Here is a 112819-nt window from a genome sequence, read left to right on the forward strand (position 1 = left end):
GTTGTCGGGGGTGTAGCTGCCGATGAAGCTGTTGGCCGACGAGACGGTGGTGAAGGTCGCGTTCTCGGTGGCCGAGCGGCCCTTGGCGTCCTTGGCGTTCGCCACGAGCTTGTACTTGGTGCCCCGCTCCAGCTGGACGCCGGGCTTCCAGGACGTCTTGTCGGCAGATATGGCGCCCTCGACCGGGGCGCCGGAGTCGGCCACGGTGAGCTTGACGTCGGTCAACTTGCCGCCGGTGACCGTCACCCCGGTGTCGTTGATGCTGGCGTCGGTGGCGCCGTCCTTCGACGACACCTTGATCTTGGCCTGCGAGGCGTCCTTGGCGGCCGCGGCGTCCGCGCCGGCCTGGCCGTTCTTGGCGTCATGGCCGCCCGCCTCGGCGTCGCCGCCGCAGGCCGACAGGGCCAGGGCACCCGCCGCGATGAGCGAGGTCACGGCCAGCGTCCGACGGGCCCGGCGGGCGCGGCGCGATGCGCCCGCCGCGGGCTGCCCGGCTGAATGGAGCGGCTGGTGCGGGGTGCGGGACCAGGCGGGCGCGGGGTTGTCCGGCGATGTCACGAGCTGCTCCATACAGGGGTGTTGTGATTCCGTGCTGGTAAACAGCACCTACGGACGGAATTGGTTGCGGGTATGACCATGTTGTGACGAAGGTCACACTCGTGGGGGAAGCGGTCGGTCGGAAGGCCCCGACAACCAGGTTCGCAGCGCCGGGCCGTGTTCGTCCAGGCGGGGTGGGGCGGCGGGTTGGGTGACCGGTGTACCCGAGAGGCGCAGGGGGCTGGTGACTTGGGGGATACGGCCCTCGCCGACGGAGGTCACCGGGTCGAGCCCCAGCCGCGCCGCCAGTTCCAGCGCTTCGGAGAGTGTATTGACCGGCCCGCACGGCACGGAGACCGCTCCCAGCCGCTCGGTCCAGCCCTGGGGCGTATCGGCGGCCAGCCGCTCCTCCAGGGCCTCGACGAGGTCCGTGCGGTGGCGGACCCGGTCCTGATTACGGGCAAAACGCGCATCGTCCGCCAGCTCCGGCACACCCAGCGCCTGCGCCAGCGCCCGGAACTGCCGGTCGTTGCCCACCGCCACCGCGAGCAGCCCGCCGCGGCAGGCCAGCGTCTCGTACGGGGCGATGCTCGGGTGGCGGTTGCCCATCGGGCCCGGGGCGTGGCCGGTGGCCAGGTGGCCGGATGCCTGGTTGACCAGCGAGCCGAGCAGCGAGGACAGCAGGTTGACCTCCACCAGCTGGCCCTCGCCGGTGCGGTCGCGGTGCCGCAGCGCCGCGAGGATGCCGGTGGCGGCGTCCTTGGCGGTCAGCACGTCCACCAGGGCGACGCCCGCCTTCAGCGGAGTACCGCCGGGCTCCCCGGTGATGCTCATCAGACCGCCGACCGCCTGCACCACGAAGTCGTAACCCGGCAGCCGGGCGCCCGCTCCGGAGCCGAAGCCGGTGAGGGTGCAGTGGACGAGGCCGGGGTGGGCGGCGCGGGTGGAGGCGTGGTCCAGGCCGAACCGGGCCAGCGAGCCGGGGCGGAAGTTCTCGATCAGCACGTCGGCCCGGCGGGCCAGTTCGCGGGCCGCGGCCGCATCGTCCGGATCGCCGAGGTCCAGGGCCAGGCCGCGCTTGGAGCGGTTGGCGGCGTCGAAGTACGCGGCCGTGCCGTCGGCCGCGAACGGCGGGCCCCAGGCGCGGGTGTCGTCGCCGGTGCCGGGCCGCTCCACCTTGATCACCTCGGCGCCCAGGTCGGCGAGGGTCGCGGCGGCCAGCGGCCCGGCCAGGACGCGGCTGAAGTCGGCGACGAGGACGCCGTCCAGGGCGCGGGCGGGAGGGGTGGCGGACGGTCGGGACTGCGGCTGCGGCTGCGGCACGTGCGTACTCCTCGCGTCGGGGACGGGGCGCCGCCATCGTCGGGGGCCGGTCTCCGCCGGGGGAACCGTCCGAGGTGTCCAAGGCGGCGGGGCGGACCCTGCCGTGCCGGAAGGTGAGGGCGTGCACGCCGGGTAAGTCACCGGGAAAGCGGGGAAATGTCCTAGGAGATGCATCACTTCGGCAATTACGGCGCTAGATCCCCTGTCGTAAGCCGTGCGCCGTAGTGTCCAATGGAAACAGCCCAGTTCAGCCCAGATCAGCCCGGCCCAGCGCACCTCAGTCCAGCCCAGCTCAGCGCCCGTCTGGAGGACCGTATGCTCCCCTCCGTTTCGATTCTGCAGCAGGTCATCCTCGCCGTACTGCTCGTCGCGACCGCCGCCTGGGCCGTCGCCCTGGTCAGACTTCTCCGACGGGCCCGCCACCGGGCGGCGGGCGGGCGCGGGCGGCGACCGCTGCTCGGCTCGGTGCCACGCCAGACGGGTCCCGGCGGGCCGCCCTCGGAGTGCGTGGAACTGACCGCCGCGGAGCGGGAGGCCTTCGCGGGCCTCGTACGGCAGCTGACCAACCGGGGGTAGCCGCGACCGGCAGTCAGCCGCCTAACGGACCGGCCCCAGCTTCAGCAGCGCCAGCGCCGCCAGCATCTGCACCGACACCGCGGCCGCCGACTTGAGGGTCGGCAGATGGTGCTGACCGCGGATCAGCAGCACCGCGAGGACATAGCCGAAGCCCCAGGTCGCATAGGTGGCGGCCTGGACGAAGGTGGCGTCGGTCGGGAGCCAGGCCACGATGGCCAGCCGGGGCAGGTCCGTCACCCAGAACAGCACGATGAACAGGCTCGCGGTCGGTGCGAAGCGGCCGCTGCCGCCGAGGGTGCGGGCGATGGCGTGGGTGACCGAACCCAGCGCGAGGCTGGCCACCAGGACGCCCGCCTCGGCCAGCCCGGCCACCTTCAGCGCCAAGGCGCCCCCGGCCGACCACTGCTGACGGAACGCATCCACCGACAGCATCCCGATCGCGCCGCTGACCAGCGACAACAGCACCGCCGCACTCCAGGCGCTGCGGTCCCGCGCCTCGTCCAGAATCTCCACCGGCCGGTACCAGAGCCCGAAAATCAGCCGGTGCCACCACAGGCGGCGGCGCGGGGCGGGCTCAGGGGGCGGCGGCTGTACGAGCGTGGGAGGAGGCGCGTGGGGAGGTGGCGATGCGGACATACGGCCGTTTCTACCACCGGTGAAATCCCGTCGATACGGGGGCGTCGGAGGGGGCACCGCGGCTGCGGATGAGACGCTCGGCCGGTGAGTCCTCAGAATCCCGAGCCGGTCAGTCCTCGGACAGGCGGACACGACGAGGCGCACGGCGGCGGGCTCGGCAGCCGGCTCAACTGGCTGCGTGCCGCGGTCCTCGGCGCCAACGACGGCATCGTCTCCACCGCCGGACTCGTCGTCGGCGTGGCCGGCGCCACCGACGAGCGCAGCGCCCTGCTGACCGCGGGCCTGGCCGGACTGCTGGCCGGATCGATGTCGATGGCCGCCGGCGAATACGTCTCGGTCTCCACCCAGCGCGACTCCGAAAAGGCCGCCCTGGCCCTGGAGAAGCGCGAGCTGGCCACCGAACCCCAGGCCGAACTCGTCGAACTGACCGAGCTGCTGGAGGGCAAGGGGATCAGGAGGGACCTCGCCCGCGAGGTAGCCGAGCAGCTCACCGCGCACGATGCGCTGCGCGCCCACGCCGAGGTCGAGCTGGGCATCGACCCCGACGAGCTGACCAACCCCTGGCATGCGGCCGGTGCCAGCTTCCTCGCCTTCACCGCGGGCGCCCTGCTGCCGCTGCTGGCGATCGTGCTGCCGCCCGCCGCGCACCGGCTGTGGATCACGGTGGCCGCGGTGCTCACCGCGCTGGCGCTGTGCGGCTGGAGCAGCGCCCGGATGGGAGCTGCACCCGCGGGTCGCGCGGTGCTGCGCAACGCCGGGGGCGGTGCGCTTGCGATGGGCGTGACATATGCGGCGGGGACGCTGCTCGGCGCCACGGGGGTGTGAGGCCCCGCCGGACGGGTGCCGCCCCGTCAGCCCCCGTACAGATCCCGGTACGAGGGAAACAGGCCGCCCGGCCCGTCCACCGTCTCCGCCGCCAGCGCCGCCTTGACCACGGCCCGCGTCAGCACATCGGCCCCCGCGGCCAGTATCTCGTTCAGCGCACCGGCCTCCGCGTGCACCCCGAACACCGGGTCGGCGAGGGCCTCTTCCGGGAGGGCCGGACGGGTGCCGGTGGACAGCGCGAAGACCGTGTCGCCGTCGGAGAGGAGGTGTACGGGGCGGACCGCGCGGGCCAGGCCGTCATGGGCGGTGCCCGCGAGCTTCTGCGCCTGGGCGCGGGTGAGCCGGGCGTCGGTGGCGACCACCGCGAGGGTGGTGTTGAGCGGCGGGCGGACCGAGGAGGCGGTACGGGCCTGCGAGATGCTCCGGGCCTCGGCGAGCCGGCGCTGGGCGGCGGTGTGCACGTCGGGGGAGGGGAAGGCGGCCGGGCCGCCCGCGAGCCGCCCGTAGAGCGCGCCGGTGTGCGGATCGACGAAACCGCCCGAGGCGTTCACGGCGGCCAGCGCGGCGACCGTGGTGCCCGAGGACAGCACCATGCTCGCGGTCCCGATCCCGCCCTTGATGCCGCCGGCCACCGCTCCGGTACCGGCGCCCGTGTTGCCCTGTGCCACCGGCGAGCGGGGGTCCGTACCCGCCGCCGCCTCGGCCGCCGCCCGGCCCAGCGCCGCATCCGGCCGGGCCCGCCAGTCGCCGCCGCGCCCCAGGTCGAACAGCGCCGCGGCCGGGACCACCGGGACGACCTGCGCGGGATCGGGACCGACCCGGAAGCCGCGGCCCCGCTCCTCCAGCCAGGCCGTCACACCGGACGCGGCATCCAGCCCGAAGGCGCTGCCGCCGGTGAGCACCACCGCCTCCACCCGCTGTACGAGATTGCGCGGGTCCAGCGCGTCGGTCTCCCGGGTGCCGGGCCCGCCGCCCCGTACGTCGACGGCCGCGACCGCGCCGCCCTCCGGCGCGAGGACCACGGTGGTGCCGGTCAGAAAGCCGTCGCCGGTCCGCTCGGCATGGCCCACCCGCAGGCCGGTGACATCGGTCAGCGCGTCGTGCGGCCCCGGCAGATGCGGTGCTTCCCGTCCCTGCTGTGCGTCAGCCATGGGTCATGGGTACCACGCGGGCGGGCGCTCCGGCGGGTGTCAGCGGGCGGCCGGGCCCATCACGACGACCGGGTGCAGGCCGGGGTCCAGGGTGCGCAGCAGCTCCCGCATCGCGTCCGGTTTGAGGCTCACGCACCCCTGGGTGGGACCGTCGTGGTCCATGTGCAGCCAGACCCCGCCGCCCTTGGTCGCGCCGTCCGGCCGCTCCTGGTCCAGCGGGGACGTGCCGGGCACCCGGTTGTAGTTGATGGCGATGACGTAGTCGAAGGCGCCGGCCAGCGGTTCGCCCTCGACGCCGGTGCCGTTGGCGACGAAGTTGCGGTTGTGGTCGTAGGGGAGCTTGGTGCCGTCGGGGGCGGGGAGGCGGCCGCCCGCGTCGGTGAGGGAGTAGACGCCCTCCGGGGAGCGCAGGTCTCCGTAGTGGTGGTCGTCGGTCCAGCCGCGGGCGGCGTTGTGCGCGGCCCAGATGCGGCCGGGCCGCCAGACGTCGGAGCCCTCGGCGCGGGTGTAGAGGATGACCTGGGACTCGTAGGAGTCGCGGGCCTTGCCGGTGACGACGAGGACCTGGCGGGTGTTCGCCGGTATCTGCTTGCGGACGGCGTCGCTCAGGCCGGGGATCCGGCGGGCGGCGGCGTCCCGTGCGGTGTGGGCCGCGGCCTTGGGAGCGCCGGCGGTGTCCGGGGCGGCGGCCGTCTTCGGCGCGCCGTTCCTGCCGTCGGCCAGGCTGTCGTGATCGTCGCCCGAGGCCGGCCAGGCCCACAGGGCGGTGCCGACCAGCGTGGTGAGGGCCAGACCGCCGACGGCCTTGCTGCGCCGGGACAGGCTCTTGCGCGCGCTGGGCTGTGCGTGGCGGGCCACCATGGCTGGCGTCTCCTCAGGTGCGGACGGACGGGCCGCTGTGCGGCATTCCGTACGGAAAATCAAGCCCCCAGGCATAAAAAGGGCAATCTGCACCCTACCGCGTGTGCGCAGGAGACCTGTCCTCGCCTCCGGTGGCAGGCGGTGAACGCGAGAGTGAAGTCGCCGGAAGTGACGGCCGTTCGCGGGGAATTGACGGGAATTGAGAGGGGCGTGGTGAGGGCGGGGCGGAGCGGCCTCCTGCGGCCGAAGATGGCCGGATCCGGCGCCAACACGGCGCAAGCGCGGGCGGGTTGGGTGTGAGCGGGGCGGCGCCCGTACGTCATTCGCCCGGACCAGTGGCCGCGTACGGCCGTTCGGCACGCTTACGGGCGAAACGGCGCCCGGCACCGTAACGGACCGCGTCCGGTCACGCCTCCAGCGCCGTACCCTGCCGCGCCGTCAGCACGGCACCCACCACGACCGTCACGGACGCCACCAGGCCGGCCGCCAGCACCGCGAGCTCCCCCGCGAAGGTGCAGGCCAGCACCAGCACGGAGGACACCGGCAGCACCAGCTGCTGTGCCGGGCCGCGCTTTTGATGACGGGAGTGGATCAGCCACACCGTGAACATGAACAGCGCCGCGGGGACCGTGGCACAGGCGGACGCCGCGAACAGCGACAGATGAGCCGTGCCCGTCGACTCCTCCACCGCGATCTCGATGCCCGCACCGATCGCCGCCGCCGAGCCGTACACCAGGTAGTGGCCGTAGCCCCACAGGAACGCCTGGGTGTTGGAGCGCAGATGCAGATGGATGGGCACCGCGAAATAGATCCAGTACGCGGCGAAGACCAGCAGCAGGCCGCCGCCCGCGATCGGCAGCAGGGTGCCCAGCTCGTCGTTCTCGTCGAGCGCGGACTGCACGGCGACGGTGGCCGCGGAGATCGTCTCGCCGAGCACGATGATGAGGAACAGGCCGTAACGCTCGGCGATGTGATGCGGATGCCAGGCGGTCCGCCCCTCCCGCTCCGCGAACGCCGGTACGGACATCTCCAGCACGCCCATCACCACGAACACCCAGGGCGCGGCGGACGCCGGCACGAACAGCAGCGCCAGCCAGCCGGCCTGGCCCACGGTCACCCCCAGCGCATAGCGCAGCGCGGTGCGCCGCTCGGCCCCCCCGGCTGCCGTGCGCGGCTCGCAGCCACTGGGAGACCAGCGCCAGCCGCATCACCAGATAGCCGAACCACACCACCGTGAAATCACTGTCGGCGAAGGCGCGCGGGACCCCGGCGGCCAGGATCAGCACGCCCGAGATCTGGACGAGGGTCACCACCCGGAACAGCGCGTCGTCGGTGTCGTACGCCGACGCGAACCAGCTGAAGTTCACCCAGGCCCACCAGATGGCGAAGAAAATCATCAGATAGCCGGTGATGCCGTGCCCCGGATGGCCCTCGGCCAGGAAGTGCACCAGCTGCCGGCCGGCCTGGGCGACGGCCACGACGAAGCACAGGTCGAAGAAGAGCTCCAGCGGGGTGGCGGTGCGGTGGGCCTCGTCGCGGCTGCGTGCCCGCATGGGAACGGTCATGGCCCGGCCCTCAGCCGATGAGTTCCATCCGCGCGATGCGGTCGCCTTCGAGGGTGAAGGCGATATCCGACGGACCGGTGTCGGAGCTGCCGCCGACCCGGAGGCTGACGGTGGCCTTGTGGCCCTCCCTCCATACGGCCATCGGCTCGAGGGTGACCTTCCGGCCGATGAACTCCGCCTTGCACCACTCGCGGATCCCGTCCCGGCCCCGGAACTCCCGGCCCCAGTCGGTGACCACCCCGTCCTCGGTGAAGAGGGCGAGAAAACCCTCGACATCGTCGCTGTTGGCGGCGCGCAGGGCGCTCTCGACGGGCGCGGGGAGGGGCAGGGTGGGCATGGTGGCTCCTTGGCTCCGTGCGCGGGCTGCGGCCTCGGGCGGGGTGCGGCGGTGTGGGATCAGTACAACCCGCGCGGGCCATGCCGCCCGCGAACGGAGCGGGCGCGCGGCGTGTCGTGTCGCGGTGCGCTGCCCCGGCGGGGCCGGGCGGCTATTCCGCCACGGCCTCCACGATCGACGGAAACGCCGCCGTCGGCAGCACCCGCGTCAGCCGGAAGCCCCCGGCCGACAGCAGCGTCGCGAACCCCTCCGCGGTGCGCTCCTTGCCGTCCAGGACCGCCATCATCGCGACATCCATCGTCTTGCCGAAATGCGGTGCGTTGCCCGGGGGCAGTACGCAGTCGACGACCAGCAGCCGGGTGCCGCGGGCCATCGCGGCATGACAGGTGCGCAGAATGCGGCGGCAGGCGTCGTCCGGCCAGTCGTGCAGGACGTGCTTGAGGACATAGACGTCCCCGCCCTCCGGTACGGACGCGAAGAAGTCGCCCTCCTCGGTGCGCCAGCGGCCCTTGAGGTCGTCGCCGACCAGGAGGTGGTGGGCCAGCGGGGGCGGCTGGTCGAAGAGCACGCCGGTCAGCTGGGGGTGGCGGCGCAGTGCGGCGCGCAGCAGACCGCCGCGGCCGCCGCCGACGTCCACGACCGTGCCGGTCTCGGGGAACGGGTACGCGGCGACCACCGCCTCGTCCACCGGCCCGGACAGCGAGGCCATCCCGCTGTCGAACAGCTCGCGCTGCGCCGGGTGGGACGTCAGATGCGCGAAGAGCGGCACCCCGACGAGCCGCTCGAAGGCCGCACCGCCCTCGCGTACCGCCTCCGGCATCAGCGCCGAGGTCCGCAGGAACAGCTCGTCGGTGAGCAGCATGACGGCGGGGTGCAGCGAGTCGGGGACATCGGTGCGCAGCGCTCTGGCCGCCGGGGTCAGCTGATAGGCGCCCGCCGCGTCCTCCCGGAAGATGCCGCGGGCGGCGAGATAGCGCAGCACCCGGCGCAGATGCGGGGCGTGGGTGTCGGTGGCGAAGGCCAGCTGCTCGACGGTGCGCGGGCCCCCGGCCAGGTGGTCGGCGATGCGGTGGTGGGCCGCGGTGCGCAGCGCGGCGGAGAACAGGTGGCCCATGGCCTGGTCCATCAGATGGGCCGCGAGGTCGTCGGGCGCACCGTTCGGCGGGGTGGATGCGATGGCCAATGTCAGCCTCCGATCAGCGGCGTGGGCGGGCTGATTCACGGTGGCAGGAGGGGGCGCGGGTGTCACGGGGTGGTGACGGGGCACCGCCGAACTCCGGCCAGCACCCGGCCGCCTGATGGCCCGGGGCAGGGGCCGTCCGGGGCCGCTGCCCGGCCGCCGTGGTCGAATTCCTGTATGAGCGACAGCGACCATTCCCGCCCCGTCATCCCCCGCCCCGTCCTGGACTCCGTCCTGGCCCCGCTCGACGACACCCGCCTCGCGGACCTGGTGGCGCTCTACGAAGACCTGCACCGCCACCCCGAACTCGGCTTCCAGGAAACCCGTACGGCCGCCGAGGCGGCACGGCGGCTGACCGCGTACGGCTATGACGTCACCACCGGCATCGGCGTCACCGGCGTCACCGGTGTGCTGCGCAACGGCCCCGGCCCGGTCGTCCTGCTGCGCGCCGACATGGACGCCCTGCCCGTCACCGAACACTCCGGCCTCGCCTACGCCTCCCGCACGCCCGGCCGGATGCACGCCTGCGGCCACGACGTGCACGTCACCTGTCTGCTGGGCGCCGCCGAACTACTCGCGGCGGCACGGGACCGGTGGTCCGGCACGCTGGTCGTCCTCTTCCAGCCCGCCGAGGAGGTCGGCAACGGCGCCCGCGCCATGCTGGACGACGGCCTCTACAGCAAGGGCCTGGTACCCGTCCCCGATGTGGTGCTGGCCCAGCATGTCGCCCCGTTCGGCGCCGGGCTGATCGCGTACTGCCCCGGCGCCTGTATGGCCGCCGCCGACAGCCTGGAGATCACCTTCCACGGCACCGGCGGCCACGGCTCGCGCCCCGAGACCACCGTCGACCCCATCCTGATGGCCGCGTCCTTCGTCCAGCGGGTGCAGTCCGTGGTGGCCCGCGAGGTCGCCCCCAGGGAACAGGCCGTCGTCAGCGTCGGCTCCTTCCACGCCGGCGACTCCGCGAACGTCATCCCCGACCAGGCCGTCGTACGGCTCAGCGTCCGCAGCTTCGACGAGACCGTACGCACCCGGGTCCTGGCCGCCGTCGACCGCATCGCGCGCGCCGAGGCCACCGCCTCCGGCGCCGACCGCGCCCCGGAGACGAAGATCCTCGACTCCTTCCCGGTCACCGTCAACGACACCCGGACCCTGCGCCAGGTCAACGCGGAGTTCACCCAACTCTTCGGCGAACAGCGGCTGTTCGCCTACGACCCGGCCGCGGGCAGCGAGGACGCCGGCCTCCTGGCGACCGCCGCCGAGGCGCCGCTCTACTACTGGTGGCTGGGCGGCTGGGACCCGGACGAGTTCCGTACGGCCTTCGCGGCGGGGCGGCTGGCGCAGGACATCCCCTCCAACCACTCACCGCACTTCGTGCCGGTGGTGCGGCCGACGCTGACCATGGGGGTACAGGCGCTGACGGCGGCGGCCCTGAACCGGCTGGCGGCGCCCGCCCGTTGACGTCATTGACCTCATTGACGTCATTGACCTCGTTGACCTTGTCCCTGGGGGAAGCCCCAGCATCGGCCGTACCGGGCGACGGGCCCGGTACGAGGAGGGCATACGGATGAACGGTGACCGGGGCAGTGAGCTGCTGACCATCGGGGCGTTCGCCCGCGCGTCCCGGCTCTCGCCGAAGGCGCTGCGGCTCTACGACGACCTCGGCCTGCTGACCCCGGCCCATGTCGACCCGTACAACGGCTACCGCCGCTACGCCCCGGCCCAGCTGGAGCGCGCCCGGCTGGTCGCCTGGCTCAGGCGGCTCGGCATGCCGCTGGCCCGCATCCGCGAGGTGTGCGAGCTGGCGCCCGGCCCGGCGGCCGATGCGGTCGCCGCGTACTGGGCGCAGGTCGAGACCGACACCGCCGCCCGACGGGACCTGGCCGCCTTCCTCGTCGACCAGCTGAAGAGGAAGGACCACACCACGATGACGACACCGGACATCCACCTCACCCTGCGCTTCGCCGCCCGCACCGACCGGGGACTCTTCCGCCCGGCCCACCAGGATGCGGCGTACGCCGGCCCGCGGCTGCTCGCCGTGGCCGATGGCTACGGCGAGCTGGGCGACCGCGCCGCGACCGCCGCGATCGACGCGCTGAAACCCCTGGAGCACCTCGATCTCACCGCCGTCGACCTGCTCACCGCCCTGGAAGAGGCGGCCCGGCGCGCCAACCGGGCGGCCCCGGCGCCGGACGGGGCGTCGGGCTGCACACTGACCGCGCTGCTCCGCTCCGGCTCCCGGCTGGGCCTGCTGCACGTCGGGGACTCCCGCGCGTACGTCCTGCGCGACTCCGGTCTCTTCCGCGTCACCCACGACCACAGCGTGGTGCAGTCCCTGATCGACGAGGGCCGGCTCACCCCGGAGGAGGCCCCCACGCACCCCGACCGGGCGCTGCTCCTCCGCGCGCTGGGCGGCGGCCCGGAGGTCGCCCCCGACCTGCACCTGCTGGAGGCCCGGCCGGGCGAGCGCTATCTCCTGTGCACCGACGGCCTGTCGGGGGTCGTCCCGGCCGGGGCGATGCGTGACGCCCTGGCGGCGGCGGCCGATCCCGAAGAGGCGGTACGGCAGCTGATCGCCCTGGCCCACGAGGCGGGGGCACCGGACAACGTGGGGTGTGCGGTGGGGGAGGCGGTGGCCGCGTAGACCGCCCGTACGAGGAAGGGGGCGCGGCTCTCGGAGCCGCGCCCCCGGGCATTCCGGCGTGCCCGCCGGATCAGCCGATGGTCTTGGCCACCCAGTCCTTGAAGGAGTGGATCTCGGTGTAGACGTCCGGCGTCTCGCCGCAGACGTGGCCGACGCCTCGGCTGTCGACGCCGACTATCTGCCAGCGGCCGTTGACCTTCTTCAGCAGCGGGGAACCGGAGTCACCGCCGCACGGGCCGAACTTCCCCGTGGGGTTGTCGGCGCAGACATCGCCCTTGTGGATGCCCCAGGAGTCGTCACCGTCCGGGCCCTTGACGCACTTGGGCGTGTTGGCCGGGATGGTCTTGGTGTCGAGCTGCCGGAGGGCTTTGGGAAGCTTGTCCTGGCCCTTGTCGCCGGGCTTGGTGTAGCCCCAGCCGATCTCCCGGACCGCGGTCCCGGCCTTGGTCGCCGAGGGCGCCATCGCGACCGGTGCCTGTGTGACCTTCTTGCTCAGGTGGAGCAGTGCGAGGTCGCTGCCGGAGCTGCGGTCGTCCGAGGCGACGCTGCCGGGGTGCGCGAAGACCTCCTTGACGCCGACGACCGTGCCGCCGGCGGTCCGGTCCTTGGAGCCGATGCGGACCGTGAACTCCTTGGCCGGGATGGTCTCGGTCTTCCCGTCCTTGCCCGGCTTGGTGACGCAGTGCGCAGCGGTGACGACCCAGTCGCCCCGGATCAGCCCGCCGCCGCAGGTGAAGTTCTTCGGGTTGCCCCAGCCGCCGTGGATGGCGGCCATGAAGGAGTAAGTCGGCGCCGCGCCGCCGCCGATGATGCTCGGTGCGCCGTGGCCGGGGTCCGGGGCCGGGGTGGCGCTTGCCGTCCCCGTACCCGCCATCGCTCCGACGAGAACGGTGGCGGCCACCGCGGCCGGTGCGTAGCCGGCCCGCTTGATGGTGCTCTTTAACGTCATACCGCGCTTCACGTGTGAACTGCCCCTATCTTCCGAGCATTCTTCGAGCGTATGTTCGATTATGCGACCGTGGTGCACCGCATGGGTCATGTTTCGCCACATGGGCGGCAAGTGGCTTGGGTGGTCGCAGAGTTCATGACCGTGGCTGCCCGGCACAGCAGCCACGGCAGTCACAACAGTCCCAGGAGCCCCGGGAGTTGGGGTATCCGTTGTCGTACTCAGATGCCGGACTGAGTAGTCGTACTCAGCCGACGTGCTCAGCCCGAGGGGGGCGGTCCCGCCCGGTGGCCTACGTCGTGGGAGGAGCGCCGTCCGCCGCCGCGTTGGTCAGGTAGGCGGTGAAGGACTGGAATCCCTTCATCTCAAAGCGCCTGTCCCCGGTGAGCCCGGCGTGTGCGAGGCATCACCCCTGCGCTTCATCGGCAGACCCGGTATCGGCACAGCATTCCCCGCAGTCCAGGCACTCACCGACGAACCGCGCCTCCGCATCGGCCGCCAGCGTCCACTCGGCGAACCGGTAACGCGCCCTCACGCCATCCCCTCCCGACCCCGATCGTCCGGGGCATCGCCGCCGACCGTCGCCTGCGTCGCCTGTACGGCATCGATGCACTCGGCGAGACCCGCAGCATTTCCGCCAGCTCCTCCTCGGTCAGGTCATCCATCCAGGCGGTACGGGCCTTGAGATCCGCCCGCATCCGGTCGAGCTGCCGGTACAGCTCCCGGTGCCTGACATGCCGGTTCCACGCTTCCTCGGCCCACCAGCGCAGGCGGGGCCAGACGGCCGCGCTCATCGCCGTGCCCCCTTCACCGTGCGCGCCTCGGTCGTCATTGCCCCTCCCGCTTCGGGTGGGAATGGCTGCGCATCTCGATGTTGCTGTCGATCACCGTTGCTTTGTCGCCGAGGGCGTGCGCCGCCGCGCGCTGCCGGGCCAGGGCGGCGCATACGTCGCACCCGGCAACCGGCTCGGGCTCCGGCACGGGGAAGGGGTCTTTGAGATGGACGGCGCGGCAGTTACGGGGCAGCAGTGCACCACCTCCATGCCATGGATCCAGCGCGGTCCAGCGTCGACCCCGTGCACCGCGAGCCACAGCGCCCGCCGCCTCCCGCGCTGCAACCGCCGCTCCTGCCGCTCCTCGGGCGTGAGGACGTACGGGCGGATCAGGGCGACATCCTCACCACGCGGCAGCCTCGGCCGCCGGGCAGAGACGCGGGGAAGCATGGACGTCGGCGCGTCGGCGCACCCAACAGCCGGCGGTGCGCCGGCCGACCGGTGACGCCCTCGTGCGGGCAGTAACAGCCGCAACAACAGTTCGAAGATCCACGCGCTATGTTTGCGCATGTCGTCAACCTCCATCGGGTTGAGGGCCACGCCCCCGGACCGTCGCCACGGTTGCGGGGGTCTTGTGTCAGGGCCAGGTTCACCGCCCGTGAGGGTCGTATAGCGCCGTTTCCCGGGACGTTCCGGCCCTCTGGGGCTACCGTCGAAGAACGCCCAGACGTCGCCAGGGGGGACCTTGAATACGGCCTTACGATCAGCTATGGAGACGGCCGGTCTTTCGCCCAGGAAGCTTGCGGTTCGCGTGGGGGTTTCCGGCAAGACCGTGGAACGGTGGATCGCGGACGATGAGCTGATCCCACACGCGAGGAATCGGGAAGACGCCTCCAAAGCTTTGGGAGTTGAGGCAGAGATGTTGTGGCCGAAAGCCGTCAGAGAGCGGCTCAGGGCCGGTGGCGGCCGGGAGATCGTGGAGAGTTACGCGTACCGGTCTGCCTGTCCGTCCAGCGTCTGGGCCGAGCTGATCGCGGAGGCAAGAGACGAGCTGTTCTTCGGCGGCTTCACGTCCTACTTCCTGTGGACTCAGGTGCCTGCCTTCCCCGAAACCCTGCGCCGTAAGGCCGAGCGCGGCTGCCGGATCCGCTTCCTGCTTGGAGACCCCGCCGGGGATGTGGCACGTCAGCGTGAGGAGATCGAGGACGTCTCCCTGACGGTCTCCACGCGGATCAACACCACGCTCGAGCAGCTTGCGAGGTTGGGCCGGGCCGACGGCATCGAAGCCCGCTTCTCCGCACCGGCCGACGCCATGAATCACGTCTCGCTGTCGGTCTTCCGCTTCGACGACGAAGCACTCGTCACCCCGCACCTGGCGACGACTGTCGGACATGACTCGCCGCTGATGCACTTGCGACGCCACAGCGACCGGGGGGTCTTCTCGCGGTTCGTGGCGCACTGCGATGAACTCTGGGAGCGGGGCGTCCCCGTACCGGAGGGATGAGCAGTGGCACGGACCGAGTATGACGACGACCCCAACGCGCCGAAGCCAAACAGCCTGGTAGTCGCAGCCTCGGCCGTCGTTACGGATGACGAGGGGCGCATTCTGCTGCAGCGGCGGACTGACAATGACCTGTGGGCGCTTCCCGGTGGTGGAATGGACATGGCTGATTCCCTGCCAGGAGCGGCCGTGCGGGAGGTCAAGGAAGAGACGGGGCTGGACGTAGAGATCACGGGGCTTGTCGGCACGTACACGGACCCGCGTCACATCATCGCGTACAGCAACGGTGAGGTAAGGCGGCAATTCAACGTGTGCTTCACCGTGCGGATTGTCGGTGGCTCACTGGCGATCTCGGAGGAGTCCTCAGAACTGCGGTTCGTGGCTCGTAGCGAGATTGACGCGCTGCCCATGCACCACACACAGCGGCTGCGTATTCGGCACTTCCTGGATCACCACCCCACCCCATATCTGGGATAAGCCGCACAGGAGGGCGCCGTGAGCACCAGCGAGTGGGTCAGTACCTCGATGCCATATCTGACGCCCCGTGAGAAGGGTCAGCCCGACGCCTGGGGCGAGGAGGCTGCCGCCCGTGGTCGCCGGGGCAGGCAACGCATCGTTCATGCCGGGGAGGTCGCGGCACCGGCCGAGATCGCGGAACTGCTGGGGATCGCCGAGGGCGAGGACGTCGTCGTACGGCGTCGTGTGATGTATCTCGACGACGTGCCCTGCGAGTTGACCGACACCTATTACCCGGTCCACATCGCACGAGGGACCCGTCTGGCCGGGACGGCCAAGATTCCCGGCGGTGCGGTCTCGCTCCTCGCCGAGCTGGGGCACACAGGCGTCCGGGTGCGGGAGGACGTGATCGCCCGGATGCCCAGCGACGAGGAACGTGAGGCCCTGCGGACCGGCACGGACGAACCGGTGCTCCAGCTGACACGGGTCACGCTGGACGGTCACGACCGGCCGATCCAGGTCGAAAGGATGGCCATGCCCGGACACCTTCAGCGGCTGCGCTACGAGATCAGGATCGGATGACCGTGCCGAGAACCGAAGACGACGCGTACGACCGGCGGTCCCTGCACGAACGGATCGCCGCCGATCTGCGCGGCGAAATCATGAGCGGCGACCTGGCACCCGGCGCCAAACTGCCCTCCACGGCGCAGCTCAAGGCACGGTTCGACGCCTCCAACGCCACCGTGCAGAAGGCGCTCCAGCTCCTCAAGGACGAACGCCTCGTCGTGGGGCGCGCAGGAGCAGCGGTGACCGTCCGGGAACACCGGCAGCGGACCATGAGGCCCGCTTCCTTCATGTCACCGGCCGGTCCCGGTGAGCAGTACCGCTGGCTCACCGAGGCCGCGACGCACGGAGCGCGGGCACACAGTGAGCTGCTGGAGGTCGCGGAGGCCGTGCCGCCGAGTGATGTCGCGGACGCCCTGAAGCTCGCGGAAGGCGGCACGGCACTGCTCCGCCGGCAGATCCTCTGGATCGACAACGAACCGGTCGAGCTGGTCAAGTCCTTCTACCCACTGGACATCGCACGCGGCACCGCCATGACGAAACGGCACAGGATCAAGGGCGGTACGCCGGCCCTCCTGGCCGAACTGGGATACCCACCCAGACTCAGCGTCGATCGGGTCTCCGCCCGCGTACCCACTCAAGAGCAGTACGAGGCCCTGCACCTTCCCGGCAACCTGCCCGTGCTTCGGACCTTGCGCGTCGTCTACAGCGACCATGAACGGCCCATTGAGGCCACCGTCATGGTCAAGGCAGGCCATCTCTATGAGCTCCAATACGAGTTCACGCCGGACTGAAGCCGTCGACAGGAAGATGCTGGGGCTCCTGATTCTTGACGCGCGTCGTAGCGACGCGCGGGGCGGGCGCGGAAAGGCGTCGAGCCCGCCACCGCAAAGCAGGTGGGAATCTCCCGGCTTCAGCCGGGAGAGCGATTCAAGCCAGCCCCTTGAGCATCCCCTTGAAGTACAGCTGCGGCAGCCCGTAGCGCTTGAGGAACCACATGTCGGTGCGCTCGCGGGTGGTGTCGATGAAGGGGATGGAGGGGGCGGGGTTCAGGTCGTAGTCGAATTCGGCGAGGAGCATTTTGTGGCGGGCGGTGACCAGGGGGCAGGAGGTGTAGCCGTCGTAGCGGGCGGCGGCGGGGCGGCCGCGGAGGCCGGCGAGGAGGTTGGCGACGAGGACGGGGGCTTGTTTGCGGATGGCGGCGCCCGTCTTGGAGGTGGGGAGGTTGGCCACGTCCCCGAGTGCGAACACCTCGGGGAAGTCGGGGTGTTGGAGGGTTTCGCGGTCGGCCTTGACGTACCCGTAGGGGGAGGCGGGGTCGGCGAGCGGGCCGTCGGCGAGCCACTGGGGGGCGCGCTGCGGCGGTACGGCGTGCAGGAGGTCGTAGCGGAGGGTCTCGCTCTTGCCGGTGGCGTGATCGGTGATCTCCGCCTCGCGAGCGGCGCCGTCCAGAGCCGTCATCTCCGACTTCAGGCGTACCTCGATGCCGTAACGGCGGGCGGTCTCGGTCAGCGCCCGGTCGAACACCGGCACCTTGAAGAGCGACGGCTCCGGGAGCACCAGGACCGTACGGATCGAGCCCAGGACGCCGCGCTTGCGCCAGTGGTCGGCCGCCAGATACGCGATCTTCTGCGGGGCGCCGCCGCACTTCACCGGGCCGGACGGCATGGTGAACACCGCCGTGCCGCGCCGCATCCGGCGGATCAGCTCCCAGGTGTGCGGGGCGAGATCGGGGCGGTAGTTGCTGCTGACGCCCCCGTGGCCGAGGGCGGCGGCCAGGCCCGGTACGCCGTCCCAGTCGAGCTGGAGGCCGGGAGCGAGGACGAGGCGCTTGTAGGTGAGGACCCGGCCGGATGCGGTGGTGACCGTACGGGCCGTGGGGTCGACGGCGGTCGCCCGCTCGCGCAGCCAGCGCACGCCGGGCGGTATCACCTCCGCCTCGGTGCGCAGCGAGGCGCGGAGCGGGGCCTGGCCGCCTCCCACCAGCGTCCACAGCGGCTGGTACCAGTGGGTTTCCGAGGGCTCCAGCAGCGCGATGTCCCGTACACCGGCGCGGCGTAAACGGGCGGCGACGGTGATGCCCGCGGTACCGCCGCCGATGATGAGGATCTGGTGGTGGGTGGCGGGGGGTGTCATGGAGTTCCTCCAGTAGGGGTGGGTGGTGTTGCCGGGGGTGGTGTGCAGGGCCGCCGTCAGAGCCGGGGTATGGCGGTGACCGCCATGGTGACCGCGACGACGGTGACCAGTGCGGCGAAGGCGTTGGCCAGGGCCGCGGCGGGCAGCCGGGTGGCGAGGCGGTTGCCCAGGTAGCTGCCGGCCGCCGCACAGGCCGCGAAACCGGCCAGCAGCGGCCAGTCCAGGCCGCCGGTTCCGGCCCTGGTCGCCAGCGCAGTCGCGGAGTTGACGAGGATGACGAGGAGGGAGGTGCCTATTGCGACCGGCATCTCCAGGCCCAGGACGAGCGTGAGCGCCGGTACGACGACGAAGCCTCCGCCGACGCCGAAGAAACCGGTGAGCAGGCCGACGGCGGAGGCGGTGGCCGCGATCCGGGCCGGGTGGCGGCGGGCGCCCTTCGCCTGCGGCCGCTCCGTCGGTGCCCGCCGGCCGCGTAACACCAGCGCTCCCGCCACCGTCAGCATCAGCCCCGCGAAGGCCGTCATCAGCACGGTCGGGTCCAGCGTCGCGCTCCACCGGGTGCCGAGGTAGCTGCCCGCCGTGCCCAGCGCCCCGAAGACCGCGCCGGCCGCCCAGCGGACCCGTCCCGCGCGGCCGTGGCAGGCCAGGCCGGTGACGGCGCCGACCGCGACCACGATGAGCGCGCCCGCGGTCGCCTCGTGCGGCGACTGGCCGAGCAGATAGACCAGCGCCGGTACGGCCAGAATCGACCCGCCGCCGCCGAGCGCCCCCAGCAGCACCCCGACCAGCAGCCCGCACGGCAGCGCCGCCGCGACGGCTAAGACGCCGGACACGCTACGCGGACGGACAGGCGGTCGGCGACGGAGACCCGGCCGGTGAGGGAGCCCCGGCCGACGACCCGGCCGACGGGGGAGACCCGGCCGAGGCCGGAGACGCGGCCCGCGGCGCCAGCGCAACGGCCGGGCTCGCGCCGGACCACTCCGCGACAAAGGCGAACCGGTCGCCACGGACCACCGTCTCGCGCCACTCCACCGGCCGCTCCCCGGCCCGCCCCAGCCGCTCGATCGCGAACGCCGCCTCCCGGTCGGCCAGCCCCAGCAGCCACGCCTGCCGGATGTCCGGCAGAAACGGCTGGATGCGCTCGCGGCCCCCGGTGACCTTCACCCCGCAGCGCCGCGACAGCTCGGCGTAGAGCGAGGTGTGCCCGAAGTCGGCCTCCAGCAGCGGCTCGGCGAACTCGGCGGGCAGATAGGCGGTGTCATGGGCGAGCGGTTCGCCGTCCGCCAGCCGCAGCCGCTCCAGAACGATCAGCGGCGCGTCCGGAACCAGCCCCAGCTGCCCGGCGACCGTCCCGTCCGCGGTCCGCTCCAGCCGCAGCACCTCGCTGCGCTGCTCGACGCCCTGGCCCTCCAGGTCGCGGTAGAGGCTGTAGAGCGAGCCGAGCGGCTGCTGTATCCGGCGGGTGTCCAGACGGCTGGTGCGGCCGCGTTCGGCGATCACCAGGCCGTCGGCGCGCAGCTTGCGCAGCGCCTCGCGGACGGTGTGCCGGCTGACCTCGTACTCGCCGGTGAGCCGGTGCTCGGCCGGGAACTCCTCGGTGAACGCCCCGGCCTCCATCCGGCGCCGCAGATCGGCGAAGAGCTGCGCCCAGAGGGGGAGCGGCGAGCGCCGGTCCAGGGGGCGTGGGGCGTGCTCGTGCTCCGGGGAGTCCGGCTGATCGTGCGTCATGGATTCCTCCATGGGCGGGTATAGGGGGCGTGTGGGGGGCGGACGGGCCGGGTGCCCCTCGGACTTGTTGGCGTCCACCGCGCTGCTTAATGTACGTACATCCGTGCATCCGCACAACGAGCCCTCCCCAGGCGGGCCTTGTGCGCACCTTCTGGAGGCCACCGTGCATTTCGCGCAGTACTACCTCGACTGCCTTTCCCAGGCGTCGTATCTGATCGGCGATCAGCGCTCCGGACGTGCCGTCCTGGTCGACCCGCGCCGCGACATCGACGACTATCTGCGCGACGCGGACGAGGCAGGTCTGCGCATCGAACTCGTCATCGAGACCCATATCCACGCCGACTTCCTCTCCGGCCATCTCGAACTGGCACAGGCGACCGGCGCCACCATCGCCTTCGGCGAGGCCGCCGAGACCGGCTTCCCGATACGGCGGTTACGGGACGGCGAGCGGATCTCCCTCGGCGGCATCGCGGGCGCCGGGGTCACCCTCACCGTCCTCGCCACCCCCGGCCACACCCCCGAGTCCATCTGCCTGGTCGTCCACGAACACCCCGACGACGCCGTGCCGTTCGGCGTCCTGACCGGCGACACCCTCTTCGTCGGCGACGTCGGACGCCCCGACCTGCTCTCCGCCGCCGGGCACTCCCCGTACGAGATGGCCGCACGGCTGCACCACTCCCTGCACACCAAACTCATGGCTCTCCCGGACGCGACCCGGGTCTTTCCCGCACACGGCGCCGGCTCGGCCTGCGGCCGCAATCTCTCCACCGAGACCAGCTCCACCATCGGCGACCAGCGGCGCCTCAACTACGCCCTGCAGCCGATGCCGGAGAGCGAGTTCATCCGGCTGGTCACCACGAGCCAGCCCGCCACCCCCGGCTACTTCGCGCATGACGCGGCCCTCAACCGGGACGGACACCCCCTCCTGGACGCCGCACCGCCCGCCGCCCTCACCCTGGAGGAGGCCCTCGCGGCCCGCGACGAGCAGGGCGCCGCCCTCCTGGACTGCCGCCCCCTCGCCGCCTACACCCGGGCCCATCTCACCGGCTCGCTGCACATCAGCCTGTCCACCCGGTTCGCCGAGTACGCGGGCAGCGTGGTGGCGCCCGGCACCCCCGTCGTGCTCCTCGCCGACCCCGGTACGGAGTCCGAGGCCCGCCTCCGCCTCGCCCGCATCGGCTACGACCGCGTCCTCGGCCATGTCCCCGACCCGGCCGCCGCCCTGGCCCGCGAGCCCGCGCTGACCACCCGCAGCCATCGCCTCTCCGTCACCGAACTGCCCGCCGAACCAGGCCAGTTGATCGACGTCCGCAATCCCGCCGAATACGCGGCCGGTGCCCTCCCCGGCGCCCGCAACCTCCCCCTGGCCACACTCGCCGACCACATCGCCCACCTGGACCGCGAACAGCCGGTCTTTCTCTACTGCCGCAGCGGAAACCGGTCGGTGATCGCGGCGGCGCTGCTGGAGGCGCGGGGGTTCGGGGACGTGCGGGACGTGGTCGGGGGCTATGACGCGGCCGTGGCGGAAGGGGTGGCTCAGGCGGGGTGAGAGCCCGTGCCCCGTAAGGCCACCGCCAGCACCGGCGCCGCCACCAGGCACAGCGCCGCCGGGAGCAGCAGCGACGGGTGCGCGCCCGGTGAGCCCGGCCCGGCCGCGCCGGTCCCGGCCAGGGTGAGGCCGACGCCCGCCGTCACGGTCATCACGGACTTGGTCACACCCGACGCCTCGCCCGCGCGCTCGGGACGGACGACGGCCTGGGTTCCGGTGAGGGCGAGCCCGCCGGCCACGCCCAGCGCCACCGAGGCGGCGGTCGCGGGCACCAGGAGGGCGGGTGCCCCGGTGGCGCGTTCGACGGCCACCAGGGCGAGCGCGGCGGCGGCAAGGCAGAGCGCTATCACGGGCGCCGCGGCCGCCGCCCGCACCCGCCCGGCCAGCGGACCGCCCACCGCCAGCGCGGCGGCCGGCGCAAGAAACACCACCGCAGCGCCCAGGACCGACCGCCCCTGCGCCTGCTGAAGCGTCAGCGGGACCACGTACAGCAGCGCCACGGTCGCCGAGTTGGCCGTCGCCCCGGCCGCGGTCAGCGCCACGAACGGGCGGTTGCGGAACAGCGCGAGGTCCACCAGCGGGGCGGGGGAGCGGCGCTCGGCCCGTACGAAGGCGGTGCCGAGCAGCAGCGCGCCGGCCGCCCAGCCCCAGGAGGCGGGGTGCTGCAGCCAGAGGGCCAGGCAGGCGGGTGCGGCCGTTGCCGTGGCCGCACCGGTGACGTCGAGAGGGTGGCCGGCCGCGGCGGGGTCGCGGGACTCGGCGGCACGCCCGGCGCACAGCGCGGCGGCCGTGGCGAGCGGCACCGTGAGCCAGAAGACGGCTCGCCAGGAAGCGGCCTCGACGAGCGCGCCGCCGAGGAACGGGCCGCCGACGGTGGCCAGTCCGGCCAGCCCCAGAGCCCGTCCGATCGCCCGTCGGCGGAGCTGGGGCGGGTAGGCGTTGGTGAGCAGCGCCAGCCCGACGGGCATGATCAGCGCGCCGCCCGCCCCTTGGACCACCCGGGCCGCCACCAGGAGCGGCACCGACGGAGCGAGCGCGCACAGCGCGGAGCTGCCGCCGAAAAGAGCCAGCCCCAGGATCAGCATCCGGCGCCTGCCGTACAGGTCGCCGAGCCGCCCGGCCACCGGCATCAGTGAACCGGCGGCGAGGAGATAGCCGCTGACGACCCAGGCGGTGGCGGCCGCGGAGCCGTGCAGGGCGCTACGGACGACGGGCAGCGTCAAGCTGAGTGCGAAGGAGTCGAGTTGGACGCAGAACGCGCCGAGGGCGACGGCGGACAGCGCGGCCGCACGGGCCGGGGACCCGGCCTCGGGGGCCGGAGGGGACGCGGGGCGGGACAAGGGGGTGCCTCTCACACGTACGGAACAAGTCGGGGAAATGCAGGGGCACGCGGGGGATTGGCGGCACCGGAGGCGGGGCAGAAAAGCCCGGGTGGCCGCAGGAAGGCGGCCGACTGGGTGCGAGAAGACCGGCGCGCGGCCGGCGGGAAAATCGGCGCAGGCGCGGCGCGGGGCCGCCGTACAACGGACGTTCAGCGATCGTTGATCGCTCATCTTCATGCTGAACCGCATGTTGCGCCGTGTGACTTCAGAGCATGCAGATGACTCCCGGGATATACAAGAGCCGGAGGCGTCGCGGATCGCCCTCACCTGGACCGGGGAGCCGGGCCGGATGGAGGAGCTGACCCACGGCATGCTCCTCGACCAGGCCGACCGCGCCGCCGCGGCACTCGCACGGTTCGGGGTGCGGGCCGGTGACCGGGTAGCGGTGCATCTGCCGCTGGTGCCGGAGTCCGTGATCGCCACGCTCGCCTGCGGCCGTCTCGACGCGATGCGGGTCACGCTGCCGGTCTCGCTCACGGTGCCCGAACTGGTCTCCCGCACCCGGGAGTCGGGGGCCCGGGTGATGATCACGGCGGACGCGGCGTTCTGGGACGGGGCCATACGGCCCGTGAAGGCGGTGCTCGACCATGCACTGGCACGGGGCGGGGCGGCGGGCGGCTCGGAAGACCGTACGGTCCTGGTGGTGAACCGCTGCGCCCGCCCGGTCTCCTGGACGCCGGGGCGCGACCGGTGGTGGCACGAGGCGCTCGACCAGAACTGAGTCGTCGGCTCCGGAAGTCCTTCGGGAGTTGATCACATTGCCCGCGCGCCGGAGGAATCTTCCTGGTGACCGGTGGTGTGCCGGTCGAGTCTGGCCAGCAGATCGTCCAGGCCGGAGGTCTGCTCGTCGGCGCTGATGAGTAAGCCGGTGCTCGGTCTTGTGGCTGTAGGCCATCGTCTTCAACCGCATGCGTTCGGCAGTGGTGTGAAGGCCTGAGCGGCGACGGTCCGAGGGCTGCTGGCATCTGTGGATTCGGCCACCCCGCGTACGGCCGATGCTCCTGCTTCAGGGCCGGTAGATGCACTCCGCCAGCGTCGCGTGCTTTTTCCAGCCCAGCGTCTCGTACAGCGCGCGCCCGGCGTCAGTCGCGCCCAGAACACCGAGGACCGCGCCCGTCTCCAGGGCGTGGTCGGCAAGCGTACGCATCACGAAGTTGCCCAGCCCGCGCCGCCGATGGGCCTCCTCGGTCACCATCCGGTCCACGACCACGGCTTCCCCGAGGGATGCCATCTGCCCCTGGGCGGCCTGCTCGCCCGCCGCATCCAGCACCCGGGCGTAGGTGACGGCTCCTATGGTCTCCACAGTCGCGGTGTACCCCGCAGGCACGACCGGGTTCGTGGCCATCAGGTCAACGGCCATCAGATGGCCGCTCTCCTCCATCACCCACCCCTGAGACAGCCAGGACTCGATCTCCTCCGGCTCCGCGGGCATCTTCATCCAAGTCCGCGGCACGGACACCGAGGCCGCGGCGCTGCGAACCAACGACTCCTCGGCCTCGGGCAGGACATGGCGTCCCACTTCGTCGGGGTTGCCGGCCACCTCGATATAGAACCCCCAGGGCTTCTTGGCAGGCGGGGGCGTCCGCCGGGACACGGCCCAGCCCGCCACCCAAGTCCTGACTATGTCCGCAACCATCAAGCCCTCCCGAAGCTGTGGCCGTACCAACGGCCAGGTAATAGACGGCAGTCGGGAGCACATATTACGCCGCGGTGCATTCCGCGGCATGTGTTTTGCCGGGGTGCAGACCCTCGAGGGCAGTCGTGAGCGATCACAAGCAGCACTGCAGAGGAACCGCCACCGACCAGCAACCGTTACGAGGACACCGCCCTACCCGCCGGCAGCCCCTTCCTCCCCCTCCTGTCACCCCTCGGCCGCGGTCGAGCCGTCATCCGGGGTATCGGGATCCCGACGCGTGTTGTTCCGCACCGCCTCCAGGTACTCGGCCACCGCATCCCGGTTCCGGACCAGGCACTCGATGCGGGCCGTCATACGGTCACGCTCGGGCTCCAGGGTGGCGAGCATCTCCGGTGTCGCGTCCGCGAAATGGATCACCCGGGGCTTGTCCAGGCACGGGAGGATCTGCTTGATGATCCTGGTCGGCAGCCCGGCATCGAGCAGCCCCCTGATCTGCAGCACCCGGTCCACGAAACGCTCGTCGTACTCGCGATAGCCGTTCGGCGACCGCCCGGCGACGATCAGCTCCTGCTCCTCGTAGTACCGCAGCAGCCGGCGAGGCGTACCGGTCCGCTCGGACAGCTCTCCGATGCGCAGGTGCTCCCCCTGGACCCCAGACCTTCACATGAATGTGATGGCTGGAGCAGACGCAGCATGCGCGCCCGTACCCTGAAGACGTGAGCATCACCCGCGAACCCGATCCCGCCGCCGCGAGCGAGACCCCCGCGCCCGAGCCCCCCGAGGCGGCCCGTCCCGCCCCCCGCCCGGCCGCGCTGATCTTCGACGACCCCCTGGACCAGCAGTCCTCGGACGACACGGACCGCGGCTGGGGCGACCGTCCCGCATCCTCCGGCAGCGCCGCCGACCTGGCCCGCTTCCTCGACGAAAAGCCGCCCCACCACCTCTGAGCGAGGCGAGGAGGCGGCCGTGCCGGTCCGGGGCGCTCGCTAGTGCTGCGACTTCTGCGAAACGACGGTGGCCGATGTCGAGGACGACGGGAGCGCGCCGTTGCGCTGGGCGATCAGGGCGTCGCGGATCTCGATGAGCAGCTCGACCTCGGTCGGGTCGGCCGGGGCGTCGTCGACCGGCTTCTTCGCGTCCTGGCGGGCCTTCCACTTGTTCATCGGCAGGATCATGAGGAAGTAGACCACCGCGGCGGTGATCAGGAAGGTCAGCGCGGAGCTGAGCACCGAGCCCCACAGGATGTAGATCCCGTCGGTGAACTGGCCCGTCTTCTTGTCCGGGTGGCAGCTGAAGCTGAGGCAGCTCTTGTAGTTGTCGAGGTTCTGCGAGCCGAGCGCGCCGATGATCGGGTTGATCACGCCCTTGACCACGGCATTGACGATGTTGGTGAATGCCGCACCGACGACGACCGCGACCGCGAGCTCGATGACGTTGCCGCGCATCAGGAATTCCTTGAATCCCTGCAGGACGCCCTTGTTCTCGCTCACCTGACAGCCTCTTTCCATGCTCGGTACCGGGGACGGTGCACCAACAGTCGGCACCGCAACTTACGGCAGGGCAGGGCGTCGGTGTCCAGTCGCACGCCTCGGACCGGCGATCGGCCGGTGCATCGGTGCGGATCCGGCCGGATCGGGTCGCGCGGACCGGCCCGCCCCGCGGGCCACCCGGAGAAGTTTTCCGTGCGAGGCATGGGGACGCCACTCGATCTTGGCGCATGGCTACCGCCCTCCGGAGAGCGCCGCCGCCGCACATCCGGCCGCCGGCGCCGTTCGTACGACACCGTACGAAGCGCCGGCGGCCAGTGCTGCGGCGGCCATCGCCAGCCCGGCCGCGAGCAGCCGCCGTCGCGTCGCCCGCGGCCAACGGCTCCGGCCGCCGCCGGATCGAACCGGTGCGAAGTGGGGCACTTCACACGGCGGGGGAATCGGAAGGGGCGGATCGGGGAGCGGGGGCGGGGGGAGTCGTAAGCCGGGGGAGGGCGGACCGAGAGGACGCAGGGGGAGAGAAGGGCCGGGCATGTGGTCACCGCCTGTCGTGTGCGTGCGGAATCCGGAACCGGCGATCGGACGACGATCAGCCGGCGATCACCACCGTGCCGGAATATCCCGCAGCCCGCGGCGGGCTGTGGATGACCGTGCCCCTGTGGACAACCCGGTCACCCACACGAGCCTCACGGCAGCTCTATGCCCAGGTCCCAGCCCTCGAGGGCGCTCCCGCACGCGCAGTCGCGGAAGGCGCTGCCGGGCAGTGCGGCGACCGCGTCGAAGAGGACCTCGCGCAGCCGGCCGACGTTGGCGCCGAAGACCTTGAGGACCTCTGCGTGGGAGACGCCGTCGCCGCTCTCGGTGCCCGCGTCCAGGTCGGTGACCAGCGTCAATGACGTGTAGCAGAGGCCGAGCTCGCGGGCGAGCACGGCCTCGGGGTGGCCCGTCATCCCGACCACCGACCAGCCCTGCGCGGCGTGCCAGCGGGACTCCGCGCGGGTGGAGAAGCGAGGGCCTTCGATGACGACGAGGGTGCCGCCGTCGACCGGCTCCCAGTCGCGGCCGCGGGCGGCGGCGAGCGCGGCCCGGCGTCCGGTGGGGCAGTAGGGATCGGCGAACGCCACATGGACGATGTTCGGGACGCTGCCGTCGGGCAGCGGTTCGCCGTCGAAATAGGACTGGTCGCGGGACTTGGTGCGGTCGACGAGCTGATCGGGGACGAGCAGCGTGCCCGGCCCGTATTCGGGGCGCAGTCCGCCGACCGCGCACGGGCCGAGGACCTGCCGTACGCCGACCGAGCGCAGGGCCCACAGGTTGGCGCGGTAGTTGATGCGGTGCGGCGCGAGGTGGTGCCCGCGGCCGTGCCGGGGGAGGAAGGCGACCCGGCGGCCGGCCACCTGGCCCAGGAACAGGGAGTCGCTGGGCGGGCCGTACGGAGTGTCCACCGTGACCTCGGTCACATCGTCCAGGAAGGAGTAGAACCCCGATCCGCCGATCACGCCGATCTCGGCGCCGGTCTTCATGCCAGTCTCCGCGTCAGACATGACGGTCACACTATCGGGGTAGTGCGCGCCGTCGCGCCCGTGTGCCGAAAAAGCCGCGGACCCCGCCGTCGGCGACGGCGGGGTCCGGGGAAGTGCTGGTCAGGCCGCGGAGCTGCTGCTCGAGGACGACGTGGCGGCCGGGGCGGACGCCTTGGCGTCGGAGCCGCCGCTCGACGAGGACGAGGAGCCGGACGAGTCCGAGGAGGACGAGGAGCTCGACGACGAGGAGCTCTTCGCGGGGCTGCTGCTGGACGACGAGCCGCGGCTGTCGTTGCGGTAGAACCCCGAACCCTTGAAGACGATGCCGACCGCCGAGAACACCTTCTTGAGGCGTCCGTTGCAGCTGGGGCACTCGGTGAGCGCGTCGTCGGTGAACTTCTGCACGGCCTCGAGGCCCTCGCCGCACGCGGTGCACTGGTACTGGTAGGTCGGCACTTGACTTCCTCCTGGCACTCTCACTCAATGAGTGCTAACGACGATCCATAGTGCAGTATTCCGGCCCGTCAGTCCACTGTTGACCGGCTGACGGTGACCGACTCCACGTCCGGGCGGGCGCTCACCATGCCGTTGTTCAGGCGCTCGCCAGCTCCCGTTCCCGGTCCTCGGCGACGGCACCGGCCTGGTCCTGGGTGTCGTGCGTGGCGCCGCCGGTGACCGCGGACGCGGCGCGGGGCAGCAGGTGTCCGCGCAGCGTCAGCAGCACCGTCAGCGCCAGCGCCGTACCGGCCAGCGGCACCAGGAACCCGGTGCTCGGGCCGAAGCGGTCCGTCAGCTGGCCGGCCACGGAGGACGCGGCCGCCTGGCCCAGCGCCACCGCGCCGGTCAGCCAGGTGAAGGCCTCCGTACGGGCGGCGGCCGGCACCAGCGACTCGACCAGGGTGTAGCCGGAGATCAGGGCCGGGGCGATGCACAGGCCGACGACGAGGCCGACGGCGGCCAGCAGCGGCACCGCGGTCACCGCCCACAGCGGGGTGGTGGCCAGCGTCAGCAGCCCGTAGCCCACCAGGACCCGGCGCCGCGGGCCGACCTTCCAGGCGATGGCGCCGCAGGCGATGCCCGCGAGCATGTTGCCGGCCGCGAAGATCCCGTAGAGGACGCCGTTGATGCCGGGGTGCCCGATGTGCTGGGTGAAGGCGGTCAGCGAGACCTGCATGCCGCCGAAGACGGTGCCGATGCCGAGGAACGCGGCGATCAGGACCCGTACGCCGGGCACCGACAGCGCCGAGCCCTGCGGCCGGCCGCCGGACTGCGCCCGGTGGACGGGCGGCTGGGTGCGCCGCTGGGAGGCGAACAGCAGACCGCCGGCGAGGGTGAGGACGGCCTCGGCGATCAGGCCGGCCGCCGGGTGGATGCCGGTGCACAGCGCGGTCGCCAGCACCGGGCCGACGACGAAGGTGAACTCGTCGGTGACCGACTCGAAGGCGGCGGCCGTCGGCATCAGCGGGCTGCCGCCGAGCCTGGCCGCCCAGCGGGCCCGCACCATCGGGCCGACCTGCGGCGTCGAGGCGCCGGTGGGGACGGCGACGGCGAGCAGCGCCCACAGGGGGGCGTGCGCGAGGGCGAGGGTGATCAGGGCCGCGACACCGGCGACATGCACCAGGACGCCGGGGAGCAGGACCGCGCGCTGGCCGAAGCGGTCGGCGAGCTTGCCGCTCTGCGGGGCGAACAGGGCCATCGAGACACCGGTGGCGGCGGTCACCGCGCCGGCGGAGCCGTAGGAGCCGGTGGTCGACTGGACGAGCAGGGTGATGCCGATGGTCAGCATCGCGAAGGGTTGCCGGGCCAGAAAGCCGGGCAGCAGGAATGTCCATGCACCGGGGGTGCGCAGCAGTTGTCCGTAACCGGGACGGGAGTCCTTGACCGCGGATGCCACGGCCGGGCCTTTCTGCCGCCTGGTAGCGCGCCGCCGCGAGGTCGTCACGGGTACGCGCCGAGAGCTGTCCTCTCGCGCAGGACCGAGTGATACCGCGTGGTCCCCACTAAGGAAGTGGCTGCGTGTGTGGCAGTGGACCGCGGCCGCCGAGCGGTCGCGCCAGCTCTGCGTCAGGCAGAGTTGGTTCGTTCAGGGTGATTCGAGTGTTGCTTCCTTCATAGTACAGATCGCAGCCCGTGAAGCCCTGGGATTAACCAGGGCTTCACGGGGATTTCCTTGGTATCCGTGGAGAGATGCGGCACATACCGGCCGGTCGGGAGTCAGCGGCCTTCGCGTCTGTGCCCGCGCAGATGGCCGTGCCCGTGCGTCGCGCCCGTCCCCAGCCAGCCGGCCAGCTTGCCGCCCTGCGAGACCGCTTGGAGCCGCCGCTCGGCCGCGTCTCGCACCGGATCGGTGGCCACCACCAGCAGCTCGTCGCCGTGCCGCAGCACGGTCGCCGGCGACGGCACGAAGCTGGAGCCGTCCCGTACGACCAGGGTGACCGCGGCCCCCTTGGGCATCCGCAGCTCGCTCACCTCGACGCCGTGCATCCGGGAGGCGGGCCCGATGGAGGTGGACAGCAGATGGCCGCGCAGCCGCTCCAGGGGGGCCGACTCGATGCCCAGGTCGGCGGCCTCTGTTCCGTCGGCATCACCGATCCGAAGCCGCCGGGCGAGCCAGGGCAGCGTCGGGCCCTGGATGAGGGTGTAGACCACGACGAGGACGAAGACGATGTTGAAGACGTGTTCGCTGCCGGGGATCTTGGTGACCATCGGGATGGTGGCCAGGACGATGGGCACCGCGCCGCGCAGTCCCGCCCACGACAGCAGGGTCTTCTCCTGCCAGGGCATGGTGAAGGGCAGCAGGCTCACGAACACCGACAGCGGGCGCGCCACGATGGTCAGGATCATGCCGATGACCAGGGCCGGGACTATGTCGCCCAGGAGGTTGTGCGGGGTGACCAGCAGGCCCAGCAGGACGAACATGCCGATCTGGCCGATCCAGCCGAGCCCCTCGGCGAAGCCGCGGGTGGCCGGGGCGTGCGGCAGTTTGGCGTTGCCGAGGACCACGGCGGCCAGATAGACGGCGAGGAATCCGGAGCCGTGTGCCAGGGCGCCGGCCGCGTAGGCGGAGACCGCGATGGCCATGACGGCGATCGGGTAGAGGCCGGAGGCGGGCAGCGCCACATGCCGCATGCCGTACGCGCCGAGCCAGCCGACCGCCAGCCCGACGGCGGCGCCGATCGCCAGCTCCAGGGCTATCTTCCCCAGCAGGGCGGACCAGTGCTCGACCGGTCCGGCGGCGGAGAAGGCGACGACCAGGATGACCACCGGGGCGTCGTTGAAGCCCGATTCGGCTTCCAGCACACCCGTCAGGCGGGAGGGCAGCGGCACATTGCGCAGCACGGAGAAGACCGCGGCCGCGTCCGTCGAGGAGACCACCGCGCCGATCAGCAGCGCCTGACGCCATTCGAGTCCGGCCAGATAGTGCGCTCCGGCCGCGGTGACCCCCACGCTCACCGCGACGCCGACCGTCGAGAGCAGGGCCGCCTTGGGCAGCGCCGGCCGGATCTCTTTCCACTTGGTGCCCAGACCGCCCTCGGCCAGGATCACGACCAGGGCGGCATAGCCCAGGAGTTGGGTCAGTTCGGCGTTGTCGAAGACGATGCCGCCGGGGCCGTCCTGCCCTATGGCGACGCCTATCCCCAGGTAGATGAGCAGGCTGGGGAGCCCGCTGCGCGAGGAGATCCGTACCGCGGCGACGGCGATGAGCAGTACGAGCGAGCAGACCAGCAGGAGTTGATTGAGGTGGTCGACAGTCAGGAGCCGGTCCTTTCTCGCACGGGGGCCGGGAGGGGCGCGTCCAACGGGTGGTTTCGGGCTTTACGGGTGCTTACGGGCCTGTGATCCTTACCCTATCTAGTTACTGAGACTAACAATTTACCATTGTTTGAAACTTTGATGTGCTGGTGGTGACTCCGCGTAGGGCTTGCCGGACCCGTGCGCCTATGGTTGCTCCAGCACTCCCACCCTGCCCCTCGAAGGACAGAGATGCCCGCCAACAAGTCCGGCCCAGCCCCAAAGAAGAAGAAGGGGCGGCGCGGCCGCCTCGTCGCCATCACGGTCGTGCTGCTGCTCGTGGCGGGTATCGGCTGCGGTGCGTACTGGGGCGTCAGTACCGTGCGCGCCTCCTTCCCGGAGACCACCGGCTCCCTCAAACTCTCCGGTCTGAGCCACCCGGTGAACGTCTCGCGGGACGGCAACGGCATCCCGCAGATCTACGCCGACACCGATGAGGACCTCTTCCGCGCCCAGGGATACGTCCAGGCCCAGGACCGCTTCTGGGAGATGGACGTCCGCCGTCATCTGACGGCCGGCCGCCTGTCGGAGATGTTCGGCAAGGGCCAGGTCAAGACCGATGAATTCCTGCGCACCCTCGGCTGGCGCCACGTCGCGCAGAAGGAGTACGACACCAAGCTGTCGCCGAGCACCAAGAAATACCTCCAGGCCTACTCCGACGGCGTCAACGCCTACCTCAAGGACCACCAGGGCTCGGCGCTGTCCCTCGAGTACGCGGCGCTGGGCCTCGAGAACGACTACGCGCCCGAGAAGTGGACGCCGGTCGACTCGGTCGCCTGGCTCAAGGCGATGGCCTGGGACCTGCGCGGCAACATGCAGGAGGAGATCGACCGCTCCCTGATGACCAGCCGCTTCAAGCCGGAGCAGATCGCCCAGCTCTACCCGGCATACCCGTACAAGCGGAACAAGCCGATCGTCGAGGGCGGTTCGGTCGACCCGGCCAGCAAGCGGTTCCGGCCGAAGAACGCCAAGGGCGGCGCCAACGCCACGCCGGCCGGCAACGCCACCGCGGGCCTGCAGTCGCAGCTGTCCTCGCTGTCCAAGACCCTCGACAAGGTCCCGGCGCTGCTCGGCCCCAACGGCAACGGCATCGGCTCCAACTCCTGGGTCGTCTCCGGTGACCACACCACCACCGGCAAGCCGCTGCTGGCCAACGACCCGCACCTGGCACCGCAGATGCCCTCGCTCTGGTACCAGATGGGCCTGCACTGCCGTACCACCGGCCCCCGGTGCAACTACGACGTCTCCGGCTTCACCTTCTCGGGCATGCCCGGCGTCGTCATCGGCCACAACCAGAACATCTCCTGGGGCATGACCAACCTGGGCGCCGATGTCTCCGACCTCTACCTGGAGAAGATCAGCGCCGACGGCTACCTCTTCGACAACAAGCAGCGCCCGTTCCTCACCCGCAAGGAGACCATCAAGGTCGCCGGCGGGGAGGACCGTCACATCACCGTCCGCGCCACCCAGAACGGCCCGATCGTCTCCGACCGCGACGACGAGCTGACCCACGTCGGCAAGGACGCCCCGGTCGGCAACGCCGCCCCGGACCGCGGCGACGGCTACGCCGTATCGCTGCGCTGGACCGCCCTGGACCCCGGCAGGTCCATGGACGCCGTCTTCGAGATCGACCGCGCCACGGACTGGACGGGCTTCCGCAGGGCCGCCGCGCACTTCGAGGTCCCGTCCCAGAACCTGATCTACGCCGACACCAAGGGCAACATCGGCTACCAGGCGCCCGGCACGATCCCGGTCCGCGGTGCCGGCGACGGCACCTACCCCGCGCCCGGCTGGGACCGGAAGTACCGCTGGAAGGGCTACATCCCGCAGTCGGCCCTGCCCTACGAGTACAACCCCGAGCGCGGCTACATCGTCACCGCCAACCAGGCCGTCGTCGACGAGGACAAGTACCCCTACCTCCTCACCAAGGACTGGGGCTACGGCGCCCGCAGCCAGCGGATCAATGACCTGATCCAGTCGAGGATCAAGGACGGCGGCAAGGTCTCCACGGACGATATGCAGGCCTTCCAGAAGGACAACAGCAGCGAGATCGCCCGGCTGCTGACCCCGTACCTGACGAAGATCGACATCAAGGACAAGTACGTCCGCGACGCCCAGCGGCTGCTGGAGGGCTGGGACTTCACCCAGGAGCCCGACTCCGCCGCGGCCGCCTACTTCAACGCCGTCTGGCGCAACACGCTCAAGCTTGCCTTCGGCAACAAGATGCCCAAGGAGCTGCGGGTCGAGGGCCAGTGCCTGGCCGTCCGCCCGGCGGACGAGACCGGCCCCGCCGACGACCTCGACAAGTGGGTGCGCGAATGCGGCGAGCGGGCCCCCGACTCGGCGCAGCCCGACGGCGGCGACCGCTGGTACGAGGTGGTCCGGGGCATCCTGGACGACCCCCACAACGCCTGGTGGAAGACCGAGGACCGGCCCGGCCACCCCGGTGACAAGAACCGTGACCAGCTCCTCGCGGAGGCCATGAAGGACGCCCGCTACGAGCTGACCGCCAAGCTCGGCAAGAACATCGACAACTGGAGCTGGGGCCGCCTGCACCAGCTGTACCTGAACAACCAGACGCTGGGCACCGACGGACCCGGCCCCCTGCAGGGCCTGTTCAACCGCGGCCCGTGGAACGTCGGCGGCGGCGAGGCCGCGGTGGACGCCACCGGCTGGAACGCCGCGGGCGGCTACAAGGTCACCTGGGTCCCGTCCATGCGGATGGTCGTCAACCTCGCCGACCTCGACAAATCCCGCTGGATCAACCTCACCGGCGCCTCCGGGCACGCCTACAACGACCACTACTACGACCAGACCGACAAGTGGGCCAAGGGCGAGCTGCTGCCCTGGGCGTTCAGCGAGGCGGCCGTCAAGCAGAAGGCCAAGGACACCCTGACCCTGACGCCATGAGAACGACAGGCTGACGGAGACGCCGTAAGGCCGCGCACAGCAATCCCGCACAGCGGGCCCACGCCGTCGGGCGGGCCGGGAACCCCCGGCCCGCCCGACGGCGTTTCCGGATCATGACGGTGTCATGGCGGTGTCAGGGCACGTCCGAGGGCGGCCGCCGGAAGCGGTGCACCCCCGAGGGCGTCACCGCCGCATCCACCGGGCGGTCGTGCGCCTCGGCCGGCACCTCGTCCAGCACCTCCGCGTCGTACAGCAGCACCACCAGCGCGGCCGGCGACGCGGCCCGCTCCAGCCGCGCCAGCACCCGGTCGTACGACCCGCCCCCGCGCCCCAGCCGCAGCCCCCGCCGGTCCACGGCGAGACCGGGCAGCAACACCACATCCGCCTCCGTGACGGCCTCGAGCCCGAGCCGCTCACCGCCGGGCTCCAGCAGCCCCCACCCGGCCCGTACGAGCCGCTCGGCGCCCTCGTACACCGCCCATTCCAGATCGTTGTCCGGCAGCAGTACGGGCAGCAGCACCCGCACCCCCGCCGCCCGCAGCCGCTCCAGCAGCGGACGGGTGGAAGGCTCGTTCCCGATGGAGACATAGGCGGCAACCGTGGGCGGAACGGCCGCACCGGAGGATTCATCCGGCTTTTCCGGGCCCTCCCCGGATTCCATCGAGCGGAATTCCGCCAATTCCAGCGTCCGGCGGGCCAGCGATTCCCCCGTCGCCGCGACGACATCCGGCGGCAACGATCTCCTTACCTCCAGGAGATCCCGCCGCAACCTGCGCTTTCTACCGTGATCGGAACCGTGATCCGAGTCGTGACCAGAGTTCATTTGTGGGCCCTTGCTCCCGCTCTCATGCTCTATTCACCAGACCCTCATCATCGTTCCGAATGGGCCGGTTATGGTGTCGCGCATGACCCCATCGCACACGCGGATCAGCAAGGCTGTCATCCCGGCAGCCGGCCTCGGCACCCGGTTTCTCCCCGCCACGAAGGCCACGCCCAAGGAGATGCTCCCGGTCGTCGACAAGCCCGCCATCCAATACGTGGTGGAGGAGGCGGTCGCCGCCGGACTCTCCGACGTCCTGATGGTGACCGGCCGCAACAAGCGCCCCCTCGAGGACCACTTCGACCGCAACTACGAACTCGAAGAGGCCCTGCACCGCAAGGGTGACCAGTCCCGGCTCGCCAGGGTCCAGGAGTCCAGCGACCTGGCGACGATGCACTACGTACGGCAGGGCGACCCCAGGGGCCTGGGCCACGCCGTGCTGTGCGCCGCCCCGCACGTCGGCGACCAGCCCTTCGCGGTCCTCCTCGGTGACGACCTCATCGACCCCCGCGACCCGCTGCTGCAGCGCATGGTCGAGATACAGGAGCAGTACGGCGGCTCCGTCATCGCCCTGATGGAGGTCGACCCGTCCCAGATCCACCTGTACGGGTGTGCGGCCGCCACCCCCACCGGTGACGACGACGTGGTCGTGGTCTCCGACCTGGTGGAGAAGCCCGACCCCTCGGAGGCCCCCAGCAACCTCGCCATCATCGGCCGGTATGTCCTCGACCCGGCCGTTTTCGAGGTGCTGCGCAAGACCGAGCCGGGCCGCGGCGGCGAGATCCAGCTGACCGACGCCCTCCAGGCGCTGGCGGCCGACCCCGCCCTCGGGGGCCCCGTACACGGTGTCGTCTTCAAGGGCCGGCGCTATGACACCGGAGACCGTGGCGACTACCTGCGTGCCATTGTCAGACTGGCATGCGAACGTGAAGACCTGGGCCCGGACTTCAGGGCCTGGCTGCGCAGTTACGTCACCGAGGAGATGTAGGACGTTGAACGGCACCACCGACCAGACCCGCCACCAGGACCGCGTCTGGTCGGTGGCCGAGCACCTCGACGACGTCCTGTCGAAGATCCCCCCGCTCGAGCCGATCGAGCTGCAACTCCTCGACGCCCAGGGCTGCGTCCTGGTGGAGGACATCACGGTCCCCGTGGCCCTGCCGCCCTTCGACAACAGCTCCATGGACGGCTATGCCGTCCGGGTCGCCGATGTCGCGGGCGCCACCGAGGAGTTCCCCGCCGCCCTCACCGTCATCGGCGATGTCGCGGCGGGCAGCGGCGAGCTGCCCGCGGTCGGCCCCGGCGAGGCGGCCCGGATCATGACCGGCGCCCCGGTGCCGCCCGGCGCCGAGGCGGTCGTCCCCGTCGAATGGACCGACGGCGGCAGCGGCGAGGGCCCGGCCGCCACCATGCGCGCCCACAGCGCCGCCCCCCAGGACGCCACCGGCGAGGTCCGCGTCCACCGCCCCGTGGAGCCCCGGGCCCACATCCGCGACCGGGGCAGTGATGTCTCCGCCGGCGAGCCGGCCCTGCGCGCCGGTACGGTCCTCGGCCCGCCCCAGATCGGCCTGCTGGCCGCCATCGGCCGCGGCACGGTCCGGGTACGGCCCCGCCCCCGCGTCGTCGTGATGTCCACCGGCAGCGAACTGGTCCAGCCCGGCGAGGCGTTGGGCCCCGGCCAGATCCACGACTCCAACAGCTTCCAGCTCACCGCCGCCGCCCGCGACGCCGGCGCCATCGCCTACCGCGTCGGCGCCGTCGCCGACGACGCCGAGTCCCTCCGCGCCACCCTGGAGGACCAGCTCATCCGCGCCGACATCCTCGTCACCAGCGGCGGCGTCAGCGTCGGCGCCTACGACGTCGTCAAGGAGACCCTCGCCGAGTTCTCCGCGGAGGAGGGCACGGTCGAGTTCCGCAAGCTGGCCATGCAGCCCGGCAAGCCCCAGGGCTTCGGCCTCATCGGCCCCGACCGCACCCCCCTCATGGCGCTCCCCGGCAACCCCGTGAGCTCGTACGTCTCCTTCGAGCTCTTCGTCCGCCCCGCCATCCGCACCCTGATGGGCCTGCCGGACGTCCACCGCCCCACCACCCGGGCCGAGTGCACCGAGCCCATCGCCTCCTCGCCCGGGGGGAAGCGGCAGTTCCTGCGCGGCTCCTACGACCCGGAAACCGCCAAGGTCACCCCGGTGGGCGGCGCCGGCTCCCATCTGATCAAGGCCCTTGCGCACGCCAACGCCCTGATCATCGTCCCGGAGGAGAGCACGGAGGTGGCCGCGGGCGACAAGGTGGAGGTCGTCCTGCTCGGGTAGCGGCCGACCGGTGCGGGTACGGTGTCGTCCCACAGGCGCGGCACGGCACGGTCCGGACCAGGAGAACGATGAGCAGCGGCCAGCAACACCTCACCCACCTCGACGCGGCGGGCGCGGCCCGGATGGTCGACGTATCGGAGAAGGACGTCACCGCCCGCACCGCCCGCGCCCGCGGCCGCGTCCTGGTATCGCCGCAGGTCATCGAGCTGCTCCGGGGTGAGGGCATGCCGAAGGGCGACGCCCTGGCCACCGCCCGGATCGCCGGCATCATGGGCGCCAAGCGCACCCCCGAGCTGATCCCCCTGTGTCACCCCCTGTCCGTCTCCGGCGTCAAGGTGGACCTGACCGTCAGCGATGACGCCGTCGAGATCGCCGCCACCGTCAAGACCACCGACCGCACCGGCGTCGAGATGGAGGCGCTCACCGCCGTCTCCGTCGCCGCCCTCACCGTCGTCGACATGATCAAGGCCGTCGACAAGGCGGCCGTCATCTCCGACATCCGCGTGGAGGAGAAGACCGGCGGCAAGTCCGGCGACTGGAGCCGCTCGTGAGCGCCGCCCGCGCCCTGGTCGTCACGGCCTCCAACCGCGCCGCCGCCGGCGTCTACCCCGACCGGGGCGGCCCGCTGATCGCCGAGGGCCTCACGGCCCTGGGCTTCGAGGTGGACGGCCCCCAGGTCGTCCCCGACGGCGACCCGGTCGAGGCCGCCCTGCGCGCCGGGGTGGCCGCCGGCTACTCGGTCATCCTCACCACCGGCGGGACGGGCATCTCGCCCACCGACCGCACCCCCGATGCCACCCGCCGGGTCCTGGACTACGAGGTCCCCGGCATCCCCGAGGCGATCCGCGCGGCCGGCCGCGGCACGGTCCCAACCGCCGCCCTCTCCCGGGGCCTGGCGGGCGTGGCCGGCACGACCTTGATCGTCAACCTCCCCGGCTCCACCGGCGGTGTCCGCGACGGCCTGGCCGTCCTCGGCGACCTCCTGCTGCACGCCGTCGACCAGATCCGCGGCGGGGACCACCCCAGACCCACCGGGAGCCCGAGCTGAACGCGTTCTGGCCGGTGGTCCTCTCGGAGGGGGACGTCACCCTCCGCCCGATAAAGCTGCGCGACCAGCGCCCGTGGCGGGAGGTCAACCGCCGCAACCGCGACTGGCTGCGCCCCTGGGAAGCCACCATCCCGCCGCCCCCGCCCGGCGTCGTGCCGCCGCACCGCCCCACGTACCGCCAGATGGTCCGCCATCTGCGCGCCGAGGCACACGCCGGCCGCATGCTGCCGTTCGTCATCGAATACCGCGGACAACTCGCCGGACAGCTGACGGTCGCCGGAATTACCTGGGGCTCGATGTGCTCGGGCCATATCGGCTACTGGGTGGACCAGGAAGTCGCCGGCCGCGGCGTCATGCCGACCGCCGTGGCGCTCGCCGTGGACCACTGCTTCCGCGCCGTGGGACTGCACCGCATCGAGGTCTGTATTCGGCCGGAAAACATCCCCAGCCGCCGGGTCGTCGAGAAACTCGGCTTCCGTGAGGAAGGCATCCGCCCGCGCTATCTCCACATCGACGGCGCCTGGCGCGACCACGCGGTTTTCGCCCTCACCGCCGAAGAAGTGCCCGAAGGCCTGCTCAACCGCTGGCGGCAGCACCGGCCGAGCACGCCCGGCGCACCCCACAAATAAAATAAATGTTCGAATATGCCGTCGGGGGCGACCGCATTCCCGACGATCGCGCGCCTACAATCACAAAAAAAGTTCGAGATATCAGCCAGATCGTGCGACACACCGGCCCAATTGGCGGATGGCCCCGCGCAAACCCCTCTACCGTGTGAGTTGTGAGAAGCAGCGGCCTCATCTACGCAGTCATCGTCGGGGCCTGGGCCGCCTATTTGGTGCCGATGTGGCTCCGTAGGCAGGACGAGCTCAACGAGGCCCGTCCGACCGAACGCTTCAGCACTGCCATCCGGCTCCTGTCCGGACGTGCGGCCATGCAACGCCGTTACGACAAGGGGCAGGAGGAGTGTCCTGCCGACGATGCCGCCGACGAGCAGCGCCCGGACGCCCTGGCCGACGAGCCGGACGCCGGGCCCTTCGGTGACCCCGAACCGCCGGCCGAGGCCGGGATCGAGGCCCCCCACACCCGGGTGCAGTCGGCCCCGCCCCGCCCGTCCCTCGCCGAGCGGACCAAGCGCGCCAAGGTCCTCGCCCGCCGCCGGCGCACCATCACCGTCCTGTTCCTCACCTTCACCGTCGGCGCCATCGCCGCCGCGGTCGGCGGCCTCCCCTTCCTCTGGGCCCCCGCCGTCCCCGCCGCCCTGCTGACCGCGTACATCGTCTACCTCCGCGTCCAGGAGCGGCGCCGCTTCGTCTTCACGATGGACCAGCGCAAGGCGGAGGCCGCCGCGCAACGACTGCGGGAGGGCCGCCCCCGCCCTCACCAGGCGGCCGACCAGCCGCCCGCCGACGACCACCCGGCCGACGCACACGCTGACGCCCCCGCCCACGCGGCCCCCGAACCACCCCGCCCGGCCGCTCCCACTTCCCACCACACCGCAGGCCGCCGCGCCCTCGTCGAGGAGACCGACCACGCCGAGTGGGTCGACCAGCAGCGCGAACGCGAACGCCCCCGCCCCGCCTCCGGCAGCTGGGAGCCCGTCCCGGTCCCCCTCCCCACCTACGTCACCGCCCCGGTCGCCCCCCGGGCCACCAGCCACGTGGACCTCGACACCGACGACGCCTGGAGCTCCGCCCGCTCCAGCGCCGCCCCCGAGCAGCCCCACGACACCCCCCAGCCCGACCGCCGCCCCCGGGGCCGCACCCCCCTCTTCGACCAGTACGAGGACGAGGACCGCCCCCGCGCCGCGAACGAGTGACCCACGCCGCACCGGCGAACGGGTGGCGGCCCTCCACTGACCAGCACCGGAAGCGATTTCCGAGCACCGCGAACGAGATGCTAGAGTTTCACTCGTCGCAAGGGCCTGTGGCGCAGCTGGTAGCGCACCTCGTTCGCAACGAGGGGGTCAGGGGTTCGAATCCCCTCAGGTCCACAGACAGCAGGAAAGTTCTTGAGTTGGCTCAGGAACGGTTGACGAGATCCCGCCGATCATGATGATCGGCGGGATCTTTGTCGTTTCCGGGGCCTGTTCGGCGCTTTTCGGGGTGGTGGACGGCAGCGCATCGCGGTGGTGAGTGTGCTGATTCTCTGTCATGCGTCATGCGTCATGCGTCATGCGTCATGTGCGCGCGGCGGCCGGCCTGACAACGGCAACTCCTCCCACAGCCGCTACACCGCGATCAATGCCGGTGTCCTGACATCAGCCGTGCAGAAATTGTCGGGCGGGTGCTGCCGCCTCGATGACACGTTGACAGCATGAGTGAATCGATGATCAGTGACGACGATGTGTCCGAGTTCGTGGAGAAGGGGTTCCTCCGTGTGGAGGGGGCGTTCTCGCGCGATCTCGCGGCGGAGTGCCGGGAGATCATGTGGCGGGACATCGATGGTGAGCCCGATGACCCGGCGACGTGGAAGAGCCCCGTGGTGCGGCTCGGCGCCTATGGGCAAGAGCCCTTCCGGGCCGCTGCCAACTCGCCTCGGCTGCACGCCGCGTTCGATGCCCTCGTCGGCGAGGGGCGCTGGGCGCCGCTGGGCGGGCTCGGCACGTTCCCCGTGCGGTTCCGCAGCGACCAGGAGCCAGGCGACGACGGATGGCACATCGATGCGAGCTTCCCGGGAGACGATCCCGCCGACTTCATGTCCTACCGGGTGAATGTCGCTTCCCGGGGGCGGTGGCTGCTGATGCTGTTCCTGATGTCCGATGTGGGGGAGGACGACGCGCCTACCCGGATCCGGGTCGGTTCCCACCTGGACGTCGCCGCACTTCTCGAACCCGAGCGAGAGGCCGGCCTGTCTTTCATGAACCTCGCCGAGCGCGCCGTGCCCGCCACCGAACACCGACCGCTTGCCATGGCCACGGGCCGGGCTGGGGACGTCTACCTCTGTCACCCCTTCCTCGTACATGCCGCGCAACCCCACCGGGGTGTCGAACCCCGCTTCATGGCGCAGCCGCCGCTGCTTCCCCACCCGGGGCAGGGTCCGAGCATCGAACGCCCCGATGGCGACTACTCCCCTGTGGAGACCGCGATTCGCCGAGGCATCGGACGCTGACGCCCTTTCGTGCGGGGGGCTCGTAGGGCGTGGTGATCTCCTTGCTTTGCGTGGTGCTCGTGGCCGGCGCGGCCATTGCCCTTGGCTTGGGGCTCTTCGGGCTGAGCGGCATGCTCTCGCTCATCAGTGACTGACCCGCGCAGTACAGCAGCGCAGTACAGCAACTGTGGTGTTCGCGTGGTTCTAGGACGGATGGGCCGCGTCGTAGCGGCGGCGGTTGTCGTTGATCTCGTGCCGGTGGGTGGTGGCCCACTCTCCGAGGGCGATGGCGGAGTCCAGCAGCGTGGTGCCGAGTTCGGTCAGCGTGTACTCCACGCGTGGCGGGACGCCGGCGTGGACGGTGCGGGTCAGCAGGCCGTCGCGTTCCAGCTGCCGGAGCGTCAGCGTGAGCATGCGCTGGGAGATGCCGGTGACGGCGCGGTGCAGCTCACCGAAGCGCAGGGTGCCGTCGCGGAGTTGGCCGATGACCAGGATGCTCCACTTGTCGCCGATCAGCGAGAGGATCCGCAGCACCTGCCGGCAGACGTCCTCCTCCGACTCGCCGGGCGCCGGCGACGGGTTGGTGCGGGGAGCCATGGGTTACCTCCGTGTGCGTCACTGACATCAATGTGCCGTCTTGCCGACGCCACCGTAGTGACGAACCATATGGCTACGCACAAAGCGTAAGTAATGGCGGACGCACGGGAGTTGGAGTCTGGCTGTCGTCGGACGGACCGCTGCGACGGGGAGGAACTGCTGTGGCGAAGACGCTCGTGATTGTCGGTGCGGGACCAGGGCTGGGGATGGGCGTGGCGCGCGCGTTCGGCCGTAACGGGTTTCGGGTCGCGCTGATCGCGCGTACCAAGGGGAGGCTGGACGGTCTGGTCGACGATCTGGCCGGGCTGGGGATCACCGCCGCCGGCTTCCCGGCCGACATCCGCGACCGCGATGCCCTCACCGCCGCTCTCACCGCGGCGAGGCGCACGCTGGGTCCGGCCGACGTACTGGAATTCAGCCCGAGCCCGACCGGGCCGATCACGCACGCGGCGCAGACCACGGTCGCCTCGGTCACCGCGCAGTTCGAGCTGCATGTGCTGGGAGCCGTGACCGCCGTGGAGCATGTGCTGCCGGACATGCGGGCCCGAGGAGCGGGCACGCTGCTGCTGACCACCGGCGTTTCCTCGACGGTTCCGGCCCCCTTCCTGGCCAATGTCGGCATGGCCATGGCCGGCCTGCGGAACTGGGCACACGCCCTGCATACCGAACTCGAGCCGGAAGGGGTCCACGTGGGTACGGTGACCATCGCTTCCGGCATTGTCCCGGGCGGCGGTGAGACCGATCCCGACGCCATCGGAGCCCGGTACTACCGGATGTACGAGCGGCGGGACCGCGCCGAAGAAGTCATCGGCGATGTGGGCGCGTTCCGGGCCCTTGTGGGGCGGGGCGGCTGTCAGGCCCGCCGTTGACGCTGATCTGGCCAAGGAGCAGACGTTCGGGCCGCACCGGCGGTCCGTCGGGCGGCGCGCCTAGGCGGACAGGCGGTCGACGGTCCTGGCGACTGCGCCGGAACCGTCCTCGGAGGCGAGGCGGTGGGCGGCGTCGGCGGCGCGCCTTCGGAGGGCGGGCTCGATGGTGGCCCGGATGATGGCCTCGGCGAGGAGGGGCATGGCGTCTTCCGAGGCGAGGGCCTTGAAGGGGATCGGGGTGGTCGCGGCGCCCACGGAGGCGAGGCGGGCGGCCCAGAAGGGCTGGTCGGCGGTGACGGGGAGGGGCACGGTGGGGACTCCGGCGCGGAGGCCCGCGGCGGCGGTGCCCGCGCCGCAGTGGTGGACCACGGCGGACATGCGGGGGTAGAGGAGGGCGTGCGGGACCTCGCCGATGGTGAGGATGTCGGAGTCGTTGAAGGTGGGGGAGGTGGGGGAGTTGTAGGAGTCGTCGGGGCTGTCGGGGTTTTGGGTGTGGGGCTGGGTGGAGAGGTTTGCCCAGCCGGACTGGAGGATGCCGCGGACCTTGGCGCGGCGTAGGGCTCGTACGGCCAGGTCACTCAGGCGTTCGCCTTCGCCGGAAGCCATGCTGCCGAAGCCGATGAAGACCGGGGGTGGGCCGGCGGAGAGGAAGTCCTCTACCTGGGCCGGGAGTTGGGCGTCGGGGGCGTGCCACGGCCACCAGTTCCCGACGATGTCCAGGCCGGGGCGCCAGTCGGCGGGGCGGGGTACCAGGACCTCGCTGAAGCCGTGCAGGACCGGCCGGTCGGCCGCCTCGGCGCGGCGGCGGACCGTACGGGGTGAGGCGGGCGGCAGGCCGAGGCGGGCGCGGAGGTCGCGGGCCGCGCCGGCGTAGAGGCGGTCGACGACGCGGAGCGCGAGGCGGCCGGTGGTGCGGTTGCCCCAGCGGCCCAGGGAGCGGCCGCCGCTGGTGACGGGCGCGAAGTCGCGGGTGGGGGCGTTGGGGACGAGGGGCAGGTCCAGGCACGGGATGTCCATCGCCTCGGCGAGGTGCCGGCCGAGGGGGGCCGTGGTGGCGGACAGGAGGAGGAGCTCGGTGTCCTGGGGAGTGGCTTCGGCCAGGCCGCCGCCGAGCTGGTGGATGAAGGCGGCGGCCTGGCGCATCAGGGCCCGGTTGCCGCCGGGGGAGGGGGACTTCTCGGGGGCGCCGTCGGCCGGGCGGGCGGTGCGCGGGTCGGCCGGGAGGCGGCGGAACCCCAGGCCCGCGGCGCGGACGAGAGGAGCGTAGGTGTCATGGGTGGCGAGGACGACCTCGTGGCCGGCCTCCTGGAGGCGGGCGCCGACGCCGGTGTACGGGGCGACATCGCCGTAGGAACCCGCGGCGGTGATCAGGATCTTCATGGTGGGCGGTCCCCTGTGTGGTGGGTGAGGTGGTGGGGTGCGGGACTGCAGCCGCAGCCGCCGCCGCAGCCGCGGAAATGCCGCGAGGGGGCGGGCGGGCCGGCTTGTCGGCGCCGTGTACGGGGCGCTCGGGCCTACTGCGGGGTGTCCGACTGGCGTACGGCGTTGGCGTGGACGGCCGTGCGCAGGTACGAGGCCAGCCCGGGTCGCTGTTCCGTCGGGGGGACGAGCAGGGCGAAGGCGCGGGGGTCGGCGGCGAAATCGTCGGCGATCCGGCCGTGCATATCGGTGGGGCAGGGGGTGAACCAGCGGGAGATGTGCCGGCGGTGCTCCTCGGCAAGGTCCATGGCGCGCTCGCCGTCCGCCGGTTCCGAGGCGTCGAACGCGGCGGTGAGACGCTGCCGCCAGGCGCCGGCCTCGGCCATGATCTGCGCCCAGTCCTCCTTGGAGTGCGCGGCGGCCCGTGCCATGGAGCGCTGATGGCCCTCGCTGTGCTGCCATTTGAGGTTGGCCTCGGTCGCGTAGCTGAGATCGAAGGCGACCTCGCCGAAGACCTCGAACCGCTCCTCGGGCGTCAGCTGCACGCCCGTCTGCTGGACCTCCATGGCCTGCTCGGCGACCTCGACCAGCCGCCGCAGCTTGGTGATCTGCTCGTTGAGGAGGCGGTGCCGGGCGCGGAGCTGGTCCAGGGCGTTGGCCTGCGGGTCCTCCAGGATGGTGGCGATCTCGTCGAGCGGGAAGCCGAGCTCCCGGTAGAAGAGGATCTGCTGGAGCCGGGCGAGGTCGGCGTCGCTGTAGAGGCGGTAGCCGGCGGGGCTGCGGTCGCTGGGCGAGAGCAGGCCGGCCTTGTCGTAGTGGTGCAGGGTGCGCACCGTGACCCCTGCGAAGCCGGAGACCTGTCCGACGGAGTAGCTCATCGCAGCGCCTTTCGTCCCCTACGTCCCGGTGCTCACCGGTGGCCCGTGCTGCCGTCGATCAGGTTGCGGCCTGACGTTACGTGAGGGTCAAGCGGGGACGATCGGTAGCGGGTGCGGGTGCGGGTGCGGGTGCGGGTGCGGGTGCGGGTGCGGGTGCGGTGACGGGGATACGGCCATGGCTGTACGGCCCGCCACCGCCGCCTGGAACGGCTCAGCCACCCGTCCCGAGCGGCTCCGCGCCATCCGCCGTCCCCAACGGCTTCGCCATGCAGCGGCTGTCCTCATACGTCCGGTACAGCCCGAACTTCTTCACGTGCACATAGCCGCTGGACGCGTACAGCTCCAGCGCCTCGGGCTGCTTGATGCCGGTCTCCAGCACCATGCGGGAGCGCCCCGCGGCCCGTGCATCCGCTTCCAGCGCGGCGAGGATCCGCCGGGCCAGCCCCCGCCCGCGCGCCTCCGGGACCACGAACATCCGCTTGATCTCGGCGTCGCCGGTGGCGTACCCCTTGTCCGCGTCCTCCTGGACCCGCCACCCGCCGGTGGCCAGCGGAAGGGTGCCCTCGTAGGCGATCAGATACGCACCGTGCGGAGGGGTGAACATCGCGGGGTCGAGCGGCGTCATATCGCCGTCGCCGTAGCGCCGGGCGTACTCCTGCTGGACCAGCGCGTCGAGCCTGACCGCGTCCGGGTGGTCGTAGGGGACGGGGCGGATCTCGACGGGAGGCACCTCGGCGGGGCGGATCTCGGCGGGACGTATCTCCATTCCAGGAATCGTACGGGTGAGCGGACGCTCGGCGCGATGGCGTCCGGAGGATGGGTATCGTGCCCGGATGCTCACCGTGACGTCTGTGAATGTGAATGGTCTGCGGGCAGCGGCCAAGAAGGGCTTTGTCTCGTGGCTGGCGCAGACCGGGGCCGACGCGCTCTGCCTGCAGGAGGTACGCGCCGAGACCGGCCAGCTGCCCGACGAGGTACGTGACCCCGACGGCTGGTACGTCGTGCACGCCCCGGCCGCCGCCAAGGGCCGCGCCGGCGTCTCCCTCTACACCCGCCGGGAGCCGGACCGAGTCCGGGTGGGCTTCGGCTCGGCGGAATTCGACGACAGCGGGCGGTACGTCGAGGCCGATCTGCCCGGCGTGACCGTCGCCAGCCTCTATCTGCCCTCCGGCGAGGTCGGCACCGAGCGCCAGGAAGAGAAGGAACGCTTTCTGGCGGAATTCCTTCCCTACCTCATCGACCTGCGGAAACGTGCCGCGGCGGACGGCCGTGAGGTCGTGGTCTGCGGCGACTGGAACATCGCCCACCAGGAGGCCGACCTCAAGAACTGGAAGGCCAACCAGAAGAAGTCCGGCTTCCTCCCGGAGGAGCGCGCCTGGCTGACCGACGTCCTGGACGAGAACCGCGGCGGCTACGTGGACGTCGTCCGCGCACTGCACCCGGACACCGAGGGCCCGTACTCCTGGTGGTCGTACCGGGGCCGCGCCTTCGACAACGACGCCGGCTGGCGGATTGACCTTATCGTCAGTTCGCCTGGCCTGGCGGAAAAAGCTGTGAAGGCTTACGTGGAGCGGCCTGCGAGCTATGACCAGAGGTGGAGTGATCACGCGCCGGTGACGGCCGTCTTCGACGTCTGAGGCGGCGGGGGCCAGTGGTGATCCTTCCGCCGCCATGCCTGGTCGCTGAGGTGTTTAGCCCTGTCCGTCTCTCAACATCGCCCGGATGATCACGCCTAGAGCATCCGCTTGCTCGTCTTCGAGCTTGTCCAGCAAGGGGGCCATGTTCATCACCCGAGGAGAAAGGCCCCCGCTGGGTTCGATCCCGTACCAGTCGGCGGCGATCATTGCCTGGACCTGCGCCTCGGAGGTTCCAAAGAGCTTGGCGATCCCAGGCAGTTCGTCGGGGGTCGGGGGGCCGACGCGGATCGTCCCGGGACCTTTCCAGGCGCCGTGTTCCACGACATTTCTCCACCAAGAGTGGGAGCGGGCTTTGTCGCACTCCACCTGCATCAGGATGTAGTCCTTGGTGCGAGCTAAGTTTCTGACCGTGTCTCTGAACGGTGTACTCGTCATAGTTAAATCTTTGCCGATGTTCCCCGCCTGAACAACGCTTTGAAAGCAAATCGTCGATATGGATGGGGAGTTGGCGGATGTGAGCCGTGGCAGGCGGTGGAGCGATCATGCGCCCGGCGTGACGGGGACTCTCGGTTGCCGGGCGGAGGGGCGGCGCCTTCGACAAGATCAACCGGCTGGCGCATCGACTACCAGATGGCCACGCCCGGCCTGGCGGAAAAGGCCGTGAAGGCTTACGTGGAGCGGCCTGCGAGCTATGACCAACGGTGGAGCGATCACGCACCGGTGACGGCCGTCTTCGCTCTCTGAGGTCGTCGCGCGGACCGGCCGACCCCCGTCGTGTGCATCGTCTCGGCCGATGACACAGGCGCGGCTTTCCGGTGCCACCGGCCTCGTGCCGGGGAGCCGTGGGGTCGCCCCTACTCCCCGTCGGCCCCCCGCTCCGCCGCGCCGTCCTCGCAGGCCCCTAGCCACTCCTCGATTTCCCTGCGGACGCGGCGGTCCATGGCCATGGAGAGTTCGGCTTCGACGACGCCCTTGGAGAGGGGGCGGAGTTTGTCGACGGTTTCGGCTATGCGGTCGGCCTCCTGGGGCGTGGGGGTGTGCCGGCGGACGTCGGCCAGGAGGTGGGTCAGGAGCAGGTTGGTGAAGAGGTCGGCGAGGGCGTCGGCGTGGGCGCGGACCCGGCGGGCGGCTTCGAGGACGGCGGCCAGCGGGACGCCCTTGTTGACGAGTTCGGTGGAGGCGTCCAGGAGGCGGCGGCTGATGTGGACGAATTCGTCGCCGTCCACGACGAGATAGCCGAGGTCGAGGGAAGCGGTGAGGTTCTCGGGGGTGACGTCGTCGCGGAAGTGGTCGGCCAGCTCCTCGGGGGTCAGGCGGACCGGGGTCTCCTCGGACCACGGGGTGACGAGGGTGGTGTCCAGGCCGAGGAGTTCGCCGACGTCGCGGCCGCTTTCGAAGGCGGTGAGGAGTTCGCCGATGCCGCCGAGGGTGTGGCCGCGCTCCAGGAGGGCGCCGATGGTGCGCAGGCGGGCGAGATGGTGCTCGTTGTACCAGGCGATCCGGCCCTCGCGGCGCGGCGCGGGGATCAGCTTGCGCTCGCGGTAGAAGCGCAGCGTACGGACCGTGATGCCGGCCTCCCTGGCCAGCTCGGCCATGCGGAATTCGCGGGCGGGGCGCGGCTTTTCGGCCCCGTCCCCGCTCCCGTCTGCGTGCCCGTACGCCGTCTCGTGCTCGTTGGCTGCCACGGATCCAGCCTATGCCGGGGGTACGACACCGGACCGGCGTGCGACCGCCGGTAACTTCCTGGCGCCCGACCCCTACCGCTCGGTACGGAGCTGCCCTACTCTCCAATCAGCCAATCGTGCCAGTGATTGCTGGCACAGTTGGTGCGGCCGGATGGGCGGCCGGTGAGGGGCGACGTCGAACTCGGGAGGCGACGGGATGGCCGAGCACGGGCGCGAACGGGCGCGGGAGCGGGACCACGTGCGGGTGGCGGTGATCGGATCGGGATTCGGTGGCCTGGGAGCGGCCGTCCGGCTGCGCCGGCAGGGGATCACCGACTTCGTGGTACTGGAGCGGGCCGATGCGGTGGGCGGGACCTGGCGGGACAACAGCTATCCGGGATGTGCGTGTGATGTGCCGTCCCATCTGTACTCGTTCTCCTTCGCGCCGAATCCGGAGTGGCCGCGGAACTTCTCCGGGCAGGCGCATATCCGGGCGTATCTGGAGCGGGTGACGGACACCTTCGGGCTGCGGCCGCACCTCCGCTTCAACGCCGAGGTGCGCAGCCTGCGGTGGGACGGCGAGGCGCTGCGGTGGGAGATCGAGACGGCGGACGGCGCGCTGACGGCCGATGTGGTCGTTTCGGCCACCGGGCCGCTGTCCGACCCCAAGCTGCCCGACGTGCCGGGGCTGGACACCTTCCCCGGCAAGGTCTTTCACTCCGCGCGCTGGGACCACGACTACGACCTGCGGGGCAAGCGGGTCGCGATGATCGGCACCGGGGCGTCGGCGATCCAGATCGTGCCGGCCATCCAGCCCGAGGTCGGCCGGCTCACCGTTTTCCAGCGCACACCCCCCTGGGTCATGCCGCGCGCCGACCGCAGGATCACCCGCGCCGAGCACTGGCTGCACACCAGGCTCCCCGCGACCCGGGCGCTGCGCCGCCAGCTCCTGTGGGGCATCCGTGAGCTGCAGGTCAGCGCGTTCACCAAGCGGCCGAACGAGCTGGGGCTGATCGAGGGCATCGCCCGGGGCCATATGCGCAGGGTGATCAAGGATCCGGCGATGCGGGCGCGGCTGACCCCCGACTACCGCATCGGCTGCAAACGCATCCTGCTGTCCAACAGCTGGTACCCGGCGCTCACCCGGCCCAACGTGGATCTGGTGTCGTCCGGGCTGCGGGAGATCCGCGGCAGCACGCTGGTGGCGTCGGACGGTACGGAGACCGAGGCCGACGCGATCATCTTCGGTACCGGATTCCATGTCACCGACATGCCCATCGCCCAGCGGGTGACCGGCGCCTACGGCACGACCCTCGCCGAGGAGTGGAAGGACGGCATGGAGTCGCTGCGCGGTACCTGCGCCGCCGGTTTCCCCAATTTCCTCACGATCATCGGGCCCAACACCGGCCTCGGGAACAGCTCGATGATTCTGATGATCGAGGCCCAGCTGACCTACATGGCGGATTTCCTGCGCCAGCTCGACACGCTGGGCGGGCGGATCGCGCTCAGCGCCCGGCCGTCCGCGGTGCAGGAGTGGACCCGCACGATCCAGCGGCGGATGGAGCGCACGGTGTGGAACACCGGCGGCTGCGACAGCTGGTACCTGGATGCGAACGGGCGCAATACGACGGCATGGCCGGGCACGACCTCGGAGTTCCGGCGGGTGACCCGGCAGGTGGATCTGGCGGAGTACGAGGTGGTGCGGCCGCCGGGGACGGCGTCAGGGACGGCGCCGGAGACGGCACCCGGGAAGACCGTCGGCGCGCCCGCGGAGGTGACCGCATGAGTGAGCGTAGCGAGCTCATCATCGAAAGGTGCGCGCTGAGCGAATGCGAAGCCGAGCGAAGCGAGGTTTCGGCATGAGTGAGCGTAGCGAGCTCATCATCGAAAGGTGCGCGCTGAGCGAATGCGAAGCCGAGCGAAGCGAGGTTTCGGCATGAGCCGCCGCCCCGGGCATGTGACGAGCGGCCGGTACGCGCCGCCCGTGCCGCGTACGACCACGGCCGTCACCTCCGCCGACGGAACCCGTCTGTACGCCGAGACCCATGGTCCCGACGGCGCCCCCGCCGTCGTCCTCGCCCACGGCTGGACCTGCTCGACCGCCTTCTGGGCCCCCGTCGTCCGCGATCTCGCCGCCGATCACAAGGTGGTCCTCTACGACCAGCGCGGACACGGCCGCAGCCCCGCCGTCCGGGCGGCGGCGCACAGCACCCGCGCCCTCGCCGACGACCTCGTCGCCGTACTGGAGGCGACGCTGGAGGCGGGCGAGCGCGCCGTGGTCGGCGGGCACTCCATGGGCGGAATGACGATCATGGCCGCCGGGGGCCGCCCGGAGCTGCGCAGCCGGGCCGCCGCGGCACTCCTGTGCAGCACCGGAAGCTCCGAACTGGCCGCGGAATCGCGGGTGTTCCCGCTCCGCAGCCCGCAGGGCAGGCGCCGCGCACACCGGCTGCTGCTGCACTCGCGCGCGCCGCTCGGGCCCGTGTCGCCGGTCACCAAATGGGCCCTGCGCTACGCCACCATGGGTGCCGGCGCCACCCCCGAGCAGATCGAGGCCTGTGCGCGGATCGTGCACGCCTGCCCGACCGGCGTACGGGCCCACTGGGGCAGGGTGCTGGCCGGACTCGAGCTGACCGGTGAGGTGGCCCGGCTGGAGCTGCCCACCGCCGTCCTCTCGGGCACCGCCGACCGCCTCACGCCCGTCGCGCACGCCCGGCGGCTGGCCTCCGTACTCCCCGACTGCCGTGGGGTGACCGAGCTGCCCGGTCTGGGACATATGACGCCCATCGAGGACCCGGACGCGGTCGGCGGCCGTCTGCGGGAGCTCGTACGGGATCACCTGACCACCCGCGGAACGGCCCCGCGCGGCAGCCGGCCGGAGAAGAACCGGCGGCCGGAGAAGAAGGAGAAGACGGCGTGAGCAGGAATCTTGACGGACAGGTCGTCGTGGTCACCGGTGCGGCGCGCGGGGTCGGTGCGCTGCTGGCGCGCAAGCTGTCGGCGCGCGGTGCCACCCTGGCGCTGGTCGGCCTGGAGCCGGACGAGCTGGCGAAGGTGGCCGCATCGCTGCACGGCCCGGCCCATCACTGGTATGCCGATGTCACCGACCACGAGGCGATGGCCCGGGTCGCGGACGAGGTCAAGGACCGCTTCGGCAAGGTCGATGCGGTCGTCGCCAACGCCGGGGTGGCCACCGGCGGCCCGTTCGCCGACTCCGACCCGGTGGCGTGGAAGCGGGTCATCGAGGTCAACCTGATAGGCGGCGCGGTCACCGGCCGCGCCTTCCTGCCCGTCCTGACGGAATCCCGCGGCTACTTCCTGCAGATCGCCTCGCTCGCCGCCATCACCCCGGCACCGATGATGACCGCGTACTGCGCCTCCAAATCGGGCGTCGAGGCCTTTGCGCACAGCCTGCGCGCCGAGGTCGGCCACAAGGGCGTACGGGTCGGCGTCGGCTATCTGAGCTGGACCGATACGGACATGGTGCGCGGCGCCGACCAGGACGACATCATGCGCGAGCTGCGCTCCCGGCTGCCCTGGCCGTCGAACAAGACCTATCCGCTCGGCCCCGCCGTCGACCGGATCGTGGCGGGCATCGAGCGCCGCTCCGCGCATGTCTACGGACAGTGGTGGCTGCGCGGGATGCAGGCGGTCCGCGGATATCTGCCCTCGGTCATCGGGACGGTGGGACAGCGCGAGATGCGGCGCTTCGGGGACCGGCTGGACGGGATGCGGATCGGGCTGGTCGGCGCGGGCGGGGAGGCGGACGAGAAGGCGCGGACGGACCGGTAGGGCCTGCGCACGGGTGCGGGGCGCACCCGGGAACCCTGGATGCGCCCCAACTCGCCCTTTCCCAGAACTACTTGACGACTGTCACTTGACGACCTTGAGGCGCTTCGGCCAGCCGTAGTGCGCGGCCTTGGCGAAGAGGTCCTTGATGTGCGCCGGGGTCAGCTTGATGCAGCCCAGCGAGTAGTAGTCGTTGGTGCCGTCCCAGCGGTAGGGGTTGTCGTGGCCGGGCTTCCGCTTGCCCTGTGTGCCGTCGGGGTTCATCTCGCTGTGCACGAACAGGGCGGTGCGCTTGGTGTGGTGGTTCTTGCACAGCATGTCCTGGACCTGGATGGCGTAGCCGTTGATCCCCTTGGGCCCGCCGGCCTTGTGGGTGGTGTGGCCCAGCACGCGGTAGGTGCCGTCGGGCAGCCACCCCTGCATGCTGGCACACTCGTTCGTCCCGTTGCGGCCGCCGTTGCCGGAGCCCGCGCGGTACTTGGCGAGCACCTTGTCCTTGGCGTTCGGGATGCTCTTGACCAGGTAGAGCCGCGAGTTGCTGGGGTTCTTCCAGTTCTTGTCGAAGTAGAGGTAGGTGCCGCCGGAGGCCGCGGGACGGGCGGCCTCGGCGGGTGCCGCGGCGGTGAGGGCGAGGCCGCCGGTGAGGGCGACCGCGGTGGCGAGCGGAACGAACCGCTGACGGATTCCCATCGGAATATCTCCCGTTGTGTGGTGATCGTGGTGTGGTGATGCGTCGGGTGGTGCCCGCTTGTCTGGTGATGAGCGGGGCGGTGCCCGCTTGTGGGGCGATGCCGGCCGGCACGGCATGACTCTGCTGAGGGCCGCCCCTGTCCGGCAAGGGAAACCGGTGTCCCGGACAGGCCGCGGCTGTCCGGGCTGGTCGCGGAGGCTCAACTGCGGTGCTCCGGACACCCGTTGTGGCTTTCGCCGGGGGACGGTTCAATAACGCCCATGGGGAATCTGGGGGGTACGGGAGAATTACGCCCGGCTGCCGCCGGTGATGCGGTGGCATTCGTCGGGATGATGCAACAGCTCAAGGAACGCAGCGGTCTGACCTACCGCCAGCTTGAGCAGCGGGCGGCGGAGCGGGGTGCCGTCCTGGCCCGCAGCACGCTCGCCGACGCCCTGCGCCGACGGGCGCTGCCGCGGGCCGAGGTGGTCGAGGCGTTCATACGGGCCTGCGGAGGCAATGAGCCCGAGGTCCACGCCTGGCTGCTGGCGCGGCAGCGCATCGAGGACGGACCGCCGATGGTCCAAAACCTGCCGCGTGCTCAGCCCGGCTACCGGCCGCAGGCTCAGCACGGTGACCGGCCCCCGGGCCAGCCCCGCCACGGGGCCCGGAAGCCGCACGGCAAGAGACGCAAGCCGCTCCTGCTGACCGGCGCCGCCGCCCTCGCCGCGCTGCTGGTCATCGTCGGCGTACGGCTGCTGATCGGCGACGGCGCGGAGCCGCAGTCGACGGCCGCCGCGCCGCTGCCGACCGGCGAGGTCTCGATCCGCCCGGCGAGCGCGCCCGGCCTGTGCGTGACGGACGGGCGGGTGCTCCGCGCGCACCGGTACCGCACAGTTGCCGTACAGCGGCCCTGTAAAGAAGCGGTGCCGCCGCGTACGTACCTCAAGGTGGCCGGGGCGGACCGCTACCGCATCCAGTGGGACCACCCCGACGAGGGCACGGGCTGTCTGGTCCTGCTGCGCGACCCCGCGCTCGACGGGCTGCTGGAGCCGCACGACGACTGCACGCCGACCGGGCCCGCGGAGCGTTTCCGCGTCGAATCGGCCGGGAAGTCGGTGTACCGGATCCGGCCGGGCGACGGCGACGACCGCTGCCTCGCCGTCCAGGGCGGGGGCGGGGCCCGCGGGACCGTCGTCCGCGCGGAGCGCTGCACGGAGGCGGACAGCCAGAAATTCCTGATCGGCCCCGAGGAGTAGCCGCGTACGGCGGCTCGCGGCAGGCGGCTGCTCAGCCGTCCCGCGGCGGCAGCTCCGGCCGCGCCCGGTCCGGTACCTCCGACAGGTCCGGCGGGGTCGAGGCCGGATGCCGCTCCAGCAGCTCCAGCGCCGTCCGCACCGCCACGCCCAGTGTCGGATGCTTGCCCTCGGCCCAGTGCAGCGGGGACCGCAGCGCCTCGATGTCGACCTCGACGCCGTGGTTCTCCACGCTCCACCCGTACTGGTGGAACCACGCGGCGTTCATCGGCACGGTGATCTGGGTGCCGTCGGCGAGCCGGTGGCGCCCGGTCATCCCGACCACCCCGCCCCAGGTGCGCATGCCGACCACCGGGCCGATGCCCTGGAGCTTGAAGGCCGCGGTGATCATGTCGCCGTCGGAGGACGTCATCTCGTCGGCGACCGCCACCACCGGCCCGCGCGGCGCATTGCTGGTGTACGAGACCGGCTGGGCGCCGCGCGTCAGGTCCCAGCCCATGATGGTGCGGGTCAGTTTCTCGATCACCAGCTCGGAGATATTGCCGCCGGCGTTGCCCCGTACGTCCACGATCAGCGCGGGCATCGACATCTCCCGCCGCAGATCGCGGTTGAACTGCGCCCATCCGGAGCCGCCCATGTCCGGGATGTGCAGATAGCCGCATCTGCCGTCGCTCAGCTCCCGTACGACGGCGCGGCGTTTGGCGACCCAGTCCTGGTAGCGCAGCGGCCGCTCGTCGATCAGCGGGACGATCGCGACCCGGCGGGGGTGGCCGTCATCCTCGGGCGGCGCGAAGGTCAGCTCGACGGTCGTTCCGCCCGCCGCGGCCAGCAGCGGATTCGGGCCCGCCACCGGGTCGACCGGCCGGCCGTCCACATGGGTGAGCGCGGCGCCCTCACGGATGCCCGTACCGGCCAGCGGCGAACGCGCCTTGGGGTCCGAGGACTCGCCCGGCAGGATCCGCTGGACCACCCAATGTCCGTCCCGCGGATAGAAGTTGGCGCCGAGCAGCCCGATGGGCCGCTGGTAGTGCGGCGGGCCCTCGTTTCTGCGCGCGGGCGCCACATAGGCGTGCGAGGTGCCCAGCTCCCCCAGCACCTCCCGCAGCAGATCCGCGAACTCGTCCGGCGAGGCGACCCGTTCGACCAGCGGCCGGTACTGCGCCAGCACCCCGTCCCAGTCGATACCGCACATCCCCGGCTCCCAGAAGTACGCCCGGATCAGCCGGCCCGCCTCGTCGAACGCCTGGCGCCACTCCGCCGGCGGTTCGACGTCGTGCAGGATGCGCCGCAGGTCCAGGAGGACCGTCGAGTCGAGGTCGGGCGGCTCGGTCGCCGGTACGGCGCGCAGATCGCCCTCGTCGTTGACGACCAGCCGGGTGCCGTCACCGCTGAGCGCGAACGAGTCCAGGGAACTGGTGAGTTCGCTGCGCCGGGCCTTGACCAGGTCGAAGTGTTCCAGGGTGGGCCGCCCCGACGTCTCGGCGGGATTGGCGAAGGTCTCGCCCAGCGCCCCGGAGATCGGCCAGCGCAGCCAGACCAGCCCGCCCCCGGCGACCGGCTCCAGCGACGAGTACTTGGACGCGGTGACGGGGAACGGCGTGACCCGGTTCTCCAGCCCCTCCACCTCCACGATCACCGGACCTTCCCCCAGCGGCGGATTCTCCGCCGGGTCCAGCCCGCCCGCCGCCGGCCGCCCCTCCGGGGACAGCGCGAAGGGCGAGGGGGTGGCGGAGGACAGCGGTACGAGGTGTGGGCGGCAGCCCAGCGGGAACGACAGATCCCCGGTGTGCACGTCGTACACCGGGTCGAAGCCGCGCCACGACAGGAACGCCAGATAGCGCCCGTCCCGCGTGAACACCGGCTGCTCGTCCTCGAACCGGCCGTTGGTGACGTCCACGACGCTGCGGTCGGCCAGCCGGGCCATCTTGATCTGCCGCAGCGAACGGCCGATACCGGGGTGCGACCAGGTCAGCCAGCGGGAGTCGGGGGAGAAGGCGAGGTCGCGGACCGGCCCGTTGCGGGAGACGATCAGCTCGGTGACCTCGCCGGGCGGCCCGGTCTTCTCGGCGTCCTCCGGCGGATGCACATCCACCAGCAGCAGCCGCCCGTCGTGCGCGGCCACCGCCACCTGCTCCCCGTCCGGCGACGGCACCATCTCGTGGACCCGCCCGAGCTTCCCCGCCGCCAGCCGCACCGGGGCGTGCACCGCACCGGCCCGCGGCAGATCGACGATCTCGATCGCGTCCTCACCCTCGGCATCCGTGACGTAGGCGATCCGCCCGGTGGAGCCCAGCATCTCGGGCAGCCGGACCCGTACCCCCGGGACGTCGTGAATCGTCCGGGCCGGCCCGTCGCGGTGCGTGAGCCAGTACAGACTGCCCCGCACCCCCACCGCGCTGGCCCGGCCGGTGGCATCCACCGCGAGCGAGGTGACATGGGCGGCGGCCGGGACCTGGTACGTCCGGCGTCCGGCCCGTGGCCCGCCCAGCCGGACCGCCAGCTTGCGCGGCCGGGCGCCCGGGCTCAGGCCGTCGATCAGCCAGATGTCGCCCGCGCACTGGTAGACGATGCGCGAGCCGTCGGTCGAGGCGTGCCGCGCATAGAAATCCGCATGATCCGTATGCCGCCGCAGGTCCGTACTGTCCGGCAGACACGAATACACATTGGCGGTGCCCTCGTGGTCCGACAGGAACGCGATCCGGCCGTCCACGAACATCACCGAGTCCAGGTGCCCGTCCAGATCCGGCACCATCCGCGCCCCCTGCAGCCACATCCGGCCCATCGCGCCGCCCCGGTAGCGCTTCCAGGAGGCGGGCTCATGCGGCGGCTTCCCGCTCAGCAGCAGCGTGCAGTGCTCCCCGTCGACATCGGCGACCGCGATATCGGAGACCGGCCCCCACGGCAGCCGGCCTCCCGGGCTGCCGTCCGTCGGCAGGCTGTACGCCCACGAGTAGTACGAGAACGGCTGCCCGTGCGAGGAGACGGCGAGAATGTGCGGTTTGCCGTCCTGGTAGGGCGGCGTCCAGCCGCAGACCCGGGCATCCGTACTTCCCCAGTAGGTCAGCCGCCGGGCCGGGCCGCCCTCGACCGGCGCCAGATGGATCTCCGGGTCGAGGCTGCGCCAGGTGGTGAACGCGATCTGGCGCCCGTCCGGCGAGAAGCGGGGATGGCCCACCCGGGTGCGGTCGACGGTCAGCCGCCAGGCGCGGCCCGGCTCCTCGCCCGGGGGTGCGAGCGGCGCCACCCACAGATCGTCCTCCGCGGCGAAACAGATCAGATCCCCGTGCAGATGCGGATACCGCAGGTAGGAGCCGGGGGAGCCGGGCGGCGGGTCCGGGGCGTCCGGCGTCGGGCGCGGCCGGCCGCGAGGCTCTGTGGAGGTCGCCGCCGGGTTCGTCTGCGGGGGCTGCCCGGCGGCCTCACGTGCGTGGCTCACGTCACCATGGTTTCGGGAGGGGGGAGGGGCGGCAACTCGGCCGGGCGGACGGTTGCGGTCACCGGGCCGGCAGATGCCGGGCGAAGAACCCGTGCACACAACGCCGCACCATGGGCACCGACGCGTCCGGGCCGATGGTGCCGACCAGCGCGGCCCGGTCCCCGGCAGGCATCAGCCCGGCGTCCTGAAGCTGGGGCGCGAGGGCGGCGTAATCACAGAACACCCAGTGGGCGGCGCCGTCGATCTGATGGCGCCGGGTCCGCCCTCCCGGATGGGCGAGCATGGCCGACCAGGACCCCTCCAGCTCCTTCCTGGTGGGGAAGTGCTCACTGCCGAGCAGGAGCAGCGGCCGGTCCACCCCGTGCCGGGCGACCGGATACAGCTCCCGCTCCCGGCCGGGCCGCTCCGCGGGGAGGTCCAGATACCCCTCCAGATTGACGGCCGCACCGATGCGCCGGTCCTCGTACATCGCCTCGGCCGCTGCGGTGCCGCCCGCGGAGTGCCCGTAGACGCCCACCCGCCGCAGGTCCAGCGCCCGCCCGAGGCCCTCGGGCAGCGCGCGACCCGCGGCGTCCGGGTTCCGCCCGGCCGCCAGCGCCGTCAACCGGTCCAGGACGAACCGGATGTCCGCGATCCGGGTGCCGATCACCGTCCGGAACTGCTGCGGATCCGCCCGGGGATCGCCCCGGAACACGGTCGGCCGGACCCTCCCCCTCCCCGCCCTCGCCACCGGGAACTCGACCTCCCCGGCATCTCCCGGATGGTCGAGGGCCACGACCACATAGCCGCGGCTCGCCAGCTCCTCCGCGGTTCCGGTGCCGAGGGTGCGCGCATCGCCGCCGCCCGGGGTGTAGAGCAGCACCGGCCGGCGTACGGGCTGCGCGGGCGCCCCGGTGTGCGCGTGGGTGCGAGTGGCCGCCCAGTCCACGCCCTTGGACGGCAGGCGGTGCACGCGCACGTCGACCGCCCGGAACAAGTCCGCGGCGCCCCTGGTCATGTGGGGCGCGACCGGGTAACCGCGGACGGTACGCGCCGGATAGAACACCGTGACCATCACCTCCCGTACGGCGATCCCCGGCTCCCATGGGTCGCGCCGCGCCCGGTCGACGAGATAGAGCGAGGCGGCGCCGATCGGGTGCGGTCCGGTGGGCGCCGGGAGGCGCAGGGCGAGGCCCCCGCCGTGCCCTGCCCCGGCCGGATGCCCCTTCGTCGGGGACCCGTTCGCCACACCGCAGCCCGCCGACAGCAACGCCGCACCGAACGCGCCAACGGCCGCCTTGGCGACCGTCCGCCGGTCCGCGCCCTGGTATCCGTCCGTCGTCCCGAACATGACGTCGTACCCCCTGAGCCTCTGCTTGTGCATCCGTTTGTGTCTCCGTCATTTGTGTCTCCGTGTCTCTGTGCCGAATGCTGGCCTCGGCAGGGGATGCGGGCGAAGGTTCAGGCCCTGCCCGAAAGGCTGGCGCGGCAGGGGGAGGGGAAGTAATGGCGATCCGGATCCACTTCACGTCCGACGACTTCGCCCGGGTGCGGTTCGCGCCCCGCCCGGCCCCGCTCCAGGAGCTGAACGTGGCCCTGATGAAGATGTGCCTCCCCGACGAGGAACTGCTCTTCGGCCGCTGGCGCCGACGGCTCCTGCGCTCGCTCCCGGCGGCCGCCGCACCCTTGGGGGATCTGGTCCCCGCAGGCTCGGCCCCCCTCTTCATCGACCTCTTCACCACCACCCTGGAGGAAGGCTTCGACGCCGTACGGGCCACGCCCCCCTCCCTCGTCCGCTCCGAACTCGAGCGGGTCTACGCCCACCACCCGGCCCCCGTCCCGCCATGGATCCGCGACCTCCACCGGGGCGAGGCCCACGCCTGGCACCTCCTCCGCCGCGCCCAGCAGGCCGCCTTCGACACAGCGCTGCGCCCCGTCTGGCCGCTGATCCAGGACCTGCACCAGGCGGAGTTCACCCGCCATGCCGTGACGGCGGCCGAGCACGGCGTCGGCAGCGCGCTGGCCCAGCTGATCCACGGCGGCCAACTCACCGAAAACACCTGGCAGTTGGAGACCGGGACCGCTCGCCCGGATCGCGACATCGACCTCCGCGGTCGCGGCCTGGTCCTCGTCCCCACCTTCCACTGGACCGGCCGCCCCCTCCTCTCCGACCTGCCCGGCCGCCCCCTGTATCTGACCTATCCGGCCGGTACGGGCCTGCCCCTCACCCCGACCGGCGCGAGGGGCACGGACGATGCGCTCGCCGCCGTCCTCGGCCGCTCCCGCGTCGACATCCTCCACCGCCTCGCCGACGCGCACACGACCAGCGAACTCGCCCGCCGCCTGGGCGTCAGCAACGCCACCGCCTCGGCGCATGCCGCCGCGCTGCGCGGTGCGGGCCTGATCACGACGGTCCGCGCGGGGCGGGCGGTCCGGCACCGGCGTACGGCCCTGGGGGAATTGCTGATCCGGCGCGCGGTCGCGTCCTAGCGGCCGGCCGCTCCCCCCTTCGCCGGGAAGGCCCGTCGGTAGTCGCTCGGGGAGACACCGATCTGCCTGAGGAAGTGGTGACGGAGGTTGTTGGCCGTGCCCAGCCCGCTCAGTTCCCCGACCTTGTCGATCGGCAGCGTCGTCGATTCCAGCAGGCTCTGGGCCCGTCCCAGACGCTGGTTGAGGAGCCACTGCAGGGGAGTCGTCCCGGTGGCCTCCTGAAGCCGGCGGTAGAACGTCCGTGGGCTCATCGCCGCCCGCCGTGCCAGGTCCTCGACCGTCAGCGGCTGGTCCAGGTGGGCCCTGGCCCAGTCCAGTACGGGCCCCAGGCTGCCGTCATCGGTGGTGGGCACGGACAGATCGATGAACTGCGCCTGGCCGCCGGGACGATGAGCGGGGACCACCATGCGGCGGGCCAGCTGGTTGGCGACCTGCGCGCCGAGATCGCGGCGTACGAGATGGAGGCAGAGGTCGAGTCCGGCGGTCAGCCCGGCGCTGGTGAGGACGTCGCCGTCGTCCACGTACAGCACGGAGTCGTCGACCTGCACCTTCGGGTAGCGCTCAGCCAGTTGGGCGGTGTGCATCCAATGCGCCGTGGCACGACGCCCGTCGAGCAGCCCCGCCTCGGCGAGGGCGAAGGCGCCGGTGCACAGGGAGACCATGCGGGCACCTCCGTCGTAGGCGCGGCGCAGCGCCGTGATCAGCCGCTGCGGCAGCGGTCTGCCCTCCTCCACGCAGTCGTCGGGCACCGAGGGGACGATGACCGTGTCGGCGCCCACGAGGTCGTCGAGCCCGTAACGGGTACGCAGCGACAGCCCGGCAGCGGCCGGAACGTCGTCCCGGCCCTCGAGCTGCGGCTGCCCGGTACCGCACAGCCGCAGGTCATACCAGGGGTCGGCCAGATCGGGCTGCGGCTTCCCGAAGACGGTGCAGGGGATGCTCATCTCGTACAGGTCCCATGAGGGAACCCCGATCTCCTCGGTCACGACCAGGGCGACGGAACCAGCGCTCATAACTCACAGCGTATGGCAGGAATTTGGTGGCAGCTGGCATTGCTGTCACTGTTTCCGCCTGCCGCGCCCTGCGAGCGTTGTCCCGACGTGATCAACCGCCACGGGCGGACGGACAAGGAGTGGTGGCATGGGTTCTGGCACAGGTTCCGGCATGGGTTCCGGCACAGGTTCCGGCATGGGTTCCGGTGGTGGCACGGGTGCCGACCGTACGGCGGTGACCGTCCTCGGGCTGGGCTCGATGGGCTCGGCGCTGGCCGCCGCGTTCCTGGAGCGTGGCCACCCGACCACCGTGTGGAACCGCTCGCAGGACAAGGCCCGGCCGCTGGCCGACCGAGGTGCCCGCGCGGCCGCAACGCCCGAGGAGGCCCTTGCGGCGAGCCCGCTCATCGTCGCCTGCGTACGGGACTACGAGGCGCTGTACTCGGTCCTCGATCCCGTCGCCGGCCACCTCGCGGGCAAGGTCCTGGTGAATCTCACCTCCGGCTCCCCGGAGCAGGCGCGCGAGGCCGTCGCGTGGGCCGGTTCGCACGGCGCCGACTACCTCGACGGCGCCATCATGACCACCCCGCCCGGCGTCGGCAGCCCCGACATGATGTTCCTGTACAGCGGCGCGCACACCGTCTTCGAAGCCCACCGTCCGGCCCTGGCGGCCCTGGGCGACCCCCTGCACCTGGGCACCGACCCCGGCCTGGCCTCCCTCTACGATGCCGCGCTGCTCGGCCTGATGTGGGCGACCATGACCGGCTGGCTGCACGGCACCGCGCTGGTCGGCGCCGAGGACGCCGCCGAGGGGACCGCCGAAAAGACGGCGGCCAGGGCCTTCACCCCCCTCGCGATCCGCTGGCTGACCGCCGTGGCCGGATTCCTGGCGACGTACGCGCCCCAGGTGGACGCCGGCCGCTACCCGGGCGACGACGCCACCGTCGACATACAGATCGCGGCCATCGACCACCTCATCCACGCAGCGGCGGCCCGGGGCATCGACAACGCCCTGCCCGAACTCCTGAAGTCCGCCATGGAGCGGGCCAAGGCGGCAGGCCATGGCAACGACAGCTACGCGAGCGTGATCGAGGTCCTGAAGAACCCGGCGGTCCGCAAGTGACCACACCCCCCTGGACCGACCTGCTGTCGGCCACCACCGAAGACTGCCTCGCCGCCCTCCTCGAAGCATCCGGTCGGGACTGGTCACACCCCGCCCATGAGCTGGACTGGACCTGCCGCGAGACCCTCGACCATCTCGCGCTGGGTCTGATCGGCTACGCCGGCCTGCTCATCGCCCGGCCCGACGACCGCTACATCACCCTCTTCGCCTCACTCGACCCCCAAGCCCCCGTTCACACCTGCCTGGAGGGCCTCCGTATCGCCGCCACCCTCCTCACCTCCACCCTCCGCGACACGGCTGCGGACGCGCGGGCCTGGCACCCCTGGGGGCACTCCGACGCGACCGGTTTCGCCGCCATGGGAATCACCGAACTCGCCGTCCACACCCACGACATCACCCGTGCTCTCGGTCACCCCTGGGCCCCGCCCGACGACAGCAGCGCGGCCGTCCTCACCCGCCTCTTCCCCGATGCTCCGTCCGGACACAGCCCGTCCGGCACCCTGCTGTGGTGCACGGGCCGCGGCACGCTCCCCGGGCTGCACAGACGCACGGACTGGCAGTGGGACGGCACCGTGCGTCCATGACCGTCCGTGCTGATGGACACCCCGCACGGCGGTGCCTTCGTCGGCGCAGAGGCGCAACTCGGCCGCTGTCGAGGGTTACTTCGTGAAGCAGGGAAGGCTGCGCTGGGGGCCATAGAGTCGAGGGACCTCATTCAAAGCCTCTTGGGGCGCATGTGAAGGGTCTTCCAGATGACGCAAGGCATTGTGTGGCAGAAGTCGTCCTTCTCCGGTGGTCAGGACGGGCCTGACGCCCGGATACTGTCCGCCACGCCAACCGGACTCGCCGCCTTCGTGCGCCGCATACGGGCCGAGGTGACGACGTGCGCATAGGCGTGTACCTCGCGCACCCGCGCCCCGGCAGCTTCAACCACGCCCTGTTCGACGCCGTGGTGGAAGCGCTGCGCAGCCACGGCTGCGACGTCCTCGCGCACGACCTGTGCGCCGAAGGGTTTCCGCCGGTGCTGTCCGCCGACGAGACGGAGACCGTGCAGGCGGCCACGGACACCCGCGACCCGCGTGTGGCGCTGCACCGCGCGGAGGTGGCGACGCTCGATGCCGTGGTGTTCATCCACCCCAACTGGTGGGGCATGCCCCCTGCCGCTCTCGTGGGCTGGGTGCAGCGCGTCCTCGTGCCCGGCGTCGCCTACAAACTGGGGAGCGCGGAGGGTGAGCCGGCCGGTCTGCTGAAGGCCGGGCGGGCGCTCGTGCTGAACACGTCCGATACGCCCGCCGACCGCGAGGAGAGCGAGTTCGGGGATCCGCTGCAGAGGATCTGGTCCGCGTGTGTCCTGCCGTACGTCGGGGTGGCCGACGTCCGCCGGATCGTCTTCCGCACGGTCACTGACTCGGCCGGACCAGCCCGCGCCGACTGGCTCCAGCAGGCACGCCGGGAAGCGATTGCGCTGCTGTCCTGAGCCTGCTGCTGCCTCGCCCCGTGACGGGCGACGGCCGTCCCGGCCGAACCGACCGGGCTCATACGTCACATACGGGCGGCCGGGGCACCCGAACGCGCCTGATCTCCCCGCTCGGGCTCGGCCTCGGGCGGGGCGGCGTCCGTGAGGATGTGCCGCTTCCCCCACGCGCCCAGCGGCGCCAGCGCCTCGTTGAGGGAGATGCCGACCGCGGTCAGCGAGTATTCGACGCGGGGCGGGACCTCGTCGTAGACCTCGCGGTGGACGATGCCGTCCGCCTCCAGCTCCCGGAGATGGGACGTGAGCACCTTCTCGGTCACCCCGGGCAGCAGGCGGCGCAGCTCGCCGAAGCGGCGGCACGAGCGCTCGCTGAGGGCCCAGAGGATCGACACCTTCCACCTCCCGCCGATCACGTCCATCGCCGCATCGGTGCCGCAGTGAAAGGCCCCCGGCCTCCGTACGATCGCCATGCTCCGTCCCGCCCTCCTGCCTGGTCACTTCCCGCGGGGTAACCACCCACTTCAAAGTGCGTACTTGATCACTTCGGGGGCTGGGACCAGCCTAATCGGCATGACAGACAACAAAGTTGGCAGCTCGCACGACACGGCCGGGACCCGTCCGCTCACTCTCCTCGGGCTCGGGGCCATGGGCGCCGCGCTCGGCCACGCCTGGCTCGCCGCCGGGTATCCGCTGACCGTGTGGAACCGCACCCCCGGGCGGGCCGAACCGCTTGCCGCTCAGGGGGCGCAGGTCGCCGGGACCGCCGCGGAGGCCGTGGCCGCGAACCGTCTCGTGGTGGTGTGCCTGCTCAATGACGACACGCTGGGCGAGACCCTGGACGGGGTCGACCTGGCGGGGAAGGACCTGGTCAACCTCACCACCAGTACACCCGGCCAGGCGCGGGTCCGCGCCGAGTGGGCGAGGGAGCGGGGTGCCCGGTTCCTGGACGGGGGGATCATGGCGGTGCCGCCGATGATCGGTGCCCCGGGCTCCGGCGCCTCCGTCTTCTACAGCGGCTCACGGGCGCTCTTCGACGCCCACGCGGAGGCCCTGGCCGTACCGGCCGGCACCGCCTACGTCGGCGAGGATCCCGGCTTTGCCGCACTGCATGACGTGGCGCTGCTGAGCGCGATGTACGGGATGTTCGCGGGGGTCGCGCACGCCTTCGCGCTGATCCGTAAGGAGGAGATCCCGCCGAAGGACTTCGCCCCGCTGCTCTCCGGATGGCTCACCGCCATGACGTCCTCGGTGCACCAGGCTGCCGCGCAGCTGGAGAGTGGTGACTACACCAAGAATGTTGTTTCCAACTTGGCAATGCAGGTTGCCGGTAGTGAGACGCTGTTGGGTACGGCCGAGGAGCAGGGCGTGAGCGCCGAGCTGCTCACCCCGTACCTGGCGCTGATGGAGCGCCGCCTCGCCGAGGGGCATGGCGATGAGGACACCACCGGTCTGATCGATCTGCTGGTCCGCCGGACGGGCAGGTGAGGGGAGGGGAGGGGTCGGCCCGGGGGCGCGCGGCGGCGGGCGTGCGCTGCGTTACGGGGCGGTGACTGCGGGCTGTGTCATTTCGCACCATGGGCGCTCTTGCAAGGACTTTGCAGTAGGCCTCACCATTGGCTGGTTATAGAGCCTGCGGCGGAGCTGGAGCGGAGACAGCCTGAGATGCACGTACCCGATGGATTCATCAATGCGCCGGTGTCGGCGGCGACCGGCGCGGTCGCCGCGGTCGCGGTTGCGGTCAGCCTGCGCGGTGCCCGGCGCGAGCTGGAGGGTGCGGGGCGGGGCGGCACCGGTGCGGAGCGGACGGCGCCGCTGGCCGGGCTGGTGGCGGCCTTTATTTTTGCGGTGCAGATGCTGAATTTCCCGGTCGCGGCCGGTACCAGCGGACATCTCCTCGGCGGTGCGCTCGCGGCGATACTCGTGGGGCCGTACACGGGCGTGCTGTGTGTTTCCGTCGTGCTGCTGATGCAGGGTGTGCTGTTCGCCGACGGCGGGCTGACGGCGCTCGGCGTGAATATCACCGATATGGCGATCGTGACGACGATCGTCGCTTATGCCATTTTCCGTGGGCTGGTGAAGGTGCTGCCGCGGCGGCGGAGTTCGGTGACGGTCGCTTCGTTCGCGTCGGCGCTCATCTCCGTACCGGCTGCGGCGGTTGCCTTCACCGCCCTTTACGCGCTGGGCGGGACGGCCGATGTATCGATCGGCAAGGTATTCACCGCCATGGTCGGCGTGCATGTGCTGATCGGTCTGGGCGAGGCCGCTATCACGGCGCTGACCGTGGGCGCGGTGATCGCCGTACGCCCGGACCTGGTCTACGGGGCGCGCGGGCTGGCCAAGCCGCTGGAACTGCGGACGTCGCCGCTGGATGTCCCGGCGCCGGGTGCGGACGAGGTCACCACGGCCGCCCGCGAGGCCGAGCCGGTTGCCACGGCTCCTGCCGTCGCCCCTCGCCGGTCCGTGCGCCCGGTCTGGCTGGCCGGGCTCGCCGCCGCGCTGGTGTGCGCGGGCGGCATCAGCTACTACGCCTCCGCCAGCCCCGACGGCCTGGAAAAGGTCGCCCACGACCAGGGCATCGACAAGAAGGCCCAGGAGCACGCCGCCAAGGACTCGCCGCTGGCCGACTACAGCGTCAAGGACATCGCCAACGCGCGCCTGTCGGGCGGGCTGGCCGGGGTCATCGGGGTCGGCGCGACGCTGGCCGTCGGCAGCGGCGTCTTCGTCGTACTGCGCCGCCGCAGGGCGGCCGGGCCGGTCGCGGCGGCGGGTGCCGCGGGGGAGCGGGCCTGATGGGTGCCGGGCACGCTCATAAGCTCTACCGGCACGGGCATTCGCCGGTGCACGCCCTGCCGCCGCATTGCAAAATCGCCGCCGTTTTCTGCTTCGTGCTGATCGTGGTGTCCACGCCGCGGGAGGCGGTCTGGGCCTTCGGGCTGTATGCGGTGTTGCTTGCGGCGGTTGCGGGCGTGGCCCGGATTCCGGCCGGATTTCTGCTCAAGCGGCTGCTGATCGAGGTGCCGTTCGTAGCGTTTGCGCTGCTGATGCCCTTCGTGGCGGAGGGGCCGCGGGTATCCGCCCTCGGGATGAGTATGAGTGTGTCCGGGCTGTGGGGAGCCTGGAACATTCTGGCCAAGGGGACGCTGGGAGTGGCGGCGTCCGTGCTTCTCGCCTCGACCACGGAACTGCGTGAATTGCTGCTGGGGCTGCAGCGGTTGCGGATGCCGCCGATGCTCGTACAGATCGCGTCGTTCATGATTCGGTACGGCGACGTGATCACCGATGAGATGCGGCGCATGCGGATCGCCCGGCTTTCGCGCGGATTCGAGGCGCGGGGCGTACGGCACTGGGGTGTGCTCGCCACATCCGCCGGCGCGTTGTTCATCCGCTCCTACGAACGCGGGGAGCGGGTCCACCTGGCCATGGTGAGCCGGGGATACACCGGCACCATGCCCGTTCTTTCCGACACCGGTGCCGGCGGCGCGCAATGGACCCGCGCCGCGGTTCTGCCTCTTTCCGCCCTCGCCGTATGCCTTCTGGGATGGACCCTGTGAGTACGAATTCCCCCTCCGCCCCTCCTCTCTCCGCCCCCTCCTCACTCGAGGTCTCCGGCCTCGCCTATGCGTATCCGGACGGGCATCAGGCGCTGTTCGGGGTCAATCTGTCCGTCGGGCGCGGGGAGCGGGTTGCGCTGCTCGGGCCCAATGGGGCGGGCAAGACCACGCTCGTCCTGCATCTCAACGGAATTCTCGAGGCGGGGGCCGGGTCCGTGACCGTCGCCGGGCTGCCGGTGGGAAAGAAGCATCTGGCGGAAATCCGGCGGCGGGTGGGAATTGTCTTCCAGGATCCCGATGACCAGTTGTTCATGCCGACCGTCCGGGAAGACGTCGCCTTCGGTCCCGCGGCCGCGGGGCTCCGTGGGGCCGAACTCGAGGCGCGGGTGACGGAGGCGCTCGAGCGGGTCGGCATGGCGGGTTTCGCCGACCGGCCGCCGCATCATCTGTCGTTCGGGCAGCGGCGGCGGGTGGCCGTGGCCACGGTGCTGGCGATGCGGCCGGAGATCCTTGTGCTGGACGAGCCGTCGTCCAATCTCGACCCGGCCTCGCGGCGTGAACTCGCCGACATTCTGCGGTCGTTGGAGGTGACCGTGCTGATGGTGACGCACGATCTCCCGTATGCGCTGGAGCTGTGTCCGCGGTCCGTGGTGCTGTCCGGCGGGGTGATCGCCGCGGACGGGGCGACACAGGAATTGCTGTGCGACGAGGAATTGATGCGGGCCCACCGGCTGGAATTGCCGTTCGGGTTCGATCCGCGGTCGGTGACCGTACCCGTGTGACGTCGGGCGGCCGGAGCGGCCGGGACAACTGGGGTGACCGGGGCGCCGGAAAGGGTGTGACAGATGCCACTGGCCGGGGCCCTGGTCATCAGCACTGATCTGCGCGTTGCACCATGGATGGGTCACCAATGCGACGGATGAGTGGGAAAGCGGGAAACAGTGGTGGAGGTCCAGGGCACGGTCGAGGACGGCTTCGAGCCGGTCCGGGACGCCTTCGCGGACAATTTTGCGCGGCGCGGGGAGCGGGGCGCGGCGGTTGCCGTGTATCTCCACGGACGCAAGGTTGTGGACCTCTGGGGCGGGGCCAAGGACGGTGACGGCGATGCCGCCGCCGCGCCGTGGGAAGAGGGGACGGCGCAGGTCGTCCGGTCCGCCACCAAGGGCATAGCGGCCATCGTCCCGCTGCTGCTGCATCAGCGGGGGCTGCTGGATCTGGACGCCCCTGTGGGTACGTACTGGCCCGAATTCAAGGCGGCGGGCAAGGAACGGGTGCTCGTACGGCATCTGCTCTCGCACCGGGCCGGGCTGCCGGTGCTGGATACGCCGCTGACGCCCGCCCAGGCCGTTGACGGGGTCAGCGGACCCGCGGCGCTGGCCGCCCAGGCGCCCGTGTGGGAGCCGGGCGCCGAGCACGGCTACCACGCACAGACCTACAGCTGGCTCATCGGCGAGCTGGTGCTGCGGGTGACCGGGCGGTCGATCGGCAGCTGGGTCGCGGAGGAGATATCCGGGCCGCTGGGGCTCGACCTGTGGATAGGCCTTCCGGAGGCCGAGCAGTCCCGTGTGGGGCGGCTGGCGGAGGCCGAGGCACCGACGGCGGGGGGCGCCGCCGGGTTGCGGGTGCGGCCGAAGCGGGCGGTGGCCGATGCCTATGCGGACCCTTCGTCCCTCACCCGGCGGGCCTTCGGCGCGATAGCGCCGTCGGCCGACGAGAACGCCGCCGAGTACCGGGCCGCCGAGCTGCCGGCGTCGGGCGGTATCGCCACGGCGCGGGCGCTGGCGCGTTGCTATGCCGCGCTGATCGGGCCCGTCGACGGGCATCCGCGGTTGTTCGCGCCCGCCACGCTGACGCTGGCACGCACGGAGGAGTCCGCCGGTCTCGACCGGACGCTGCTGGTGCATACCCGGTTCGGTCTCGGCTTCATGCTGCACGGGCCGGCGTCGCCGCTTCTGGGACCGGGCTCGTTCGGGCATCCGGGGCGCGGGGGCGCCCTCGCCTTCGCCGATCCCGAGAGCGGGTTCGCCTTCGGGTACGTCACCAACGGGATGCAGCAGAACGTGACGGCGGATCCTCGTGCCCAGGCCTTGGTGCGGTCCGCGGCGTTGCGGGGCGCGGCTTCCCACGTTGCCGGGTGACCCGCCGTAGGTGGTTGCTGTGGTTCTGAGCCCGCCTGGCGGCGGGATCGGGGGAGGCGGTGGGGCTGGTCGCGAGCGGGTGCTCGTGGGTACGGGGCCGGTCCTCCAGGACTCCGTCCCTACGGCCCAACCCCTTCCGCCGGTTGCGCGACCACCCCTGAGTGGGGGGAGTCGGCTGGTTGCCGCTGGCGGTGGTCGGCTGTCTTTTATGCCGTCAGGCGGCGGATCAGGGTGACGAGGAGTTCGCGCTGGGCCGGTGGGCCGCTGCTGGTGGCCTTCGGGGTCAGCATGTGGGCGAGCTGGGGCAGATTGACCCAGGAGGCGGTCAAGGAGATGACCGCACGGAGCAGTTCGCCCGCGCCGATCTCGTCGGTGAGGGTGCCGTTCCGCTGGGCTTGGGTCACCGCGGCGATCTTCTCGGCGTAGTGATCGACGCGCTTGCGCTCGGCGGTGGCCCGGCCCTCGTACAGCAGGCCTTCCCAGGCGAGCAGCCGTGCCGGGTAGGGGTTCTGCTGCGCGTAGTCGAAGACCCGTCCCGCGTAATCGCCGAGGTCGGCGGCCTGCTCGCAGGTGAGCGGTACGGCCGCGGCGACCTTCTCCAGCTCGGATTCCAGCACTGCGGCGAACAGCTTCTCCTTGTTGCCGAAGTAGCTGTAGATCCGTTCCTTGTTGATGCCCGCGCGGGTGGCGATACGGGCGACCCGGGCACCCTCGGGACCGAACTCGGCGAACTCGGCGACCGCTGCGTCGAGCAGGAGTTGTTTGGTGCGTGCTGTGTCCCAGGCCATCGCGCGACCCTATCCCGGCGGGAGGTCGTCTCCAACCATTGGGTTGGACATGACGGGTGATCGTGCGGCAGACTCCGGTCCAGAATCCAACCCGTTGGTTGGAGATGCTGCTGTGACGAGGGGGATGTCCATGTCCGCGAATGCGGAGGCGAATCAGGGCGTGAATCCGAGCGGGAACGCGCCGGCCGCGGGTCCGTCCATACACCGGCGGGCGCTGATCACCTGGCTGGCCATCTATCCGACGGTCGCCGTCGTCCTGGGGCTGCTCGGGCCGGCCACGGCCGGACTGCCGCTGCTGGTGCGGACGTTGATCCTGACCGGGATCGTGGTCCCGGTGGCGGCATACGTCCTGATCCCGGCACTGATGAAGGCCAACGCCGCCCTGACCCGGCGACGTTGAGCACTGCCCCGGCCGGCGGGGGCTACGGGAGCTTACGGGGGTGCGGTGCAGGTCTGGGCGCCGCACCGCCCGCCAGGACGGCGAGCGCCGCAGCGCCAGAGCCACCGGCCGCAACCAGCCGACACCCACCCCCACCACCACAACCTCCCCCGATCCCGCCGCCAGGCGGGGCCCGGAGCAACAGCAGCCAACTACGGCGCCGCACTCGGCAACGTGCGGAGAACCTGCGGGCGCGGCTCACCCCGTATGCAACATCAGCCCGATACCCACCACCATCAACCCCGCGGCGGCGATCCGCGGCGCCCCGAAGCGTTCCTTGAAGAAGACGGCCCCGATGGCGGCGCCCACGATGATCGAGGATTCGCGGAGGGCGGCGATGGGGGCCAGGGGCGCGCGGGTCTGGGCCCAGAGGACCAGGCCGTAGGCGAAGACGGAGAGGACGCCGCCGAGGAGGCCGCGCAGGGCTGTCGGGCGGAGTTCGGTGAGGAGTTGGCGGCGGCGGGTGGCGAGGGCGTAGGCGGGGATGACCAGGCCCTGGAGGGCCAGCAGCCAGGCGATATAGCCGAGGGGGGTGCCGGAGGCGCGTACGCCGAGGCCGTCGACGGTGGTGTAGGCGGCTATGGAGAGGCCGGTGGCCAGGGCGGCGATGATGGCCGGCCAGTGGGGCCTGGTGCCCGAGCCCCGGATGCCCCACAGGGCCACGCCCACCAGGCCCGCGGAGGCGATGGCCACGCCCGCCAGGGCCCAGGCGTCGGGGAGCTCGTGGACGAAGACGGCGGCGAGGACGGTGACCACCAGGGGCGCCGTGCCGCGGGCTATCGGGTACATCTGGCCGAAGTCGCCCAGGCGGAACGACTGCATGAGCAGGGCCTGGTAGACGAGGTGGAGGGCGACGGAGGCGAGGAGGTAGGGCCAGGCGGCGGAGGCGGGGAGCGGAGCGACGGCCGCGAGGGCCAGGCCGCACAGCGCGCCGCCGCCTCCCACCAGGGTGAAGGCGATGAGTTGGTCGCGTATGCCGTGGGCGATCGCGTTCCAGCTGGCGTGGGTGACGGCGGCCAGGAGCACGGCCGCGACGACGAGCGGGGTCACGCGGCGCGCTCGCGTATGCGCAGGGTCGCGGCGGCCTCGGGGGCGGCAGGTGGGGAATCGCTCATGGCCCGCACGCTAGCGAAAGGTGTACGGACCATGCGATGGAATCCGGGAGCTGGGACGGGGGGCACAGTGGTGCGTGCCCGCCCGTCCCGCCGGGCTCAGCCGGCGTTGAAGATGGCGCGGACCACCGGGCCCGCGTTGGAGCCGCCGTGGCCGCTGGCCGGGACGACGGCCGCCGCGGCGAGGTCGCCGCGGTAGGCGGTGAACCAGGCGTTGGGCTTCTTCTGGCCGTCGACCTCGGCCGAACCGGTCTTGGCGCCGACGTCACCGCCGATCCCGGCCATCGCCTCGGCGGCCGTACCGGAGGTCGCGGTCAGCTTCATCAGCGACTTCAGGGCCGCCTGGGTGCCGGACTTGAAGCCGCCCGGGGCCTTGGCGAACGGCCGGTTGTCGAGGGACTGCGCGACGATGTACGGCTGGTGGAAGGAGCCGGCCTGCACCGTCGCGGCGAGCGTGGCGACGTTGAGCGGGTTCATCCGTACACCGCCCTGCCCGATCAGCGACGCCGCCATCTGCGCGTCCTGCTGGACCGGCACCGCGCCGTCGAAGGTGGGGATGCCGGTCTGCCAGTTCAGGCCGATGCCGAAGACGTCCCGGGCCTCCTTCGTCAGGTCGTCGTTCTTGAGGTCCTTGGCCTGCGAGATGAAGGCGTTGTTGCAGGACGCGGCGAAGCTCTGCGCGAAGGTGCCGTCCTTGATCTCGGACTTGTTGAGGTTCTGGAACTTCCAGCCGCCGACCGTGACGTACTTGGGGCACGGGTGCTGCTTGCCGGGCGAGGTCATGCCCTTGTCGATGAGCAGCGCCGAAGTGACGATCTTCATCGTCGAGCCGGGGGCCAGCGACCCCTGGGTGGCCATGTTGAAGCCCTTGGCCGGGGAGTTGGCGAGCGCCAGGATCTCGCCGGTGCTGGGCTTCACCGCGGCGGCGGAGGCCGACTTCTTGCCCGCGACGGCCTTCTCCGCCGCCGCCTGGAGCCTGGCGTCCAGGGTGGTCTTGAGGGTGCCGGGGGTGCCCTTGGACAGCACCTTCAGCGTCTTGTCGGGCTGCTGGTCCGCGGGCTTGGCGGCCGTGGCGCGCTTGATGAACAGCTCCACGCCGGGCTTGCCGTTCGTCTTGTCGCCGTACTTGTCGCGCAGGCTGTCCAGGAGCCCGGCCAGCGTCGGGTGGTCCTGCGGGGTCAGCTCCTTGCCGTTGCGGTCCACGGCCTTGATCGGCGGCGCCTCGGCCTCACCCGTACGCAGCTCGTCACCCTTGGCCAGGCCCGGGTGCAGCACCGCCGGCTGCCAGGCGATCTGCGGCTTTCCGGTGGTCTTGTCCCGCTTGAGGGTGGCGGAAGTGCGATACGAGTACGGCGTCTTGTGGCCGTTGTAGTCGATCTGGGTGGCGACGGTGTACGGCACCTTGTCGCCCGTCGGTGTGCCCGGCGTCACCGTCACATCCGAGAAGTGCGCCTGCTTGCCGAAGGCCGTGAGGCCGGCGTTGGCGGCGTCGGGGCTGTCCGTCAGGCCGGCGGCCTTGGCGGGGTCGCCGCCCTGCCAGGCCTTCAGGAACGCCTGCGACGTCGTCCGTACTTCCTCCGCGCTGAGCGGACCGGTCTTCACGTTCGGCGCCTCGCCGCCCGACTTGGCGTCCGCCGACGTGACCTGCTGCGGCGATTTGTCGTCGTCCGAGCCGCCGAACAGCGTGAAGCCGCCGACGACTCCCGCCACCAGGGCCACCGATCCGCCGATCAGTCCGTACTTCACCTCGCGGCGCATGCCACCGATCCCCTCCCAGAGAACTCGTCCTTGAATACGCACACAAGAACGTGCGTCGCACTCTAAGGGACACGGGGAAGTGAGCGACTCCCGGTCAGTCTCGATCGGGGAACAGTCCGGTGACGCGCCGCCGCCGTCCGCAGCGCGGCCGCACAAGGGTCCGGTGGGGTGATCTTTGCGCGCAGCGTCACATCCCGAGGGCGGTGAGGGGAAGTGCAGAGGGTGATCCGTTTCTCACCTTTCAGGAGGATTCATGCGTATCCGTACCACGCTCTTCGCGGTGACCCTGGCCACCGCTGCCCTGCTCGGCGGCGCGGGCGCCGCCGCCGCTGACGAAGGCCCGAACTCCTCCACCCCCGGCTCGGACGTCTCCGACTCCCGTATGGGCGGTGACCTGCCTGCGGAGGGCCGCGAGAGCGAGCACAAGTCCAGCGGCCACAAGGACAAGGGCGGGCGTGGCTCCGACACCACCCCCGCGGACCGTGAGGCGGCCTACGACTCCCCCGGCGGGCTGATCGGCCGGATCTTCTTCGGCTGATGCGACCGAGCGCACTCGGGATGAGGGGACGCCGGAGTGGGCGTCCCCTTTTTCGTGTGCCGGCTTTTTCGTGTGCCGGCACAGCGTGCGCCGGCGGGTCCCGGCTGAATCCGGGTGTTCCCGTCTACACCCAGGTGTCGAACCACATCCGGTTGTGCCACGCCGATTTGGGGATCGGCGTACCCGTGTACAGCGGATAGAAGTAGATGAAGTTCCAGACGATCAGGAGCACCAGGACGCCCGCGCCCACCGCCCCGATCGTGTGACGGCGTTCGTCCGCGCCGGGCGGGCCGATGATCGCGCCGATCATCATGGCGAGCGCCAGGCACAGGAACGGGACGAAGACGACGGCGTAGAAGAGGAAGATGGTCCGTTCCTGGTAGAGGAACCAGGGGAGGTAGCCGGCCGCCACGCCGCAGGCGACGGCCCCCGCGCGCCAGTCGCGTGTGAAGGCCCAGCGGTAGAGGGCGTAGAGCAGGGCGAAGCAGGCGGCCCACCACAGCAGCGGGGTGCCGAGGGCCAGGACCTCGCGGGCGCAGCCTTCGGCGGCGGTGCAGCCCTGGTGGCCCGCCGTGGGGTCCTTGTAGAAGTACGAGACCGGGCGGCCCAGGACCAGCCAGCTCCAGGGGTTGGACTGGTAGGTGTGCGGGGTGGTCAGGCCGGTGTGGAAGGCGTAGACCTCGGTCTGGTAGTGCCAGAGGCTGCGCAGCCAGTCCGGCAGCCAGGTCCAGGCACCGGTGTGGCCCTCGGGAGTGGTGGCCCAGTCGCGGTAGTAGCCGCCCTTGGTGGCGATCCAGCCGGACCACGACGCCAGGTAGGCGGCGAGGGCGACGACGACGGTGGAGCCGAAGGCGGGCGCGGCATCGCGGCGGAGGGCGGAGCGGAACGGGCGGCGTGCGCCGGCGGTACGGCGGGCCGCCACGTCCCAAAGCACGGACATCAGGGCGAAGGCGGCCAGGTAGTAGAGGCCGTTCCATTTGGTGGCGGAGGCCAGGCCCAGGCAGAGGCCGGCCGCGATACGCCAGGGGCGCCAGCCCAGGCGCAGCCGGTCGCCGACCTCGTCAGCGGGACGGGCCAGCCCGTCCGGACCCACCGGCAGGGCGGCCGCCATCCGGGCCCGGGTGCGGTCGCGGTCCACCAGCAGGCAGCCGAAGGCGGCCACCACCCAGAACATCACGATCAGGTCGAGCAGGGCGGTGCGGCTCATCACGAAGTGCAGGCCGTCGACGGCCAGCAGCGCGCCGGCGAGACAGCCCAGGGCCGTGGAGCGCAGCAGACGGCGGCCGATACGGCAGATGAGCAGGACGGACAGGGTGCCCAGCAGGGCGACCATGAAGCGCCAGCCGAAGGGGTTCATGCCGAACGCCCACTCGCCGAGCGCGATCAGCCACTTGCCCATCGGGGGATGGACGACGTACGAGGGCTGGGGGGAGAGCAGCATCTTCGGATGCGGACCGACGAGCGCCTCGTTGGCCTTCTTGTCCCAGGTGCCCTCGTAGCCGTACTGGAGCAGTGACCAGGCGTCCTTGGGGTAGTACGTCTCGTCGAATATCACGTCGTGCGGGCTGCCCAGGTGCCAGAAGCGGAGTACGCCCGCGACCAGTGCCACCAGCAGCGGGCCGCCCCACGCGGCCCAGCGCGACAGCCGCACGGCGGCCGCCGGGCCCACCCCGAACACCGCCCACAGCCGGAACGCCGGCCCGGGGAAGGCGGGCACCAGCCGCGCGCGGAGATCGCCTTGCGGGCGGCCCGGATAACCGAAACGGCGCAGCCGCCGCTGCCACACGGGGGGCTGCCGGTCCGGGTACCCGGTGCGGTGCGCGCCGGCCTCGGCCGCGGTGGTGTCACTTGTCACCCGGCCCATCGTAGGGAAGCAGTCTGTGGAGCGGTGTGCTGCGCCGCCGGACGGGTCACCGTGCCGTCCAGGTGGTGATCAACGGGTTCTCCGGAACCGGCGACGGCTCCTGCCCCGGACCCGCCCGCCGCGGGGTGCCGTGCCGCCCTGGGAGGATGGGGGCGTGACTGGAACGCTGGTACTTGCAGGGACGCCCATCGGTGAGATCGCGGACGCGCCGCCGCGGCTGGCCGCCGAGCTGGCGGCCGCCGATGTGATCGCCGCCGAGGACACCCGGCGGCTGCGCCGGCTGACGCAGGCGCTGGACGTGCAGCCGGCCGGGCGGATCGTGTCGTACTTCGAGGGCAACGAGGCCGCCCGCACGCCGGAGCTGGCGGATGCGCTGGCCGGCGGCGCGCGGGTGCTGCTGGTCACCGACGCCGGGATGCCGTCCGTCTCCGACCCCGGCTACCGGCTGGTGGCGGCGGCGGTGGAGCGCGGGGTGAAGGTCACCGCGGTACCGGGGCCGTCGGCGGTGCTCACCGCCCTCGCGGTGTCCGGCCTGCCGGTGGACCGCTTCTGCTTCGAGGGGTTCCCGCCCCGCAAGACGGGCGAGCGGCTCTCGCGGCTGCGCGAGGTCGCGGACGAGCGCCGGACCCTCGTCTATTTCGAGGCGCCCCATCGGCTGGACGACACGCTCGCCGCGATGGCCGAGGTGTTCGGCGCGGACCGCCGGGCCGCCGTGTGCCGCGAGCTGACCAAGACCTACGAGGAGGTCAGGCGCGGGCCGCTGGGGGAGCTGGCGGAGTGGGCGGCCGACGGCGTACGGGGCGAGATCACCATCGTGGTCGAGGGCGCCCCGGAGAGCGGTCCGGAGGAGCTGGGGCCCGAGGAGCTGGTGCGCCGGGTGCGGGTGCGCGAGGAGGCGGGGGAGCGGCGCAAGGAGGCCATTGCGGCTGTTGCGGCGGACGCCGGGGTGCCCAAGCGGCAGGTCTTCGACGCGGTGGTCGCGGCCAAAAATGCGGCTCGGCCATAACCGACCCACGGGACGGTAAATGGCTAGCCTGGAAGGTAAAGGCAAAGGTCGCGCAGCCGGGTGTTTTCCCTGTCAGCTGTCAAATCTGGGCCAATAGAGCAGCCGCTCGGCTGCGCAGCTGGCCGGAAATGGCGTCCACTAGGGGTGGGACGTACGGTCCCGGAACCTTGCCTTGTCCTGTGGACAAGAGGGAGCGCACATGAGCGAACGTAGTGAGCGAACCATCCAGTGGTGCGCGCCGAGCGTATGCGAGGCCGAGCGAAGCGAGGTCTCGGCATGAGCGAGATCGCGAAGACCAGTCCGATATCCCCGCGCGGAGTTTCCCCTTTTCCCCGGTCCGCCGAGCCTGCGGCACATGAGGCGTACGCCTTCGCGTGCATGCGGTGCGGCCACGGCTGGGAGCAGGCGTACGAGATCGAGCACCACCTGGACGCCAAGGGCGAACTGCACGTCGTCTACTACGCGGACGGCGAGCGTGTGCCGTCCCCGTTGACCAGGCCCACGTGCCTGAACTGCGGCAGTAACGTCGTCAGGATCATGCGCTCGGGCCAGGTCTCGATGGTCTCCGACGCGATAGCGAACATGCATCAGCGCCAGACCGGCAACGGAAAGAAAAAGGCCGCCCCCGAGGCGGCCGACGACCGTACGGGCAGCAGCACCGGGCGGCACCACTGGCACCTCTCCGATCTGCTGCACCCCTTCCAGCACCACCGCAAATGACCGTCCCCTGACGGGGCCCTGGCCGCGGTCCTCGTAGGATCGCGGCCATGGCACCGCAGGACGACAAGACCACCCCGCCGCCGCTGCCCGAACCCCTTCGGGTACCGGTCGCGGACTCGCACACCCACCTCGACATGCAGGACACCACCGTCGACGACGCGCTCGCCAAGGCCGCCTCGGTCGGGGTGACCACGGTGGTGCAGGTGGGCTGCGACCTGGCCGGTTCGCGGTGGGCCGCGGACACCGCCGCGGCGTACGAGAGCGTGCACGCCGCCGTCGCACTGCATCCCAACGAAGCGCCCCGCATCGTGCTCGGGGACCCCGACGGCTGGTCCCGGCAGGGCGCCCGGGAGCCCGGCGGGGACGCCGCCCTGGACGCGGCGCTCGCCGGGATCGACGCGCTCGCCGCCCGGCCCGAGGTCCGCGGCGTCGGCGAGACCGGCCTGGACTACTTCCGTACCGGCCCCGACGGCATGGCCGCCCAGCAGCGGTCCTTCCGCGCCCATATCGAGATCGCCAAGCGGCACGGCAAGGCCCTGGTCATCCACGACCGGGAGGCACACGAGGACGTGCTGCGGATCCTGCGGGAAGAGGGCGCGCCGGACCGGGTCGTCTTCCACTGCTACTCGGGGGACGCGGAGATGGCCGAGGTCTGCGCGGCCGCCGGCTACTTCATGTCCTTCGCCGGCAACGTCACCTTCAAGAACGCCCAGCCGCTGCGCGATGCGCTCACCGTTGCCCCGCCCGAACTGGTGCTCGTCGAGACCGACGCCCCCTTCCTCACCCCCGTGCCGTACCGCGGACGAGCGAACGCGCCCTATCTGATTCCGCTCACCCTGCGCGCGATGGCCGAGGTCAAGGGCATGACCGAGGACGCGCTGGCCTCGGCCGTCGCCGCCAACACGGCACGCGCTTTCGCTTACTGACACCACCGGTCCCGGTCCCGGCCCCACCCGCCCGCCACGCTCCGTAGCCACTCGGCTTTGGAACGTGACCGCCGCTCCGTTACCCTCCGGCCGTCAACCGGATCTGTGGCATCTGGAGCGTCGTGAGTCCTTCGCCAAGCAGCCACCGCGCCGCGCGCGGCCGTCGCAGGCGCGCCCCCCAGCGCCCGGAAGTCCTGCGGCGGCTGCTGCCCCGGGCCCTGGTCGTGGCCTTCCTGGCCGGCGGCACCACCGCCTTCATCGCCCACGACAAGGCCGTCCGGCTCAGCGTCGACGGCAAACCGCGCACCCTGCACACCTTCGCCGGCGACGTCGCGGATCTGCTCGACGACGAACACCTGGCCATCGGCCCGCGCGACATCGTCGCCCCCGCCCCCGACGCCGCACTCCGCAGCGGCGACGAGATCGTCGTCCGGCACGGCCGTCCCGTCGTCCTCACCCTCGACGGACAGCGCCGCCAGGTGTGGACCACCGCCGAGACCGTGGACGGCGCCCTGAGCCAGTTCGGGGTGCGGGCCGACGGCGCCTATCTCTCCAGCTCCCGCTCCCGCCGCATCGAACGCCACGGCCTGGAGCTGGCGGTACGCACCGAGCGCGAGGTCGCCTTCCTCGCCGACGGCCGCGAGTTCCGGATCCGTACGAACGCCGCCACCGTCCGCGAGGCCCTGGCGGAGGCCGGGCTCGCCCTGCACGGCGAGGACACCACCTCGGTGCCGCCGGACAGCTTCCCGCGCGACGGGCAGAGCGTCTCGGTGCTGCGGATCACCGGCTCGAAGGAGGTGCGGGCGGAGCCGATCCCGTTCCGTACGGTCCGCCGGGAGGACCCCGGGCTGCCGAAGGGCACCGAATCCGTCGTCCAGCAGGGGCGGCCCGGCGTACGACGGGTCACCTACCGGCTGCGTACCGTCAACGGCGTCAGGCAGAAACCGCGACGGCTGCATGCCCATGTGGTGCGGGTGCCGCGCCCGCAGATCGTGCACGTCGGCACCCGGCCGCTGCCCGCCTCCGTCGACGGCGCCGACCACCTCGCCTGGCAGGCGCTGGCGCAGTGCGAAGCGGGCGGGCGGCCGGACGCGGTCGATGCGTCGGGGAACTACGGCGGGCTCTACCAGTTCGACGTCGGCACCTGGCACGCCCTCGGCGGCAACGGCCGGCCGCAGGACGCCCCCGCCCAGGAACAGACCTTCCGCGCCAAGAAGCTGTACGTGAGCCGAGGGGCGAGTCCGTGGCCGGTCTGCGGCCACAAGCTGCACGGGTGAGGACCGCGGGGTGCGGGCCGTAAGCTGCATGGGTGAGCAAGAGCAGCAGTAGCAGTGACGATTCCGGTCCGCTCCTCGGGCCCGCCGACGTCCGGGAGCTGGCCGCCGCGCTGGGCGTACGGCCCACCAAGCAGCGCGGCCAGAACTTCGTCATCGACGCCAACACCGTCCGCCGGATCGTCCGCACCGCAGACGTCCGGCCCGACGACGTGGTGGTCGAGGTCGGCCCCGGTCTCGGATCGCTGACCCTGGCGCTGCTGGAGGCCGCCGACCGGGTCACCGCCGTCGAGATCGACGAGGTGCTCGCCGCCGCCCTGCCGAGCACCGTCGCCGCCCGGCTGCCCGAGCGCGCCGACCGCTTCGCGCTGGTCCACACCGACGCCATGCACGTCACCGAGCTGCCCGGCCCGGCGCCCACCGCGCTGGTCGCCAACCTCCCTTACAACGTCGCGGTCCCCGTTCTCCTCCACATGCTCGCGACCTTCCCCACCATCGACCGCACCCTGGTCATGGTCCAGGCCGAGGTCGCCGACCGGCTCGCCGCCCGCCCCGGCAACAAGGTCTACGGCGTGCCGTCGGTCAAGGCCAACTGGTACGCCGAGGTCAAGCGGGCCGGTGCGATCGGCCGCAACGTCTTCTGGCCCGCGCCGAACGTCGACTCCGGCCTGGTCTCCCTCGTCCGCCGCGAGAAGCCCCTCGAGACCACCGCGAGCCGGGAGGAGGTCTTCGCCGTCGTCGACGCGGCCTTCGCCCAGCGCCGCAAGACGCTGCGGGCCGCCCTCTCCGGCTGGGCCGGTTCGGCCGCCGCCGCGGAGGCCGCCCTCGTCGCGGCGGGGATTTCCCCGCAGGCGCGCGGTGAGGCGCTTACCGTCGAGGAGTTCGCGGGGATCGCCGAGCACAAGCGGCAGCACGAGGGAGATGCGGCATGAGGGCATGCGGGACGAGCGGCGCGTCGGTCACCGTACGGGTACCGGCCAAGGTCAATGTCCAGCTGGCGGTCGGCGCCGCCCGGCCCGACGGCTTCCACGACCTGGCGAACGTCTTCCTCGCCGTCGGCCTCTACGACGAGGTCACCGCCGTCCCCGCCGACTCCCTGCGGATCACCGCCGAGGGGCATGACGTCGACCAGATCCCGCTGGACCGCACGAACCTGGCGGCCCGCGCCGCGGAGCTCCTGGCGGCCCGACACGGCATCGAGCCGCACGTCCACCTCCACATCGCCAAGGACATCCCCGTAGCGGGCGGAATGGCGGGCGGCAGCGCGGACGCCGCGGGCGCCCTGCTGGCCTGCGACACCCTCTGGTCGACGGGGGCCTCACGCGAGGAACTCCTCGAGATCTGCGCCGAGTTGGGCAGCGACGTCCCCTTCAGCCTGGTCGGCGGTGCGGCGCTGGGCCGCGGCCGGGGCGAGCTGCTGACGCCGCTCCCCGTCGGCGGCGCCTTCCACTGGGTCTTCGCGGTCGCCGACGGCGGACTGTCGACGCCGGCCGTCTACCGCGAGTTCGACCGTCTGACGGAGGGGACACAGGTCCCCGCGCCGGAGGCCGACCCCGAGCTGCTGGCCGCCCTGGAATCCGGCGACGCCACCGCTCTCGCCGCGGCCCTCGCCAATGACCTCCAGCCCGCCGCGCTCTCCCTGCGGCCCGCCCTGACCGCCACCCTGGACGCCGGCACCGCCGCGGGCGCCCTGGCCGCGCTGGTCTCCGGCTCCGGCCCGACCACCGCCTTCCTGGTCAAGGACGCGCAGGCGGCGCAGCAGGTCGCGGCGGCGCTGCTGGACTCGGGCACCTGCCGGGCGGTCCGGGTCGCGGATTCGCCGGCGCCGGGCGCGACGCTGGCGTAGCCGCCGGGGCGGCCGTCCAGTGCCCAGGACGGGCGCCGCCCGGCGCGGACTACGCTGGGACGGTCGGCCGGTGCCAGTGCACCGGTGTGAAGTCCCATCGGTGTGAAGTTCAGGAGCGGAATGGCCACCAACCTCGTCAATCTGGAAGCCGTCGGCAAGGTCTACGGGACCCGTGCCCTGCTCGACGGTGTCTCCCTCGGCGTCAACGAGGGGGACCGGATCGGCGTCGTCGGGCGCAACGGGGACGGCAAGACCACCCTGATCCGGATCCTCGCCAAGCTGGAGGAGGCGGACAACGGCCGGGTCACCCACAGCGGCGGCCTGCGGCTCGGCGTCCTGACCCAGCACGACTCCCTCGACCCGGCCGCCACCATCCGGCACGAGGTCATCGGCGACATGGCCGACCACGAGTGGGCCGGCAACGCCAAGATCCGGGACGTCCTGACCGGCCTCTTCGGCGATCTGCATCTGCCGGGCTTCGACAAGGGCCTGGACACCGTCATCGGCCCCCTCTCCGGCGGTGAGCGCCGCCGTATCGCGCTGGCCAAGCTGCTGATCGCCGAACAGGACCTGATCGTCCTGGACGAGCCCACCAACCACCTCGACGTGGAAGGCATTTCCTGGCTCGCCGGCCATCTGCGGGCCCGCCGCTCGGCGCTGGTCGTCGTCACCCACGACCGCTGGTTCCTCGACCAGGTCTGTACGCGGATGTGGGACGTCCAGCGTGGGGCGATCCACGAGTACGAGGGCGGCTACAGCGACTACATCTTCGCGCGCGCCGAGCGAGAGCGGATCGCGGCCACCGAGGAGGCCAAGCGGCAGAACCTGATGCGCAAGGAGCTGGCCTGGCTGCGGCGCGGCGCCCCCGCCCGCACCAGCAAGCCCCGGTTCCGTATCGAGGCCGCCAACGAGCTGATCGCGGACGTCCCGCCGCCGCGCGACACCACCGAGCTGATGAAGTTCGCCAACTCCCGTCTGGGCAGGACCGTCTTCGAGCTGGAGAACGTCACCGTCCAGGCCGGTCCCAAGGAACTTCTGAGGCATCTGACCTGGCAGCTCGGCCCCGGCGACCGGATCGGCCTGGTCGGCGTGAATGGTGCGGGCAAGACCTCGCTGCTGCGGGCGCTGGAGCAGGCGGCCCGAACGCAGGGCGAGACCCAGCCCGCGGCCGGCAAGATCGTCGTCGGCAAGACCGTCAAGCTGGCGTACCTCTCGCAGGAGGTCGCCGAGCTCGACCCGTCCTGGCGGGTGCTGGAGGCCGTCCAGAAGGTGCGCGAGCGGGTCGACCTCGGCAAGGGCCGCGAAATGACCGCCGGCCAGCTCTGCGAGAAGTTCGGCTTCACCAAGGAGAAGCAGTGGACTCCGGTCGGCGATCTCTCGGGCGGTGAGCGCCGCCGCCTCCAGATCCTCCGCCTCCTGATGGACGAGCCCAACGTCCTCTTCCTCGACGAGCCCACCAACGACCTCGACATCCAGACGCTGACCCAGCTCGAGGACCTGCTCGACGGCTGGCCCGGCTCGCTGATCGTCATCAGCCACGACCGTTACTTCATAGAGCGCACCACCGACCGGGTCTGGGCCCTCCTCGGCGACGCCACCCTGCGCATGCTCCCGCGCGGCATCGACGAGTACCTCGAACGCCGCCGCAAGGCCGTGGAGGACGCCACACCCGCCCCCGCCTCCCAGGCCGCCGCCCCCAAGAAGACCGCCGCCGTCAACCGCGCGGCGCAGAAGGAACTCCAGAAGATCGAGCGGCAGCTGGACAAGATCGGCGACAAGGAGGCCAAGCTGCACGCCCAGATCGCCGAACACGCCACCGACTTCGAAAAGGTCGCCGGCCTCGACGCCCAGCTGCGCGAACTGGCCGGGGAGCGCGAGGAGCTGGAGATGCGCTGGCTGGAGCTGGCGGAGGACGCCTAGAGCCTGGAACCGGACGGAGTCCGGGGGCGGCATTCGGCCTCGGATGGCCGGGATTCCAACATTCCGGTGATCTTCTGCCCGGTAGGGGGCGCGCAGCGTCGGCCGAGCGTGTAGCTTCCCGGGGACAAATCCCGGGCAAAGGGACCCGGCGAGGGCCGGGGGCGGGGCCCGCCGGGAGGTGAGGGGGTTCTCGATGGTCGTGCGGCTCATGGTGGTCGACGATCACCGTCTGCTCGCCGAGGCGCTCGCCTCGGCCCTGAAGCTGCGGGGGCACCGCGTACTGGCGGCGGCAGCGCCGAGCGCCGGGGCCGCGGATCTGGTGGTGAGCCGGGCGCCCGAGGTGTGCCTGCTGGGCACCGCGACGCCCGCCGCGCCGGGGGTCTTCGACCCGGTCGTACGGATCAAGAAGGAGCGGCCGGGGATCGCGGTGGTGGTGCTGGGCCCGGTGCCCAGCCCGCGCGGGATCGCGGCCGCGTTCGCCGCCGGGGCGTCCGGGTACGTCCGTAACGACGAGCGGATCGAGGGCGTCGAACGCGCCATGATGAAGGCGCGGGCGGGCGAGTCCGCCATCGCGCCGCAGCTGCTGCAGCAGGCCTTCGAGGAGCTGCTGCACCCGGCGGCCCAGCCGGACGACGAGGGCGCGCGGCTGCTCCAGCTGCTCACCCCGCGCGAGGTCGAGGTACTGATGCGGGTCGCGGACGGGGAGGACACCCGGCTGATCGCCGCGGGGATGGAGATCGCACCGAGCACCGCCCGTACCCACGTCCAGCGGGTGCTGATGAAGCTGGAGGTGGGCTCACGCCTGGAGGCGGCCGCCCTGGCGGCACGCACGGGCCTGCTGGAACGGGCGGCACGGGGTGGCGGCGCACGGGCCGGGGGTGCGCAGGAGGCAGGGGGCGCGGAAGCGGAGGGCGGGTAGGCGGGACGGTGGCCCTCCGCGGGCGGGTCCACCTCATCAACCCCGGCGCCGCCTCCGTCCCCAAGGGCCGGACCTTTCCCGTCTCGCTGATCTTCGAGACGTGGGTCCCGGAGGCGGTAGCGCAGGTGCCTCCCCGGACTCAGTGCGCCGGCGGCTCGTCCCCGGCCGGCGCGAGCTCCGCCGCCGCGGGCGGTACGGCCGGCCGCAGCCACACCCAGCCCAGGAAGAACAGCCCGAGGGCGAGCATCCCGATGCCCGTCCAGAGGTTGATGTTGATGTTCTCGGCCTTCTTCAGGTCGGCGTCGGAGGCCGTGATGCCGGCGATGGTGACGATCACGCCGTAGAGGCCGAACAGGCCGCCGATGATGCGCCGGATGTCGAAGAGCCGGGTCGCGGTCGCGGACTTGCGTTCCAGTTCGGCGACTTCGTTCTGCAGGTCGGACATGGGATTTCACGCCTTAGGTCAGCGGGAGAACAGCGGTGGATCAGAGCGAGTAGGGCAGGTAGCAGGCCGCGGCGAGGACGATCGCGCCCCAGCCGAGCAGCGCCGGCCTGCGGTACCAGGCGTCGTCGCCCTCGGCGATGGGGTCTCCCCCGCTCGAACGAAGTGGAGAGCTTGGGGAAGGCTCCTCCAGGCCGGGCGCGGTCGTTCCGTAGACCAGGCCCGCCAGTTCGGCCGCCGGCTTGGGGGCGGTGAAGAGGGTGACGACGACCATCACGACGGCACCGGCGACGAACCCGACGATCGCGGAGACGAAGTTGGCGCCCTGGTCGGTGGGGATGGCGATGATGCCCTGCTTGTAGATCCAGAAGTAGTTGACCATCGCGGCCGTGGTGCCCGCGATCAGGCCCCACACACCGGATTTCATCGAGGCGCGCTTCCAGAACATGCCGATGATGAAGACCACGAACATCGGGACGTTGAAGAAGGAGAACAGCGTCTGGAGGTAGCCCATGATGTTTGAGAAGGAGGAGGCGATGAAGGCCGTGCCGATGGAGGCGAGGACGCCGATCGCCGTGATGAGGCGCCCGAAGCGCAGGTAGTAGCCGTCGGGCCGGCCGGGCTTCACGTACCTGGCCCAGATGTCGTACGTGAAGACGGTGTTGAAGGAGGAGACGTTGGCCGCCATGCCTGCCATGAAGGCGGCGAGCAGACCGGTGACGGCTATGCCGAGCACGCCGTTGGGCAGCAGTTCCTGCATCAGGTACGGGATCGCGTCGTTGTACGTCAGACCCGAGCCGGCCGTGCCGATCTTCGGGACGAGGACGGCGGCGACCAGGCCCGGGATCATCACCAGGAAGACGATGAACATCTTCGGGAAGGCGCCGATCAGCGGGGTGCGCTGGGCGGCGGAGAGGTTCTTGGCGGACAGGGCGCGCTGCACCTCGGCGAAGTTCGTCGTCCAGTAGCCGAAGGAGAGCACGAACCCCAGGCCGAGGATGATCGTCAGCCAGTTCGCGCCGAGCGGGTTGGCGTCGCCGATGCCGGTACCGCCCCAGGCGGTCAGGAAGTTGGGGCCGTGTGACGCCTCCAGGGAGTTGCTCAGGCCGCCCCAGCCGCCGACGCGCTTGAGGCCGATGACGCAGAGGGGTATGAGCGCGGCGAGGATGACGAAGAACTGGAGCACTTCGTTGTAGATCGCCGAGGACAGGCCGCCGATGGTGATGTACGCGAGGACGAACAGGCCCGCGACGACGATCGCCACCCACTGCGGCCAGCCGAGCAGCGCCTCGACGACGATCGACAGGGCGTACAGGTTCACCCCCGCGATCAGTATCGCCGCGAAGGCGAACAGGACCGAGCTGAGCAGATGCGCGGACCTGTCGAACCGCTGGAGCAGGAACTCGGGGACCGAGCGGACCTTGGAGCGGTAGTAGAACGGCATCATGACCAGGCCGAGGAAGACCATGGCCGGGATGGCGCCGATCCAGTACCAGTGCACCACCGCGACGCCGTACTGGGCGCCGGTCGCGGCCATCCCGAGGATCTCGGTGGCGCCGAGATTCGCGGCGACGAAGGCGAGACCGGTCACCCAGGCGGGCAGCGACCGGCCGGAGAGAAAGAAGTCCAGGCTCGTCTTCACGCTGCGCCGGGCGGCGAATCCGATGCCGAGCACGACGACGAAGTAGAGGGCCAGGAGCGTGTAGTCGAGCCCGTTGGTGGGGAGCCGGAGGCCTTCGGCCAGAGTGGTCATGGCGTAGCCCGCTTCTTTGGGAGCGATGGGAACGCACAGAAAGCTACGCGCGGGCGGTCAGAAACTGAACAGTTTTGTTCGGTTGAGTTGTTGGATCGTGATTGAGTCGGGTGGAAATAGGCGGAATGTCGGGTAGGGCGTCCGCTTGGAGCTCGGCTGGGGTCGGCGTTGACTGCTCTGTTCGCTTGTGCTTCATTGTGTTTGTTTGTGTTTGGTGTGGTGAGGAGCTCCCGGTGAAGAAGACGACGACCCGGCTCGCGGACGGCCGGGAGTTGATCTACTACGACTCGCGCGACGACGCCGTACGGGACGCCGATGACCGCCGCCCGCTCGACCCGGTCTCCACCGCCTCCGAGATCCGCCACGACCGCCTCCTCGGCGACCGTGTCGCCGTCGCCTCGCACCGCCAGGGCCGCACCTACCACCCCCCGGCCGACGAATGCCCGCTGTGCCCCTCCCGCGACGGCCGGCACTCCGAGATCCCCGCCGCGGACTACGACGTCGCCGTCTTCGAGAACCGCTTCCCCTCCCTCGCCGGCGACAGCGGCCGCTGCGAGGTCGTCTGCTTCACCTCCGACCACGACGCATCCTTCGCCGACCTCACCGAGGAACAGGCCGCCCTCGTCCTGGACGCCTGGACCGACCGCACCGCGGAACTCTCCCAACTCCCGGACGTGGAGCAGGTGTTCTGCTTCGAGAACCGCGGAGCCGAGATCGGCGTGACCCTCGGCCATCCGCACGGCCAGATCTACGCGTACCCCTTCACCACCCCCCGTACGGAGCGGATGCTCGCCTCACTGGCCGCCCACCGCGAGGGCACCGGCGGCCGGAACCTCTTCGACGACGTCGTGGCCGACGAGCTCGCCGACGGCCGCCGCATCGTCCTCGAAGGCGACCACTGGCTGGCCTTCGTCCCGTACGCCGCCCACTGGCCGTACGAGGTGCACCTCTACCCGAAGCGCCGAGTTCCGGACCTGCTCGCCCTCGACGATGCGGCGCGCACAGAGTTCCCACAGCTCTACCTGGAAGTCTTGCGGCGGTTCGACCGGATCTTCGACACCGGGGAGGGGGCGCCCACGCCGTACATCGCCGCCTGGCACCAGGCGCCGGTACGCGCCGCGGACCGCGCCGAATTCGCACTTCACCTCGAGCTTTTCACCATTCGCCGCACTTCCGGCAAGCTGAAGTTCCTCGCGGGTTCCGAATCCGGCATGAACGTGTTCATCAACGATGTGCCGCCGGAGGCCGCGGCCGAGCGACTGCGAGAGGTAGCGAGCGACTCATGAGCAAGTACCTGGTGACGGGTGGGGCCGGATACGTGGGCAGCGTCGTGGCCCAGCACCTTCTGGAGGCGGGTCACGAGGTCACCGTCCTCGACAACCTCTCGACCGGATTCCGGGCGGGCGTCCCCGCGGGCGCCGAGTTCGTCGAGGGCGACATCCGCGACGCCGCCAAATGGCTCGACTCCACCTACGACGCCGTGCTGCACTTCGCCGCGTTCTCGCAGGTCGGCGAGTCCGTCGTCAAGCCCGAGAAGTACTGGGACAACAACGTCGGCGGCACCATGGAACTGCTCGGCGCGATGCGCGCGGCGGGCGTTGGCAAGCTCGTCTTCTCCTCCACCGCGGCGACCTACGGCGAGCCCGAGCAGATCCCGATCGTGGAGTCCGCGCCCACCGCGCCGACCAACCCCTACGGCGCCAGCAAGCTCGCCGTCGACCACATGATCACCGGTGCGGCCGCCGCCCACGGCCTGGCCGCCGTCTCGCTGCGCTACTTCAACGTCGCCGGCGCCTACGGCAGCTGCGGCGAGCGCCATCAGCCCGAGTCGCATCTGATCCCGCTCGTCCTCCAGGTCGCCCAGGGCAGGCGCGAGGCGATCTCCGTCTTCGGCGACGACTACCCCACCCCCGACGGCACCTGCATCCGCGACTACATCCACGTCGCCGACCTCGCCGAGGCCCACCTCCTCGCCCTGGACGCCGCGGTCGGGGGCGAGCACCTCATCTGCAACCTCGGCAACGGCAACGGCTTCTCCGTCCGCGAGGTCATCGAGACCGTCCGCAAGGTGACCGGCCACCCGATCCCCGAGGTCATCGCCCCGCGCCGCGGCGGCGACCCGGCCGTCCTGGTGGCCTCCGCGCAGACCGCCATCGACCGGCTCGGCTGGCGCCCCAGCCGCGCCGACCTCGCCGGGATCGTCGCCGATGCCTGGCAGTTCGCACAGCAGCTGGAGAGGACCCAGTAGTGACGATTCCAGGGGCCGCGGCGGCCGAGGGGTTCCGTACCGTCTACGGCGCCGCCCCGGAGGGCATCTGGGCGGCCCCCGGCCGGGTCAACCTGATCGGTGAACACACCGACTACAACGACGGCTTCGTGCTGCCGCTGGCCCTCCCGCACACCACCGTCGCCGCCGCCTCGGCCCGCCCGGACGGGGTGCTGCGGCTGCACTCCGGCGGCGCCGACGGCGGCGTCGTCGAGCTGCGGACCGACGAGCTGCGGCCCCCCGGCCCCGGGCCCGCGCCCCAAGGCGGCTGGGCCGCGTACCCGGCGGGCGTCGTCTGGGCGATGCGGGAGGCCGGGCTGCCGGTGGGCGGCGCGGATCTGCACTACGAGAGCACCGTGCCCACCGGCGCCGGGCTGTCCTCCTCCGCCGCGCTCGAGGTCGCGACCGCGCTCGCCCTCAACGACCTCTACGGCCTCGGCCTCGCCCCGGTGGCGCTGGCCCGGCTCGCCCAGCGCGCCGAGAACGCCTTCGTCGGCGTGCCCTGCGGGATCATGGACCAGACCGCCGCCGCCTGTTGCACGGCCGGCCACGCGCTCTTTCTGGACGCCCGGAACCTCACCCAGCGTCAAGTACCGTTCGATTTGGCGGCGGAGGGGCTCCGGCTCCTCGTCGTGGACACCCGCGTGCAGCACGAACTGGGGGACGGCGCATACGCGCAGCGGCGCGCCGGCTGCGAGCGCGGAGCGCGGGCGCTCGGTGTGCGCGCGCTGCGCGAGGTGCCGTACGCGCATCTGCCCGAGGCCCTCGGTCAACTTGCGGAAAGACTTCCCGACGACCTTCCGGACGAACCCTGGGACGAACCCCGGGACAAACGCCGGGACGATCCCCGTGCCGAACCGTCCGTCCGGGATCTCGTACGCCATATCGTCACCGAGAACCACCGCGTCGAAGAGGTCGTCGCCCGTCTCGACGCCGGTGAGACCCGTGCGATCGGCCCGCTGCTGACCGCCGGACACGCCTCCCTCCGCGACGACTTCCGGATCTCCTGCGCCGAACTGGACCTTGCCGTCGACACGGCCGTCGCGGCGGGTGCGGTGGGCGCCCGGATGACCGGCGGCGGGTTCGGCGGCTCGGCCATCGTCCTCGTCGAGGAGGTGGCTGCCAAGACCGTCAGCACCGCCGTCACCGAGGCATTTGCGGCGGCCGGTTTCGTACCCCCGCGGGTCTTCACCGCCGTGGCCGGTGCCGGGGCGCGCCGCCTGGGATAACGGCAGCAGCTTGTCGGTACCCATGGCGAAACGGCCACCGGGCCGTCGTGGACCGCTCACCGCATCGTCCCAAATCACCCGGTGAAACCGACCAGTTCGGCCATTTGCCCACCGGCGTCGCGCTCTGTCCGTACTCTGAGACCAGCACCGGTGGGGGCCGGTGCCGATCAGGGGGCGAGACCGTCGGGTACGGCGTCCGGGGCGGGGTAGTCATGTCGGCACGGCGGCGGCCGTGCTGCCGAGGCGATCTTCAATCCGGGCGCCGTGCCCGCTATGGTCCGTTCACCGAGACAGGGGGTCTCCGTGCAACGCATCCGGGTTCTGGTGGTCGACGACCACCGCATCTTCGCCGAATCCCTGGCTGCCGCGCTCGCGGCGGAACAGGACGTGGACGTCGCGGCCGCAGGCAGCGCTCCCGCGGCCCTGCGCAGTCTGGAGCGCGCCGCCGCCGAGGGCCGCCGCTTCGACGTACTGCTCGCCGACGCCGAGCTGGCCGCGGTCGCCGCACCGCTGGCATCGGTGCCACCGCAGCCGTCCGCCGTCCGTGACGGCGCACCGGGCGGCCCGGCCCCGCGCCCCGCCGCCCCGGCCGGTATCGCACTCGTCTCCGGCCTGCGCACCAGCCACCCCTATCTGCGGACGGTCGTCCTCGCCGAGCGCGACTGCCCGCGCCGCGCGGCCGCCGCCCTCCAGGCCGGTGCCTCGGGCTGGGTCGCCAAGGACTGTTCGCTGTCCCGGCTGCTCGCCGTCATCCGCGGCGTACTGCGTGATGAAACGCATCTTCCGCCCGCCCTGCTGACCGGAGTGCTGCGCGAGCTGACGGCGGCCCGCAGGCACCGTTCCGAGAGCGAACGCCTGGTGGAGTCGCTGACGCCGCGGGAGCGCGAGGTACTGCGCTGCATGGTGGCGGGCCTGGGCCGCAAGGCCGTCGCCGAGCGGCTGTTCCTCTCCCCGCACACCGTCCGCACCCATATGCAGAACGTCCTGGGCAAGCTCGGCGTGCACTCCACCCTCGCCGCGGTCGCACTGGCCCGCCGCGCCGGAGTGGGCCCGGCGGAGGTCGGGACCGCGACGGCGGCTCCGGTGGGCGCCGGCTAAGGGATCCGCCCCGCATCGGTCAGTACGGCCACGCCCCGCCCCGCCAGTGTGATCCGGTCGGCGGGCGCGGCGGCGGCCTCGGGGGTGTCCGCCAGCGCATCCGTCATCGGCGCGGGGAGCGCGACCTCGACGGCCTCGGTCCGGTGGTTGAGCAGGAAGGTGAACCGCCCGTACCGTCCCTCGGGGTCCTCGCGGACGGTCGCCTGGACACCTGCCGGCAGGCCCGGCAGCACGGGCGCCACCCCGGCCGCCTCCCGTACGTCGTCCAGCAGGGCCCGCATCAGCTCCGCTTCGAGCCGCGTGCCGACGTACCAGACGGCGCCCCGCCCGTACGCATGCCGGGTCACCGCGGGCCGCCCCGCCAGCTCCCCCTCCGCGAAACACGCGAGCGCCTCGGCCCCTTCCAGATCGATGGCCTCCGACCACAGATCGGCCGCCCCCGTGTACCGCCCGCCCCCGACCGCCACCGTACGGCCGGCGTCCAGCGGCCAGAACTCCTCCACCCGCAGCCCCAGCAGCCTCCGCAACGGCGCCGGACAGCCCCCGGGGTGCACCCGGTCGTGCTCGTCCACGATCCCCGAGAAGAACGACACCACCAGGTGCCCCCCGCCCCGTACATACGCGGTCAGCCGCTCCGCGTCGCGGGCCGTGAGCAGATACAGATTGGGTACGACGACGAGCCGGTACCCCGTCAGCTCCCGCTGCGGCGGCACCACGTCGCAGGCCACCCCCGCCTCGAACAGCGGCCGGTAGTGCGCCAGCGCGATCTCCGAATGATCCAGCGCGGTCGACGGTTTGGAGTCCACCTCCAGCGCCCACCAGCTGTGCCAGTCCGCCAGCAGCGCCACCGAAGCCCGCGACCGCGTCCCCGCGATCTCCGGCAGCGACGCCAACTCCCGTCCCAGACCCTGCACTTCACGGAACGTACGGGTGTCCGTCCCGCCGTGCGGCAGCATCGCCGAGTGGAACTTCTCCGCCCCGCCCAGCGACTGCCGCCACTGGAAGAACAGCACCGCGTCCGCGCCCTGGGCGATGGCCTGCCAGCTCCACAGCCGCATCGCGCCCGGCGGCTTGGGGCCGTTGCGCGGCCGCCAGTTGACCGCGCCCGGCGCCTGCTCCAGCAGCAGCCACGGCTGACCGGAGCGGGCGGACCGCATCAGGTCGAAGACATACCCGGCCCGGATGTGGTCGTCCGCCGCATACGGATCCTGGTAGAAGTCCAGCGCCATGGCATCCATGTGCGCGGACCAGGCGAACGCATCGACCGGCTTGTGCTGCGGCATCAGATTGGTGGTGACGGGCACACCGGGCGTGAGCCGGTCCAGCACCTCCTTCTCGGCGAGGTAGCAGGCCCGCAGCGCCGCATCGCCGAACCGCAGGTAGTCCAGTTGCTGCGCCGGATTGGGGAAGGTGGGCGCCGTACGGGGCGGCAGCACCTCGTCGAAATCCCCGTACTGCTGCGACCAGAAGGCCGTCGACCAGGCCTCGTTCAGCGCCTCGATGGTCTCGTACCGGTCCCGCAGCCAGGTGCGGAAGTCCTCGGCCGACACCTCGCAGAAGCACTGCCGGGTATGGCACCCGTACTCGTTGCCCACATGCCACATGGCCAGCGCCGGATGGCCGGCGTAGCGGGTGGCCAGCTGCTCGACGAGGCGGACGGCGTGGGCGCGGTAGACGGGGCTGGAGGGGCAGTAGTGCTGACGGCCGCCGGGCCAGCGGCGCCGGCCGTCCGGGTCCTCGGGCAGGATCCCGGGGTGTGCGCGGGACAGCCAGGGCGGGGGAGAGGCTGTCATCGTCGCCAGGCAGACGTCGATCCCGGCGCCCGCGAGCCCGTCCATCACCCTGTCGAACCACCCGAAGTCCCATTCCCCTGGCCGGGGTTCGACCTTCGCCCAGGAGAAGATCCCGGCGGTGACCATGGTGACGTGGGCCGCCTTCATCAGCTTCAGATCCTCGGCCCACACCTCCTCGGGCCACTGCTCGGGGTTGTAGTCGCCGCCGAAGTGAATGCCGGTGCCGCGCATCGGACCCCCAGGGTCGAAGTTCGGTATGCCGTGGTGGTGTGACGTGGTGGTGTGGCTGTGGTCGTGTGCTGTGGCCGTGCGCCGTGGACCTCAACGTGAGTTCTTGTACACGCTCCAGCCGCCGTCGACGACGAGGCTCGCCCCGGTGACGAAGGATGCCTCCGGGGAGAGCAGGAACGCGACCGCCGCCGCGACCTCCTCGGGCCGCCCCAGCCGCCGCGCCGCGGTCTCCTCGGCGCTGGCCTGCCGCGCCGCCTCGTCGATGCCGTCCCAGGCGGCGGTCAGCACCGGCCCCGGCAGCACGCTGTTGACCCGCACCTCGGGCCCGTACTCCACGGCCAGCTGCCGCCCCAGCCCGGTCAGCCCCGCCTTGGACGCGGCGTACGCCGGGCGGCCCGGCAGCCCGACCAGCGCATGGACGGACGAGGTCAGCACCACCGCGCCGTGCCGGGCGCGGAGGTCGTCCAGGGCGGCCCGCACCCCGAGGAAGGACCCGGTCAGGTTGACGGACAACTGGCGCTCCCACTCCGCGAGGGAGGTCCGGTGGGCCGCCGCGACATACGGCACAAAGGCGTTGCTGACCAGCCCGTCCACCGGCCCGTACCGCTGCCGCGCCGCCTCCACCGCGCGCCGCCAGTCGTCCTCCTGCGCCACATCGCAGTGCGCGTACGAGGCGTGCCCGCCGGCCGCCCGGATGCGGCGCGCGGTGTGTTCGCCGCGCTCGTCGTCGATGTCCAGCAGCAGCACGGCGGCGCCTTCCGCGGCCAGCCGGTCCGCGGTCGCCGCCCCGATTCCGGCGGCGGCCCCGGTCACCAGGACCGTCCGGCCGGTGAACCGTCTGCCGTACGGGCCGCCGTGGCTGCGGTGATCGCGTTGACCGCGGTGATCGCCGTGCTTGCCGTGGTCGCCGCTCGCCGGGTGCGGTGCGCGCTGCTGGCTCATGGCCGCCAGCCAAGCCGACGGGGGAGCGGCGGGCAAGGGGGTGCGGGCGGGCGTCACCCCAGCGGGCGGTCCGCGCCGGACATGCGCCGCCGGCCCGGAATTCGAAGCCGCCGGCTCACCCGCCGAAGGCGCAGGCTAACGAACCATCAGCCCGGAATATTGTCGAAAGGACCCGTCAACCTGCGCAGCAGACCGGCCAATTCATGGCGCTGCTGACGGGAGAGCTCGGCGAGGATGGCGCGCTCCTGGGCCAGCAGCCCGGCCAGCGACTGATCCGCCTTGTCGCGCCCTTCGGCCGTCAGCCGGACCAGCACACCGCGCCGGTCGCTGGGGTCGGGCAGCCGCTCGACCAGATCCTTCTTGGCCAGCCGGTCGATGCGGTTGGTCATCGTCCCGGAGGTGACCAGTGTCTGCGTCAGCAGTGCGCCGGGCGAGAGCTGATACGGCGCCCCGGCCCGCCGCAGGGCGGTGAGCACATCGAACTCCCAGGGCTCCAGGCCCACCTCGGCGAAGGCGATCCGCCGGGCCCGGTCGAGGTGCCTGGCCAGCCTGGACACCCGGCTGAGGACCTCTAGCGGTTCCACATCGAGGTCCGGGCGCTCGCGGCGCCATGCTGCAACCAGTCGGTCGACCTCGTCCTCCATGGCGATCAGTGTAAAGGGTCTGTCGACATGAAGTCTCTTGAGGTCGAATCTCTTGATGTCAAACTTCTTGACGTCAAGAAATACTTCGATGGACGATGGGGCATCGTCGGCGGGAGGCTCATGTCCACCAGCGTTGGCCAAAACCAACTGTTCGTGAGCATCGGAGTCAGCCCTGTAGCAACGAAGGGGTTTCGAACATGCACGACGCACCGACCTGGGATCCGCAGCAGTATCTGCATCACTCCGGGCACCGAACCCGCCCGTTCCACGACCTGCTCAACCGCATACCAGAGCTCCCCCGCCACGCGGCCCCCACCCGCATCGCCGACCTCGGATGCGGTCCCGGGAACGTCACCGTCCAACTCGCCGACCGCTGGCCCGACGCCCGCATCACCGGGTTCGACAACTCCCCCGAGATGCTGAGCGAGGCCAAGGCCTACGCGGGCCCGACCCCCGGTGGCGGCCTCCTCGACTTCGCACCGGCCGACGCGGCCGACTGGACCCCTGAAGAACCGTTCGACCTGATCATTTCCAACGCCGCACTCCAGTGGGTCCCCAACCACCCCGACTCCCTCCCCCGCTGGATCGACGCCGTCACCCCCGGCGGCACCCTCGCCTTCCAGGTCCCCGGCAACTTCACCTCGCCCAGTCACGCCCTCCTCGGCGAACTGTGCGACGCCCCCCAATGGCGCGACCGCCTCACCAGCCACGGCCGCCGCTTCGTCCACATCCTGGAGCCCGCCGACTACCTGGAACTCCTCTCCGACCTCGGCTGCACCGCGGACGTCTGGGAAACCACCTACGTCCAGCTCCTCCAGGGCGACGACCCCGTCCTCGACTGGGTCAAGGGCACCGCCCTGCGCCCCGTGCTGACGGCCCTCGAGGACGATCCGGCCGCCCGCGACGCGTTCCTCGCCGAATTCCGCGACCTGCTCCGCAAGGCCTACCCCACCGGCCGGCACGGCACGGTCTTCCCGTTCCGCCGCATCTTCGCCGTCGCCCACAAGCCCCTGGACTGACCACGCCCACCCTTTGAGGTGACCCCGCCGTGAACACCGGCCCCGGCCACGTCCAGCCCGCCCGCCACCCGCGGCGGCTGCCGGTTCGGGGCCGGTACGGCATGTCTCCGCGGCACGAGCCTCGGTGCCTTCGCCGAAAAGAAAAGGCCGGCCGCCCCCGCCCCTCGTCCACGGTGCCGTGATGTGACGAGTCCGCGAGATGGCCGAAGCCGACATCGATGCCGTCTCGGAGATACGGGTACGCGGCCGGCGGTCCGCGTACGCCGGCATCGTCGACGACCGGGCAGGAACGGTCGGATGGGCGAGCCTCGGGCCGTATCGGGGCGAGACGGCGGACCCGCGCAGTGGTGAGGTCTACGCGCTCTGCGTCCGCCCGGAGCCGATCGGTACCGGAACCCGCCGGACCCTGCTCGAGGCGGTGCACGACCGCGCCGCGGGCCGCTTCGGGGCCCTGCCGCCGCGGGTGCTCCGCGACAACGTGCGGGGCCGTCGTTTCTACGGATCGGCCGGCTACGTGGCGGACGGCGCCGAGCAGAGCGACACCTACGGCAGTGATGACGACGGTGAGGCGACGCTCACCGAGCTGCGGTACCGGCGCGCGATGCAGAAGCAGGGGCAGAGGCAGCGGAGCGCGCCCCGTGCCCCGCTGCTCACGCCTTGCGGTGCCCTATCAGCCGCGGCTTCGCCTCCAGCCCGTCCAGCCCGTGCCACGCCAGATTCACCAGATGGGCCGCCACCTCGGCCTTCTTCGGCTTGCGGACGTTGAGCCACCACTGGCCGGTCAGGGCGACCATGCCCACCAGGGCCTGGGCATAGAGGGGGGCCAGTTTCGGGTCGAAGCCGCGGGCCTTGAACTCCAGGCCCAGGATGTCTTCCACCTGCGTGGCGATATCGCTGATCAGCGACGCGAAGGTGCCGGTGGACTGGGCGACGGGGGAGTCGCGTACGAGGATGCGGAAGCCGTCCGTGAACGTCTCGATGTAGTCGAGGAGCGCGAAGGCGGCCTGTTCGAGGAGTTCGCGGGGGTGGCCGGCGGTCAGTGCACCGGTCACCATGTCGAGCAGCTGGCGCATCTCGCGGTCCACGACCACCGCGTAGAGACCTTCCTTCCCGCCGAAGTGCTCGTAGACGACGGGCTTGGAGACACCGGCCTTCGCCGCGATCTCCTCCACCGACGTGCCCTCGAAGCCCCGCTCGGCGAAGAGCGTGCGACCGATGTCCAGCAGCTGCTCACGGCGCTCGGCGCCGGTCATCCGGACCCTGCGGGTCCGCCGGCTGCCCGTGGCCGGAGAAGGCCTGTCCCTGTCCTTGCTGTTGTTCGCGCTGCTGTCGTCGATCGCCACCCGTCAATCATGCCGCCTGAGCGGCCTCGTCCTTTCCGCGGGCCTTGTCCTTGCCCCGGCCGGCATCCTGGCGCCGGGCGTCGATCCGCGACGCGTTCGGCCAGCGGACGTCGTACGCCCAGCCCGCCTTCTCGAACCAGCGGATCAGCCGGGCGCTGGAGTCCAGCTGCCCCTTGAGCACACCATGGCGGGCGCAGGTCGGGTCCGCATGGTGCAGGTTGTGCCAGGACTCGCCGCAGGAGAGCACCGCCAGCCACCAGCCGTTGCCCGAACGGTCGCGGGACTTGAACGGGCGCTTGCCGACAGCGTGGCAGATGGAATTGATCGACCAGGTGACGTGGTGCAGGAGCGCCACACGGACCAGGGAGCCCCAGAAGAAAGCCGTCACGGCGCCCTGCCACGACCAGGTGGCCAGGCCGCCGATCACGGCGGGGGCGAGCAGCGAGACGGTGGTCCACAGCACGAACTGGCGGGAGACCGCCCGGATCGCCGGGTCCTTGATCAGGTCCGGGGCGTACTTGTGCTGCGGGGTCTGCTCCTCGTCGAACATCCAGCCGAGATGCGCCCACCACAGGCCCTTCATCAGGGCGGGGACGGTTTCGCCGTAGCGCCAGGGCGAGTGCGGGTCACCCTCGGCGTCCGAGAACTTGTGGTGCTTGCGGTGGTCGGCGACCCAGCGCACCAGCGGCCCCTCCACCGCCAGCGAGCCCATGACCGCCAGCGCGATACGCAGCGGGCGCTTCGCCTTGAAGGAGCCATGGGTGAAGTAGCGGTGGAAGCCGATGGTGATGCCGTGGCAGCCGATGTAATACATCGCCGTCAGCAGGGCAAGATCCAGCCAGCTCACCCCCCAGCCCCAGGCCAGCGGCACGGCGGCCACCAGCGCCACGAACGGGACGGTGATGAACAGCAGCAGGGTGATCTGTTCAAGCGAACGCTTGTTGTCGCCGCCAAGCGTCGCCGACGGCAGCGGCGAAACGGTGGAAATCGGTGACTCTTCGACGGTGTCCGGACCAGCGGTCATGTGATGTCCCTCGGCGGGGGTCTCGGGGGCTCGGGGCACTCGGGGAGCAGGATCACTCCCGGAGCGGGGCTCCGCTACGGCTACGGGACCGTAACCTACGGTTTCGTAAGTATGGCAGCGAGACCGCCCCGGGCAAGGCCGTGACAGGCGCCTCACCCCCACGTACCGCACACGCACCCGCACGCACCGCAACCCGCCCCTGCTCACCGCCCTCCCCCCACGGCCCGCCCCGCCCCGCCACCCCGCCCCCCGCACGTGATGCCCAGCACTCGGACGGTGTGATCCCCCGATTTCGGGGAGACCTATCCTGGGGGCGTCGGACAGCGCGGTCCGCAACCCGCCCACCAGCCCAGACGGCACCGTCGCCCGCCACCGTCCAAGAGACGCACCGCGGTGCGACGCCCCTCCTAGAACGCTGCAAGGAGCCGCACCTGTGAGCAGTGCCGACAACACCGCCGAGTCCGTGCCCACCTCGCCCACGGACCACACCGATGGCGCCGCCCGCGACAACACCGCGCTGCGCGCCGACATCCGCCGTCTCGGCGACCTCCTCGGTGAAACCCTCGTCCGGCAGGAAGGGGAAGAGCTGCTGGAGCTGGTGGAACGCGTACGCGCCCTGACCCGCTCCGACGGCGAGGCCGCCGCCCGGCTCCTGGGCGACACCGACCTGGCCACCGCCACCAAGCTGGTCCGCGCCTTCTCCACCTACTTCCACCTCGCCAACGTCACCGAGCAGGTCCACCGCGGCCGCGAACTGCGCGCCCGCCGCGCCACCGAGGGCGGCATCCTGGCCCGCACCGCCGACATGCTCAAGGACGCCGACCCCGAGCACCTGCGGGAAACCGCCCGCAACCTCGGCGTACGCCCCGTCTTCACCGCCCACCCCACCGAGGCCGCCCGCCGCTCCGTCCTCACCAAGCTCCGCAAGGTCGCCGAGCTCCTGGACCACGCGGACGCCACCGAACGCCGCCGCACCGACCTCCGCCTCGCCGAGAACATCGACCTGATCTGGCAGACGGACGAGCTGCGGGTCGCCCGGCCGGAGCCCACGGACGAGGCCCGCAACGCCATCTACTACCTCGACGAGCTGGGCCGCGGCGCCGTCGGCGACGTCCTCGAAGACCTCGCCGCCGAGCTGGAACGGGCCGGCACCGAGCTGCCCGCCGGCACCCGCCCCCTCACCTTCGGCACCTGGATCGGCGGCGACCGCGACGGCAACCCCAACGTGACCCCACAGGTCACCTGGGACGTCCTGATCCTCCAGCACGAGCACGGCATCACCGACGCACTGGAGCACATCGACGAGCTGCGCAACGCGCTCTCGAACTCCATCCGCAACTGCGGCGCCACCGACGAGCTCCTGGACTCGCTCCAGCGCGACCTCGAGCTGCTCCCCGAATTCAGCCCCCGCTACAAGCGGCTGAACGCCGAGGAGCCCTACCGCCTCAAGGCCACCTGCATCCGCCAGAAGCTCCTCAACACCCGCGACCGCCTCGCCGGCGACACCCCCCACGTCCCCGGCCGCGACTACCTCGGCACCGCCGAACTCCTCGACGACCTCGCCCTCATCCAGACCTCGCTGCGCGCCCACCGCGGCGGCCTGGTCGCCGACGGCCGCCTCGAGCGCACCCTGCGCACCATCGCCGCCTTCGGCCTCCAGCTCGCCACCATGGACGTCCGCGAACACGCCGACGCCCACCACCAGGCACTCGGCCAGCTCTTCGACCGCCTCGGCGAGGAATCCTGGCGCTACGTGGACATGCCGCGCGACTACCGGCGCAAGCTGCTCGCCAAGGAACTGCGCTCACGCCGCCCGCTCGCCCCCACCCCCGCCCCCCTCGACGAGGCCGGCGCCAAGACCCTCGGCGTCTTCCGCACGATCCTCAAGGCCAAGGACACCTTCGGCCCCGAGGTCATCGAGTCCTACATCATCTCCATGTGCCAGGGCTCGGACGACGTCTTCGCCGCGGCCGTCCTGGCCCGCGAAGCCGGGCTCATCGACCTGCACGCCGGATGGGCCAAGATCGGCATCGTCCCGCTGCTGGAGACCACCGACGAGCTGAAGATCGCCGACCAGCTTCTCGACGAAATGCTCTCCGACCCCTCCTACCGGCGACTGGTCGCCCTGCGCGGGGACGTCCAGGAAGTCATGCTCGGCTACTCCGACTCCTCCAAGTTCGGCGGCATCACCACCTCCCAGTGGGAGATCCACCGCGCCCAGCGCCTGTTGCGCGACGTCGCCCACCGGCACGGCGTACGGCTCCGCCTCTTCCACGGCCGCGGCGGCACCGTCGGCCGCGGCGGCGGCCCCTCCCACGACGCGATCCTCGCCCAGCCCTACGGCACGCTCGAAGGCGAGATCAAGGTCACCGAGCAGGGCGAGGTCATCTCCGACAAGTACCTCGTCCCCTCACTGGCACGGGAAAACCTGGAGCTCACGGTCGCGGCCACCCTCCAGGCCTCCGCCCTGCACACCGCCCCCCGGCAGTCCGACGAAGCACTCGCCCGCTGGGACGCCGCCATGGAGACCGTCTCCGACGCCGCCCACGGCGCCTACCGCCGCCTCGTCGAGGACCCCGACCTCCCGGCGTACTTCTTCGCCTCCACCCCCGTCGACCAGCTCGCCGAACTCCACCTCGGCTCCCGCCCGTCCCGCCGCCCCGACTCCGGCGCCGGCCTCGACGGACTGCGCGCCATCCCCTGGGTCTTCGGCTGGACCCAGTCCCGCCAGATCGTCCCCGGCTGGTACGGCGTCGGCACGGGACTGAAGGCCGCCCGCGAGGCCGGACTCGACACCGTCCTCGACGAAATGCACGCGCACTGGCACTTCTTCCGCAACTTCCTCTCCAACGTGGAGATGACGCTCGCCAAGACCGACCTGCGGATCGCCCAGCACTACGTCGACACCCTCGTCCCCGACGAGCTCAAGCACATCTTCGACGTCATCAAGGCCGAACACGAGCTCACCGTCCAGGAAGTCCTGCGCATCACCGGAGAGACCGAACTCCTCGACTCCAACCCGGTCCTGAAGCAGACCTTCCACATCCGCGACGCCTACCTCGACCCGATCTCCTACCTCCAGGTCTCCCTGCTGGACCGCCAGCGCGAAGCCGCCGCCAGGGGAGAGGAAGCCGACCCCGTGCTCTCCCGCGCGCTGCTGCTGACCGTCAACGGCGTAGCGGCCGGCCTGCGCAACACCGGCTGACCCGCCCGACCCGTACGACGGCGGCCCGCCCCTCACGCGAGGGGCGGGCCGCCGCCGTATGCCCGGCCGTACGTGCGCACAGGCCGCACCACCGCACACGCCTCACAACAAGGCAAACGCCGCCCCCAGCAACACCGCCCCGAACAATCCCATCACCCACGCCGTACGCCGCATCCGCATCCCCCCGGCCACCACCAGCGCCGCCAGCAGCAACGACCCCGCAAACGGCACCCACGCATGCAGAATCCCGGCCAGCCCCGTCCGCACCGCATGCGTCGTCCCCGGCTTGACCGTCACCTCGATCCGCGCGCCCTTGTCCGGCGCCGCCGCCTGCGCCACCGACACCTTCGCCCGCCGCCTGCCGTCCCCAGCCGTCGGCACATACGGCCCCGTACACCGCTTGTCCCGGCACGCCACCACCGTCATGGTGCCGCGCTCCTTCGCCTTCACCAGCATCGCGTACTGCGCCGTGTTCCACGACGTCCAGACGCCCGCCACCAGCAACAGCAGCGCCAGCAGACCCATCAACCCCGTCCGGGCGACAAGCAACGCCCCATAGGCGCTCTCACCCACCCGACGGGAACGGCTGCGTCTGACCGAACTGGTGCGCGTACTGCTTCTGGGCATGGCGGCGATCCTTGGCCATCAACCGCCCCCGGTCAACCTCGGACATACGGTTCGTCATCCCGTGCCCCACGCTGTCCACTTCACGCGCAATTACCGGTCGACGGGCATTTGCCGGACCGCGGGCATGCACCGGCCCACGGACAATTACCGGCCCACAGACAATTACCGGCTCACGGGCAACCACAGGACGTACGCCTACGAGTTGTACGTACCCTGCGCCCGCTCCAGACCGTCCACGACCAACGCCTCCACCGCATCCGCCGCACGATCCACGAAGTAATCCAGCTCCTTGCGCTCCGCGGACGAAAAGTCCTTCAGCACAAAGTCCGCAACCGGCATACGGCCCGGCGGACGACCGATCCCGAACCGCACCCGGTGATACTCCGCACCCAGCGACTTCGTGATCGACTTCAGACCGTTGTGCCCGTTGTCGCCCCCACCCAACTTCAACCGCAGCGCACCGTAATCAATATCCAACTCATCGTGAACCGCCACGATGCGGGACACCGGAACCTTGTAGAAATCTCGCAGGGCCGTCGTCGGGCCCCCCGACAGATTCATGAAGGACATCGGCTTCGCCACCACCACCCGGCGACTCCCCGGACCCGGCACACCGATCCGGCCCTCCACCACCTGAGCCCGCGCCTTGTGCGCCTTGAAACGGCCGCCCACCCGCTCGGCCAGGAGATCCGCGACCATGAAACCGACATTGTGCCGGTTCCCCGCGTACTCGGGACCAGGATTACCCAGCCCCACAATCAGCCAGGGACTGTCCGCCCCCGCACCCGCATCCGACATCTGCACGCTCCCTCAACGACGCGACCGCCGCCCCACGCCGGCGGCGCGGAACGACGGTCACAGAAAGAATCCCGGCGATCAGGAAGAACCCGGCGATCAGGCCTCGGCGGCTTCCTCGCCCTCGGCGCCCTCCTCGGCCGGAGCCTCCGCCTGCGCCGCGACAACCTGCAGCACAACGGCCTCGTCCTCAACGGCCAGCGAAGCACCCGACGGCAGGGTGACGTCCTTGGCCAGCACCGACGCACCCGCGTCCAGACCCGCGATGGAGACGGTCACCGACTCCGGGATGTGGGTGGCCTCGGCCTCGATCGGCAGCGCGTTCAGCACGTGCTCCAGCAGGTTGCCGCCCGGAGCCAGGTCGCCCTCGGTCACGATCGGCACCTCGACGGAGACCTTCTCGCCCTTCTTCACGGCCAGGAAGTCCACGTGCACGAGGAACCGGCGGATCGCCTCACGCTGCACAGCCTTGGGGATGACCAGCTCGCTCTTGCCATCGATGTCCAGGCGAAGCAGGGCGTTGGGGGTCTTCAGCGCCATCATCAGCGCGTGGCTGTCGATGGCGATGTGCTGCGGCTCCGCACCGTGACCGTAAATGACCGCCGGAACCTTGTTCTCACGGCGGGTGCGACGGGCCGCGCCCTTACCGAAGTCGGTACGCAGCTCGGCGGAAAGCTTGACCTCAGCCATAACAGCACTCCTCGTATCTCAGAAACATCTGGTGGGCGTCACCCGGCCCACGACAGACCTGCTACGAAGAGCGCGTCGATAACGGACAGCCACCACAAAAGGGCGGCCTCCCTCGCCGAGCAACTCGATGAGTCTACCCGGCGGGAAGGCCACCCCAAAATGGATCTACAGCGTCCGCCGGACGCGGGCGATCTACAGCAGCGGTGCCTACTGCTCCTCGAACAGGCTCGTCACCGAACCGTCCTCGAACACCTCACGGATCGCCCGCGCAATCGTCGGCGCCATCGACAGCACCGTGATCTTGTCCAGCTCCAGCTCCGAAGGCGTCGGCAGCGTATTCGTGAACACGAACTCACTCACCTTCGAATTCTTCAGCCGGTCCGCCGCCGGACCCGACAGCACACCATGCGTCGCCGTCACGATCACGTCCGCCGCACCATTCGCGAACAGCGCATCCGCCGCGGCGCAGATCGTGCCACCCGTGTCGATCATGTCGTCGACCAGGACACACACCCGGTCCTTCACATCACCGACGACCTCATGCACCGTGACCTGATTCGCCACGTCCTTGTCACGCCGCTTGTGCACAATCGCCAGCGGCGCACCCAGACGGTCACACCAACGGTCGGCAACCCGCACCCGGCCCGCATCCGGCGAAACCACCGTCAGCTTGTCCCGGTCCACCTTCGCACCGACATAATCCGCCAGCACCGGCAGCGCAAAAAGGTGATCCACCGGACCGTCGAAGAAGCCCATGATCTGATCCGTGTGCAGATCCACCGTCACCACACGGTCCGCACCCGCGGTCTTCATCAAATCCGCGATCAGCCGCGCCGAAATCGGCTCACGGCCACGGTGCTTCTTGTCCTGCCGCGCATAACCGTAGAACGGCACGATCACGGAGATGCTACGAGCCGAAGCCCGCTTCAGCGCATCAATCATGATCAGCTGCTCCATGATCCACTTATTGATCGGAGCCGTGTGGCTCTGAATCAAAAAGCAGTCCGCACCACGCGCCGACTCCTGATAGCGGACATAGATCTCACCGTTGGCGAAGTCGAACGCCTTCGTCGGGACCAGGCCCACACCCAGCTGGTGCGCGACCTCCTCGGCCAGCTCGGGGTGGGCGCGGCCGGAGAAGAGCATCAGCTTCTTCTCGCCGGTCGTCTTGATCCCGGTCACAGCAAATCTCCTCGAATTCCTGTTTGCGTGCGCTCATCACGGTACGCCCCGCACGGCGCACCCGTTGCACGGTCACCGCTCGCCTTCGGACTCCTGGCGAGCTGCCGAAGCGGCCTGCGCGGCGGCGCTTCCGGGCCGCTTACGCGCGACCCAACCCTCGATATTCCGCTGCTGGCCACGCGCGACCGCCAGCGAACCCGGGGGCACATCCTTGGTAATGACCGAGCCCGCCGCCGTATAAGCGCCGTCCCCGATCGTGACAGGAGCCACAAACATGTTGTCCGACCCCGTCTTGCAATGGGAACCCACAGTGGTGTGGTGCTTCGCCTCACCGTCGTAATTCACGAAGACACTCGCCGCACCGATGTTGGTGTACTCGCCGATCGTCGCATCCCCCACATAGGAAAGATGCGGCACCTTCGTACCTTCCCCGATCGACGCCGCCTTCATCTCCACATACGTACCGGCCTTCGCCTTCCGGCCAAGATCCGTACCCGGCCGCAGATACGCATAAGGACCGACCGACGCCGACTCCCCGATACGCGCACCCTCCGCCACCGTGAAAGACACCACAGCACCCGCACCGACAACCGTGTCCGTCAGCCGCGAACTCGGCCCGACCTCCGCACCGCCACCGACACGCGTCGCCCCCAGCAGCTGCGTACCCGGGTGCACCACCGCATCCGGCTCGAACTCCACCGCCACATCGACCCACGTCGACGCCGGGTCCACCACCGTCACACCGGCCAGCATCGCCCGCTCCAGCAGGCGCTCGTTCAGCAGTCGGCGCGCCTCGGCCAGCTGCACCCGGTTGTTGATCCCCAGAATCTCGCGATGATCACCCGCCACCGCCGCACCCACCCGGTGCCCCGCCTCGCGCACGATGCCCAGGACATCCGTCAGGTACTCCTCACCCTGACTGTTGTCCGTACGCACCTTGCCCAGCGCATCCACCAGCAGCTTCGCGTCGAACGCGAACACCCCGGAATTGATCTCCCGGATCGCCCGCTGCTCCTCGCTCGCGTCCTTGTGCTCGACGATCGCGGTCACGGCGCCGGAGGTCGCGTCCCGCACGATCCGGCCGTAGCCGGTCGAGTCCGGGACCTCGGCGGTCAGCACGGTGACGGCGTTCTTGTCGGCGGCATGGGTGTCGCTGAGCCGCTTCAGCGTCTCGCCGGTCAGGAGCGGGGTGTCGCCGCACACGACGACGACCGTGCCGTCGAGGGCGGCACCCGTGTCGGCCAGCTCCTCCAGGCCGACGCGTACGGCGTGACCGGTGCCGTTCTGCTCGTGCTGCACGGCGGTACGGACGGCCGGGTCGACCTCGGCGAGATGAGCCGTCACCTGCTCACGGCCGTGGCCGACGATCACGACGAGGTGCTCGGGGTCCAGCTCGCGGGAGGCGGCGACGACATGTCCGACGAGGGAGCGGCCGCAGATCGCGTGCAGGACCTTGGGGGTCGCCGACTTCATGCGGGTGCCCTCACCCGCTGCGAGAACGACGACGGCTGCCGGGCGGTTGGCGCTCACGGGGATGCCCTTCGGCTTCTTGACTGCTTCGGGTGGTGGTCATCCGAAGGATACCGGGGCGTTTGGTTGCGGAAACGACGGCGGGTCCTGGCTTGCCCGCCAGGACCCGAACTTTGCTGCGCTCCCCTGCCAGGACTCGAACCCGGACATAAGGCACCAAAAGCCTCAGTGCTGCCAATTACACCACAGGGGATGGTAGAGCGGGTCAAACCGGACATCCCGTCAGGCTGGTCGCCGCTCGGCACCCAACACTATGCCGTACCACCAGCCTTCGATGCGACGGTATAGATCAGCGCCTTGTCGAACCCGGACCACGAGGCAGCCGCGGTAGGCCTCTCCGGTGTTCTTGCGGTTGGTCTTGGGGTTGTGCTTCTTGAGTGTGGTCTTCTGCAGCCTGGAGATGCCGATGCCGACGAAGTCGGCCCAGTAACCCTCGGCGGCTTCTACGTCGGCTGTGATGTGGATCATCGCCCGATAGCTGATTCGCTGCGGCTCCACGCCGAGAAGGTTCAGCCAGGCCAGGAAGACGCGAATCACCCCCGGGTCGCTGTTGACGAACTGCACGTTTTCCTGTGGGTTGTGCGGCTTGCTCTTGGCTCCCTCTGCCCAGTAGAGGGCCGTTCCTGCGGCGAGCAGCTCCCGGTCCGACATGGAACTGATCTCGTCGGCAGCCTCCGCCTTGGTCTTCTCTCGCTGACGATCCCGCGCTTCGCGATACGGCGCCCACCGCGCCTCACGCATCTGATGCATGGCTTCCGGAGATTTCCTGGGCTTGGGCAGGTCCCGGACCCAGAGTGAGACCGAGCTCTTGGCCACCCCCAGCTCCGCCACGATCTCGTCGTACGTCTTCCCGGCCCGCCGCAGCTCGCGGGCCTTCTCGCGCAGGTCGTCCTTGGCGTTGGGGCGCTTGGTCCACTCGGGAGGCGGCTCGCCCTCCAGGAGGTGGGTGAGCGTGGCATCGGTGAGGGGGCCGAGGCGCTCGTGGATCTGCCGCCGGCTGAGCCCCGCCCGTCGCAGGGCCACGGCCTGTGGCCGTAAGGCTTCGAAGTCGGGGTGATCCCGACGGGTGTGCGTCATGGGAACAGGGTGTCGTCCGTCACGTGCCGCGCGGGTCGAAAATGCGGGCGATTCATTAGTTCGAGCGATATATGGCGGTAGTGGCACGTAATGGGCCTGACGTGTGCCGGAGTGCTCGTCGGAGGACCCCGGGCGGACGCCCGTACGCTGGTCCGTATGAGCGCGACGGGGGCAAGGGAAAGTACGGGGGCGCGGGGCGCGCCCGGGGGTGGGCCGTGGTGGTGGGGGCGGCGGCGTAGTGCCGTGCTGGATGTGTTGCTGGCGGTCGCTTCGACGTTGGAGTGTGTCGCCGAGGGTGTGCCTTTTGCGCATGGGGCGGGGTTGCCGGAGCCGGTCGGGATGTTGCTCGGTCTGGTGGCGGGGCCCGTGCTGCTGGTGCGTCGGCGGTGGCCGGTTGTGGTGGTGCTGACGTCGATCGCGGTGATGCCGGCGGAGCTGGGGGCGCTGCTGGGGATCGTGGGTCTGTACACGCTGGCGGCGTCGGATGTGCCGCGGCGGATCACGGGGTTGCTGGCCGGGATGTCGGTGCTGGGGACGCTGGTGACGACGTATCTCAGTCTGCGGCAGGACGTGGTGTCGCAGGAGGACTTCAATCCGCCGGTGTGGGTGGTGCCGGCGATGTCGGTTGCGGTGGGGCTGGTGATGACGGCGCCGCCGGTGTTGTGGGGGTTGTACGTCGGGGCGCGGCGGCGGTTGGTGGAGAGTCTGCGGGAGCGGGCGGACGGTCTGGAGCGGGAGCTGTCGTTGTTGGCGGACCGGGCCGAGGAGCGGGCGGAGTGGGCTCGTAATGAGGAGCGGACGCGGATTGCGCGGGAGATGCATGACGTGGTCGCGCATCGGGTGAGTCTGATGGTGGTGCATGCGGCGGCGTTGCAGGCGGTGGCGCTGAAGGATCCGGAGAAGGCGTCGAAGAATGCGGCGCTGGTGGGGGATATGGGGCGGCAGGCGCTGACGGAGTTGCGGGAGATGCTCGGGGTGTTGCGTACGGCTGAGGGGGCGGCGACGGTGCGGGGGGCTGTGGGGCCGGATGCGTCGGAGCGGTTGGTGGCGGTGGCGGACCGGGCGGCTCGCCGGGCCGAGCCGGAGGCGGTGTCGGCTGAGGTGGAGGGGGATGGGCCGTCGCTGGCGGAGCTGGGGGATCTGGTGGGGCAGTCCCGGGCGGCGGGGATGGTGGTGGAGCTGTCGGTCGAGGGGGCCGGGGGTGCCGGGGGGCGGTCGTATGCGGTGGGGGTGGAGCAGGCCGTGTACCGGGTGGTGCAGGAGGCGCTGACGAATGTGCACAAGCATGCGCCGGGTGCGCGGGCGCGGGTGAGGTTGGCGCATCGGGGGGATGAGGTGGCGGTTCAGGTGGAGAACGGTCCCTCGGAGCGGGGGGCGGCGGATGCGGGGTTGCCCAGTGGGGGTAATGGTCTGGTGGGGATGCGGGAGCGGGTGACGGCTCTGGGGGGTGTGTTTGTGTCGGGGCCTACGGAGGCGGGGGGCTTTCGGGTGTCGGCGGTGGTGCCGGTGGGGGTGGCCGGGTCCGGCGGGTGAGTCGGTGCCGGTCACGGGGGGTGGTGTGGGGATGCGGGGTAGGGCCGGTTCGGGGGCCGTCCCGGCGTTACGGTCATGGTCATGACCGAACCCATGACCGAATCCATGGCCGAACCCTCGTTTCTGGCTGACACCCGGGCGGGCTATGACGCCATAGCCGCGGAGTACATCGAGAATTTCCGTGGTGAGTTCGAGAGCAAGACGCTGGGGCTGGCGATGCTCGGCGCGTTTGCCGCGTATGTGCGGGCGGACGGCGGGGGGCGGGTTCTCGATGTCGGGTCCGGGCCGGGGTGGGTGACGGCGCATTTGGCCGGGCTGGGGCTGGAGGTGTCCGGGGTCGATCTGTCGCCGGAGATGGTGGCGCGGGCGCGTCGGGAGCATCCGGGGGTGCGGTTCGAGGAGGGCTCGATGACCGCGCTGGATGTGGCGGATGGTGCGCTCGGTGGTGTCAGTGCCTGGTATTCGCTGATCCATATTGCGCCGGAGGCGGTTCCGGGGGTGCTGGCCGAGTTCTACCGGGTGCTGGCGCCCGGCGGTCGTCTGCTGCTCGGTTTTCAGGTGGGCGAGGAGCCGTCGCGTTATGCGGAGGCGTTCGGGCATCGGGTGTCGCTCGTGTTCCACCGGCTGTTGCCCGGTCGTGTTGCCGGGCAGCTGCGTGCGGCCGGGTTCGATGTGGAGGCGCGGCTGGAGCGGGAGGCGGTTCTGGGGGAGGTGACGCCGCAGGCTTATCTGCTGGCCCGGAAGCCGGTGAGTGCGTGAGCACGGAAACCCGTGAGTGCCTGACCCGGGAAACCCGTGAGTGCGTGGGCCCGGAAGTTCCTGAGCGGGTGAGCGCGTAGGCCGTGAGGCCGTGAGGCCGTGGGTGCGTGGGCCCGGCGGGGTCGTGTGCCGGCCCGTGGGGGCTCATCCCTGTGGTGCGACTCCGAGCCGGGCGGGGCGGGTTCCCTGGACGAGGGTGCCGAGGGCGTGGTCGATGTCGGGGCCGAGGTACCAGTCGCCGGTGTGGTCGAGGCTGTAGATGCGGCCCTGGGTGTCGATGGCGAGGACGGCCTGGCCGGTGGGGGTGCCGTTGGCGTCGGGGATTTCTTCCTGGCCGAGGGGGGCGACGTCGGTGTCGAGGGCGCGGCCGAGGTCGCCGAGGGTGCGGGCGAGGTGGAGGCCGTGGAGGGGGTCGAGGGTGAAGGGGGTGGGGGCGATGTGGCGGCCGGGGCCGGTGCCGGTGATGGTCAGGCCGCCGAATTCGGCCCAGGCTTCGACGGCGGCGGGGAAGACGGTGTGGCGGTGGCCGGCGGGGGAGGTGTGGGCGCGGAGGGTGTCGGCCCAGTGTTCGGCCTGCTTTATGTCCCAGCGGCCGGGTTGCCAGCCGGCTTGTTGGAGGGCGACGTCGACGGCGGCGGGGAAGCGGGTGGAGCCTGCGTGGTTGCGGGCGGGGGGTACGGCGGTGGGCGGCATGGTGGCGGTCAGCTCCCTGAGGGCGTCGTGCCGTCGATGGGCATGACGCCGAAGTGGGCGAGGAGGGCGTCGCAGGAGCGGCAGGGCGGGGCGTAGCCGCCGTGGCGGGGGTCGCCGTCCTCGCGGATGTGGCGTGCGGTGATCTTGGAGTGTTTCAGGGAGCGGCGGGCCTCGCCGTTGGTGAGGGGTTTGCGGGAGGCGCGTTTGCTGCGGTTGGCCTCGACCGCGGTGAGGTGGCGGGAGAGCAGTACGGCTTCGGGACATCGTCCGGTGAAGCGTTCGCGCCGGTCGGTGCCGAGGGCGTCGAGGAAGTCCTGGACGAGGGGGTGCAGGGCGGGGGGCTGTTCCGCTTTGCTTGCCGTACAGGTGAGGGTTTGTCCGCGTACCGACAAGGCGGCGCCGACGGTGGGGAGGATGCCGTCGCGGCGGTGGGCGAGGGCGGGGGCGCGGTCGGTGTCGGCGGTGGCGCTCCAGCCGATGCGGGGGTCGCCGGTGGCGGCGGTGTGCTGATGTGCGGTGGTGCTCATTGTCGGTGCTTTCCCTCCCTGCAATCCCCCGGCTGCGAGTCAGCCTGCCAAATGTGCTGGGTGTTGTGGTAGTCGGACATGCTGTCGGCGATGTCACTGGTACGTGACGGTTCGTCGGCTGAGGGGAAACAGGGCTGGTGGGCGGGGTGGCTTACGGCGGTCGGGGGAAGGCGGGCGGCGGGTGTGGGTGGCGTGTCGGCGGGCTGACGTGGGGGGTGCCGGGGGCGGCGGGAGGGTGTTGCGGCACGGCATAGGCTGTGCCCCAAAGCCAGATCCAGCCAGGGGGCAACCGCGATGACGACAGGTCGGCTCGGGCAGCAGCATGCCGCGCCACCGAATTCGGCCTATGCCGGGCAGGTCGTGCATTTCCCGGATCCGGTGCGGGCCGCCCGGTATCCCGCGGGGGTACGGGTGGACGCGAACGGTTTCCCGGTGTTCACGCCGTATGCGCGGGCGGCTGCGGAGATCGCCGAGCCGCCGGAGGGCTTCGGCGTCGACGAGCTGCGGTTGACGGACTATGTGTCGGCGAACGCGGCGCTGCATGCGCAGGGGCACGAGCTGTGGATAGACGTTCCGGTGGTGGCGACGCCGCACGGCTGGACCTGGCATCACGTGCCCGGTACGCGGCGGATGGAGCTGATTCCCGTCGAGGTGAAGGCGCTGCTGCGGCATCACGGCGGGCTGGCGACGGCTGCGGTGGAGCACGGCAAGCGCGGGACGCGGCCGTTGCAGGAGACGCGGCCGGCGCATTTCGGGGTGCCGCGGCGTGATCTGGCGGTGGGTGAGGAGCAGGTGGCGCAGGCGGAGGAGGCGCTGGGCTACCGGCTGCCGGGTGCGTACCGGACGTTCCTGAAGGCGGCGGGCGGGTGTGCGCCGGTGGGTGCGGCGCTCGATGCGGAGCTGGGGCTGCTGGTCGACCAGCCGTTCTTCACGGTGCGCGATGACGCGGCCGTCAATGATCTCGTCTATGTGAACAAGTGTCTGCGGGACCACTTCACCAAGGACTATCTGGGTGTGGCGTTCGTGCAGGGCGGTGTGGTCGCGGTGAAGGTGCGCGGTGCGGCGCTGGGTTCGGTGTGGTTCTGTCCGTACGACGATGCCCGGGACCGGGACGGTCTGACGGTGCAGGAGCGGGTCGAGGGGCTGCTGTTGCCGTGCGGGGCGGATTTCGATGAGTTCCTGCAGCGGCTGGCGGGCAATCCGCCGGAGCTGGAGACCGTGGCGAACCTGATGGTGGACGGCGGCTTCGCGCAGGCCGTCGCGGTGGAGGGGTGAGCGCGCGATGGTGACGTTCGCGCAGGCGCAGGAGCGTGCCGAGCACTGGGTCAACGGCGATGTACCGACGCCGCAGCACCGCGAGGTGCGGGTGCGGGAGTTCGATCTGGGCTTTGTGGCCTGGGCCGAGGACCGGGACGGTGGTCCGGCGACGGACGGCGGCCGGGCCCGGCTGGTGATCGCGCGGGACAGCGGGGAGACGACGCTGTGGCCGGGGCTGCCGGTGGGTGAGGTGATCCGGCGGTACGAGGAGGAGTACGGCACGCCGGTGGACGGCGGGTACGGCGCCGCCGAGCCGCCGCCGCAGCGGGTGGATCTGGAGGCGACGTCGTTCTTGCTGACGCCGCCGGAGTGGCTGCAGGAGGCGGCGGACGCGATAGGGATTCCGGACCGGCGGCGCGGTGGCGGGGCCGGGGCGCCGGCTCCGTCACCGGCTGCCGCTCCGCCGCCCGCGGCGCCGTCACCGGCAGCCGCCCCGCCACCCGCTGCTCCGACACCTGCTCTGGCTCCGTCGTCCCCGGCTGCCGCACCCTCGACCCCCTGGGCCGGTGCGGACACGACGAGCACCGAGGGCGCCGAGGACCGGTCGGTGGGGCTGCCCGAGACGGTGTTCACGGCGCCGCTGGCCGACATCGACGGGATCGCCGAGATCGACGAGTCGTCCGACACCCCGCCGTCGACGCCGCGCGCGCGGCCGGAGGCGAAGACCGAACTGCTGCAGGGCGGCAGCCAGTTGCCGCGGACGCAGGTCGCGCCTGCGGTGGAGATGCCGCAGAACGGTCCTG

Annotated in this window: 106 protein-coding genes, 2 tRNA genes and 2 pseudogenes (1 of these 110 cut by a window edge); 56 read left to right on the forward strand and 54 right to left on the reverse strand. The window is 71.3% G+C overall.

The window, feature by feature from the left end; genetic code table 11:
- The coding region (locus ADL29_RS15845; RefSeq protein ID WP_245689435.1) for an Ig-like domain-containing protein at window positions 1–570 on the reverse strand (570 nt) is incomplete at its 3' end.
- 81 nt (window positions 571–651) lie between these two features.
- Window positions 652–1860, reverse strand: coding sequence for a CaiB/BaiF CoA transferase family protein (locus tag ADL29_RS15850; RefSeq protein WP_053924295.1), 1209 nt, complete (start codon window positions 1858–1860; stop codon window positions 652–654).
- 315 nt (window positions 1861–2175) lie between these two features.
- Here ADL29_RS15850 and ADL29_RS15855 point away from each other — a divergent pair, with 315 nt between their 5' ends.
- Entirely contained in the window at window positions 2176–2436 is a 261-nt protein-coding gene (locus tag ADL29_RS15855; protein ID WP_046927576.1) for a hypothetical protein, read from the forward strand.
- A gap of 21 nt (window positions 2437–2457) precedes the next feature.
- Here the strand turns inward: ADL29_RS15855 and ADL29_RS15860 are convergent, their stop codons facing one another.
- Window positions 2458–3072: a YIP1 family protein gene (locus ADL29_RS15860; protein WP_244319159.1), complete on the reverse strand. Its 615-nt coding sequence runs from the start codon at window positions 3070–3072 to the stop codon at window positions 2458–2460.
- An 84-nt stretch (window positions 3073–3156) separates the two neighbouring features.
- Here ADL29_RS15860 and ADL29_RS15865 point away from each other — a divergent pair, with 84 nt between their 5' ends.
- On the forward strand, window positions 3157–3897 hold the full coding sequence (locus ADL29_RS15865) for a VIT1/CCC1 transporter family protein (RefSeq protein WP_053924296.1): 741 nt from the start codon (window positions 3157–3159) through the stop codon (window positions 3895–3897).
- Between the two features lie 26 nt (window positions 3898–3923).
- Here the strand turns inward: ADL29_RS15865 and ADL29_RS15870 are convergent, their stop codons facing one another.
- From ADL29_RS15870 to ADL29_RS15890, 5 genes and pseudogenes are all read right to left on the reverse strand, one after another.
- Window positions 3924–5048, reverse strand: a complete 1125-nt coding sequence (locus ADL29_RS15870; protein ID WP_053924297.1) for a P1 family peptidase — start codon at window positions 5046–5048, stop codon at window positions 3924–3926.
- Between the two features lie 39 nt (window positions 5049–5087).
- Window positions 5088–5909, reverse strand: coding sequence for a L,D-transpeptidase family protein (locus ADL29_RS15875; RefSeq protein WP_211274329.1), 822 nt, complete (start codon window positions 5907–5909; stop codon window positions 5088–5090).
- A gap of 406 nt (window positions 5910–6315) precedes the next feature.
- Window positions 6316–7474: pseudogene (locus ADL29_RS15880) on the reverse strand (low temperature requirement protein A).
- A gap of 10 nt (window positions 7475–7484) precedes the next feature.
- A complete protein-coding gene (locus ADL29_RS15885) occupies window positions 7485–7811 on the reverse strand; it encodes a nuclear transport factor 2 family protein (protein WP_046927581.1) in 327 nt (108 codons plus the stop codon).
- Between the two features lie 151 nt (window positions 7812–7962).
- Window positions 7963–8937, reverse strand: coding sequence for a methyltransferase (locus ADL29_RS15890; protein ID WP_107094992.1), 975 nt, complete (start codon window positions 8935–8937; stop codon window positions 7963–7965).
- Window positions 8938–9168: 231 nt separating this feature from the next.
- Here ADL29_RS15890 and ADL29_RS15895 point away from each other — a divergent pair, with 231 nt between their 5' ends.
- Complete coding sequence (locus tag ADL29_RS15895; RefSeq protein ID WP_078971033.1) at window positions 9169–10452, forward strand: amidohydrolase; 1284 nt, start codon at window positions 9169–9171, stop codon at window positions 10450–10452.
- Between the two features lie 106 nt (window positions 10453–10558).
- Window positions 10559–11635 (forward strand): MerR family transcriptional regulator, encoded by a 1077-nt coding sequence (locus ADL29_RS15900; protein ID WP_053924299.1) that lies wholly within the window; start codon window positions 10559–10561, stop codon window positions 11633–11635.
- 70 nt (window positions 11636–11705) lie between these two features.
- Here ADL29_RS15900 and ADL29_RS15905 read toward each other — a convergent pair whose 3' ends face one another.
- Together ADL29_RS15905 and ADL29_RS15915 are read right to left on the reverse strand one after the other, a co-directional pair.
- Window positions 11706–12584, reverse strand: a complete 879-nt coding sequence (locus ADL29_RS15905; RefSeq protein ID WP_053924300.1) for a S1 family peptidase — start codon at window positions 12582–12584, stop codon at window positions 11706–11708.
- 825 nt (window positions 12585–13409) lie between these two features.
- A complete protein-coding gene (locus tag ADL29_RS15915) occupies window positions 13410–13562 on the reverse strand; it encodes a hypothetical protein (RefSeq protein ID WP_245689437.1) in 153 nt (50 codons plus the stop codon).
- A gap of 711 nt (window positions 13563–14273) precedes the next feature.
- On the opposite strand from ADL29_RS15915, the gene ADL29_RS15920 reads away from it, so the two are divergent.
- Genes ADL29_RS15920 through ADL29_RS15935 form a run of 4 tightly spaced genes read left to right on the forward strand, consistent with a single transcriptional unit; the run spans window position 14274 to window position 16669 of the window.
- Window positions 14274–14858 (forward strand): phospholipase D family protein, encoded by a 585-nt coding sequence (locus ADL29_RS15920; RefSeq protein WP_245689439.1) that lies wholly within the window; start codon window positions 14274–14276, stop codon window positions 14856–14858.
- A gap of 3 nt (window positions 14859–14861) precedes the next feature.
- A complete protein-coding gene (locus tag ADL29_RS15925) occupies window positions 14862–15332 on the forward strand; it encodes an NUDIX domain-containing protein (protein WP_053924303.1) in 471 nt (156 codons plus the stop codon).
- Window positions 15333–15350: 18 nt separating this feature from the next.
- Entirely contained in the window at window positions 15351–15893 is a 543-nt protein-coding gene (locus tag ADL29_RS15930; protein ID WP_053924304.1) for a GntR family transcriptional regulator, read from the forward strand.
- On the forward strand, window positions 15890–16669 hold the full coding sequence (locus ADL29_RS15935; protein WP_053924305.1) for a GntR family transcriptional regulator: 780 nt from the start codon (window positions 15890–15892) through the stop codon (window positions 16667–16669). Before ADL29_RS15930 ends, ADL29_RS15935 begins: the two co-directional genes overlap by 4 nt.
- Window positions 16670–16805: 136 nt before the next feature.
- On the opposite strand, the gene ADL29_RS15940 is transcribed toward ADL29_RS15935, so the two are convergent.
- From ADL29_RS15940 to ADL29_RS15950, 3 genes are read right to left on the reverse strand one after another with little or no spacing between them, the layout of a single operon-like run.
- Window positions 16806–18011: an NAD(P)/FAD-dependent oxidoreductase gene (locus ADL29_RS15940; protein ID WP_053924306.1), complete on the reverse strand. Its 1206-nt coding sequence runs from the start codon at window positions 18009–18011 to the stop codon at window positions 16806–16808.
- A gap of 56 nt (window positions 18012–18067) precedes the next feature.
- Window positions 18068–18844, reverse strand: a complete 777-nt coding sequence (locus ADL29_RS15945; RefSeq protein WP_053924307.1) for a sulfite exporter TauE/SafE family protein — start codon at window positions 18842–18844, stop codon at window positions 18068–18070.
- Between the two features lies 1 nt (window position 18845).
- Complete coding sequence (locus tag ADL29_RS15950) at window positions 18846–19739, reverse strand: GntR family transcriptional regulator (RefSeq protein ID WP_078971034.1); 894 nt, start codon at window positions 19737–19739, stop codon at window positions 18846–18848.
- A 163-nt stretch (window positions 19740–19902) separates the two neighbouring features.
- Between ADL29_RS15950 and ADL29_RS15955 the strand changes: the two genes are divergently transcribed.
- Window positions 19903–21288 (forward strand): MBL fold metallo-hydrolase, encoded by a 1386-nt coding sequence (locus ADL29_RS15955; protein ID WP_053924308.1) that lies wholly within the window; start codon window positions 19903–19905, stop codon window positions 21286–21288.
- Here ADL29_RS15955 and ADL29_RS15960 read toward each other — a convergent pair.
- On the reverse strand, window positions 21276–22628 hold the full coding sequence (locus ADL29_RS15960) for an MFS transporter (RefSeq protein ID WP_245689442.1): 1353 nt from the start codon (window positions 22626–22628) through the stop codon (window positions 21276–21278). The two genes, ADL29_RS15955 and ADL29_RS15960, sit on opposite strands and share 13 nt — an antisense overlap.
- 241 nt (window positions 22629–22869) lie before the next feature.
- Between ADL29_RS15960 and ADL29_RS15965 the strand changes: the two genes are divergently transcribed.
- A complete protein-coding gene (locus tag ADL29_RS15965) occupies window positions 22870–23391 on the forward strand; it encodes an AMP-binding protein (protein ID WP_245689444.1) in 522 nt (173 codons plus the stop codon).
- Between the two features lie 285 nt (window positions 23392–23676).
- Here the strand turns inward: ADL29_RS15965 and ADL29_RS15970 are convergent, their stop codons facing one another.
- On the reverse strand, window positions 23677–24306 hold the full coding sequence (locus ADL29_RS15970; protein WP_053924309.1) for a GNAT family N-acetyltransferase: 630 nt from the start codon (window positions 24304–24306) through the stop codon (window positions 23677–23679).
- Between the two features lie 225 nt (window positions 24307–24531).
- Window positions 24532–24942: a MerR family transcriptional regulator gene (locus ADL29_RS15975; protein ID WP_053924310.1), complete on the reverse strand. Its 411-nt coding sequence runs from the start codon at window positions 24940–24942 to the stop codon at window positions 24532–24534.
- A gap of 80 nt (window positions 24943–25022) precedes the next feature.
- On the opposite strand from ADL29_RS15975, the gene ADL29_RS15980 reads away from it, so the two are divergent.
- The gene (locus ADL29_RS15980; protein WP_053924311.1) at window positions 25023–25253 is read left to right on the forward strand and encodes a hypothetical protein; all 231 of its coding nucleotides are present in this window, start codon (window positions 25023–25025) and stop codon (window positions 25251–25253) included.
- 39 nt (window positions 25254–25292) lie between these two features.
- Here the strand turns inward: ADL29_RS15980 and mscL are convergent, their stop codons facing one another.
- The 5 genes from mscL to ADL29_RS16005 all read right to left on the reverse strand — a co-directional run bounded on the left by mscL (window position 25293) and on the right by ADL29_RS16005 (window position 31072).
- Window positions 25293–25796 carry a large conductance mechanosensitive channel protein MscL gene (gene mscL, locus ADL29_RS15985; RefSeq protein ID WP_179954570.1) on the reverse strand — a complete coding sequence of 168 codons (504 nt, stop codon included), beginning with the start codon at window positions 25794–25796 and terminating at the stop codon, window positions 25293–25295.
- A 683-nt stretch (window positions 25797–26479) separates the two neighbouring features.
- Window positions 26480–27337 (reverse strand): S-methyl-5'-thioadenosine phosphorylase, encoded by an 858-nt coding sequence (locus ADL29_RS15990; RefSeq protein WP_053924312.1) that lies wholly within the window; start codon window positions 27335–27337, stop codon window positions 26480–26482.
- 99 nt (window positions 27338–27436) lie between these two features.
- Window positions 27437–27772: an FmdB family zinc ribbon protein gene (locus tag ADL29_RS15995; protein WP_053924313.1), complete on the reverse strand. Its 336-nt coding sequence runs from the start codon at window positions 27770–27772 to the stop codon at window positions 27437–27439.
- Between the two features lie 136 nt (window positions 27773–27908).
- A complete protein-coding gene (locus ADL29_RS16000) occupies window positions 27909–29210 on the reverse strand; it encodes an MFS transporter (protein ID WP_053924314.1) in 1302 nt (433 codons plus the stop codon).
- A gap of 320 nt (window positions 29211–29530) precedes the next feature.
- Window positions 29531–31072 carry a potassium/proton antiporter gene (locus ADL29_RS16005; protein WP_078971036.1) on the reverse strand — a complete coding sequence of 514 codons (1542 nt, stop codon included), beginning with the start codon at window positions 31070–31072 and terminating at the stop codon, window positions 29531–29533.
- 228 nt (window positions 31073–31300) lie between these two features.
- On the opposite strand from ADL29_RS16005, the gene ADL29_RS16010 reads away from it, so the two are divergent.
- The gene (locus ADL29_RS16010; RefSeq protein WP_053924316.1) at window positions 31301–34018 is read left to right on the forward strand and encodes a penicillin acylase family protein; all 2718 of its coding nucleotides are present in this window, start codon (window positions 31301–31303) and stop codon (window positions 34016–34018) included.
- 133 nt (window positions 34019–34151) lie between these two features.
- Here ADL29_RS16010 and ADL29_RS16015 read toward each other — a convergent pair whose 3' ends face one another.
- The gene (locus ADL29_RS16015) at window positions 34152–34841 is read right to left on the reverse strand and encodes a 5-formyltetrahydrofolate cyclo-ligase (RefSeq protein WP_078971037.1); all 690 of its coding nucleotides are present in this window, start codon (window positions 34839–34841) and stop codon (window positions 34152–34154) included.
- A gap of 82 nt (window positions 34842–34923) precedes the next feature.
- On the opposite strand from ADL29_RS16015, the gene galU reads away from it, so the two are divergent.
- The 7 genes from galU (at window position 34924) to ADL29_RS16050 (ending at window position 40188) form a co-directional block, all read left to right on the forward strand.
- A complete protein-coding gene (gene galU, locus ADL29_RS16020; protein WP_046927597.1) occupies window positions 34924–35826 on the forward strand; it encodes a UTP--glucose-1-phosphate uridylyltransferase GalU in 903 nt (300 codons plus the stop codon).
- 4 nt (window positions 35827–35830) lie between these two features.
- The gene (gene glp / locus ADL29_RS16025; protein ID WP_053924318.1) at window positions 35831–37147 is read left to right on the forward strand and encodes a molybdotransferase-like divisome protein Glp; all 1317 of its coding nucleotides are present in this window, start codon (window positions 35831–35833) and stop codon (window positions 37145–37147) included.
- A gap of 68 nt (window positions 37148–37215) precedes the next feature.
- Window positions 37216–37698, forward strand: a complete 483-nt coding sequence (gene moaC / locus ADL29_RS16030) for a cyclic pyranopterin monophosphate synthase MoaC (RefSeq protein ID WP_053924319.1) — start codon at window positions 37216–37218, stop codon at window positions 37696–37698.
- A complete protein-coding gene (locus ADL29_RS16035) occupies window positions 37695–38195 on the forward strand; it encodes a MogA/MoaB family molybdenum cofactor biosynthesis protein (protein WP_053924320.1) in 501 nt (166 codons plus the stop codon). The genes moaC and ADL29_RS16035 overlap by 4 nt, the downstream gene beginning before the upstream one ends.
- Window positions 38196–38209: 14 nt before the next feature.
- Window positions 38210–38824, forward strand: a complete 615-nt coding sequence (locus tag ADL29_RS16040) for a GNAT family N-acetyltransferase (protein WP_053924321.1) — start codon at window positions 38210–38212, stop codon at window positions 38822–38824.
- Between the two features lie 152 nt (window positions 38825–38976).
- Window positions 38977–40014 (forward strand): divisome protein SepX/GlpR, encoded by a 1038-nt coding sequence (gene sepX / locus ADL29_RS16045; RefSeq protein WP_053924322.1) that lies wholly within the window; start codon window positions 38977–38979, stop codon window positions 40012–40014.
- 101 nt (window positions 40015–40115) lie between these two features.
- A tRNA-Ala gene (locus ADL29_RS16050) sits at window positions 40116–40188 on the forward strand.
- Here the strand turns inward: ADL29_RS16050 and ADL29_RS43490 are convergent.
- Entirely contained in the window at window positions 40180–40350 is a 171-nt protein-coding gene (locus tag ADL29_RS43490; protein ID WP_157878501.1) for a hypothetical protein, read from the reverse strand. The two genes, ADL29_RS16050 and ADL29_RS43490, sit on opposite strands and share 9 nt — an antisense overlap.
- A 173-nt stretch (window positions 40351–40523) precedes the next feature.
- Here ADL29_RS43490 and ADL29_RS16055 point away from each other — a divergent pair, with 173 nt between their 5' ends.
- Entirely contained in the window at window positions 40524–41306 is a 783-nt protein-coding gene (locus ADL29_RS16055; RefSeq protein WP_425424248.1) for a phytanoyl-CoA dioxygenase family protein, read from the forward strand.
- A gap of 183 nt (window positions 41307–41489) precedes the next feature.
- On the opposite strand, the gene ADL29_RS16060 is transcribed toward ADL29_RS16055, so the two are convergent.
- A complete protein-coding gene (locus tag ADL29_RS16060) occupies window positions 41490–41882 on the reverse strand; it encodes a winged helix-turn-helix transcriptional regulator (RefSeq protein ID WP_053924324.1) in 393 nt (130 codons plus the stop codon).
- A gap of 161 nt (window positions 41883–42043) precedes the next feature.
- Between ADL29_RS16060 and ADL29_RS16065 the strand changes: the two genes are divergently transcribed.
- On the forward strand, window positions 42044–42751 hold the full coding sequence (locus tag ADL29_RS16065) for an SDR family NAD(P)-dependent oxidoreductase (protein WP_053924325.1): 708 nt from the start codon (window positions 42044–42046) through the stop codon (window positions 42749–42751).
- Between the two features lie 60 nt (window positions 42752–42811).
- Here ADL29_RS16065 and ADL29_RS16070 read toward each other — a convergent pair whose 3' ends face one another.
- The 3 genes from ADL29_RS16070 to ADL29_RS16080 all read right to left on the reverse strand — a co-directional run bounded on the left by ADL29_RS16070 (window position 42812) and on the right by ADL29_RS16080 (window position 45814).
- The gene (locus tag ADL29_RS16070) at window positions 42812–44131 is read right to left on the reverse strand and encodes a glycosyltransferase (RefSeq protein ID WP_053924326.1); all 1320 of its coding nucleotides are present in this window, start codon (window positions 44129–44131) and stop codon (window positions 42812–42814) included.
- 134 nt (window positions 44132–44265) lie between these two features.
- Window positions 44266–45048: a MerR family transcriptional regulator gene (locus ADL29_RS16075; protein WP_053924327.1), complete on the reverse strand. Its 783-nt coding sequence runs from the start codon at window positions 45046–45048 to the stop codon at window positions 44266–44268.
- Window positions 45049–45259: 211 nt separating this feature from the next.
- The gene (locus tag ADL29_RS16080) at window positions 45260–45814 is read right to left on the reverse strand and encodes a GNAT family N-acetyltransferase (RefSeq protein WP_053924328.1); all 555 of its coding nucleotides are present in this window, start codon (window positions 45812–45814) and stop codon (window positions 45260–45262) included.
- A 67-nt stretch (window positions 45815–45881) separates the two neighbouring features.
- Between ADL29_RS16080 and ADL29_RS16085 the strand changes: the two genes are divergently transcribed.
- Window positions 45882–46685 carry an exodeoxyribonuclease III gene (locus ADL29_RS16085; RefSeq protein ID WP_053924329.1) on the forward strand — a complete coding sequence of 268 codons (804 nt, stop codon included), beginning with the start codon at window positions 45882–45884 and terminating at the stop codon, window positions 46683–46685.
- A 54-nt stretch (window positions 46686–46739) separates the two neighbouring features.
- Here the strand turns inward: ADL29_RS16085 and ADL29_RS16090 are convergent, their stop codons facing one another.
- Complete coding sequence (locus ADL29_RS16090; protein WP_157878502.1) at window positions 46740–47120, reverse strand: hypothetical protein; 381 nt, start codon at window positions 47118–47120, stop codon at window positions 46740–46742.
- 146 nt (window positions 47121–47266) lie between these two features.
- On the opposite strand from ADL29_RS16090, the pseudogene ADL29_RS45265 reads away from it, so the two are divergent.
- Window positions 47267–47429 (forward strand): annotated as a pseudogene (locus ADL29_RS45265) (exodeoxyribonuclease III); the annotation flags it as partial.
- Between the two features lie 110 nt (window positions 47430–47539).
- Here ADL29_RS45265 and ADL29_RS16095 read toward each other — a convergent pair.
- Entirely contained in the window at window positions 47540–48280 is a 741-nt protein-coding gene (locus tag ADL29_RS16095) for a MerR family transcriptional regulator (protein WP_053924390.1), read from the reverse strand.
- A gap of 286 nt (window positions 48281–48566) precedes the next feature.
- On the opposite strand from ADL29_RS16095, the gene ADL29_RS16100 reads away from it, so the two are divergent.
- The 3 genes from ADL29_RS16100 to ADL29_RS16110 all read left to right on the forward strand — a co-directional run bounded on the left by ADL29_RS16100 (window position 48567) and on the right by ADL29_RS16110 (window position 52141).
- The gene (locus ADL29_RS16100; protein WP_053924331.1) at window positions 48567–50135 is read left to right on the forward strand and encodes a flavin-containing monooxygenase; all 1569 of its coding nucleotides are present in this window, start codon (window positions 48567–48569) and stop codon (window positions 50133–50135) included.
- Window positions 50136–50285: 150 nt separating this feature from the next.
- Entirely contained in the window at window positions 50286–51269 is a 984-nt protein-coding gene (locus ADL29_RS16105; RefSeq protein WP_053924332.1) for an alpha/beta fold hydrolase, read from the forward strand.
- Window positions 51266–52141 carry an SDR family oxidoreductase gene (locus tag ADL29_RS16110; RefSeq protein WP_053924333.1) on the forward strand — a complete coding sequence of 292 codons (876 nt, stop codon included), beginning with the start codon at window positions 51266–51268 and terminating at the stop codon, window positions 52139–52141. The genes ADL29_RS16105 and ADL29_RS16110 overlap by 4 nt, the downstream gene beginning before the upstream one ends.
- An 81-nt stretch (window positions 52142–52222) precedes the next feature.
- Here ADL29_RS16110 and ADL29_RS43495 read toward each other — a convergent pair whose 3' ends face one another.
- Complete coding sequence (locus ADL29_RS43495) at window positions 52223–52828, reverse strand: L,D-transpeptidase (protein WP_053924334.1); 606 nt, start codon at window positions 52826–52828, stop codon at window positions 52223–52225.
- A 261-nt stretch (window positions 52829–53089) separates the two neighbouring features.
- Here ADL29_RS43495 and ADL29_RS16120 point away from each other — a divergent pair, with 261 nt between their 5' ends.
- Window positions 53090–54067, forward strand: a complete 978-nt coding sequence (locus ADL29_RS16120) for a helix-turn-helix domain-containing protein (protein WP_157878503.1) — start codon at window positions 53090–53092, stop codon at window positions 54065–54067.
- A gap of 31 nt (window positions 54068–54098) precedes the next feature.
- Here ADL29_RS16120 and ADL29_RS16125 read toward each other — a convergent pair whose 3' ends face one another.
- Both ADL29_RS16125 and ADL29_RS16130 read right to left on the reverse strand, forming a co-directional pair.
- Window positions 54099–57368: a S41 family peptidase gene (locus tag ADL29_RS16125; RefSeq protein WP_053924391.1), complete on the reverse strand. Its 3270-nt coding sequence runs from the start codon at window positions 57366–57368 to the stop codon at window positions 54099–54101.
- A 190-nt stretch (window positions 57369–57558) separates the two neighbouring features.
- The gene (locus ADL29_RS16130) at window positions 57559–58863 is read right to left on the reverse strand and encodes an alpha/beta hydrolase family protein (RefSeq protein ID WP_245689446.1); all 1305 of its coding nucleotides are present in this window, start codon (window positions 58861–58863) and stop codon (window positions 57559–57561) included.
- Between the two features lie 122 nt (window positions 58864–58985).
- Here ADL29_RS16130 and ADL29_RS16135 point away from each other — a divergent pair, with 122 nt between their 5' ends.
- Window positions 58986–59969 (forward strand): winged helix-turn-helix domain-containing protein, encoded by a 984-nt coding sequence (locus ADL29_RS16135; protein ID WP_053924336.1) that lies wholly within the window; start codon window positions 58986–58988, stop codon window positions 59967–59969.
- Here ADL29_RS16135 and ADL29_RS16140 read toward each other — a convergent pair.
- Window positions 59966–60961, reverse strand: a complete 996-nt coding sequence (locus ADL29_RS16140; protein ID WP_425424249.1) for a GlxA family transcriptional regulator — start codon at window positions 60959–60961, stop codon at window positions 59966–59968. The genes ADL29_RS16135 and ADL29_RS16140 overlap by 4 nt on opposite strands.
- Before the next feature lie 196 nt (window positions 60962–61157).
- Between ADL29_RS16140 and ADL29_RS16145 the strand changes: the two genes are divergently transcribed.
- The 3 genes from ADL29_RS16145 (at window position 61158) to ADL29_RS16155 (ending at window position 63561) form a co-directional block, all read left to right on the forward strand.
- The gene (locus ADL29_RS16145) at window positions 61158–62084 is read left to right on the forward strand and encodes an NAD(P)-dependent oxidoreductase (RefSeq protein ID WP_078971048.1); all 927 of its coding nucleotides are present in this window, start codon (window positions 61158–61160) and stop codon (window positions 62082–62084) included.
- Window positions 62081–62668 carry a maleylpyruvate isomerase N-terminal domain-containing protein gene (locus ADL29_RS16150; protein WP_053924338.1) on the forward strand — a complete coding sequence of 196 codons (588 nt, stop codon included), beginning with the start codon at window positions 62081–62083 and terminating at the stop codon, window positions 62666–62668. Before ADL29_RS16145 ends, ADL29_RS16150 begins: the two co-directional genes overlap by 4 nt.
- A gap of 299 nt (window positions 62669–62967) precedes the next feature.
- Window positions 62968–63561: an NAD(P)H-dependent oxidoreductase gene (locus ADL29_RS16155; RefSeq protein ID WP_053924339.1), complete on the forward strand. Its 594-nt coding sequence runs from the start codon at window positions 62968–62970 to the stop codon at window positions 63559–63561.
- A gap of 65 nt (window positions 63562–63626) precedes the next feature.
- On the opposite strand, the gene ADL29_RS16160 is transcribed toward ADL29_RS16155, so the two are convergent.
- The gene (locus ADL29_RS16160; protein ID WP_053924340.1) at window positions 63627–64028 is read right to left on the reverse strand and encodes a winged helix-turn-helix transcriptional regulator; all 402 of its coding nucleotides are present in this window, start codon (window positions 64026–64028) and stop codon (window positions 63627–63629) included.
- Between the two features lie 100 nt (window positions 64029–64128).
- Between ADL29_RS16160 and ADL29_RS16165 the strand changes: the two genes are divergently transcribed.
- The 5 genes from ADL29_RS16165 to ADL29_RS16185 all read left to right on the forward strand — a co-directional run bounded on the left by ADL29_RS16165 (window position 64129) and on the right by ADL29_RS16185 (window position 69247).
- Window positions 64129–65043, forward strand: coding sequence for an NAD(P)-dependent oxidoreductase (locus ADL29_RS16165; protein WP_053924341.1), 915 nt, complete (start codon window positions 64129–64131; stop codon window positions 65041–65043).
- A gap of 177 nt (window positions 65044–65220) precedes the next feature.
- Window positions 65221–66348 (forward strand): energy-coupling factor ABC transporter permease, encoded by a 1128-nt coding sequence (locus ADL29_RS16170; RefSeq protein ID WP_053924342.1) that lies wholly within the window; start codon window positions 65221–65223, stop codon window positions 66346–66348.
- A complete protein-coding gene (gene cbiQ, locus ADL29_RS16175; protein WP_053924343.1) occupies window positions 66348–67109 on the forward strand; it encodes a cobalt ECF transporter T component CbiQ in 762 nt (253 codons plus the stop codon). Before ADL29_RS16170 ends, cbiQ begins: the two co-directional genes overlap by 1 nt.
- On the forward strand, window positions 67097–67891 hold the full coding sequence (locus ADL29_RS16180; protein WP_053924344.1) for an energy-coupling factor ABC transporter ATP-binding protein: 795 nt from the start codon (window positions 67097–67099) through the stop codon (window positions 67889–67891). The genes cbiQ and ADL29_RS16180 overlap by 13 nt, the downstream gene beginning before the upstream one ends.
- A gap of 159 nt (window positions 67892–68050) precedes the next feature.
- Entirely contained in the window at window positions 68051–69247 is a 1197-nt protein-coding gene (locus ADL29_RS16185) for a serine hydrolase domain-containing protein (RefSeq protein WP_078971040.1), read from the forward strand.
- Between the two features lie 206 nt (window positions 69248–69453).
- Here ADL29_RS16185 and ADL29_RS16190 read toward each other — a convergent pair whose 3' ends face one another.
- Entirely contained in the window at window positions 69454–70035 is a 582-nt protein-coding gene (locus tag ADL29_RS16190; RefSeq protein ID WP_053924346.1) for a TetR/AcrR family transcriptional regulator, read from the reverse strand.
- A gap of 130 nt (window positions 70036–70165) precedes the next feature.
- Here ADL29_RS16190 and ADL29_RS16195 point away from each other — a divergent pair, with 130 nt between their 5' ends.
- Window positions 70166–70435, forward strand: a complete 270-nt coding sequence (locus ADL29_RS16195) for a putative antibiotic biosynthesis monooxygenase (protein ID WP_211274330.1) — start codon at window positions 70166–70168, stop codon at window positions 70433–70435.
- A gap of 237 nt (window positions 70436–70672) precedes the next feature.
- Here the strand turns inward: ADL29_RS16195 and ADL29_RS16200 are convergent, their stop codons facing one another.
- Window positions 70673–71524 (reverse strand): DMT family transporter, encoded by an 852-nt coding sequence (locus tag ADL29_RS16200; protein ID WP_053924348.1) that lies wholly within the window; start codon window positions 71522–71524, stop codon window positions 70673–70675.
- A 161-nt stretch (window positions 71525–71685) separates the two neighbouring features.
- Entirely contained in the window at window positions 71686–73344 is a 1659-nt protein-coding gene (locus ADL29_RS16205; RefSeq protein ID WP_053924349.1) for a penicillin-binding transpeptidase domain-containing protein, read from the reverse strand.
- 253 nt (window positions 73345–73597) lie between these two features.
- Here ADL29_RS16205 and ADL29_RS16210 point away from each other — a divergent pair, with 253 nt between their 5' ends.
- Window positions 73598–73882 carry a hypothetical protein gene (locus tag ADL29_RS16210; RefSeq protein ID WP_053924350.1) on the forward strand — a complete coding sequence of 95 codons (285 nt, stop codon included), beginning with the start codon at window positions 73598–73600 and terminating at the stop codon, window positions 73880–73882.
- Window positions 73883–74006: 124 nt separating this feature from the next.
- Here ADL29_RS16210 and ADL29_RS16215 read toward each other — a convergent pair whose 3' ends face one another.
- A complete protein-coding gene (locus ADL29_RS16215) occupies window positions 74007–75746 on the reverse strand; it encodes a dolichyl-phosphate-mannose--protein mannosyltransferase (RefSeq protein WP_053924351.1) in 1740 nt (579 codons plus the stop codon).
- Window positions 75747–75900: 154 nt separating this feature from the next.
- On the opposite strand from ADL29_RS16215, the gene rsmI reads away from it, so the two are divergent.
- From rsmI to ADL29_RS16255, 8 genes are all read left to right on the forward strand, one after another.
- Window positions 75901–76752, forward strand: coding sequence for a 16S rRNA (cytidine(1402)-2'-O)-methyltransferase (rsmI, locus tag ADL29_RS16220; protein ID WP_053924352.1), 852 nt, complete (start codon window positions 75901–75903; stop codon window positions 76750–76752).
- A 276-nt stretch (window positions 76753–77028) separates the two neighbouring features.
- Window positions 77029–77472: a hypothetical protein gene (locus ADL29_RS16225; RefSeq protein WP_078971041.1), complete on the forward strand. Its 444-nt coding sequence runs from the start codon at window positions 77029–77031 to the stop codon at window positions 77470–77472.
- A 47-nt stretch (window positions 77473–77519) separates the two neighbouring features.
- The gene (locus ADL29_RS16230) at window positions 77520–78398 is read left to right on the forward strand and encodes a TatD family hydrolase (RefSeq protein ID WP_053924353.1); all 879 of its coding nucleotides are present in this window, start codon (window positions 77520–77522) and stop codon (window positions 78396–78398) included.
- A gap of 122 nt (window positions 78399–78520) precedes the next feature.
- Entirely contained in the window at window positions 78521–79675 is a 1155-nt protein-coding gene (locus ADL29_RS16235; RefSeq protein ID WP_053924354.1) for a resuscitation-promoting factor, read from the forward strand.
- 32 nt (window positions 79676–79707) lie between these two features.
- Window positions 79708–80604, forward strand: coding sequence for a 16S rRNA (adenine(1518)-N(6)/adenine(1519)-N(6))-dimethyltransferase RsmA (gene rsmA, locus ADL29_RS16240; RefSeq protein ID WP_053924355.1), 897 nt, complete (start codon window positions 79708–79710; stop codon window positions 80602–80604).
- Window positions 80601–81518 (forward strand): 4-(cytidine 5'-diphospho)-2-C-methyl-D-erythritol kinase, encoded by a 918-nt coding sequence (locus ADL29_RS16245; RefSeq protein ID WP_053924356.1) that lies wholly within the window; start codon window positions 80601–80603, stop codon window positions 81516–81518. The genes rsmA and ADL29_RS16245 overlap by 4 nt, the downstream gene beginning before the upstream one ends.
- A 120-nt stretch (window positions 81519–81638) precedes the next feature.
- Window positions 81639–83438, forward strand: a complete 1800-nt coding sequence (locus tag ADL29_RS16250; RefSeq protein WP_053924357.1) for an ABC-F family ATP-binding cassette domain-containing protein — start codon at window positions 81639–81641, stop codon at window positions 83436–83438.
- Window positions 83439–83631: 193 nt separating this feature from the next.
- A complete protein-coding gene (locus tag ADL29_RS16255) occupies window positions 83632–84357 on the forward strand; it encodes a response regulator transcription factor (protein WP_053924358.1) in 726 nt (241 codons plus the stop codon).
- A gap of 139 nt (window positions 84358–84496) precedes the next feature.
- Here the strand turns inward: ADL29_RS16255 and ADL29_RS16260 are convergent, their stop codons facing one another.
- Together ADL29_RS16260 and ADL29_RS16265 are read right to left on the reverse strand one after the other, a co-directional pair.
- Complete coding sequence (locus tag ADL29_RS16260; protein WP_053924359.1) at window positions 84497–84802, reverse strand: hypothetical protein; 306 nt, start codon at window positions 84800–84802, stop codon at window positions 84497–84499.
- A 40-nt stretch (window positions 84803–84842) separates the two neighbouring features.
- Window positions 84843–86552, reverse strand: a complete 1710-nt coding sequence (locus ADL29_RS16265; protein WP_053924360.1) for a sodium:solute symporter family protein — start codon at window positions 86550–86552, stop codon at window positions 84843–84845.
- A 233-nt stretch (window positions 86553–86785) separates the two neighbouring features.
- On the opposite strand from ADL29_RS16265, the gene galT reads away from it, so the two are divergent.
- From galT to ADL29_RS16285, 4 genes are all read left to right on the forward strand, one after another.
- Window positions 86786–87838 carry a galactose-1-phosphate uridylyltransferase gene (gene galT / locus ADL29_RS16270; RefSeq protein ID WP_053924361.1) on the forward strand — a complete coding sequence of 351 codons (1053 nt, stop codon included), beginning with the start codon at window positions 86786–86788 and terminating at the stop codon, window positions 87836–87838.
- Window positions 87835–88800, forward strand: coding sequence for a UDP-glucose 4-epimerase GalE (gene galE, locus ADL29_RS16275; RefSeq protein ID WP_053924362.1), 966 nt, complete (start codon window positions 87835–87837; stop codon window positions 88798–88800). Before galT ends, galE begins: the two co-directional genes overlap by 4 nt.
- Window positions 88800–90047 (forward strand): galactokinase, encoded by a 1248-nt coding sequence (galK, locus tag ADL29_RS16280; protein ID WP_053924363.1) that lies wholly within the window; start codon window positions 88800–88802, stop codon window positions 90045–90047. The genes galE and galK overlap by 1 nt, the downstream gene beginning before the upstream one ends.
- 303 nt (window positions 90048–90350) lie before the next feature.
- The gene (locus tag ADL29_RS16285) at window positions 90351–91145 is read left to right on the forward strand and encodes a response regulator transcription factor (protein WP_053924364.1); all 795 of its coding nucleotides are present in this window, start codon (window positions 90351–90353) and stop codon (window positions 91143–91145) included.
- Here the strand turns inward: ADL29_RS16285 and ADL29_RS16290 are convergent.
- From ADL29_RS16290 to ADL29_RS16300, 3 genes are all read right to left on the reverse strand, one after another.
- Entirely contained in the window at window positions 91142–93169 is a 2028-nt protein-coding gene (locus tag ADL29_RS16290) for a beta-galactosidase (protein WP_053924365.1), read from the reverse strand. The two genes, ADL29_RS16285 and ADL29_RS16290, sit on opposite strands and share 4 nt — an antisense overlap.
- A gap of 90 nt (window positions 93170–93259) precedes the next feature.
- A complete protein-coding gene (locus ADL29_RS16295) occupies window positions 93260–94111 on the reverse strand; it encodes an SDR family NAD(P)-dependent oxidoreductase (RefSeq protein WP_078971043.1) in 852 nt (283 codons plus the stop codon).
- A gap of 146 nt (window positions 94112–94257) precedes the next feature.
- Window positions 94258–94755, reverse strand: coding sequence for a MarR family winged helix-turn-helix transcriptional regulator (locus ADL29_RS16300; protein WP_030066914.1), 498 nt, complete (start codon window positions 94753–94755; stop codon window positions 94258–94260).
- A 197-nt stretch (window positions 94756–94952) separates the two neighbouring features.
- Here ADL29_RS16300 and ADL29_RS16305 point away from each other — a divergent pair, with 197 nt between their 5' ends.
- Entirely contained in the window at window positions 94953–95774 is an 822-nt protein-coding gene (locus ADL29_RS16305) for a trans-aconitate 2-methyltransferase (RefSeq protein ID WP_053924366.1), read from the forward strand.
- A 650-nt stretch (window positions 95775–96424) separates the two neighbouring features.
- On the opposite strand, the gene ADL29_RS16310 is transcribed toward ADL29_RS16305, so the two are convergent.
- The gene (locus ADL29_RS16310; protein ID WP_157878504.1) at window positions 96425–97111 is read right to left on the reverse strand and encodes a TetR family transcriptional regulator; all 687 of its coding nucleotides are present in this window, start codon (window positions 97109–97111) and stop codon (window positions 96425–96427) included.
- Window positions 97112–97124: 13 nt separating this feature from the next.
- Complete coding sequence (locus ADL29_RS16315; protein WP_053924367.1) at window positions 97125–98141, reverse strand: acyl-CoA desaturase; 1017 nt, start codon at window positions 98139–98141, stop codon at window positions 97125–97127.
- Window positions 98142–98574: 433 nt separating this feature from the next.
- Between ADL29_RS16315 and ppc the strand changes: the two genes are divergently transcribed.
- Complete coding sequence (gene ppc, locus ADL29_RS16320) at window positions 98575–101346, forward strand: phosphoenolpyruvate carboxylase (protein WP_425424247.1); 2772 nt, start codon at window positions 98575–98577, stop codon at window positions 101344–101346.
- A 102-nt stretch (window positions 101347–101448) separates the two neighbouring features.
- On the opposite strand, the gene ADL29_RS16325 is transcribed toward ppc, so the two are convergent.
- From ADL29_RS16325 to ADL29_RS16355, 7 genes are all read right to left on the reverse strand, one after another.
- Complete coding sequence (locus ADL29_RS16325; RefSeq protein WP_053924368.1) at window positions 101449–101973, reverse strand: hypothetical protein; 525 nt, start codon at window positions 101971–101973, stop codon at window positions 101449–101451.
- Window positions 101974–102168: 195 nt separating this feature from the next.
- On the reverse strand, window positions 102169–102771 hold the full coding sequence (pth, locus tag ADL29_RS16330) for an aminoacyl-tRNA hydrolase (protein ID WP_053924369.1): 603 nt from the start codon (window positions 102769–102771) through the stop codon (window positions 102169–102171).
- Window positions 102772–102867: 96 nt separating this feature from the next.
- The gene (locus ADL29_RS16335; RefSeq protein WP_053924370.1) at window positions 102868–103458 is read right to left on the reverse strand and encodes a 50S ribosomal protein L25/general stress protein Ctc; all 591 of its coding nucleotides are present in this window, start codon (window positions 103456–103458) and stop codon (window positions 102868–102870) included.
- A 207-nt stretch (window positions 103459–103665) separates the two neighbouring features.
- Complete coding sequence (locus ADL29_RS16340; RefSeq protein WP_053924371.1) at window positions 103666–104640, reverse strand: ribose-phosphate diphosphokinase; 975 nt, start codon at window positions 104638–104640, stop codon at window positions 103666–103668.
- 72 nt (window positions 104641–104712) lie between these two features.
- A complete protein-coding gene (gene glmU, locus ADL29_RS16345) occupies window positions 104713–106170 on the reverse strand; it encodes a bifunctional UDP-N-acetylglucosamine diphosphorylase/glucosamine-1-phosphate N-acetyltransferase GlmU (protein WP_078971044.1) in 1458 nt (485 codons plus the stop codon).
- A 121-nt stretch (window positions 106171–106291) separates the two neighbouring features.
- Window positions 106292–106363, reverse strand: a tRNA-Gln gene (locus ADL29_RS16350).
- Between the two features lie 29 nt (window positions 106364–106392).
- Complete coding sequence (locus ADL29_RS16355) at window positions 106393–107247, reverse strand: hypothetical protein (RefSeq protein WP_053924373.1); 855 nt, start codon at window positions 107245–107247, stop codon at window positions 106393–106395.
- Window positions 107248–107403: 156 nt separating this feature from the next.
- Between ADL29_RS16355 and ADL29_RS16360 the strand changes: the two genes are divergently transcribed.
- Entirely contained in the window at window positions 107404–108780 is a 1377-nt protein-coding gene (locus ADL29_RS16360; protein ID WP_053924374.1) for a sensor histidine kinase, read from the forward strand.
- An 81-nt stretch (window positions 108781–108861) separates the two neighbouring features.
- The gene (locus ADL29_RS16365) at window positions 108862–109539 is read left to right on the forward strand and encodes a class I SAM-dependent DNA methyltransferase (RefSeq protein WP_245689449.1); all 678 of its coding nucleotides are present in this window, start codon (window positions 108862–108864) and stop codon (window positions 109537–109539) included.
- A 144-nt stretch (window positions 109540–109683) separates the two neighbouring features.
- Here ADL29_RS16365 and ADL29_RS16370 read toward each other — a convergent pair whose 3' ends face one another.
- A complete protein-coding gene (locus ADL29_RS16370) occupies window positions 109684–110232 on the reverse strand; it encodes an SUKH-3 domain-containing protein (RefSeq protein WP_053924375.1) in 549 nt (182 codons plus the stop codon).
- A gap of 8 nt (window positions 110233–110240) precedes the next feature.
- Window positions 110241–110759, reverse strand: coding sequence for a YwqJ-related putative deaminase (locus tag ADL29_RS16375; protein WP_053924376.1), 519 nt, complete (start codon window positions 110757–110759; stop codon window positions 110241–110243).
- Between the two features lie 294 nt (window positions 110760–111053).
- Between ADL29_RS16375 and ADL29_RS16380 the strand changes: the two genes are divergently transcribed.
- Both ADL29_RS16380 and ADL29_RS16385 read left to right on the forward strand, forming a co-directional pair.
- Window positions 111054–112034, forward strand: a complete 981-nt coding sequence (locus ADL29_RS16380; protein WP_053924377.1) for an SMI1/KNR4 family protein — start codon at window positions 111054–111056, stop codon at window positions 112032–112034.
- 7 nt (window positions 112035–112041) lie between these two features.
- Window positions 112042–112819, forward strand: the beginning of a protein-coding gene (locus ADL29_RS16385) for an SUKH-4 family immunity protein (RefSeq protein ID WP_053924378.1). Its footprint extends 2045 nt past the window's final position; only the first 778 of its 2823 coding nucleotides appear in the window; the start codon lies at window positions 112042–112044; the stop codon falls past the right edge of the window.

This window comes from Streptomyces chattanoogensis, from assembly GCF_001294335.1.
GTDB classification, from domain to species: domain Bacteria; phylum Actinomycetota; class Actinomycetes; order Streptomycetales; family Streptomycetaceae; genus Streptomyces; species Streptomyces chattanoogensis.

Excerpts from the sequence above, each read along its gene's own strand:
- galU (WP_046927597.1), top strand. The coding sequence starts at position 34,924 with ATGACCCCATCGCACACGCGGATCAGCAAGGCTGTCATCCCGGCAGCC.
- ADL29_RS16195 (WP_211274330.1), top strand. The coding sequence starts at position 70,166 with ATGTCCGCGAATGCGGAGGCGAATCAGGGCGTGAATCCGAGCGGGAAC.
- ADL29_RS16070 (WP_053924326.1), bottom strand. The coding sequence starts at position 44,131 with ATGAAGATCCTGATCACCGCCGCGGGTTCCTACGGCGATGTCGCCCCG.
- ADL29_RS43495 (WP_053924334.1), bottom strand. The coding sequence starts at position 52,828 with ATGGGAATCCGTCAGCGGTTCGTTCCGCTCGCCACCGCGGTCGCCCTC.
- ADL29_RS16180 (WP_053924344.1), top strand. The coding sequence starts at position 67,097 with ATGGACCCTGTGAGTACGAATTCCCCCTCCGCCCCTCCTCTCTCCGCC.
- ADL29_RS15870 (WP_053924297.1), bottom strand. The coding sequence starts at position 5,048 with ATGGCTGACGCACAGCAGGGACGGGAAGCACCGCATCTGCCGGGGCCG.
- ADL29_RS16010 (WP_053924316.1), top strand. The coding sequence starts at position 31,301 with ATGCCCGCCAACAAGTCCGGCCCAGCCCCAAAGAAGAAGAAGGGGCGG.
- ADL29_RS16215 (WP_053924351.1), bottom strand. The coding sequence starts at position 75,746 with ATGGGCCGGGTGACAAGTGACACCACCGCGGCCGAGGCCGGCGCGCAC.
- ADL29_RS15890 (WP_107094992.1), bottom strand. The coding sequence starts at position 8,937 with ATGGACCAGGCCATGGGCCACCTGTTCTCCGCCGCGCTGCGCACCGCG.
- ADL29_RS16095 (WP_053924390.1), bottom strand. The coding sequence starts at position 48,280 with ATGGCCGAGCTGGCCAGGGAGGCCGGCATCACGGTCCGTACGCTGCGC.
- ADL29_RS15970 (WP_053924309.1), bottom strand. The coding sequence starts at position 24,306 with ATGGTTGCGGACATAGTCAGGACTTGGGTGGCGGGCTGGGCCGTGTCC.
- ADL29_RS16145 (WP_078971048.1), top strand. The coding sequence starts at position 61,158 with ATGGGTTCCGGTGGTGGCACGGGTGCCGACCGTACGGCGGTGACCGTC.
- ADL29_RS16190 (WP_053924346.1), bottom strand. The coding sequence starts at position 70,035 with ATGGCCTGGGACACAGCACGCACCAAACAACTCCTGCTCGACGCAGCG.
- ADL29_RS16295 (WP_078971043.1), bottom strand. The coding sequence starts at position 94,111 with ATGAGCCAGCAGCGCGCACCGCACCCGGCGAGCGGCGACCACGGCAAG.
- ADL29_RS16135 (WP_053924336.1), top strand. The coding sequence starts at position 58,986 with ATGGCGATCCGGATCCACTTCACGTCCGACGACTTCGCCCGGGTGCGG.
- ADL29_RS16090 (WP_157878502.1), bottom strand. The coding sequence starts at position 47,120 with ATGACGAGTACACCGTTCAGAGACACGGTCAGAAACTTAGCTCGCACC.
- ADL29_RS16380 (WP_053924377.1), top strand. The coding sequence starts at position 111,054 with ATGACGACAGGTCGGCTCGGGCAGCAGCATGCCGCGCCACCGAATTCG.
- ADL29_RS16325 (WP_053924368.1), bottom strand. The coding sequence starts at position 101,973 with ATGCCCAGAAGCAGTACGCGCACCAGTTCGGTCAGACGCAGCCGTTCC.
- ADL29_RS16255 (WP_053924358.1), top strand. The coding sequence starts at position 83,632 with ATGGTCGTGCGGCTCATGGTGGTCGACGATCACCGTCTGCTCGCCGAG.
- ADL29_RS16225 (WP_078971041.1), top strand. The coding sequence starts at position 77,029 with ATGAGCGAGATCGCGAAGACCAGTCCGATATCCCCGCGCGGAGTTTCC.
- ADL29_RS16290 (WP_053924365.1), bottom strand. The coding sequence starts at position 93,169 with ATGCGCGGCACCGGCATTCACTTCGGCGGCGACTACAACCCCGAGCAG.
- ADL29_RS15935 (WP_053924305.1), top strand. The coding sequence starts at position 15,890 with ATGACCGTGCCGAGAACCGAAGACGACGCGTACGACCGGCGGTCCCTG.
- ADL29_RS16055 (WP_425424248.1), top strand. The coding sequence starts at position 40,524 with ATGATCAGTGACGACGATGTGTCCGAGTTCGTGGAGAAGGGGTTCCTC.
- ADL29_RS15900 (WP_053924299.1), top strand. The coding sequence starts at position 10,559 with ATGAACGGTGACCGGGGCAGTGAGCTGCTGACCATCGGGGCGTTCGCC.
- ADL29_RS16120 (WP_157878503.1), top strand. The coding sequence starts at position 53,090 with ATGGGGAATCTGGGGGGTACGGGAGAATTACGCCCGGCTGCCGCCGGT.
- ADL29_RS16165 (WP_053924341.1), top strand. The coding sequence starts at position 64,129 with ATGACAGACAACAAAGTTGGCAGCTCGCACGACACGGCCGGGACCCGT.
- ADL29_RS15855 (WP_046927576.1), top strand. The coding sequence starts at position 2,176 with ATGCTCCCCTCCGTTTCGATTCTGCAGCAGGTCATCCTCGCCGTACTG.
- ADL29_RS15885 (WP_046927581.1), bottom strand. The coding sequence starts at position 7,811 with ATGCCCACCCTGCCCCTCCCCGCGCCCGTCGAGAGCGCCCTGCGCGCC.
- moaC (WP_053924319.1), top strand. The coding sequence starts at position 37,216 with ATGAGCAGCGGCCAGCAACACCTCACCCACCTCGACGCGGCGGGCGCG.
- ADL29_RS15860 (WP_244319159.1), bottom strand. The coding sequence starts at position 3,072 with ATGTCCGCATCGCCACCTCCCCACGCGCCTCCTCCCACGCTCGTACAG.
- ADL29_RS16105 (WP_053924332.1), top strand. The coding sequence starts at position 50,286 with ATGAGCCGCCGCCCCGGGCATGTGACGAGCGGCCGGTACGCGCCGCCC.
- ADL29_RS16265 (WP_053924360.1), bottom strand. The coding sequence starts at position 86,552 with ATGACCACTCTGGCCGAAGGCCTCCGGCTCCCCACCAACGGGCTCGAC.
- pth (WP_053924369.1), bottom strand. The coding sequence starts at position 102,771 with ATGTCGGATGCGGGTGCGGGGGCGGACAGTCCCTGGCTGATTGTGGGG.
- ADL29_RS16130 (WP_245689446.1), bottom strand. The coding sequence starts at position 58,863 with ATGCACAAGCAGAGGCTCAGGGGGTACGACGTCATGTTCGGGACGACG.
- ADL29_RS16370 (WP_053924375.1), bottom strand. The coding sequence starts at position 110,232 with ATGCCGCCCACCGCCGTACCCCCCGCCCGCAACCACGCAGGCTCCACC.
- ADL29_RS16100 (WP_053924331.1), top strand. The coding sequence starts at position 48,567 with ATGGCCGAGCACGGGCGCGAACGGGCGCGGGAGCGGGACCACGTGCGG.
- ADL29_RS16355 (WP_053924373.1), bottom strand. The coding sequence starts at position 107,247 with ATGACGCACACCCGTCGGGATCACCCCGACTTCGAAGCCTTACGGCCA.
- ADL29_RS16085 (WP_053924329.1), top strand. The coding sequence starts at position 45,882 with ATGCTCACCGTGACGTCTGTGAATGTGAATGGTCTGCGGGCAGCGGCC.
- ADL29_RS16375 (WP_053924376.1), bottom strand. The coding sequence starts at position 110,759 with ATGAGCACCACCGCACATCAGCACACCGCCGCCACCGGCGACCCCCGC.
- ADL29_RS16335 (WP_053924370.1), bottom strand. The coding sequence starts at position 103,458 with ATGGCTGAGGTCAAGCTTTCCGCCGAGCTGCGTACCGACTTCGGTAAG.
- ADL29_RS16210 (WP_053924350.1), top strand. The coding sequence starts at position 73,598 with ATGCGTATCCGTACCACGCTCTTCGCGGTGACCCTGGCCACCGCTGCC.
- ADL29_RS16360 (WP_053924374.1), top strand. The coding sequence starts at position 107,404 with ATGAGCGCGACGGGGGCAAGGGAAAGTACGGGGGCGCGGGGCGCGCCC.
- ADL29_RS16245 (WP_053924356.1), top strand. The coding sequence starts at position 80,601 with ATGAGGGCATGCGGGACGAGCGGCGCGTCGGTCACCGTACGGGTACCG.
- ADL29_RS16305 (WP_053924366.1), top strand. The coding sequence starts at position 94,953 with ATGCACGACGCACCGACCTGGGATCCGCAGCAGTATCTGCATCACTCC.
- ADL29_RS16250 (WP_053924357.1), top strand. The coding sequence starts at position 81,639 with ATGGCCACCAACCTCGTCAATCTGGAAGCCGTCGGCAAGGTCTACGGG.
- ADL29_RS16315 (WP_053924367.1), bottom strand. The coding sequence starts at position 98,141 with ATGACCGCTGGTCCGGACACCGTCGAAGAGTCACCGATTTCCACCGTT.
- ADL29_RS16060 (WP_053924324.1), bottom strand. The coding sequence starts at position 41,882 with ATGGCTCCCCGCACCAACCCGTCGCCGGCGCCCGGCGAGTCGGAGGAG.
- ADL29_RS16260 (WP_053924359.1), bottom strand. The coding sequence starts at position 84,802 with ATGTCCGACCTGCAGAACGAAGTCGCCGAACTGGAACGCAAGTCCGCG.
- ADL29_RS16230 (WP_053924353.1), top strand. The coding sequence starts at position 77,520 with ATGGCACCGCAGGACGACAAGACCACCCCGCCGCCGCTGCCCGAACCC.
- ADL29_RS16205 (WP_053924349.1), bottom strand. The coding sequence starts at position 73,344 with ATGCGCCGCGAGGTGAAGTACGGACTGATCGGCGGATCGGTGGCCCTG.
- ADL29_RS16080 (WP_053924328.1), bottom strand. The coding sequence starts at position 45,814 with ATGGAGATACGTCCCGCCGAGATCCGCCCCGCCGAGGTGCCTCCCGTC.
- ADL29_RS43490 (WP_157878501.1), bottom strand. The coding sequence starts at position 40,350 with ATGACAGAGAATCAGCACACTCACCACCGCGATGCGCTGCCGTCCACC.
- ADL29_RS15920 (WP_245689439.1), top strand. The coding sequence starts at position 14,274 with ATGTTGTGGCCGAAAGCCGTCAGAGAGCGGCTCAGGGCCGGTGGCGGC.
- ADL29_RS15875 (WP_211274329.1), bottom strand. The coding sequence starts at position 5,909 with ATGGTGGCCCGCCACGCACAGCCCAGCGCGCGCAAGAGCCTGTCCCGG.
- galE (WP_053924362.1), top strand. The coding sequence starts at position 87,835 with ATGAGCAAGTACCTGGTGACGGGTGGGGCCGGATACGTGGGCAGCGTC.
- ADL29_RS16365 (WP_245689449.1), top strand. The coding sequence starts at position 108,862 with ATGACCGAACCCATGACCGAATCCATGGCCGAACCCTCGTTTCTGGCT.
- ADL29_RS15905 (WP_053924300.1), bottom strand. The coding sequence starts at position 12,584 with ATGACGTTAAAGAGCACCATCAAGCGGGCCGGCTACGCACCGGCCGCG.
- ADL29_RS16075 (WP_053924327.1), bottom strand. The coding sequence starts at position 45,048 with ATGAGCTACTCCGTCGGACAGGTCTCCGGCTTCGCAGGGGTCACGGTG.
- ADL29_RS15990 (WP_053924312.1), bottom strand. The coding sequence starts at position 27,337 with ATGTCTGACGCGGAGACTGGCATGAAGACCGGCGCCGAGATCGGCGTG.
- ADL29_RS15940 (WP_053924306.1), bottom strand. The coding sequence starts at position 18,011 with ATGACACCCCCCGCCACCCACCACCAGATCCTCATCATCGGCGGCGGT.
- ADL29_RS16015 (WP_078971037.1), bottom strand. The coding sequence starts at position 34,841 with ATGAACTCTGGTCACGACTCGGATCACGGTTCCGATCACGGTAGAAAG.
- ADL29_RS16160 (WP_053924340.1), bottom strand. The coding sequence starts at position 64,028 with ATGGCGATCGTACGGAGGCCGGGGGCCTTTCACTGCGGCACCGATGCG.
- ADL29_RS16300 (WP_030066914.1), bottom strand. The coding sequence starts at position 94,755 with ATGGAGGACGAGGTCGACCGACTGGTTGCAGCATGGCGCCGCGAGCGC.
- ADL29_RS15950 (WP_078971034.1), bottom strand. The coding sequence starts at position 19,739 with ATGACGCACGATCAGCCGGACTCCCCGGAGCACGAGCACGCCCCACGC.
- cbiQ (WP_053924343.1), top strand. The coding sequence starts at position 66,348 with ATGGGTGCCGGGCACGCTCATAAGCTCTACCGGCACGGGCATTCGCCG.
- ADL29_RS16170 (WP_053924342.1), top strand. The coding sequence starts at position 65,221 with ATGCACGTACCCGATGGATTCATCAATGCGCCGGTGTCGGCGGCGACC.
- ADL29_RS15895 (WP_078971033.1), top strand. The coding sequence starts at position 9,169 with ATGAGCGACAGCGACCATTCCCGCCCCGTCATCCCCCGCCCCGTCCTG.